This is a genomic window from Streptomyces sp. NPDC097640, from assembly GCF_040302705.1.
Classification (GTDB): Bacteria; Actinomycetota; Actinomycetes; order Streptomycetales; family Streptomycetaceae; genus Streptomyces.
In genome coordinates this window covers 1-113318 of sequence record NZ_JBEOSB010000034.1, presented here as the reverse complement: position 1 = coordinate 113318, position 113318 = coordinate 1, and the positions used below count along the sequence as shown (strand labels likewise).

Annotated in this window: 97 protein-coding genes, 1 rRNA gene and 2 pseudogenes (1 of these 100 running past the window's edge); 27 read left to right on the top strand and 73 right to left on the bottom strand. The window is 72.4% G+C overall.

The annotated features are described in order from the left end of the window. Positions 1 to 783 carry the 5' portion of a DUF2207 domain-containing protein gene (locus tag ABTY62_RS39425; RefSeq protein WP_352134185.1) on the bottom strand. Its footprint begins 789 nt before the window's first position, so 783 of the gene's 1572 nt are visible here — the first part of the coding sequence; the start codon lies at positions 781 to 783; its stop codon lies off the left edge, out of view. Between the two features lie 421 nt (positions 784 to 1204). Between ABTY62_RS39425 and ABTY62_RS39420 the strand changes: the two genes are divergently transcribed. Continuing rightward, on the top strand, positions 1205 to 2464 hold the full coding sequence (locus ABTY62_RS39420) for a glucuronyl esterase domain-containing protein (protein WP_352134184.1): 1260 nt from the start codon (positions 1205 to 1207) through the stop codon (positions 2462 to 2464). A gap of 59 nt (positions 2465 to 2523) precedes the next feature. Here the strand turns inward: ABTY62_RS39420 and ABTY62_RS39415 are convergent, their stop codons facing one another. Beyond that, entirely contained in the window at positions 2524 to 3294 is a 771-nt protein-coding gene (locus ABTY62_RS39415; RefSeq protein WP_352134183.1) for a hypothetical protein, read from the bottom strand. A gap of 50 nt (positions 3295 to 3344) precedes the next feature. On the opposite strand from ABTY62_RS39415, the gene ABTY62_RS39410 reads away from it, so the two are divergent. Then, positions 3345 to 3920, top strand: a complete 576-nt coding sequence (locus ABTY62_RS39410; RefSeq protein ID WP_352134182.1) for a type III secretion system chaperone family protein — start codon at positions 3345 to 3347, stop codon at positions 3918 to 3920. Positions 3921 to 3938: 18 nt separating this feature from the next. On the opposite strand, the gene ABTY62_RS39405 is transcribed toward ABTY62_RS39410, so the two are convergent. Then, on the bottom strand, positions 3939 to 4187 hold the full coding sequence (locus tag ABTY62_RS39405) for a hypothetical protein (protein ID WP_352134181.1): 249 nt from the start codon (positions 4185 to 4187) through the stop codon (positions 3939 to 3941). 174 nt (positions 4188 to 4361) lie between these two features. Between ABTY62_RS39405 and ABTY62_RS39400 the strand changes: the two genes are divergently transcribed. Both ABTY62_RS39400 and ABTY62_RS39395 read left to right on the top strand, forming a co-directional pair. Further along, a complete protein-coding gene (locus ABTY62_RS39400; protein WP_352134180.1) occupies positions 4362 to 5210 on the top strand; it encodes a helix-turn-helix domain-containing protein in 849 nt (282 codons plus the stop codon). Then, positions 5189 to 5395, top strand: coding sequence for a DUF397 domain-containing protein (locus ABTY62_RS39395; protein WP_352134179.1), 207 nt, complete (start codon positions 5189 to 5191; stop codon positions 5393 to 5395). The genes ABTY62_RS39400 and ABTY62_RS39395 overlap by 22 nt, the downstream gene beginning before the upstream one ends. 434 nt (positions 5396 to 5829) lie before the next feature. Here ABTY62_RS39395 and ABTY62_RS39390 read toward each other — a convergent pair whose 3' ends face one another. After that, entirely contained in the window at positions 5830 to 6384 is a 555-nt protein-coding gene (locus tag ABTY62_RS39390; protein WP_352134178.1) for a hypothetical protein, read from the bottom strand. Positions 6385 to 6520: 136 nt separating this feature from the next. After that, complete coding sequence (locus ABTY62_RS39385; protein WP_352134177.1) at positions 6521 to 7180, bottom strand: TetR/AcrR family transcriptional regulator; 660 nt, start codon at positions 7178 to 7180, stop codon at positions 6521 to 6523. Positions 7181 to 7278: 98 nt separating this feature from the next. Between ABTY62_RS39385 and ABTY62_RS39380 the strand changes: the two genes are divergently transcribed. After that, positions 7279 to 8187 carry an SDR family oxidoreductase gene (locus tag ABTY62_RS39380; RefSeq protein ID WP_352134176.1) on the top strand — a complete coding sequence of 303 codons (909 nt, stop codon included), beginning with the start codon at positions 7279 to 7281 and terminating at the stop codon, positions 8185 to 8187. 359 nt (positions 8188 to 8546) lie between these two features. On the opposite strand, the gene ABTY62_RS39375 is transcribed toward ABTY62_RS39380, so the two are convergent. From ABTY62_RS39375 to ABTY62_RS39365, 3 genes are all read right to left on the bottom strand, one after another. After that, a complete protein-coding gene (locus ABTY62_RS39375; RefSeq protein ID WP_352134175.1) occupies positions 8547 to 9956 on the bottom strand; it encodes an SMI1/KNR4 family protein in 1410 nt (469 codons plus the stop codon). Between the two features lie 128 nt (positions 9957 to 10084). Beyond that, positions 10085 to 10780, bottom strand: coding sequence for an alpha/beta fold hydrolase (locus tag ABTY62_RS39370; RefSeq protein ID WP_352134174.1), 696 nt, complete (start codon positions 10778 to 10780; stop codon positions 10085 to 10087). Positions 10781 to 10896: 116 nt separating this feature from the next. Continuing rightward, positions 10897 to 11784: a LysR family transcriptional regulator gene (locus ABTY62_RS39365; protein WP_352134173.1), complete on the bottom strand. Its 888-nt coding sequence runs from the start codon at positions 11782 to 11784 to the stop codon at positions 10897 to 10899. Between the two features lie 72 nt (positions 11785 to 11856). Between ABTY62_RS39365 and ABTY62_RS39360 the strand changes: the two genes are divergently transcribed. Beyond that, positions 11857 to 12285, top strand: a complete 429-nt coding sequence (locus ABTY62_RS39360; protein ID WP_352134172.1) for a RidA family protein — start codon at positions 11857 to 11859, stop codon at positions 12283 to 12285. 38 nt (positions 12286 to 12323) lie between these two features. Then, positions 12324 to 13457: a mandelate racemase/muconate lactonizing enzyme family protein gene (locus tag ABTY62_RS39355; protein WP_352134171.1), complete on the top strand. Its 1134-nt coding sequence runs from the start codon at positions 12324 to 12326 to the stop codon at positions 13455 to 13457. 84 nt (positions 13458 to 13541) lie between these two features. Here the strand turns inward: ABTY62_RS39355 and ABTY62_RS39350 are convergent, their stop codons facing one another. Continuing rightward, positions 13542 to 14984 carry an aminotransferase-like domain-containing protein gene (locus tag ABTY62_RS39350; protein WP_352134170.1) on the bottom strand — a complete coding sequence of 481 codons (1443 nt, stop codon included), beginning with the start codon at positions 14982 to 14984 and terminating at the stop codon, positions 13542 to 13544. 115 nt (positions 14985 to 15099) lie between these two features. Here ABTY62_RS39350 and ABTY62_RS39345 point away from each other — a divergent pair, with 115 nt between their 5' ends. Beyond that, a complete protein-coding gene (locus tag ABTY62_RS39345; RefSeq protein ID WP_352134169.1) occupies positions 15100 to 15453 on the top strand; it encodes a cupin domain-containing protein in 354 nt (117 codons plus the stop codon). A 60-nt stretch (positions 15454 to 15513) separates the two neighbouring features. Here the strand turns inward: ABTY62_RS39345 and ABTY62_RS39340 are convergent. The 6 genes and pseudogenes from ABTY62_RS39340 to ABTY62_RS39315 all read right to left on the bottom strand — a co-directional run. Further along, positions 15514 to 16386, bottom strand: a pseudogene (locus ABTY62_RS39340) (ThuA domain-containing protein); the annotation flags it as partial. A 13-nt stretch (positions 16387 to 16399) separates the two neighbouring features. Beyond that, positions 16400 to 18565 (bottom strand): pectate lyase-like domain-containing protein, encoded by a 2166-nt coding sequence (locus ABTY62_RS39335; protein ID WP_352134168.1) that lies wholly within the window; start codon positions 18563 to 18565, stop codon positions 16400 to 16402. 140 nt (positions 18566 to 18705) lie between these two features. Then, positions 18706 to 19215: an MFS transporter gene (locus ABTY62_RS39330; protein WP_352134167.1), complete on the bottom strand. Its 510-nt coding sequence runs from the start codon at positions 19213 to 19215 to the stop codon at positions 18706 to 18708. A 53-nt stretch (positions 19216 to 19268) separates the two neighbouring features. Continuing rightward, positions 19269 to 21044 (bottom strand): ABC transporter permease, encoded by a 1776-nt coding sequence (locus ABTY62_RS39325; protein ID WP_352134166.1) that lies wholly within the window; start codon positions 21042 to 21044, stop codon positions 19269 to 19271. 2 nt (positions 21045 to 21046) lie between these two features. Continuing rightward, on the bottom strand, positions 21047 to 21904 hold the full coding sequence (locus tag ABTY62_RS39320; protein WP_352134165.1) for an ABC transporter ATP-binding protein: 858 nt from the start codon (positions 21902 to 21904) through the stop codon (positions 21047 to 21049). Beyond that, the gene (locus ABTY62_RS39315; RefSeq protein ID WP_352134164.1) at positions 21901 to 22443 is read right to left on the bottom strand and encodes a PadR family transcriptional regulator; all 543 of its coding nucleotides are present in this window, start codon (positions 22441 to 22443) and stop codon (positions 21901 to 21903) included. The genes ABTY62_RS39320 and ABTY62_RS39315 overlap by 4 nt, the downstream gene beginning before the upstream one ends. A gap of 161 nt (positions 22444 to 22604) precedes the next feature. Here ABTY62_RS39315 and ABTY62_RS39310 point away from each other — a divergent pair, with 161 nt between their 5' ends. After that, complete coding sequence (locus tag ABTY62_RS39310) at positions 22605 to 23375, top strand: glycosyltransferase family 2 protein (RefSeq protein WP_352134163.1); 771 nt, start codon at positions 22605 to 22607, stop codon at positions 23373 to 23375. Positions 23376 to 23385: 10 nt separating this feature from the next. Here ABTY62_RS39310 and ABTY62_RS39305 read toward each other — a convergent pair whose 3' ends face one another. From ABTY62_RS39305 to ABTY62_RS39285, 5 genes are all read right to left on the bottom strand, one after another. Then, positions 23386 to 24618, bottom strand: a complete 1233-nt coding sequence (locus ABTY62_RS39305; protein WP_352134162.1) for a type III PLP-dependent enzyme — start codon at positions 24616 to 24618, stop codon at positions 23386 to 23388. Then, positions 24615 to 26354, bottom strand: coding sequence for an IucA/IucC family protein (locus tag ABTY62_RS39300; protein ID WP_352134161.1), 1740 nt, complete (start codon positions 26352 to 26354; stop codon positions 24615 to 24617). Before ABTY62_RS39300 ends, ABTY62_RS39305 begins: the two co-directional genes overlap by 4 nt. A gap of 37 nt (positions 26355 to 26391) precedes the next feature. After that, entirely contained in the window at positions 26392 to 28485 is a 2094-nt protein-coding gene (locus tag ABTY62_RS39295) for an IucA/IucC family protein (RefSeq protein ID WP_352134160.1), read from the bottom strand. Continuing rightward, complete coding sequence (locus tag ABTY62_RS39290; protein WP_352134159.1) at positions 28482 to 29771, bottom strand: ATP-grasp domain-containing protein; 1290 nt, start codon at positions 29769 to 29771, stop codon at positions 28482 to 28484. Before ABTY62_RS39290 ends, ABTY62_RS39295 begins: the two co-directional genes overlap by 4 nt. A gap of 114 nt (positions 29772 to 29885) precedes the next feature. After that, positions 29886 to 31664, bottom strand: a complete 1779-nt coding sequence (locus tag ABTY62_RS39285; protein WP_352134158.1) for a carboxyl transferase domain-containing protein — start codon at positions 31662 to 31664, stop codon at positions 29886 to 29888. A gap of 103 nt (positions 31665 to 31767) precedes the next feature. Between ABTY62_RS39285 and ABTY62_RS39280 the strand changes: the two genes are divergently transcribed. From ABTY62_RS39280 to ABTY62_RS39270, 3 genes are all read left to right on the top strand, one after another. Continuing rightward, positions 31768 to 32139: an ArsR/SmtB family transcription factor gene (locus ABTY62_RS39280; protein WP_352134157.1), complete on the top strand. Its 372-nt coding sequence runs from the start codon at positions 31768 to 31770 to the stop codon at positions 32137 to 32139. Then, positions 32139 to 32408, top strand: a complete 270-nt coding sequence (locus tag ABTY62_RS39275) for a hypothetical protein (RefSeq protein WP_352134156.1) — start codon at positions 32139 to 32141, stop codon at positions 32406 to 32408. Before ABTY62_RS39280 ends, ABTY62_RS39275 begins: the two co-directional genes overlap by 1 nt. A 128-nt stretch (positions 32409 to 32536) precedes the next feature. Continuing rightward, positions 32537 to 34867, top strand: a complete 2331-nt coding sequence (locus ABTY62_RS39270; protein ID WP_352134155.1) for an MMPL family transporter — start codon at positions 32537 to 32539, stop codon at positions 34865 to 34867. Here ABTY62_RS39270 and ABTY62_RS39265 read toward each other — a convergent pair. Continuing rightward, on the bottom strand, positions 34860 to 35390 hold the full coding sequence (locus ABTY62_RS39265) for a MarR family winged helix-turn-helix transcriptional regulator (RefSeq protein WP_352134154.1): 531 nt from the start codon (positions 35388 to 35390) through the stop codon (positions 34860 to 34862). The two genes, ABTY62_RS39270 and ABTY62_RS39265, sit on opposite strands and share 8 nt — an antisense overlap. A 106-nt stretch (positions 35391 to 35496) precedes the next feature. Here ABTY62_RS39265 and ABTY62_RS39260 point away from each other — a divergent pair, with 106 nt between their 5' ends. Beyond that, positions 35497 to 35913, top strand: coding sequence for an organic hydroperoxide resistance protein (locus ABTY62_RS39260; RefSeq protein WP_352134209.1), 417 nt, complete (start codon positions 35497 to 35499; stop codon positions 35911 to 35913). 36 nt (positions 35914 to 35949) lie between these two features. Here ABTY62_RS39260 and ABTY62_RS39255 read toward each other — a convergent pair whose 3' ends face one another. Then, positions 35950 to 36381, bottom strand: a complete 432-nt coding sequence (locus ABTY62_RS39255) for a MarR family winged helix-turn-helix transcriptional regulator (protein ID WP_352134153.1) — start codon at positions 36379 to 36381, stop codon at positions 35950 to 35952. Positions 36382 to 36447: 66 nt separating this feature from the next. Here ABTY62_RS39255 and ABTY62_RS39250 point away from each other — a divergent pair, with 66 nt between their 5' ends. Then, positions 36448 to 36927, top strand: coding sequence for a MarR family winged helix-turn-helix transcriptional regulator (locus ABTY62_RS39250; protein WP_352134152.1), 480 nt, complete (start codon positions 36448 to 36450; stop codon positions 36925 to 36927). Positions 36928 to 36959: 32 nt separating this feature from the next. On the opposite strand, the gene ABTY62_RS39245 is transcribed toward ABTY62_RS39250, so the two are convergent. Further along, complete coding sequence (locus ABTY62_RS39245) at positions 36960 to 37835, bottom strand: esterase/lipase family protein (RefSeq protein ID WP_352134151.1); 876 nt, start codon at positions 37833 to 37835, stop codon at positions 36960 to 36962. A gap of 269 nt (positions 37836 to 38104) precedes the next feature. Between ABTY62_RS39245 and ABTY62_RS39240 the strand changes: the two genes are divergently transcribed. Next, positions 38105 to 38734 (top strand): pyridoxamine 5'-phosphate oxidase family protein, encoded by a 630-nt coding sequence (locus tag ABTY62_RS39240; protein WP_352134150.1) that lies wholly within the window; start codon positions 38105 to 38107, stop codon positions 38732 to 38734. Between the two features lie 82 nt (positions 38735 to 38816). Here the strand turns inward: ABTY62_RS39240 and ABTY62_RS39235 are convergent, their stop codons facing one another. Next, the gene (locus ABTY62_RS39235) at positions 38817 to 39950 is read right to left on the bottom strand and encodes a DNA polymerase Y family protein (RefSeq protein ID WP_352134149.1); all 1134 of its coding nucleotides are present in this window, start codon (positions 39948 to 39950) and stop codon (positions 38817 to 38819) included. Next, entirely contained in the window at positions 39947 to 43618 is a 3672-nt protein-coding gene (locus ABTY62_RS39230; protein ID WP_352134148.1) for a DNA polymerase III subunit alpha, read from the bottom strand. The genes ABTY62_RS39235 and ABTY62_RS39230 overlap by 4 nt, the downstream gene beginning before the upstream one ends. Positions 43619 to 43869: 251 nt before the next feature. Between ABTY62_RS39230 and ABTY62_RS39225 the strand changes: the two genes are divergently transcribed. Beyond that, positions 43870 to 44355, top strand: coding sequence for a PPOX class F420-dependent oxidoreductase (locus tag ABTY62_RS39225; protein WP_352134147.1), 486 nt, complete (start codon positions 43870 to 43872; stop codon positions 44353 to 44355). A 269-nt stretch (positions 44356 to 44624) separates the two neighbouring features. Here the strand turns inward: ABTY62_RS39225 and ABTY62_RS39220 are convergent, their stop codons facing one another. Beyond that, entirely contained in the window at positions 44625 to 45530 is a 906-nt protein-coding gene (locus ABTY62_RS39220) for an NADP-dependent oxidoreductase (RefSeq protein ID WP_352134208.1), read from the bottom strand. A 630-nt stretch (positions 45531 to 46160) separates the two neighbouring features. On the opposite strand from ABTY62_RS39220, the gene ABTY62_RS39215 reads away from it, so the two are divergent. Continuing rightward, entirely contained in the window at positions 46161 to 46604 is a 444-nt protein-coding gene (locus ABTY62_RS39215) for a subtilase-type protease inhibitor (RefSeq protein ID WP_352134146.1), read from the top strand. A 76-nt stretch (positions 46605 to 46680) separates the two neighbouring features. On the opposite strand, the gene ABTY62_RS39210 is transcribed toward ABTY62_RS39215, so the two are convergent. The 7 genes from ABTY62_RS39210 to ABTY62_RS39180 form a co-directional block, all read right to left on the bottom strand. Further along, positions 46681 to 47760 carry a S1 family peptidase gene (locus ABTY62_RS39210; RefSeq protein WP_352134145.1) on the bottom strand — a complete coding sequence of 360 codons (1080 nt, stop codon included), beginning with the start codon at positions 47758 to 47760 and terminating at the stop codon, positions 46681 to 46683. Positions 47761 to 48019: 259 nt separating this feature from the next. Further along, the gene (locus ABTY62_RS39205; RefSeq protein WP_352134144.1) at positions 48020 to 49009 is read right to left on the bottom strand and encodes a slipin family protein; all 990 of its coding nucleotides are present in this window, start codon (positions 49007 to 49009) and stop codon (positions 48020 to 48022) included. Positions 49010 to 49203: 194 nt separating this feature from the next. Continuing rightward, the gene (locus tag ABTY62_RS39200; RefSeq protein ID WP_352134143.1) at positions 49204 to 50109 is read right to left on the bottom strand and encodes a S1 family peptidase; all 906 of its coding nucleotides are present in this window, start codon (positions 50107 to 50109) and stop codon (positions 49204 to 49206) included. A 251-nt stretch (positions 50110 to 50360) separates the two neighbouring features. Further along, a complete protein-coding gene (locus ABTY62_RS39195) occupies positions 50361 to 51683 on the bottom strand; it encodes an NtaA/DmoA family FMN-dependent monooxygenase (RefSeq protein ID WP_352134142.1) in 1323 nt (440 codons plus the stop codon). Continuing rightward, entirely contained in the window at positions 51680 to 52807 is a 1128-nt protein-coding gene (locus tag ABTY62_RS39190) for an LLM class flavin-dependent oxidoreductase (RefSeq protein ID WP_352134141.1), read from the bottom strand. Before ABTY62_RS39190 ends, ABTY62_RS39195 begins: the two co-directional genes overlap by 4 nt. A 46-nt stretch (positions 52808 to 52853) precedes the next feature. Further along, positions 52854 to 54761: an FAD/NAD(P)-binding protein gene (locus tag ABTY62_RS39185; RefSeq protein ID WP_352134140.1), complete on the bottom strand. Its 1908-nt coding sequence runs from the start codon at positions 54759 to 54761 to the stop codon at positions 52854 to 52856. A gap of 476 nt (positions 54762 to 55237) precedes the next feature. After that, positions 55238 to 56464: a DUF5685 family protein gene (locus ABTY62_RS39180; protein ID WP_352134139.1), complete on the bottom strand. Its 1227-nt coding sequence runs from the start codon at positions 56462 to 56464 to the stop codon at positions 55238 to 55240. 247 nt (positions 56465 to 56711) lie between these two features. Here ABTY62_RS39180 and ABTY62_RS39175 point away from each other — a divergent pair, with 247 nt between their 5' ends. Continuing rightward, entirely contained in the window at positions 56712 to 57143 is a 432-nt protein-coding gene (locus ABTY62_RS39175) for a cell division protein SepF (protein WP_352134138.1), read from the top strand. A 9-nt stretch (positions 57144 to 57152) separates the two neighbouring features. Here ABTY62_RS39175 and ABTY62_RS39170 read toward each other — a convergent pair whose 3' ends face one another. Both ABTY62_RS39170 and ABTY62_RS39165 read right to left on the bottom strand, forming a co-directional pair. Further along, complete coding sequence (locus ABTY62_RS39170; RefSeq protein WP_352134137.1) at positions 57153 to 58349, bottom strand: acyl-CoA dehydrogenase family protein; 1197 nt, start codon at positions 58347 to 58349, stop codon at positions 57153 to 57155. 164 nt (positions 58350 to 58513) lie between these two features. Continuing rightward, positions 58514 to 60325 (bottom strand): MFS transporter, encoded by a 1812-nt coding sequence (locus tag ABTY62_RS39165; protein ID WP_352134136.1) that lies wholly within the window; start codon positions 60323 to 60325, stop codon positions 58514 to 58516. 370 nt (positions 60326 to 60695) lie between these two features. On the opposite strand from ABTY62_RS39165, the gene ABTY62_RS39160 reads away from it, so the two are divergent. Together ABTY62_RS39160 and ABTY62_RS39155 are read left to right on the top strand one after the other, a co-directional pair. Next, positions 60696 to 61886 carry a mannosyltransferase family protein gene (locus tag ABTY62_RS39160; RefSeq protein ID WP_502997609.1) on the top strand — a complete coding sequence of 397 codons (1191 nt, stop codon included), beginning with the start codon at positions 60696 to 60698 and terminating at the stop codon, positions 61884 to 61886. A 290-nt stretch (positions 61887 to 62176) separates the two neighbouring features. Next, positions 62177 to 63208: a phosphatase PAP2 family protein gene (locus ABTY62_RS39155; RefSeq protein ID WP_352134135.1), complete on the top strand. Its 1032-nt coding sequence runs from the start codon at positions 62177 to 62179 to the stop codon at positions 63206 to 63208. Positions 63209 to 63361: 153 nt separating this feature from the next. On the opposite strand, the gene ABTY62_RS39150 is transcribed toward ABTY62_RS39155, so the two are convergent. After that, positions 63362 to 63577: a proteinase inhibitor I78 gene (locus tag ABTY62_RS39150; protein ID WP_352134134.1), complete on the bottom strand. Its 216-nt coding sequence runs from the start codon at positions 63575 to 63577 to the stop codon at positions 63362 to 63364. A gap of 532 nt (positions 63578 to 64109) precedes the next feature. Here ABTY62_RS39150 and ctaD point away from each other — a divergent pair. Continuing rightward, complete coding sequence (ctaD, locus tag ABTY62_RS39145; protein WP_352134133.1) at positions 64110 to 65819, top strand: aa3-type cytochrome oxidase subunit I; 1710 nt, start codon at positions 64110 to 64112, stop codon at positions 65817 to 65819. On the opposite strand, the gene ABTY62_RS39140 is transcribed toward ctaD, so the two are convergent. The 4 genes from ABTY62_RS39140 to ABTY62_RS39125 all read right to left on the bottom strand — a co-directional run bounded on the left by ABTY62_RS39140 (position 65788) and on the right by ABTY62_RS39125 (position 69312). Next, entirely contained in the window at positions 65788 to 66747 is a 960-nt protein-coding gene (locus tag ABTY62_RS39140) for a helix-turn-helix transcriptional regulator (protein WP_352134132.1), read from the bottom strand. The two genes, ctaD and ABTY62_RS39140, sit on opposite strands and share 32 nt — an antisense overlap. 80 nt (positions 66748 to 66827) lie before the next feature. Next, positions 66828 to 66998, bottom strand: a complete 171-nt coding sequence (locus tag ABTY62_RS39135) for a hydrophobic protein (protein WP_352134131.1) — start codon at positions 66996 to 66998, stop codon at positions 66828 to 66830. A 60-nt stretch (positions 66999 to 67058) separates the two neighbouring features. Next, complete coding sequence (locus tag ABTY62_RS39130) at positions 67059 to 67946, bottom strand: hypothetical protein (protein WP_352134130.1); 888 nt, start codon at positions 67944 to 67946, stop codon at positions 67059 to 67061. A gap of 115 nt (positions 67947 to 68061) precedes the next feature. Further along, positions 68062 to 69312: a glycosyltransferase family 4 protein gene (locus tag ABTY62_RS39125; protein ID WP_352134129.1), complete on the bottom strand. Its 1251-nt coding sequence runs from the start codon at positions 69310 to 69312 to the stop codon at positions 68062 to 68064. Positions 69313 to 69581: 269 nt separating this feature from the next. Between ABTY62_RS39125 and ABTY62_RS39120 the strand changes: the two genes are divergently transcribed. After that, positions 69582 to 70367: a DUF8842 C-terminal domain-containing protein gene (locus ABTY62_RS39120; protein ID WP_311725073.1), complete on the top strand. Its 786-nt coding sequence runs from the start codon at positions 69582 to 69584 to the stop codon at positions 70365 to 70367. Between the two features lie 212 nt (positions 70368 to 70579). After that, entirely contained in the window at positions 70580 to 70942 is a 363-nt protein-coding gene (locus ABTY62_RS39115; protein WP_311725072.1) for a hypothetical protein, read from the top strand. A 27-nt stretch (positions 70943 to 70969) separates the two neighbouring features. On the opposite strand, the gene der is transcribed toward ABTY62_RS39115, so the two are convergent. The 14 genes from der to pyrG form a co-directional block, all read right to left on the bottom strand. Continuing rightward, positions 70970 to 72433, bottom strand: a complete 1464-nt coding sequence (der, locus tag ABTY62_RS39110) for a ribosome biogenesis GTPase Der (protein WP_352134128.1) — start codon at positions 72431 to 72433, stop codon at positions 70970 to 70972. Between the two features lie 74 nt (positions 72434 to 72507). Further along, complete coding sequence (locus ABTY62_RS39105; RefSeq protein WP_502997608.1) at positions 72508 to 73236, bottom strand: lysophospholipid acyltransferase family protein; 729 nt, start codon at positions 73234 to 73236, stop codon at positions 72508 to 72510. Further along, positions 73197 to 73910 carry a (d)CMP kinase gene (gene cmk / locus ABTY62_RS39100; protein WP_311725070.1) on the bottom strand — a complete coding sequence of 238 codons (714 nt, stop codon included), beginning with the start codon at positions 73908 to 73910 and terminating at the stop codon, positions 73197 to 73199. The genes ABTY62_RS39105 and cmk overlap by 40 nt, the downstream gene beginning before the upstream one ends. A 193-nt stretch (positions 73911 to 74103) precedes the next feature. Continuing rightward, on the bottom strand, positions 74104 to 75201 hold the full coding sequence (locus ABTY62_RS39095; RefSeq protein WP_352134127.1) for a prephenate dehydrogenase: 1098 nt from the start codon (positions 75199 to 75201) through the stop codon (positions 74104 to 74106). Further along, the gene (aroH, locus tag ABTY62_RS39090; protein WP_352134126.1) at positions 75198 to 75560 is read right to left on the bottom strand and encodes a chorismate mutase; all 363 of its coding nucleotides are present in this window, start codon (positions 75558 to 75560) and stop codon (positions 75198 to 75200) included. The genes ABTY62_RS39095 and aroH overlap by 4 nt, the downstream gene beginning before the upstream one ends. A gap of 135 nt (positions 75561 to 75695) precedes the next feature. Next, positions 75696 to 76772, bottom strand: coding sequence for a pseudouridine synthase (locus tag ABTY62_RS39085; protein ID WP_352134125.1), 1077 nt, complete (start codon positions 76770 to 76772; stop codon positions 75696 to 75698). Continuing rightward, positions 76772 to 77461, bottom strand: a complete 690-nt coding sequence (gene scpB, locus ABTY62_RS39080; protein WP_352134124.1) for an SMC-Scp complex subunit ScpB — start codon at positions 77459 to 77461, stop codon at positions 76772 to 76774. The genes ABTY62_RS39085 and scpB overlap by 1 nt, the downstream gene beginning before the upstream one ends. Then, positions 77458 to 78597: a segregation and condensation protein A gene (locus ABTY62_RS39075; RefSeq protein ID WP_352134123.1), complete on the bottom strand. Its 1140-nt coding sequence runs from the start codon at positions 78595 to 78597 to the stop codon at positions 77458 to 77460. The genes scpB and ABTY62_RS39075 overlap by 4 nt, the downstream gene beginning before the upstream one ends. Positions 78598 to 78664: 67 nt before the next feature. After that, the gene (locus tag ABTY62_RS39070) at positions 78665 to 79261 is read right to left on the bottom strand and encodes a hypothetical protein (protein WP_352134122.1); all 597 of its coding nucleotides are present in this window, start codon (positions 79259 to 79261) and stop codon (positions 78665 to 78667) included. Then, positions 79246 to 80262 (bottom strand): ParA family protein, encoded by a 1017-nt coding sequence (locus tag ABTY62_RS39065; protein WP_502997607.1) that lies wholly within the window; start codon positions 80260 to 80262, stop codon positions 79246 to 79248. Before ABTY62_RS39065 ends, ABTY62_RS39070 begins: the two co-directional genes overlap by 16 nt. A gap of 512 nt (positions 80263 to 80774) precedes the next feature. After that, positions 80775 to 81890, bottom strand: coding sequence for an alanine dehydrogenase (ald, locus tag ABTY62_RS39060; protein WP_352134120.1), 1116 nt, complete (start codon positions 81888 to 81890; stop codon positions 80775 to 80777). A 180-nt stretch (positions 81891 to 82070) separates the two neighbouring features. After that, positions 82071 to 84119: a tetratricopeptide repeat protein gene (locus tag ABTY62_RS39055; RefSeq protein ID WP_352134119.1), complete on the bottom strand. Its 2049-nt coding sequence runs from the start codon at positions 84117 to 84119 to the stop codon at positions 82071 to 82073. Positions 84120 to 84785: 666 nt separating this feature from the next. After that, positions 84786 to 85412, bottom strand: a complete 627-nt coding sequence (locus ABTY62_RS39050) for an NUDIX domain-containing protein (RefSeq protein WP_352134118.1) — start codon at positions 85410 to 85412, stop codon at positions 84786 to 84788. Positions 85413 to 85517: 105 nt separating this feature from the next. Then, positions 85518 to 87197 carry a CTP synthase gene (pyrG, locus tag ABTY62_RS39045; protein ID WP_352134117.1) on the bottom strand — a complete coding sequence of 560 codons (1680 nt, stop codon included), beginning with the start codon at positions 87195 to 87197 and terminating at the stop codon, positions 85518 to 85520. A gap of 448 nt (positions 87198 to 87645) precedes the next feature. On the opposite strand from pyrG, the gene ABTY62_RS39040 reads away from it, so the two are divergent. Further along, positions 87646 to 89448 carry a glycoside hydrolase family 15 protein gene (locus ABTY62_RS39040; RefSeq protein ID WP_352134116.1) on the top strand — a complete coding sequence of 601 codons (1803 nt, stop codon included), beginning with the start codon at positions 87646 to 87648 and terminating at the stop codon, positions 89446 to 89448. Between the two features lie 20 nt (positions 89449 to 89468). Then, positions 89469 to 91214: a PucR family transcriptional regulator gene (locus ABTY62_RS39035; protein ID WP_352134115.1), complete on the top strand. Its 1746-nt coding sequence runs from the start codon at positions 89469 to 89471 to the stop codon at positions 91212 to 91214. Between the two features lie 88 nt (positions 91215 to 91302). Here ABTY62_RS39035 and ABTY62_RS39030 read toward each other — a convergent pair whose 3' ends face one another. From ABTY62_RS39030 to ABTY62_RS38975, 12 genes are all read right to left on the bottom strand, one after another. Next, on the bottom strand, positions 91303 to 93102 hold the full coding sequence (locus ABTY62_RS39030; protein ID WP_352134114.1) for an ABC transporter ATP-binding protein: 1800 nt from the start codon (positions 93100 to 93102) through the stop codon (positions 91303 to 91305). Then, positions 93099 to 94187, bottom strand: a complete 1089-nt coding sequence (locus ABTY62_RS39025) for an LLM class flavin-dependent oxidoreductase (protein WP_352134113.1) — start codon at positions 94185 to 94187, stop codon at positions 93099 to 93101. The genes ABTY62_RS39030 and ABTY62_RS39025 overlap by 4 nt, the downstream gene beginning before the upstream one ends. A gap of 40 nt (positions 94188 to 94227) precedes the next feature. Continuing rightward, positions 94228 to 94602, bottom strand: coding sequence for a lasso peptide biosynthesis B2 protein (locus ABTY62_RS39020; RefSeq protein ID WP_352134112.1), 375 nt, complete (start codon positions 94600 to 94602; stop codon positions 94228 to 94230). A gap of 38 nt (positions 94603 to 94640) precedes the next feature. Beyond that, a complete protein-coding gene (locus ABTY62_RS39015) occupies positions 94641 to 94901 on the bottom strand; it encodes a lasso peptide biosynthesis PqqD family chaperone (RefSeq protein WP_352134111.1) in 261 nt (86 codons plus the stop codon). Further along, positions 94898 to 96730 (bottom strand): asparagine synthase-related protein, encoded by a 1833-nt coding sequence (locus ABTY62_RS39010; protein WP_352134110.1) that lies wholly within the window; start codon positions 96728 to 96730, stop codon positions 94898 to 94900. The genes ABTY62_RS39015 and ABTY62_RS39010 overlap by 4 nt, the downstream gene beginning before the upstream one ends. 100 nt (positions 96731 to 96830) lie before the next feature. Continuing rightward, the gene (locus ABTY62_RS39005; RefSeq protein ID WP_352134109.1) at positions 96831 to 96962 is read right to left on the bottom strand and encodes a keywimysin-related RiPP; all 132 of its coding nucleotides are present in this window, start codon (positions 96960 to 96962) and stop codon (positions 96831 to 96833) included. Between the two features lie 378 nt (positions 96963 to 97340). Further along, the gene (locus tag ABTY62_RS39000; RefSeq protein ID WP_352134108.1) at positions 97341 to 98546 is read right to left on the bottom strand and encodes a glycoside hydrolase family 64 protein; all 1206 of its coding nucleotides are present in this window, start codon (positions 98544 to 98546) and stop codon (positions 97341 to 97343) included. Positions 98547 to 98705: 159 nt separating this feature from the next. Next, on the bottom strand, positions 98706 to 99857 hold the full coding sequence (locus tag ABTY62_RS38995) for a glycosyltransferase family 4 protein (protein ID WP_502997610.1): 1152 nt from the start codon (positions 99855 to 99857) through the stop codon (positions 98706 to 98708). A gap of 656 nt (positions 99858 to 100513) precedes the next feature. Continuing rightward, complete coding sequence (recN, locus tag ABTY62_RS38990) at positions 100514 to 102265, bottom strand: DNA repair protein RecN (protein ID WP_352134107.1); 1752 nt, start codon at positions 102263 to 102265, stop codon at positions 100514 to 100516. 305 nt (positions 102266 to 102570) lie between these two features. After that, complete coding sequence (locus ABTY62_RS38985) at positions 102571 to 103536, bottom strand: NAD kinase (RefSeq protein ID WP_352134106.1); 966 nt, start codon at positions 103534 to 103536, stop codon at positions 102571 to 102573. Continuing rightward, a complete protein-coding gene (locus ABTY62_RS38980; RefSeq protein ID WP_352134204.1) occupies positions 103533 to 104402 on the bottom strand; it encodes a TlyA family RNA methyltransferase in 870 nt (289 codons plus the stop codon). The genes ABTY62_RS38985 and ABTY62_RS38980 overlap by 4 nt, the downstream gene beginning before the upstream one ends. 42 nt (positions 104403 to 104444) lie before the next feature. Then, positions 104445 to 104768 carry a hypothetical protein gene (locus ABTY62_RS38975; RefSeq protein WP_352134105.1) on the bottom strand — a complete coding sequence of 108 codons (324 nt, stop codon included), beginning with the start codon at positions 104766 to 104768 and terminating at the stop codon, positions 104445 to 104447. A 65-nt stretch (positions 104769 to 104833) separates the two neighbouring features. Between ABTY62_RS38975 and ABTY62_RS38970 the strand changes: the two genes are divergently transcribed. Then, entirely contained in the window at positions 104834 to 105181 is a 348-nt protein-coding gene (locus ABTY62_RS38970) for a sterol-binding protein (protein ID WP_311730801.1), read from the top strand. Here ABTY62_RS38970 and ABTY62_RS38965 read toward each other — a convergent pair. The 4 genes from ABTY62_RS38965 to ABTY62_RS38950 all read right to left on the bottom strand — a co-directional run bounded on the left by ABTY62_RS38965 (position 105129) and on the right by ABTY62_RS38950 (position 109595). Further along, positions 105129 to 106109 carry an ABC transporter ATP-binding protein gene (locus ABTY62_RS38965; RefSeq protein ID WP_352134203.1) on the bottom strand — a complete coding sequence of 327 codons (981 nt, stop codon included), beginning with the start codon at positions 106107 to 106109 and terminating at the stop codon, positions 105129 to 105131. The two genes, ABTY62_RS38970 and ABTY62_RS38965, sit on opposite strands and share 53 nt — an antisense overlap. Positions 106110 to 106213: 104 nt before the next feature. Then, positions 106214 to 107305: a FecCD family ABC transporter permease gene (locus ABTY62_RS38960; RefSeq protein WP_502997606.1), complete on the bottom strand. Its 1092-nt coding sequence runs from the start codon at positions 107303 to 107305 to the stop codon at positions 106214 to 106216. After that, positions 107302 to 108351 carry a FecCD family ABC transporter permease gene (locus ABTY62_RS38955; protein WP_352134104.1) on the bottom strand — a complete coding sequence of 350 codons (1050 nt, stop codon included), beginning with the start codon at positions 108349 to 108351 and terminating at the stop codon, positions 107302 to 107304. The genes ABTY62_RS38960 and ABTY62_RS38955 overlap by 4 nt, the downstream gene beginning before the upstream one ends. Before the next feature lie 188 nt (positions 108352 to 108539). Then, on the bottom strand, positions 108540 to 109595 hold the full coding sequence (locus ABTY62_RS38950; RefSeq protein ID WP_352134103.1) for an HAD-IIA family hydrolase: 1056 nt from the start codon (positions 109593 to 109595) through the stop codon (positions 108540 to 108542). 79 nt (positions 109596 to 109674) lie between these two features. Between ABTY62_RS38950 and ABTY62_RS38945 the strand changes: the two genes are divergently transcribed. After that, positions 109675 to 110997 carry a DUF1015 domain-containing protein gene (locus ABTY62_RS38945; RefSeq protein ID WP_352134102.1) on the top strand — a complete coding sequence of 441 codons (1323 nt, stop codon included), beginning with the start codon at positions 109675 to 109677 and terminating at the stop codon, positions 110995 to 110997. Positions 110998 to 111059: 62 nt separating this feature from the next. On the opposite strand, the gene ABTY62_RS38940 is transcribed toward ABTY62_RS38945, so the two are convergent. From ABTY62_RS38940 to rrf, 3 genes and pseudogenes are all read right to left on the bottom strand, one after another. Continuing rightward, entirely contained in the window at positions 111060 to 111899 is an 840-nt protein-coding gene (locus ABTY62_RS38940; RefSeq protein WP_352134201.1) for a tetratricopeptide repeat protein, read from the bottom strand. 27 nt (positions 111900 to 111926) lie between these two features. After that, a pseudogene (locus ABTY62_RS47630) lies at positions 111927 to 112625 on the bottom strand (tetratricopeptide repeat protein); the annotation flags it as partial. 607 nt (positions 112626 to 113232) lie between these two features. Further along, positions 113233 to 113318 (bottom strand): 5S ribosomal RNA (gene rrf, locus ABTY62_RS38930); the annotation flags it as partial.

The following is a 113318-nucleotide window of genomic DNA, read 5'->3' as shown; positions in this document are numbered from 1 at the left end:
CGGGGTGAGCGGGGCCGGGAGCCGGTCGCGGCCGACGAAACGCAGCACCCACGCCACCAGCAGGGCGCTGCACAGGGCCACGCCTGCCGCCACCAGGGCCGTCGACGCCGGGTCGACGCCCGCGTCACCGTCGGCCGCTCCGGACGGCGGCCGGGGAGCGGACGCCTCACTGGCGGGTCCGCTTCGCGCACCGGAGGCGTACAGCGTGATGCCGCTTCCCGCCCCGAGCTTGTCGACGGTGACGACGAGATGGCCCGGCTCCGGCTTCTCGGGCGTACAGCTCCTCCTGGAGTCCGTGGTGTCCTGCGCACAGCGCGCGTCGGTGAGGTCGTACGGGGCGACGACATGGATCTCGATGTCGTCGCGGTCGACCTCCCACCCGGCGCCGATCGCGGGCCAGACGAGTCTGCCGTCCTGCACGAAGCCCGTGAGCGTGTACTGGACTCGGTAGCGATGGCGGCCCACGACCGTGCGGTCCAGGTCGCCCACGGCGATGCGTGTCCGCAACCCGTCGGTCCTGAGCTCGTGCGGGACCGGGGCGCCGTCCTCGGTGGCGCTGACCCTGCCCACTCCGCCGAAATACCGGATCGGGATGTCGAGGTGGATACCGTTCGGGGTGGCGTCCTGGTATCCGAAGTCGTAGTCGATCACCTCGGTGATCCGGGCACTGCCATCCTTGGCGATGTCGGCGCTGATCCACATCCTCGTCACGCGCTCGGTGCTCGGGTCTGCACCGCCGGCTGACATGACGATCAGGTCGAGCAGCAGCACCGCGAGGAACATCCGCATCAGGCTGCCGCGCCGACGCGGCCGGTCCCCGGTCCGGTACTTGGCTCTCGCCCTGCCTGTCTTTCTCCTCTTGTCCGCTCCCCCGCTCAAGACAAGTCCCCTCTTGCCTCGGGACGCCCCCCGGTCGCCCCATGAGGACCGGCAGCGTACCCGGCCCTGGGGCCCCGCGCAGCCCCGTCATGGCGGAAGCCGAGGTTCAGTCCGACCGGGCCGCCGGTACGGGCGGAGAAGAAATACAGCCAACCCGTGAGCCTCATGTTCCGGGTGTTGCCGCCCACTCGGCACACTCCTAGAGTGGGAGCGCTCCCATGGGCGCACTTCCCACCATCTGGCGTGCCCCGGCAGACGCCTGACTCCATGCCGGTCGGACAGGGGCCGTTGCCGTCGACGCGCGCCTTCCTATGGAGGTCCCCTCATGCGCTTTCATCGATATCGCCCCCGGGCGTGGGTCCCCGCGGTCCTCGTGGCCGTCGTGAGCCTGACGGCCACCGCCCTCGGCACACAGGCAGGCGCCGCGGCGTCCATCACCCCCGGCATCGCCGCCGGCGTCGAGGACGACGGCGCCGACTGCGCCGTGCCCGACCCGAGCGCCTTGACCGCCAACTCCAAGCTCCCCGACCCCTTCACACGGCTCAACGGGACGCGCATCTCCACCAAGTCCGACTGGCGGTGCAGGCGAGCCGAGATCAAGAAGCTCGCGGAGAAGTACGTCTACGGCGAGAAACACGCGAAACCCGCCAGCGTCACCGGGACCGTCTCGAACACCAACATCACGGTGAACGTGACGGACCAGGGCAAGAGCTCCAGCTTCTCCGCGAACGTCGAACTGCCCAGTGGTTCCGGCCCCTTCCCGGCCGTCGTGGTCGTGGGCGGATTCGGCGCGGACACCGCCACCATCAAGGCCTCCGGCGCCGCCGTCATCAGCTACGACCCCCTCGCGGTCGGCCGGGAGGGCACACCGCGGAACAACAAACAGGGCGCGTACTACAGCATCTACGGCTCGCAGAGCAGCACCGGAGTGCTCATGGCCTGGGCCTGGGGCGTGAGCCGGATCATCGACGTCATCGAGCAGTCCGGCGGCAACATCCTCAAGGCGGACGCGATGGGCGTCACGGGTTGCTCGCGCTACGGCAAGGGCGCCTTCGCCATCGGCGCCTTCGACCAGCGGATCGCGCTGACCATGCCGATCGAGTCGGGCACCGCGGGCGTCCCCATCTTCCGCGGGATTCCCGGGGAGAGCGGCTCCCAGCCCCTGAGCAGCGCGTACTCGGAGCAACCGTGGCTGGGCGACGCGTTCGGCTCCTTCACGGGCAACCCGGCCACGCTGCCACTGGACACGCACGAAATCGTGTCCATGGTGGCGCCACGCGGACTCTTCATCATGGAGAACCCGCACATCGACTGGCTGGGCGCCAAATCGGGGAGCGTGGCGGCCCTGGGTGCGGCGGAGGTCTACAAGGCGCTCGGCGCGGCAAGCAACATCACCTACTGGTCCGACATCCAGGACGGCAACCACTGCGCCGTCAGGTCCGAGTGGAAGACCCCTCTCCAGCAGAACATCCAGAGGTTCCTGCTGAAGACGGGCAACGCCCCCGGCACGATCAGGATCTCGGGCAAGAAGCCGGGCAACCTCTCCGAATGGCGAACCTGGCAGACCCCGACCCTCACTGATTAGCCCAGCGGCGAGTGATTCGAGCGCCCCGGCTCCGTCGGGGCGCTCCGGCATCCCGGGCGCTACTCGGCCACGCCCGCAAAGCCGTAGTACAGCCCGTGACCCGGGACCGGCAGCCCCACGGGGAGAGGTAGGCCGGTCAGCTCAGGCACGGCGACGTCATCCCATGACACGGTCGTGTCGACGAGGTGACGACGCAGGTCGACCGAGCTCACCTCCGCGCCGTCCACGTACGTGGTGAGAGTGGGGGCGCCGCTGAGCCCGGAATCCAGCGCGAACCACTCATCGCATGCCCAGCGGATCTCGTCGGCGTCGGACGCGACGATGGTCGAGCTGTACCGCACGCTTCCACTCCACGCCTCGTCCTCGAACACATGGAAGCTGTAAGCGGCCTCCGCCGCGGCCGGTTCGCGGCGCACGCCGAGCAGCACAGCCAGCTCGTCCAGTCCGGCCTCGGCGACGCCGCCGACGGGACCGGCCGCGCGGATCCGGGCGTACAGTTCCTCCGCCTCGATCTGCCGCCGTCTGACGGTGCCCTCGTCCTCCCCGCAGTCCTCCATGACGTCGGGATGCATGTCCAAGACGGCCTCCCAGTAGGAGATCTGCTGGGCCAGACGCCCGGTCAGCAGCGTCAGGGCCTTGGTGTCATCGGGCCGTGTCCCCACCGCGGCGCGCAGCCAGCGCTCCTCGGGCCAGGTCTGATGACCGTCGCCGGGTCCCCGCGGTTCCGAGGCCGTCAGGCACAACAGTCGCCCCAGCTCCAGCGCGGCGCGGCCATCGCCCTCCATCGCGGCGGTCCGCAGCCGTGTGATCGTTTCCGCAGTGATCGCCATGCGCTGACGCTACTTGAGGCGAAGCGATCTCCGGCTGCAAGGATGAAGCCATGGCGAAGTCCCAACCGATCAACTACATACGGGTTGCTGAAGTCCTCACCGAACTCGGCATGATCACCCATGAGACGGCTCAAGGCGTCATAGACGACTTCGGCGACCTCGCGTACGGCGAACTGGAAACAGACCATGAGATAGCCGACTCGCTCGAATCCTTCGGTGTGGCCGTCTGCATCCACGCCGATGACGTCGACTTCGCCGACCAGGCCTACGAAGGGCTCCTGGAAGAAGCCGCAGCCCTCACCGGAGGAAGGGTGACCGTCGACAACTACCGCTTCGAGAAGGAAGACCCGGACGACGAGGACGACGGTCGCGGGACGCTGTACTTCGAGCGCAACGGCAAAGAGCTCCTCTTCTCCATAGAGCAGGAGTCGAACGACTATTTCGACATGGGCGCGGCTCAGGCCGCCATCGAAGCACTCAGCCCCGACGACGACCCTCGGGCCTTCCGCTGCGTCGACGGCGGCCCCGACACCCTCGGGCACGACGATGTCATGGTCCTGGCCACCGCCGAGCAGCGCGAAGGGCTCCTCCAGCACCTCGGCATCACATTCCACGAACCGTGCTGAGACAACCCACGGAGCGGTTCAGCGATACCAGGGGACGTTACGGTCGCGGTGCAGCGGGCACGCGCAGGGCGGGAACTGGCTCGACTGTAGGGGCGCGAGCTTGTCCTTGATCATGACGATCACCTTGCCCAACTCCTCCGTGACCGCGCCGGTTTCCGAGGACACGCGGTACACGCGCATGGTCATCCGGGGGCCATCGGGTTCGGCCTGCGTACGGCGGGAAATCCCCTTGCGGCGGGGGGTGACGCGCTCGGTAGCTTCATCCATGTCGACCTGCTCCTACTTCGGGTTGACCGCGCCCCGGGGCCGCGCACACGGCCGCCGGGGTCCCTTCCTTCCACGGCCAATTACGGTGAGTGCGCTCATCGTTGCGCTCCGGCACGTATGCTCAAAAGAGGCAAGTGGTCCCGGTGAGATCAGCGGGACATGGAGGGATGACCGATGCCATTTCAGCCACGCGAGCTCTTCCCCGACCGCTCCGCGCGCGACCTGTTCGGCGCGGAGATCCGCCGCCACCGCGAGAAGGCGGACATGTCTCTGCGGCGGCTGTCGGAGGTACTGAACTACAGCAAGTCGCACCTCGCGAGGATCGAGGCGGCGGAGTGCCTCCCGTACGACGATCTCCCGGCGAAGCTCGACGCGTGCTTCGGTACGGATGGGTTGTTCGCGCGGCTGCACGCGCTCGCGAAGAACGAACCGTTTCCGGGGAAGTTCCGCCGCGTGATCGAGTTCGAGAAGCAGGCCGTTGCCATCGAGCAGTACTCATGCGCGACTATCCCTGGTCTGCTTCAGACGCCTGACCTGGCGAAGGAGTCGTTGCGTTGCGGGAACCGCCATGCCCCGGACGCTGAGATCGATGCAATGGTGAAGGCGCGTATCGACCGGCAAGCACGGCTTGCCGAAGCCAAGCCGCCTCGCTGCTGGTTCATCCTCGACGAGGCGGTGCTTCGCCGAGCGGCCGGCGGGACAGAGGTGATGCGCCGGCAGATGGCGTCCCTGCTCAAGCGGGGGACACAGTCACACGTAACTCTTCAGATCCTGCCGTTCAGCGCTGGCCAGCATGCGGAGGCGGGCGGTTCGCTGACGCTCTATACGGTGCCCGAGGCGCCGAAGGTGGCCTACGAAGAAGGCAGCCGCTCCGGGACCATCATCGAGGATCGGGACACAGTGGCGGAGCTCCAGGGGAACTACGATCTGCTCAGGGCCATGGCCCTCCCGCCTCGCGACTCCGAGGCGGTGATCCGAGCCGCTATGGAGGACTGGTCCTCATGCCAATCACCCCGGACCTGAGCGTCGCCACGTGGCGTAAGAGCAGCTACAGCAACAACGCGGGCGGCGAATGCGTCGAGGTCGCCGACAACCTCCCCGACATCGTCCCCGTCCGCGACTCCAAGAACCCCGACGGCCCCGCCCTCATATTCCCCTCCCACTCCTGGGCCACGTTCATATCCACCCTCAAGGCTCCCACCGCCTAACCTCGCGCTTTCATGAGGTGGGCCGTCCGGGGCTTGATCGTACATACGGACAGAACTCGTGACCTGCAACGACGGTGGGGCCTGCCGAGAGTCCTGTCGGCTGCGACGAGGGAAGCACTTCCCGGGTGAAGAAGCCAGCTGCGCCCTACCACGTGTCCGTGTCGAGGATGGCGGTCGTGGGTCGGCGCGGAGGCCCGAGCTCTGTCTTGATCGAGTCGGCGCGTGTTCTCCCGCCTGCCGTAACGTCATGCCCCATCGGGAACAGGACCGACGGGGGACTGCGAACATCGCCTGCCAGCGGGCAGGGGCTACGCTATGGCCCACGGCCACCGCACGGTCTTCAGGAGTCCACACAACCCCCGATGATCACTCGGTGGCTGTTCCTGCTCTCACACAGGGCCCACCGCATAGAGACCAGGAAGCCGGAAGGAACGCTAGAGGGACGTCAAGCAGTACAGCTGCTCATCGTTCGCGCGGGCTTCTCTGGCGAACCGTGTCAGCCGCCTGACCAGGGGCAGCAGCTCATCCGCCTGGGTCCCGTACGTGCGTACCGCATCGGAGCGTGCCCACCGCGCGGCTACCTCGGGCAGCCCCGCTTTTGGGACACCCGCCAGCGTGTCCCGGACACCGGCGTCGAACTCCCACACCCATGGGCCCGTCGCCCAAGGATCGTCCTCGACAGGTCCATCGGGCCCGGGAGGGGGCGTTATCGGCCACACCATGGTCTGCTTGACCAGCTCTCGGCTCATCGGCACCCGCCTGATGACCGCGATGAGCTCGGGCAACAGGCTGTCGTCATCCATGCCGGTGGCGTCGACTTTCCCGAGGGCGGAGAGCCCTTCGCCGAAAGCCGGTTCACCGAGTTCGTCGTCGGCCAGCTCAACGTCCAGCAGACCCATCTCAAACATGTTCCGCTTCGTCTCCTCCTCCATGGCCCGCACGACAACCTCAGCACCGGGAGCGCGAAGATAGTCGGTCAAAATACCCAAGACAGCCTCCAACTGATCGGTTCAGTCGGCTGACACCAGATCACGAGGCACCGACAACGGGACAACGCCGCCAGGGCACGATGACCCACGGCCGCCATCACTGCACGATCGGATGGCCGTCACTGCCGAGCAGTCCCTACTGGCGTGCGAGGAGGCCGGAGGCGGTCAGTGCCGTGGTGCGGCGGACCAGGTCGGTGAAGTCCAGGCGCATGGCGGCGAGCGATGGATCGGAGGCGTAGGCGGCCAGCATCTCTGGGGAGGGACGGCTGCACTGCCATGCGGTCATGGCCATCAGCAGAGTGGTCTCGGCCAGTGTGGCGGCATCGTCGGCGGTCAGTTCGGGAAGGTGCCGCCGGGCGAGCCCGACCAGGGCGTGTAGCGACTGCTGGGCTCTGCGCTTGTGCCGGATGCCGGCGTCGGCGGAGATGTTCTGTTCCAGCACCGCGCCCTGCGCGCTGAGCAGATCACACAGCACGGGGCGTTGCGCCATCGAGGTGGCCAGAAGATCGGCAAGGTGGTCCCCGCGCTCTCGCGGCCCACCCCGACCGGGGCGGGGCGCCTGCTCCAGTTCGGCGAGCCAGTCCGCGATCTCCGCGTCCAGCAGATCGAGCAGGACCGCCTCGCGCGATTCGAAGTAGCGCAGCACGTTCGCCTTGGCCAGGCCGACACGGCGGCTCAGCTCATTCAGGCTCAGCCTGGCAACCGGCATCTCCGTGAGCATCGCGGCCGCGGTGTCCAGAATCTGCCGCCGCCGCTGGGTGCGCTGTTCGTCGGTCCGGGCACGCTGGAAGGTCATCCCCACATATTACAGACCGGCGGTACTTTGCTAAGTGACCGCCGGTACTTTACTCTGGACCGGAGACAAGAGACCGACGGTACGTAAAGAGGTTCGTGATGTATCAGGTTCCCGACCAGCAGGGAAAGCTCGCCGTAGTGACCGGCGCCAACAGCGGCACGGGCAAGGAGGCGGCCAAGCGTCTTGCCAGCGGCGGAGCAGAGGTCATCCTCGCGGTGCGCACTCCGGCCAAGGGCGAACAGGCGAAGGCCGAGATCCTCGCCGCGCACCCCCGCGCCCGCGTGCAGGTCCGCCGCCTCGACCTGGCAGACCTGTCCTCGGTGCAGGACTTCGCGGACAGCACTCTCGCCGAGGGGAAGCCGCTGGACCTGCTGCTCAACAACGCCGGAGTGATGAACGTGCCCCAGCGCACCGAGACCGCCGACGGCTTCGAACTCCAGCTGGGCAGCAACTTCCTCGGGCCGTTCGCCCTCACCAACCGGCTTCTGCCCTTGCTGCTCGCCGCCCCTGCGCCACGGGTGGCCACGATGAGCAGCGGCACCGCCAACCGGGCGCGCGTCGATTTCGACGACCTGCAGTCCACCCGCGCCTACAGCCCGACCCGGGCCTACGCTCAGTCCAAGCTGGCCGACATGCTGATGATGGTGCACCTGGCCGAGCTCGCGACCCAGCGCGGCTGGTCCCTTCTGTCGGCAGGCGCGCATCCCGGATACACCCGCACCAACCTGATGACCTCCGGGCCCACCCTCAACGGCGGCAAGCCCGGCCTGATGGAGACGATCCTGTACAAGATCGTGCCCTCGCAGGGGCCCGAGCAAGGGGCGGAACCCCTGCTGTTCGCGGCAACCAGTCCCGCCGCCACCGCCGGCGGCTACTACGGGCCGCGTTGGGGCATGGTCGGTCCGGCGAAGCAGGTCGCACTGCCGCGACCAGGCCGAGACAAGAGCGCCGCGGCACGTCTGTGGGCCGAGGCGGAACGCCTCACCGGCGTCTCCGTCCCCGCTTGAGGACATCGACCAGCCGCCACGAGCCGGGACCCTGCTTCACCCTGCGGCTGATCCCGCCGCAGCCCTGCCCGCACCAGCGAGCCGCTCGCCGACCTGGTGAAGGCGCTTCGACGGGAGACCAATCGCGGACCTGCCCGGCTTGCCGCCGACCTCCATCGGCTGCACGGCGTCACGGCCGCGCCGGCGACGGTGCACCGCATCCTCGTCCGCCGGGGCATCAACAGGCTCCGCGACCTGGACCCGCCGACCGGCGAGCATCTGCGGGAAATCATCCGCTACGAGCACGATCGCGCCGGCCAGGATCCCGCAGCAGCTGTCGTTCGAAGACTTCGCGTAACCAACCCCATGAGACACGACACCTAGTCCGCCGGCCGGACCGCCCGACACATCGAAAGGATTTCCCGCCCCCGCTCGCCAGTGATCATCTCGGCGAGCACGGGGTCGGCGAACAGCGCCACGGGGGCGATGTGGTCAGCATGCAGCGGACGCCATAGCCGTATCGCCTCCCTCAGTTCGGGCCAGGCCGCGTCAATGAGCTGTCGCTGACGCTCCCGTGCCCGGTCGTATGCGCCGAAGGGGTCATGCGCTTCGAGGTTGGCCGGTACGCCGTCCTCCGATTCCTCGCTGACGAGGACCGTGATGACGGGCTGGCCGTCCACCCACGTCTGTTCGTAGGTGGCGTTCCGTCGCTGCTCCTCATACGGGTCCCGGACCTGGAACGCGGGGTCGGCGTCCAGTCGGTCCGTGATGTGGCGGACAGCGGCGTTGAATTCCGGGTTGCCGAAGGAGAGCTGGAAATCAGGGGCGGCGCGGCGGGCCTCATGGTCGGTGAGGAGCGACCGCAGCCATTCCGGTCCGTTCTCCTTGGAAAATCGCAGCGTCGACCATCCGTGTGGCAGATCGCGCGTGCGGTCTTCTTCGAAGACAAGGGGCAGCAGTTCGCCTTCGAACAGGGGATGTCGCAGGATATCGGGATGGTGTGCGTAGTTCACGACATGGCTGATCCCGGCCTCGTGCGCACCGGCACCGAGCATGGTCAGCATCTGGAACCGCAGAAGCAGCGCCCGCTCGTTGCCGAATTCTTCGGCCTCGGTCAGCACCTTCAACGGGCCGTCGACTTCACCTTTGAGGGCAGCGAGCCGGGCCTCTTCCACCCGGGTGTCCCAGCCGTCCTTGGTCTCCCCCTCCGGCTTCCGCAGGGCATGGAACGACTTGTACTGCTCATACATCAACTCGTAGAACGAGTCGAAAGGCTCCAGCCCGTTCCCCGACCACGAAGCGAGCCAGTAAGCGGTCCACTCCCCGCGCTCATTCACGTCCCCGGGGTCGAGGAAGATATCCGCCGCGTCACCATCGAGCGATACGAGCAGAGAACGCCTCAGCACCGCTCCCTCGTTGATCACGTCAGAGTCTTCATCCTCCTCTTCTTCACCCTCGTCCTCCGTCAGTTCGTCATAGATCTCGATCAGGTAATCCCGGTCGGAGTCGGCCAGCCACTGCAACTCAGCCGTTCCGGCCAGCCGGTAGATGAAGCAGCCCGCGTCCCGCCATCCGTTGGTAACCGCCAGGAATTCGCGCAGTGACACCGGCAGAGTGCAGCCCAGGCGGGCCTCGGCCGCCGCGATCTCCTCCTCGCTCGCCGGGGCGTGGCCGAGCCAGCGGTCACGGACCACGGCCTCGTCCAGCTCGCCGTCCTTCTCGGGGTCATGACTGTCGACCCACTCCTCGCTCCACTGCTGGAGGAACGGACGCCACTGCTCGCGGTTCACCGATGTGCTCCCTCATCCCGAGGCCACTGCGACAGGACAAGCACAGCACGGGGGTACGACAACCGCCCGCAACGGATGCGGCTACGACGGGCCGGGCCAGCTCTGCACCTCGCTGGCCGCGGCTGCCGTCACAGGCTGAGCAGCAGGTCACGGACCGCTGCGGGCCGGGACAGGAACGGGTGGTGGCCGGCGTCGAGCTCGACGACGCTGCCGGCCCGGCGGGCGAACTCGCGCTGGAGCCGCGGCGGGGTGCCCCGGTCCTGAGCGCAGACGAGGTACGTCGAGGGCAACCGCTGCCATGCGGCCGCCCCGACCGGCTGCCCGGTCACCTGCACGCTCTGCCGGGCAAGGTGGTCGGCCGCCTCCGCCTGAACCTCGGGGTCGCAGTCCTGGAGGAACGTGTCCGCGACCAGCTCGGGGCGGACCCCGAACGTGCCGGCGTCGGGGTCGACGTCGAGGAACGGGGCGGGGCTGCCGTCCCCGAACTCCGACAGGCTCTGCCCGACCTCGGGCAGGTAGCTGGAGATCAGCAGCAGGTGGCGCACCGACCCGATGCCCGCGGCGGCTTCCGCGGTGACGATACCGCCGTAGCTGTGGGCGACCACGACGGTCGGCTCGTCGCCGGCTCGCAGCACCTGCCGCACGGCGGCAACATCCTCGGGCAGCCCCGGACCGCCGACACCGCCCCGCAGGCCCGTCTCGCCGCAGCTCGGCAGCGCCGGGGCCACGCTCGGCACCCCCCGCTCCTGAAGCAGCTCGGCGGTGCGGTGCCACCACCACGATCCGTCCCGCACGCACGCCCCGTGCACGAACACGACTCTCATCGCCACCTCCACGTCGGGCTCGCCGGCCTGCCACCCATGCTCGCCGAACTCCCGGCGGCCCGCTCGGGCCGGCCGGGGCGGATGCGCTGTTCCTGCTGCCGCTCAGCGGCTCACGATCACCCCATGGCCGCCAGGAGGCGGGCGACCAGGGGGTTCGGGTCGTCCCGACGCCAGGCGACGGCGACCCGGGTGCGGGCGGCGCCGGGTCCGATCCCGCGGAAGGCGACCCCCTTGAGGCGCAGCCGGCGGATACCGGCCGGGGCCAGGGAGACGCCGAGACCGGTCTCGACCAGGGCGCAGACGGTCTGCCACTCCACCGCGTGCTGGGCGAGCCGGGGCGTGAAGCCCGCTTCGGCGCACAGGCCGGTGATCCGGTCGTACAGCCCCGGTCCGGCCTCGCGGGGCAGGAGCACGAAGGGCGAGTCCGCCAACTGCCCGACGCGGACCGCACGCTGCGCCGCGAGCGGGTGCCCGGACGGCAGGACGGCCACGAAGGGCTCGGTCAGGACGGTCCTGAAGGCCAGCCCAGGCTCGTCGGCGGGCGGCTCGCGCAGCAGGCCGACGTCGATGGCCCGGTCGTGCAGGGCGGCGAGCTGCGGCGCGGTGGTCATCTCGTGGATGTCCAGGCGCACGTCGGGGAACCGCTCCCGGAAGGTGCGCAGCAGACCGGGCAGGACGGTGAGGGCGAGGGAGGCGGCGAAGCCGATCCGCAGCCGCCCGGCGAGCCCGCCGCCGACCGCCCGGGCCGCGGCCAGGCCGTCCGCGAGGCCGGTGAGGGCCTGCCGGGCGGCGGGCAGCAGCTCCCGGCCCGCCGGGGTGAGCCCGACGCCCCTGGAGGCGCGGGTGAACAGCGTGTGGCCCACCGTGTCCTCCAGGCGGCGGATCTGCTGGCTGAGCGGGGGCTGCGTGATGCCCAGGCGGGCGGCCGCGTGGCCGAAGTGGAGTTCCTCGGCGAGGACGACGAAGGCGTGCAGTTGCTGGAGGGGGAGTTCGGGACGTTCCATACGCCGATGCATATCAGACCGGTCCTGGGCGAGTATTGGACGTATCGGTGCAGGTCACCTAGCGTTCGGCGCATGACAGAGCGACTGACGGAGCAACCGGCGGAGCGGCCGAGGGAGCGGCGCGCGATCCTCAGCGGTTCGACGTTCGAGGAGCGGATCGGCTACGCCCGGGCCGTGGTGGACGGCGACTGGGTGCACGTCTCCGGGACGACCGGTTTCGACTACACCGCCATGACGATCTCCGACGACGTGGTGGAGCAGGCCGAGCAGTGCCTGCGCAACATCGAGGCGGCGCTGGCCGAGGCGGGCTGCACCCTCGCCGACGTGGTCAGGGTGCGGTACATGCTCCCCGACCGCGAGGATTTCGAGCCGTGCTGGCCGACCCTGCGCAGCGCCTTCGGCGGGATCCGCCCGGCCGCGACCATGCTGGTGTGCGGCCTCTCCGACCCCCGTATGAAGATCGAGATCGAGGCGTACGCCCGGCGGCGGGCTACCGCGTGACGGTCCGCGCGACCCCTGAGTTCAACGAGGCCTGATCGATGACCATCGCCGCTGTCCATGTCCACCGTCTGGTGGCTCCCCTCCACACCCCGTTCGTCACCGCCCTGGCGCACCTGACCCACGTCTCGACCGTCGTCGTCGAGATCGTGGACCGCGACGGGCGCTCCGGCTTCGGTGAGGCGCCGGAGGTGTGGACTGTCACCGGATCCTCACTCGCCTCCAGCGAGGCCTGCGTCACCGAGGTCTTCACCCCGCTTCTCATCGGTCGCGACGCCGATGATCTGGTGGAGAACTGTCGCAGGGTCAGCCGCGCCGTGGTCGGCAACGAGCCGGCCAAGGCCGCGGTGGACATCGCGCTCCACGATCTCGCCGCGGTCCGCCTCGGGATCCCGCTGGTCCGACTGCTCGGCGGCTCCGGGCTGGTGGTGCCCACCGACGTGAGCCTTGCGGTCGGCACGGTGGGCAGCATGGCCACGGCGGCGAAGAGCCGGGTCGCGGAGGGATTCGACGTGCTGAAAGTCAAGGTCGGCACGGACGCGGCCACGGACATCAACCGCGTGACGGCGGTCCGCCAGGCGGTCGGCCCCGAGGTGAGGATCCGTCTCGACGCCAACCAGGGGTGGACGCCCCGCGAGGCGGTACGGGTCATCCGCTCACTGGAGGACGCCGGCATGGAGGTGGAGTTCGTCGAACAGCCGGTGGCCTACCGGGATGTGGAGGGCCTGGCCTGGGTGAGCGACCGCGTCGAGACCCCGATCATGGCGGACGAGTCCGTCTTCGACGTGCGCGACCTGGTGGAGGTGATCCGGCGGCGCGCGGCGGACCTGGTCAACGTCAAGCTGGCGAAGAGCGGCGGACTCAGCGCCGCCCGTACCCTCCTCGAACTGGCGCGGGCCCAGGGCATGGGCACCATCCTCGGCTGCATGCTGGAGAGCGAGATCGGCACCGGCGCCGCGGCCAGCCTGGTAGCCGCCTACGGGACCACGATGGTGAGCGACCTCGACGCGGTGTGGTGGCTCCAGCGCCCCGCCGTCGTCGGCGGCATGCGGTACCAAGGCGCTGCGGTCGTGCTGCCCGACGCCCCGGGCCTGGGGATCTCCGGCCTGGTCGCGCAGAAGCCCGGGGAGCCCGGGAAGCCACAGAGGCACGAAGGCACGGAGGCACGGGCCTGACGCTCGCTCCGCCAACTGAGACACGCTCCATTTCGCTACCGCCGGATCGCCGCCCTCCCTTCCTCCTGACACGGTGTGCCGACGTCACACCGCCATCGACCGCGGCGCCGGTGCCGGGTCGCCTCGGCCGTGGCCGCCGCCGTACGCCTGCCAGGCCGTCGCCAGGCGACGTACCGCCTCGGTCAGGGTGTCGGGGGCGGCGAAGGAGTGGATGCGGATGAACTCCTTGCTGCCCCCGGAGGCGTCCAGTCCGCTGCCGGGAATGACGGCGACACCGTGGCGGAGGGCCGTCTGGGCGAAGGAGTCGCCGTCGCCGTGAGGGAGGCGCACCCATAGGGTCTGCCCGCCGGTGACCGCTGGGGCCTGCCACTGCGGCAGTTGTCGCGCCAGTTCCGCGCGCAGGTGGTCATGGCGGGCCTGGCGGGCTGCCGCCATGTCCTGGCACAGGGTTTCCAGGCGGGGCAGCAGTTCGGCCGCGGCGAGCTGCGCGGGGAGGTTTCCGCCGAGGTCATGAACCGCCCGGAGCCGGGCGAGGCGGTCGATGACGGGCCTGGTGGCTCGTATCCAGCCGACGCGCAGCCCGCCCCAGACGCTCTTGCTGAGGGAGCCCACCGTGATGACCCGGTCGCTGTACGCGGCGAGCGGAGGAGGTGTCCGCTGCCCGGGGAAGCCCAGGTGGGCGAGGACTTCGTCGTCGATGAGCGGTACGTCGGCGGTGGCCGCCGCCACCGCGAGTCTCCGGCGCGCCAGCGGTGGCAGTACGGATCCGGTGGGGTTGTGGTGGGTGGCCACGAGGTAGGCGAGTTCCGGGCGGCGGGAAGGGGTCCGGACGGCCGCTTCGAAGCCGTCGAGGCCGGTGGGGAGCGTCCGCAGTGCCGCGGCCCGTTCGTGGAACGCCTCCAGCGCGCCGGGGTAGGTGGGCGCCTCGACCAGCACCGTACCGCCGGGCTCGACGAAGGCGCGGGCGAGCAGGGAGAGGGCCTGCTGGCCACCGTTGGTGACCAGGACCTGTTCGGGGTCGGTCGGTACGCCGCGGCGGGTGTAGTGGTCGGCGACGGCGCGGCGCAGGTGCGGGTGGCCCGACGGGTGGTACCCGATGTCGCCCGTGACCGTGGCCAGCTGGGACAGGGCCCGCTCGTACGCCGTCAGCAGGATCGGCGGAGGCTCTCCGGGGGCGGCGCACGCCAGCAGGATCACGTCGTCGGCCTGGGGCTCCAGCAGGTGGAGGAAGACCGGCGCCCCGGTGGTCTCCTGAGGTCCGGGGCGGGAGGGGCCGGCCACGCGGGTGCCGCTTCCCTGGCGCCGGACGATCCGGCCCTCCGTACGCAGCTGCTCGTACGCGGCGACCACGGTCCCGCGACCTACCGCGAGCGCGGAGGCGAGGGCCCGGTCGGGTGGCAGCCCGGTGCCGGGGCGCAGCTCGCCCTCGTCGACAAGGCGCCGCAGCCGCGCGGCGAGCAGGAGGTACAGCGGGCCGCGGCCGGCCGACCACCGGCCCAGGCGGTCGGCCAGGTCGGCCGGGTCCATGGGCATGAGCGTGTTTCTTTCGCCTCGGAACACCCGAGGACATTGGTCCTCTGAGTGAACCAATTGTGGCGCATTGGCTCTGTGAGCCGGGCATGGCGGCGGCGAGGATCATGGCATGACCACACGACGTGAGAACCTGCGTGACCTTGCCGCGGTATCGGTGGCCGAGGCCATCACCACGCTCCCCGGGCCGTTCCAGCAGCGCAATCTGGCCATGGTGAACGACACCACCGTCGTTCGCGTGGCCCGGGTGGAGGGCGAGTTTCCCTGGCACCACCACGACGAGGACGAGCTGTTCCTGTGCTGGGACGGCAGCGTTCAGATTCAGCTGGAGGGGCGGGAGCCGGTGGTGTTGCAGGCCGGTGAGTTGTTCGTGGTGCCCAGGGGGGTGCGGCACCGCCCCGTTGCCGAGGAGACCGCCCACATCCTGCTCATCGAGCACCCGGACACCAAGCAGTACGGAAGCTGAAGCACGCTTCCGTGGTCAGCTCGGTGTCCGGGCACGGCGGTGTCAGGATCACGCGGCCGACGGCTGGGTGGTGGCCGCGCCGCCCAGCCACTTCAGGCCGTCGAGCAGGAACCGGTTCTGGGTCTCGCTCGCGAAGGTGGACGACAGGGGCGTGTTGTTCGCGTAGTCCATCGCGTTGTGGCCGAAGTTCGCGTACAGCATCTTGTACGTGGTGTTCGTCCACAGGATCGGGTAGTAGCCGCTGTACCAGCTCTGGTCGGGGTCGGTGCCGAGCGGGAAGCTGCTCGGGTCGACCGAGGCCAGGATCTTGATGTTGGGGCTCTGCCGGAGGTCCTTCGACCAGCTGTACCACTCGCTGACCGACGAGGTGAACAGGGCGGGCAGGTTCTTGGTGGCGGGGTGGGTGCGGTCCTCGACCTTCAGTTTGGCCGTGGTCGGGCCCCAGGTGTTGGACTTGAAGTTGCCGCTGCCGAGGAACTGGTTGTGGTACCAGGACCAGTTCTGGGCCTCGGTGGTGAAGGCCGACACATGGAACCCCATCCAGCCGCCACCGGCCCGCATGTACCGCTCGAAGCCGGTGCGCTGGGCCGCGGTCTGCGGCAGATCGTCGAGGAAGAGGACGACCTGGTAGCCGTTGACGCCGCCGTCCGCGAGCAGGTTCCAGTTGTTGCTGGCGGTGTAGGTGAAACCGTTCTGGGCCGCCTGCTTGGGGAACCAGTCGTTCGCCTCGTGGACGAAGTTGATGTGCGCGGCGTCCCAGGTGCCGCTGTAGAGGGCCAGCACCTTGAACGGCGCCCTCGGGGTGTTCGGGGAGTGCGTCGTCGCGTGGGCGGCGGGGGCTGCCGTCAGGCCGAGAAGTACGGCCAGCAGGGCCAGCAGCCGCAGGGCCGCGGACACCGTCCGGGACGGTGTGGTGCGTCGGATGTCGGGCATGCGGGCTCCTTCGTCACGGGTAGGCGACCAGGTTGGCCACGTTGGTGGCCGAGTTGGACGGGCCGCCGCGGTCGTTGACGACGTGGCGGATGGTGCCGGTGCCGCCCAGCGAGACGGTGACCATGTTCCTGAAGCGGACGTTGGCGTTGTTCGGCGCCTCGATGGCGTGCTCGGCGGTGACGCCCGGGTTGACGTTGAAGTAGCAGTAGCTGCCGAAGCCGTAGCCCTGGTGGCTGGTGACGGAGTCGGCGACCTTGTAGGCGGCGTAGCCCTGGGTGGAGCCGTTCATCCAGGCCGCCTGGTTGGGCGGGTCGTAGGGCATCTCGTTCTGGTAGAAGTACGTGCGGCCGCCGTTGCCGTTCCAGATCGTCTGGTGTTTCTGGTAGTGCTCGACGAACAGGCCGTACATGGTGACGTCGTCACCGTTCACGACGAGCCCGGTGTCCGCGGTGTTGCTGGTCCAGCCGACGCCGCTGCCGTGGTCGGCGCGCCAGATCCACATGTGGTCGCCGATGACGTTGTCGCTGTTGACCACGAGGCTGGTGGTGGCCTTGCCGACGCCGCTGCCGCCGATGCGGAAGTACACGTCGTGCAGGGAGGTCGGGTTGGCCGCGTGGGACGCGGAGGCTCCGGTGGGCCCGACTTCCATCAGGGTGCGCGAGTTGGTCGTTCCGGCGTCGAAGAGAACGCCCGCGACCTTGACCCCGTCGACGTCCGCAACGGTCATGGCGGTGATGCCGTTGTCCGGGATGAAGGTGGCGAGGCCGAGACCCAGCACCACGGTGTCCGCGCGGGTCACCTTCAGCGTCTCGTTGAGGTGGTAGACGCCGGGGGTGACCAGCAGGTTCTTCCCCGCGGCCAGCGCCGTGTTGATCTGCGCCGCGGTCGCCCCGGGCTTCACGACGTAGAAGTCGTCCAGCGGGAGGGAGGTGCCGGGGGCGTTGCCCGCGGCCCAGCTGGTGGCCGTGGAGTCGGTGCGCGTGGAGGGCACGAACACCTTGTAGGCCCCGGAGCCGTCCACGTACAGGAACGGCTTCTCGCGGGACACCGGGGTCCGGTCCACCGTGGTGTACGGGGGGTTGGGGAAGCTGTTGCCCGGTACGCCCTGGCTGCCGACGAAGACCATGTTCCAGTTGGACCCGGTCCAGCTGCCGAGCTGTGCGTTGCGGGTCAGCCACTGCTGCTGGCTGCCGGACCGCACCTGCCCGTCGATCTTGCTGTCGGCCAGGTAGCCGCCGCTGGACCAGCCGCCGTCGTCCAGGGCGAGGTTGCCGCGCAGATGCATCCGCCGGTACGGGGCGGCCTGGGAGACGGCCCACCGGTCCGTGCCGCCGTTGGGGGTGACCGACAGGTTCTCGGCGCCGCGCCAGAAGTTCTGGGTGGCGTTGCCCTGGAACCAGTCGGCCTCGGCGTGGACCGCGCCGTTGATCGTCACGGCGTCGGGTGACTGGCCGAGCCCCAGGACCTGGGTGTAGAAGCCGACGTTGACGTCGTTGCTGTAGGTGCCCGGCTTGAACATCACCGCGTAGCGCTGGGAGCCGAACTGGTTGGTCTCCTGCTGCTGGAAGATGGAGTTCAGTCGGCTCTGGATGGTGGCCGACGGCATGGACGGGTCGAAGACGACCACGTTCGGGCCGAGGTCCACATCGCCGCCGGGCGGGGTGGACACGGGCGCCACCTGGAAGCGCTGGGCCGCGGTGCCGTTGCAGGTGTACTGCACCAGCTGCACGCTGTCGGCGTTCGACGCGGAGGGCACGTCCAGGCACTTGCCGCTGTGCCGGTTGACGAAGTGGTAGGCGCCGCCGCCCTCGTCCACGGCCTGCCACTGCTGGTTCTCGCCGCCTCCGTACGCCCACAGCTGGAGGGGGGCGTTGTCGGCGGTGGACACGTCGGTCACGTCGACGACCTGGTTGGCGTCGTTGCGGTTGTTGATCCGCACGTAGCCGTCGCTCGTGGCGGTGAAACTCCACTGCTGGGCTGTGGAGGTGTTGCAGCCGTACTGCTGCACGGCGGTGCCGTTCGCGGTCGCGGCGGACCGGGCGTCCAGGCACTTGCCACTGCCGCTGTTCACGACGGTGGCCCACTCGGTGGGCAGGGCGGCGGCCGCGGTCGCAGCTGCCTGGGAAGGGGTGGCGGTCAGCAGCGACGCGGCCGAGAACGCGACCAGGGTGGCCGCCATCGAGGCACGTGTGGCGCGGACATATCTGAGGCGGCGGCTGCGACTGCCGCTGCCCTCTCTGACCTGACGCAAGATTCGGAGCACAGGTCCTCCTGTCGCCGTGGGGGCAGTCGGCGGATGGCCGGCGGCGATGGGTGAACCTAAAGGTCTGCACCAAAGACGTCAAGAGGTGAAGCAAGCAAAGGGTTTCCTTCGCGGTTCACCCCAAAAGACTTGAACGCGCCGCGAGTTACTGACGAGATGCCTGCCGGGGAGAGAGCGCGGTGACGACGGTGACCGCCGTCGCCCCCGCGCCGACCCACGCCGCTGTCGTGTATCCGGTATCGGTGGGAAACGTCGCAAACCGTCGCCGGAGCGTGCCGCTTGCGCAGCGGCGACACCAGCTTTCCGCCGGCGAACCCCAGGGCGGAGAAGGGCACCAGCACCAGGCCCGCGACGAACACGTCGACGCCGAGCCCGTAGCCCGCCGACCGCGGCGTCTGCACATAGCGGGTGACGAGTGTCAGCAGCAGATACATGCCGACGCCGCCGAGCAGCATGACCACGTTGGCCCCCGCCACCGCGGGATTCCGCAGCAGGGCCAGGTCCACCAGCGGGGCGGACGATCGGCGTTCGCGGTACACCCAGGCCCCGAGCAGCGCGGCCGCCACGGCCAAGAGGGCCGCGGCGAACGCCGGGTGGCGCCGGCACCCGTGGAGAGCTGTCAGGCGGGTTCGGTGTTGAGGACGCGCCCGGCGGGGCTGCGGGTGTGCACCCACGCGGGCAGCGCGGTCAACACCGCGATGGCCAGCAGTACGGCGAGCGCGGCGGTGAGCAGCCACGATCCCGGGGGCGTGACCTGTGTGCCGAAGAGCCAGTACAGGCCGAGCCCGGTCGGAATACCCACCGCCACTCCGGGCACGGCGGGCAGGAGTTGCGCGACGCAGAGCGCCGTGACGACCTGGCCGGGTGTGGCGCCGAGGGTACGGGCGATGGACAGGGCGCGCCGGGCCTGCACGGCGGTGCTCCAGCCGAGGAGCACGGTGTTCAGCGTGGACAGCGCCACCAGCGCGAGCGTGATGGCGAGCAGCACCTGGCCGGTCTGGTCGGCCCGCACTTCGATGGGGCCGAACCGCTTGAAGTCGGGCCTCGCACCGAGTTCGGTGTGCCAGGTGAGCAGGGCGGTGACCATGAGGGTGGTGGCGGCCGTCCCGGCGGAGGCCAGGACGGCGCGGCCGGGCCGGCGGGCGAGCAGCCGGATGCCGAGCAGGAGCGAGGTGGGCAGATGCGCCGTCATGGCGTTCAGGCGCGGGTGGCGCGTGAGCAGGTGCGCCGGGTCGGCCAGGGCGTGGACGGTGCTGGTGCGGGCGGCGCGCAGGGCGGGGCCGAGCGCACCGATCAGAGCGACCATGACGGCGAGGAAGATCGCGGCGGTGACGGTGTCGGAGTCCGGAGGGCTGACGGTGTTGAGCAGTCCGGCGCTGGGGTCGACCAGGCGGGGCGCGGCCAGTGTCCCGGCGGTCAGTCCGAGCGCGGAGGCCAGGAGGGTCAGCAGCAGGTACTGCGCCAGCAGGGCGGCGGTGACGGTGGCGGGCCCGGCGCCGACGGCCTTGAGCAGTGCGGCACGCCGGTGGTCGCGGGCGGCGCGTGTGGTGGCGAGCGCGGCGAGAGTGACGATCGCGGCGATGGCGAGCAGCCAGCCGCCGACGACCAGGGCGGGCTGGGTGTCCTTGATCATGGCCAGGTCCGTCTGGAGAACGTCCTGCCAGTAGTGGACGCTGACCGTGGAGTCGACTTCGCGGTCGTGGCCGAACACGGTGTCCTGCCATCGTTTCGTCGCGGTGGGATCGGTCAGCTTCAGGTGGATCAGGTGGACGCTGAGCTCGTCGCCCGCTGCCGCGCGGGTGTCGGCGGAGGTGAGCCAGATCCTGCCACCGAAGTCGGACGGCCCGCCCCCCTGCGCGGTGTCGCTCCACGGATACACCGCGGTGGCCGCGCTGATCGCGGTCCCGACGACCGGATAGCCGCGTCCGCTGATGGTGACGCGGTCGCCGACGCGTACGCCGAGTGCTTGCGCGAAGCCGCGTTCGAGCACCGCGCCGCCGGGACGCACCCAGGTGCCGGAGGTCACCAGCGGCCGGTCCACGGCGGACGGTGAGGTGTCGCGCCCCTCGACCGAGGAGTGCGCGCTCTTGCCGTGTGCCTTGATGTAGGTGTCGAACGCGAAGACCGGGTCGGCGTGCGCGGCCACACCGGGCGCGTCCGCGAGGCGTTCGGCCACGCCGGACGGGTCCGTGGCCGTCGTGGTGGCGATGATGTCGGGTCCCGCGGTGGCCGCGCGGGTCTTCGCGTACCCGTTGACCACCGCGTCGTTGGTCGCAAGGCCGAGGGTCAGGCTGGCGCCGGCGACGGTGACGGCGAGCAGGAACATGACGGCCTCGCCGGGCCGGCGGCGCATGTCGCGCAGGACCAGGCGCCACATCAGCAGCAGATGTCCCACGGTCAGTCCTCCCAGCTCAAGAGCGTGCCGAGCCGTGTGGTGCCGCTGTCGGTGCCGCTGTCGGTGCCGCTGTCGGTGTTCAGGAGGGTGTCGTCGGCCAGCGTGCCGTCGCGCAGGGAGACGATGCGGTCGGCGGTGGCGGCGACGCGTTCGTCGTGGGTGACCATGACCAGGGTCTGGCCGGCAGCGCGCAACTCGTCGAAGAGCCGGAGGATGTCCTGGGTCGCGGCGCTGTCGAGGTTTCCGGTGGGCTCGTCGGCGAGGACCACCAGTGGCTTGTTGACCAGGGCGCGGGCGATGGCGACCCGCTGCCGCTGCCCGCCGGACAGCTCCGAGGGCAGATGCCGGGCCCGGTCGGCGAGCCCGACCTGATCGAGGAGTTCGGCGGCACGGCGGCGGGCGGTGCGCGGTGAGGCGCCCGCGAGCAGCGCGGGCAGCTCGACGTTCTCCGCCGCGGTCAACTCGTCCATCAGGTGGTAGGCCTGGAAGACGAACCCGACGGCGCGGCGCCGCAGCCGGGCCAGCGCCCGCTCGCCGAGGTCGTCGACGCGCCGCCCACCGAGCCACACCTCGCCCTCGGTGGGCAGGTCAAGACCGCCGAGAAGCTGGAGCAGCGTGGACTTGCCACAGCCGCTGGGCCCGGTCACGGCGAGCGTCTGCCCGGCGGGAACATCGAGGTCGACCCCGTCGACGGCCCACACCGCGCTCTCGTCCTCCCCGTACACCCGCGCCAGGCCGACCGCGCGCAGCACCGGCCCGGCCGCCGCACCGGGTCGGCCGCCGGCCCATCCCGCTCCCGGGCCGTCGTCCGCGCCCCTCCGCTGCGATCGGCCCCTGGCCCGCTGACGGTTTCTCGTCATCCGTTTCCTCCGCCTTTCCCACGCGGTGTGCGGGCGGACCAGGTCCGCTCGCACGCCTCCAACCAGCGCAGATCGGCCTGCAATCGGAGCGCGATGCCCTCCAGAAGCAGCCCGGCCTCCGAGCACGTGTCGTGAGCGAGAGCGGCGTGCTGGGCTTCGGCGAGGCTGCGCATCAGCTCCCGCCGCCGCGCGCCCACGAGCGCGAGCGGATCACCCAGGCCCGACTCGGCGGCGGCCACCAACTTCAGGTGGAACTCCGCCACGTCGGCTCTGGGCCCGGGGTCCTCGGCCATCCACGCGGCCACCCGCTCCTGCCCGGCCGCGGTCAGCGCGTACACCTTGCGCCGCGGGCCGCGCTGCGACTCGTCCTCACGCTCCTGGACGGCCAGCCCCGCCTTTTCGAGCCGGGTGAGCGTCACATAGATCTGCCCCGCGTTCAGCGTCTCGCCCAGCGGTCCGAGCGCCGCCGCCAGCCGCCTGCGCAGGTCGTACCCATGCGATGGCTCCTTGGCCAGCAGCGCCAGCACCACGTCCTGCACGGACCACCCTCCTCTGCGATGCCTCAATAGATAGCGGTTAGCTAAACGGGCGTCAAACCGGCCCGGGTGGTAGCGGGGAGAACGGTTCGGGGCCTGGCTCGCTCCGCGAATCGGCCGCGCCTAACCTTGGCGTTTCACGTGGCCAGCCTTGAGGAGTTGCAGTGAGCCGCCGCCTCGTTTCCCTCGTCACTCCGGTACACGGACCCGCCGTGTACCTTTTGCCGGAAGCCTACGCATCGCTCGTTCAGCAGAAGCTTCCCGAAGGCTGGGACTGGGAGTGGTTGATACAGGAAGACGGCGAAGGTGTCGGCGCCGCCGCACACCTTCCTGGCGACGACCCCCGCATATCCATCGACTTTTCGCGTCGCGGCGGCCCACAGGTCGCACGCACCATGGCGCTCGCCCGTAGCGGCGTGTCCGGGGAAAGCGAGTTCGTCAAGGTTCTGGACGCGGATGACCGCCTCGCACCGGGCGCGCTCGCTCGCGACATTGACGTCCTGACCAGCAATCCGAAGGTGGGCTGGACCACGTCGCGCGCGCTGGACCTCCTCCCGGACGGAACGACCGTGGGTTTCGAGGGAGACCCCGAAAACGGCGTGCTGCCGGCGGGAAGTGTCTGGCAGTACTGGCAGGCCAACAAGCGGGCGCAGGTCCACCCCGCGACACTCTGCGCCCGCCGCGATCTCATCCTGGCCCTCGGCGGATGGATGGCGTTGCCCGCGTCGGGCGACACGGGCCTGCTGCTCGGGCTCGACACCTTGGCCGACGGATGGTTCCACGACGAGGTCGGCCTTCTCTACCGCAAGCACCCCGACCAGATCACGCAACATCCGTTCCACTCCAAGGGATCGGAGTGGGAGGCGCGCATGCGCATCATCGAGCAGCACACGCGGGCGCTGCGGGACATGATGCGCTCGCGGCGGGAGGCCTGAGCGAAGAGTGCTACGACCCGCTGGAGCCGCCGTCCGCAGCGCCGCCGCCCACGTAATGAAAGCCGGGTCGCGGGTGCATCAGGAAGTCGTGGTGCGAGATGTTCCACGCGTACGCGCCCGCCAGCGCGAACGCCACCCGGTCGCCGACCCGTAGCTCCCCGGTCGGCGCCCGGCGCGCCAGGACGTCCTTCGGTGTGCACAGTTGCCCGACCAGGGTCACCGGCTCGTCCCGTACTCCGGGGCGTGGCCAGGGGCGGGTCCAGGTGTCGGCGGGCAGTACGGCGAAGGGGTGGTCGTGGCCCTTGGCGGCGGGGGTGCGCATGTGGTGGGTGCCGCCGCGCAGGACGGCGAAGGGTTCGCCGCCGCTGTGCTTGAGGTCGAGGACCTCGGTGACATACCAGCCGCAGTAGACGGTCAGCGCCCGGCCCGGCTCGATCCGCAGGGTGAGTTCCGGGTTCCGCTCGGCGATTCCGGCCAGTCCGCTGCCGTACGCGGCCCAGTCGAAGCGGCTGTCGGGGCGGGCGTAGTCGACGTTCATGCCACCGCCCACGTTCACCTCGGTGAGCCGCAGGCCGTGGCGGGCGGAGAGGGCGCGGGTCCAGTCGGTGACGCGGGTGGCGACCGCGAGGAGGGCGGGGGCGTCGAGGCCGCTGGCGAGGTGGGCGTGGATGCCGCGCAGGCGGAGGGGGCCGCCCGGCGTCAGCAGGGGGAGGCAGCGTTCGACGATGTGGTCGGGGTCGAGGCCGAAGGGGCTGGGGCGGCCGCCCATGGCGAGGGCGGCGGCGCCCAGCGCGCCGTCGGCGACGGGGAGGTTGACGCGCAGCAGGATGTCGACCGTGCGGCCCTCCTCGCCTGCGAGGGCGGCCAGTTGGCGCAGCTCGTGCTCGCTCTCGACATGGAAGCGCTCCACGCCCAGCTTCAGCGCACGGCGCAGCTCGGTCTCGGTCTTGCCCGGCCCGCCGAAGGCCAGCGGGTGGGCGGGGACGGCCTCGCGTACGTGGGCCGACTCGCCGCCGGAGGAGACCTCGTAGCCGCTGACGTGGGGGGCGAGGGTGCGCAGGATCTCGGGGGCCGGGTTGGCCTTCGCCGCGTAGTACAGCTCGACGGCGGGCGGCAGCGCGGCCCGTACGGCCTGGGCGTGTTCGGCGAGGGCGGTGAGGTCGTAGACGTACGCGGGGAGGTCGTCGTCGGTCAGGGTGTCGGCGAGGGCGGCGACGGGTGTGGTCGGGGCCGTGGTGGTCAACGGGGGCTCCCGGGGGCTACGACGCAGGCCGCCTCCGACAGCAGGTCCGAGGCGAGCGGGCTGGCGATGCGGACATAGCCCGCGTGACGGTCGGCCTTGCGGGCCCAGCGGGTCAGGAGGTTGGCCTTGGCGGGCAGCGGGACGCCCGCGATCAGGGCGCGGAGGCCGGGCGGGCCGCCGTGTGCCGCGCCGCGCTCCTCCAGGACCCGGCGGACCGCCGACCACAGCTCGGGCTCCAGGTGCGGATGGCGGTCGGCGAGGGCGGCCAGCATCTCGGCGAGGTGGTTGACCAGCAGGCAGTACACGACGCGGTCCCAGCCGCGCTCGCGGTCGTACGTCATGGGGCCGGCCAGGGCGGGCGGCAGCGCGGCGAGGGCCGCCGCGTGGTGTTCCGGCAGCAGCTTGGTGCCTTCGAGGTCGCGGAAGAGGACCTGGCGCGGCAGGCCGGAGGGGTCGACGCCGACCACGACGTTCTGGAGGTGGGGTTCGAGGACGACGCCGTGGTCGAAGTAGGCGGCCAGGACGGGCGGCACGAGCAGCGCCAGATACGCCTCCCACCAGGCGAGCGCGTGTCCGGGCCCGGTGTCGCCGAGGAGCTGGGCGACCCGCGCCCCGCCGGGGGCGGGGTACTCGTCGGCGACGGCCCCCGCGAGCAGCCCGGTGAGCCCGGGGCGCAGCCGGGCGGCGAGCCCTTCGCGCACGATCACCCCGAAGCCCTCGATCAACTCCCGCTCGCCGCCGAGGTCCAGCGTCCGGTACGCGGGCTCGCGCAGCAGCGCGGCGCCCGGGAAGCGGGCGGCCAGGTCGGCGGCGACCGGCTCCAGCAGCCGGGTCAGGGCGACCGCCCCGGACAGCTCGTACTCGGCGTTCTTGCGGAGGCAGTTGGTGATCCGGACGTTCAGGCTGAACTTCAGGAAGTCCCGTCCGTCGTAGAGGGTGCGGACGGACGCGGTGGGCGCGAAGTCCGGCCCGCCGGGGCCGAGGTCCAGTACATCGCCGCGGGAGACCGCCGCCCGCAGCGCGGGGTGGTCGCGGAGCATCGCGTACTGCCAGGGGTGCACGGGCAGCAGGCGGTAGCCGTCGGGCACGGGGCGCTGCCGGTCGAGGGGCGCGAGGGCCCCGGCGGACGCCGCCTCCTCGCGTACGTGGGCCTGCCGTACGGCGAGGTGGTGCAGGGGGAAGCGGGCGCCGGTCTCGGGCGCGAAGCGGGCCCAGGAGTCGGCGTTGCCGGAGCGCGCCTTGGGGGTGGGGTGGAAGCGGTGGCCGAACAGCAGCGACTGTTCGGAGGCCAGGTACGTCAGGTGCGGGTCGCCGTCGTCGGTGTTCGGCGGGCCCGTGCGCGCGCGGCTCTCCAGGGCCGCCGTGACGCCCGCGTGGCTGGACGCCACCTGCTCCAGGAACTCGTCGTTGCGCACACCGGTGCGCAGCCGCAGCTCCCGGTGGATGTACTCGGCGAGGGTGCGCCAGGGCACCTCGGCCCACGCGCCGTCCCGCTCCTCGGTGACCGGGCCGGTGAACCGGTGTGCGCCGATGAGGGAGGTGCGGCGCAGCGCGACGCGCAGCAGCACCCCGCAGCGGGGCAGCCGCAGCCGCAGCCGGCCGTCGGCCACGACGGTCTGGTGTTCCGGGCCGGACACCTCGCGGAGGAGGCAGTTGAGGAGGGTGTGGGCGACGACGTGGTCGGCGCGGGCACCTGTACCGGTGTCCGTGTCGGATGGGGAGATGGATGTGGTCATGAGGCGACTCCGGCGGGGGTGGAGGAGGGCGCGGCGCTCATCGGCCGCGGGCAAGGATGCCTGGGAGGCCCGGGAGGAGGTAGTTGGGCCCGGTGACGTAGTGCTTGTTGATGTCGGCGGCGCCGGAGCGCTGCTTGGTGAACAGGCTGCCCGCGGTCACCATGGCCTTGACCGGCAGCCGCTCCGCGTCCAGGACGAGGGCGCGCAGCACGGCGCCGGGCGCGCCGGGGCCCCGCTCCCCCAGCCGGTCGGCGGCCTCGGCGAGCCGGTCGCGGATCAGCCGCAGCAGCGCGTCGAGCGGGGCCCGGCCGAGCCGGGCGAGCTCGAAGGCGAGGGCGCCCGCGCACAGATGCACGGTGATGGTGGCGAAGACATCGGCGACCGGGCCGTCGCCGTCGGTCAGGATCCGGTCGTCGTCGAAGCCGCTCAGGAGGCGGGCGGCCTCGTCGCCGTCGCGGAGGGCGTCGGCCAGCCGGGCGGGGTGGACGCGCGGTCCGTCGTGGTCCTTGAGCAGCAGCCGCAGCCGGGGGCGGCCGTGGATCTCGTCGAGGACGAGGGAGGTGTTCTGCTGGTGGGACTCCAGCGCGACGCCGTACGCGAAGAGGGTGGTGTGCACGTCGAACAGCAGGGTGAGGTAGGCGTCGAGGAGGGCGAGCAGGTCACCGCCGTAGTAGCGGGCCGCGAGGGCGTCGACGACGAGCCCGGTGCCGGTCCCGGGCGCGGGGGCGGGGGCGAGCAGCGCCGCCAGTGGCACGACCTGGCAGCCGTCGAGACCGGGCGGGTAGCGCCGGACGAGCGTGGCCAGGAACTCGTGTCCGGCGTGCAGATAGGTGCCCTCGTCGGCCAGCAGCACGCCGCCCGACACCCGAGGCTCGCGCGCGAGCACCGCCTCCGTGAGCCGCTGCCCCGCCTCGCCGTCGGCGAGCGTGCCGGGCTTGATGGTGCGGCGGTTGCGCGCGCCCAGGGTGGCGGTGGCGAGTGGCAGTTTGAGGTGGGTGAGCGGCTCGTCGGTGACGGCGACGGTCCGCATGGAGAGGGTCGGCCGTACGTCGAGCCAGGGGGCGTCGGCGAGGTGGGCGCGGTCCGTGAGGCCGGTGGCGCGCAGGGCGATGGCCAGGATGCGGGATGCGCTCAGCGGATGGACGGGGAAGGCGAGGTGGCTGTCGTCCAGGCCGTCCGGCAGGCCCAGCGCCCTGGGGGTTGGCCACCACGCGGGCAGCCGGGACGGGTCCCCGGTGACGGCCTCGCGCGGGAGGGCGGCCCAGCGCAGCCGGAAGGAGGGGTGGAACTCGGGGGCGTGGGCGCGCTGTTCGGCGTCGCTCAGGGCGAGGCGGGTGCGGCCGGTGGGATAGACGGGGTGGTCACGGAAGGCGGACAGGGTGTCGTACGCGAGCGAGCCGCGCACCCCCGCCCACTGCTCGGCGGGCCTGTCGCCGTATGCGGCGGCGAGCCGCGCGACGACGCCGGGGCGGAGGCGGGCGTGCAGCCGCATGGCGTCCAGCGTGCGGCGGCACTCGACGACGAAGGCGTTGTAGCGGCCCCGGTCGTCGGGGTCGGCGGCGTGGCGGAGGCGGTCGAGGACCGCGTCGAGGGTGGTGAGGGCGGTGAGGGCGGCGCCGCGCGGCGGGGAGTATGACGCGGCCTCGGCCGCCAGTGGCGGCGCGACGGCGGGTTGGGCGCCGGGCGAGGCGCCGTTCCCGGCGCCGGGCCGGGCGGCAGACGGAGTGTCAGGCCGGGGGGCGGGCCCGGCGGCGGACCCCGCGGCGGCGCGGGGCGCCGCGCCGCCCGCGTCGTCGGTCGACAACGGCCCGCCGCCGTGGAGGGCGGGCGCGGCCCCTCCGCCGGGCGCCCCCTCCACCAACAGGTGTGCCGGCCGCCGGACCCGGATCTCGCACTGGAAGCCGTCCGGCTCGACCGGCAGCAGCACTCCCCCGCCGTCCGTGAGGACGACCCGCAGCCAGTCGCCGTCGGCGCGCCGTACGGCCTGGGCGCGGCTGCGCAGGCCGTACGCGTCTTCCCTCAGCAGCGTGTCGAGCACGCGCGCCAGCAGCTCCGCCTCGAAGGCATCCGTGGTGTCCGTGGCATCCATGGTGTCCGTGGTGTCCGCCGCTGCCTCATCGGCGCGGATCATGGCGCGATCACCCACTGGTTGGCCGCCAGGAACCCGGCCACCGCCTGGTCGATCCGCCGCTGGTCGGTCCCGGTGGCGCGGAGCACACCGAGGATGTCGCGGTTGGTGCCGTAGAGCGGGTGTTCCTCGCCGATCGCACGCAGCGGGCGGTAGTCCAGCCGTACGCCGTCGCGCTCGCCGACGCTCGCGGCGGGGGCGCCGGTCAGGCGGCCGGCGCGGTCCGCCATGACGTATTCCATGCGCACCCTGCCGTCGGTGCGGGCGCCGAGGTCGGCGGGGAGGGGCTCGCCGAGGTGGGTGCGGAGGATGTGCTCGAAGAGCGGGATGGCGAGGAGTTCGGCGAGTACGAGGTCGCACTGGTCGCCTATGGCGCGGTAGTTGACCTCGATGAGGCGGGCCCGGTCGCCCTGGACCACGTACTCGGTGTGGCAGGCGCCGAAGCCCACGCCCAGCGCGCGCAGTTGGTCCAGCACCTGGCCGGTGTGCGGCTCGGGCGGGGCGGGGAGCAGTTCGAGGCGTTCCTCGATGAAGTACGGGGGCGGGGAGATGTCGGTGCGGAAGGCGGCGAGGGTGTGCAGCGTGTGGCCGTCCCCGATGGTCTCCAGGGTCTGGAGTGTGCCCTCCAGGAACTCCTCGACCACCAGATACGCCTCGGGCCGCCGGGCCCGTATCTCGCGGCAGCGCTCGGCCAGTTCGTCCGCGTCGGCGACGAGCACGACGTCCTCGCTGGCCACGCCCTCGCGCGGCTTGAGGACGCAGGGGTAGGGCACGCCGGGCGCGGCGAGGCGGGGGTGGTCGGCGGGGTCCTGGCCGGGGGCGAGTTCGGCGCACCAGAGGGTGTCGACGCCTGCGGCGGCGAGGCTGCGGCGCAGCTCGGCCTTGTTCTTGGTGCGCAGCGCGGCGCGCCAGTCCTTGCCGGGCAGGCCGAAGTAGTCGGCGGCGAGGGCGGCTTGGACCTGGAGGTGGTCGCTGTTGGTGAAGATCGCGGCGGGGCGGCCCGCCGGGGCCTGAGCGGAGATACAGCCGATGACCTCGCGGAAGTCCCGTACATCGCAGTACGCGATGTCGAGTTCGGGCAGCGCGCCGCCGGGCGGGGCGTGGCGCTCGTAGGCGCTCCGGTGTGCGTCCGGCTGGTCGGTGAGGAGGGTGACGGCGAGGCCGAGCCGGGCCGCGGCGGGGAGGAAGCCCTCGGTGACGGAGTCGGTGGGGTTGAGGGCGAGGAGATGGAGGCGCGTGGCGGTCTCTGCGGGCAGGCCGAATGCCCCGTCTAGATCATTCTCGTTCACGAACCGAGATTAGGTTAGGCATGCCTAAGACCGCCAATTCGTCTCACCCGTCTGCTCCGTTTTGAGCCCGATGCGCCATCAACTCCGCGATCAGCCGGGGGCGGGCGGCCCGGGTCAGCCCGGCAGCCCGATGCGCCGGTGCCGGGCCCGGCGCGCGGCCAGCCGCTCGCCCTGGTCCTGGGCGCGCAGCGCGGCGAGCTCGGCGCCGAGGGTGTCGCCGAGACGGGCGAGGAAACCCTCGTACCCGGACGGTTCCACCCCCTCCGCCCCTTCCGCCGCCTCTTCCGCCGCCTCTTCGACGATTCGGTCGACGATGCCGTGAGCGAGCAGGTCGGCGGAGCGCACACCCTGCCGGTCCGCTATCTCGTACGCCCGCTCGGTGGTCCGGTAGAGGATCGCGGAGGCGCCCTCGGGCGGCAGCGGGGACAGCCAGGCGTGGCGCGCCGCGAGGACCCGGTCGGCGGGGAGCAGCGCGAGCGCGGCGCCGCCCGCGCCCTGGCCGAGCAGCAGACAGAGGGTGGGCGCGGGAAGGGTCACCATGTCGGCCAGGCAGCGGGCGATCTCCCCGGCCAGCCCGCCCTCCTCGGCCTCCCGGTTCAGCGCGGCGCCCGCGGTGTCGACGACCGTGAGCAGCGGAAGCCCGAGTTCGGCGGCGATGCGCATGCCGCGCCGGGCGGTGCGCAGCCCGGCGGGGCCGAGCGGCTGCCCGTCGCCGGGCCCGTCGGCCGCGGCGTCCCCGTGGCGCGCGGCCCGGTCGTGCCCGAGGACGACGCATGGCGTCCCGCCGACGCGCGCGAGCGCGAGCAGCAGCCCGGGGTCGTGCTCCCCCGCGCCCGTACCGCTGAGGGGGCTCGCGTCCTCGGCGGCGGCGCGCAGCAAGTCCCGCACGCCGGGCCGCTCGGCCCGCCGGGACCGCCGGATCGACTCCTCGGCGCTGGGCCCACCAGGCCCGGGGCCCGTCGGCGACTCCCCGCGTCCCGTTGACGCGGTCGCCTGGGCCGTTGGGGCGTCACCCTCGTCCGCGGGGCGACCAGCGGCAGCCTCCTGCTCGCGGCCGACGGCAGGTCCCGCGACGGCAGGTCCCGCGACGGCGGGCCCCGCGGGCGACTCCTCGGCGGCGCCCGCAGCCGCCGGGGACACGCCCGGGACCGCCTCCGCCGCCGGAACGACCCCGTCCCCGTTCGCCACAGCGGCAGCGTCCCCGCACAGCACCCTCAGCACCCGCGCCGCCACCTCCGACAGCCGCTCGGGCGGCAGGACCGCGTCCACCAGGCCGTGGGCCATCAGGTTCTCCGCGACCTGAACGCCCGCCGGGAACTCCTCCCCGTACAGCGCCTCGTGCACCCGCGGGCCCATGAAGCCGATGAGCGCGCCGGGCTCGGCGGCGGTGGCGTGGCCCAGCGAGCCCCAGGAGGCGAGCACTCCGCCCGTCGTCGGGTGGCGCAGATGGACGAGGTAGGGCAGGCCGGCCGCCTTGTGGTCGGTGATCGCCGCGGCCACCTTCACCATCTGGAGAAACGCGACCGTGCCCTCCTGCATCCGTGTCCCGCCGGACGCGGGCGCCGCGAGGAGCGGCAGGCGCTCCGCCGTCGCCCGCTCGATGGCGCGCGCCAGCCGCTCCCCCGACGCGACGCCGATCGACCCGGCGAGGAAGCGGAACTCGCAGGCCACGACGGCCACCCTGCGCCCCTCGATGCGGCCCTCGCCCGTGATGACGGACTCGTCGAGGCCGGTGCGCTCGCGTGCCCGCTCCAGGTCGGCCCGGTAGGCGGGGTCGTCCGTGGTGATGTCGACCGGCTCGTCCCAGCGGTGCCAGCTGCCGGGGTCGACGACGGTCTCGATCAGCTGGAGGGCAGACGTCGGGCCTGACGTGCGGGGGCTCGTTCCGGTCATGTTCACACCCTGCCACGGGCGGCAGCGCTCTCAATCATTCTCGGCATGTGCTAACTTTTTTTGGCATGTGCAGCATGTGCGGCAACATCCGCGGGGTTTCGCCATGAGCGCCCCGGCGCCCGGCAGCGAGCCCCGCGACCTCAGCGGCGACGAGTTGGTGCGCGTGCTGGCCACGCTGGCCAACCCGCACCGCCTGCGGGTCGTCGCCACGCTCGCGCGGGAGCGCAGGTATGTGAGTGAGCTGGCCCGCGCGCTGGGCATCAGCCGGGCGCTGCTCCAGGTCCATCTGCGCAAGCTGGAGGCGGCCGGGCTGGTGACGGCCCGGGTCGAGGTGTCGGAGGACGGCAAGGCCATGAAGTTCTACGAGGTCAGCCCGTTCGCGATCGAGCTGACGCCGGAGACCGTCGAGGCCGCGGAGCGGACGCTGACCCCGCCGGGCGACGGCCGGGGCGAGGAGACGAAGGGATCGAAGTGATGGACGGACACGACTGGACCGAGGTCGTGGGGGCCTTCGGCCTCTTCGCCCTGGTGACCACGGTGCTCACCACGGTCATCTGGCAGTTCGCGGCGACCCGGCGCGCGAAGGCCCAGGTGGTGCGGGAGCTGGAGTACCGCAAGCTCGCCGAGAGCGCGACCGCCGTGCAGCAGGGCACGGAGGAGCGGCTGAAGGAGATCAGCGAGCGCCTGGCCGAGATGCAGAACCGGATGGATTCGCTGGAGCGGATCCTCCAGACCGTCGAATAGCCGGCCGGGTACCAACAGGCCCTGGGCCGTCGAGCGGCAACTCGACGGCCCAGGTGAAGGAAGAAGCATCACCTCGCCCGAGGGCGAGTTCTCACAGATACGTCCCTTCGTGGAAAGGACAGCAGCTCATGCTGCGCAAAAGCAAGTCGCGGCAGAGGGTGGCCGGACCGGACCGGGGCGCGCTGGTGGAGCGCGTCGCCGGCTGGTCCGTCCGCCATCGCGCCCTGGCGATCGCGGGCTGGTTCGCGCTGGTGGTCGTGGCGCTCCTGGCGAGCGCGGTCATGCCCGGCGATACGGCGGACAGCACCGACCCCGGAGATACGGGCCGCGCGGGCCGGGTGCTGGACGCCCAGCAGGTGTATCCGCGGCCCCAGGAGAACGTCCTCGTCCAGGCCCGTACGCCGGACGCGGCGCGGCCCTTCGCCGCGGACCCGGAGCTGCGGCGGGCCACCCAGGACCTGGTCGCGGCGCTGCGCCGCACGCCGGGCGCGGTGGCCGCGGTGCGCTCCCCGCTGGAGCGGGACGGCGGCCGGCTGGTGTCGAAGGACGGCCGCTCCGGCCTGGTCACCTTCGAGGTGGCGGGGCCCGTCGAGCAGACGGCCGAGCACTACGACGCCGCGACCGAGGCCGTGCAGACGGTGCAGGCCCGCCATCCGCGGGTGCGGCTGGCGCAGGCGGGCGACCGGAGCCTGTCGCGCGTGGTGGACGAGGGCATCAAGGACGACTTCAAGCGGGCCGAGTTCTTCTCGCTGCCGCTCACCGTGGTGATCCTGCTCGTGGTGTTCGGCTCGCTGATCGCCGCCGCGATCCCGCTGCTGCTGGCGGCCACCACCGTCGTCGCGACCTTCGGCTTCCTCCAAGTGCTCGCCCACTGGGTGCCGGTGAACAGCGCCACGTCCTCCATGGTGCTGCTGATCGGCGTGGCGGTGGGTGTCGACTACTCGCTGTTCTATCTGCGCCGGGCGCGCGAGGAGCGCGCGGCCGGGCACGGCGTCGAGGACGCGCTGCGGATCACGGCGCGCACCTCGGGGCGGGTGGTGGTGGTCTCGGGCCTGACGGTGATGCTGTGTCTGGGCGGGCTGCTGTTCACGGGTCTCGACAACTTCAAGGGGCTGACGACCGGCGCGGTGCTGGTGGTCGGGGTGGCGATGGTCGGCTCGGTGACCGTGCTGCCCGCGCTGCTGGCCGCGCTGGGACACCGGGTGGACAAGGCGCGCATCCCGTGGGTGGGCCGCCGCCGGACCACGGCGGACCGGTCCCGGGCCTGGGCGGCGGTGGCCCGCGCGGTGGTGCGGCGCCCGCTGGTGTGGGGCGGCGCGGCGGCGCTGGCGCTGCTGGTGCTCGCGCTGCCCGCGCTGGAGATGCGGCTCCAGGACGCCGCGGTGACCGACAGCCTGTCGCGGAAGGTGCCGACGGTGGACGCGGCGGCCCGTATGCAGGAGGCGTTCCCGGGCGCCCCGGCCCCGGCGCAGGTGGTGATCTGGGGGAAGAAGAACCCCGACGCCGTGGACGACCCGGCGGTTCGGAGGGCGGTGGAGAGCCTGCACGAGCGGGCCGCGGCGAGCGACGGGGCGCTGAACGAGCCCATTTCAGCCACCAAGGTCGGCCGGGCGCTGGTGGTGCGGGTGCCGCTGGCGAGCTTCGGCACGGACGATGCGGCGAACCGGGCGCTGGAGACGCTGCGGAAGCGGACGCTGCCCGACGCGCTGGGCGAGGTGGCCAAGGCCGACGGCGGGACCGGGGGGATCGGCGGGACCAGCGGGACCGGCGGGATCGACTACGCGGTCGCCGGCAAGACGGCCTTCGCGTACGACTTCACCCAGCGCATCACCGACCGCACGCCGTACGTCTTCGCCTTCGTGCTTCTGCTGGCCTTCGTCCTGCTGGTCGTCGCGTTCCGCTCACCGGCCGTCGCGCTGGTGTCGATCGTGCTGAACCTGCTGTCGATCGGGGCCGCTTACGGGGCGCTGACCTGGGTGTTCCAGGACGGCCACCTCAGTTCGGCGCTCGGCTTCGCCCCGTACGGCGGAGTGATCGGCTGGCTGCCGCTGTTCATGTTCGTCATCCTCTTCGGGCTGAGCATGGACTACCACATCTTCGTCCTCAGCCGGATCCGCGAGCGCCGACTGGCCGGGGCGGACGTGCGGGAGGCGGTGGTGGGGGGCATCGCGTCCGGTGCGGGCGTGGTCACCAGCGCGGCCGTCATCATGACCGCCGCCTTCAGCGTCTTCGTCGTGCTGTCCGCGATCGAGTACAAGATGATGGGCGTCGGGCTGGCGGTGGCCATCCTCATCGACGCGACGCTGGTGCGCGGGGTGCTGCTGCCCGCCGCGATCGCCCTGCTCGGGCAGCGGGCGTTCCAGGGGCGACGCCAGGGGCCCGATCACGCCGCGCGCGATCAAGCTGCGCGCGATCAAGCCGCGGACGTCGTCGCGGCACGCCCCCGACAGCTCAGCTGATCCGGTTCTCCGCGTCCGCCTGCGCGGCGTCGAGCGCCGCCGTCAGCCGCTCCAGGCGGGCGCGGAGATCGACCGCTTCCTTCGGGTCCAGGCCGCTGGCCTGGATGATCTGAAGCGGCACGGTCCGGGCGGCCTCCCGCAGGGCCTCGCCCTCGGCCGTCAGCCGGACCGTCACCGAGCGCTCGTCGTGGAGGCTGCGCTCGCGCTGGACGAGGCCGGCCGACTGGAGCCGCTTGAGGAGCGGCGAGAGGGTACCCGAGTCCAGGCGCAGAAACTCCCCGAGCTTCTTGACCGCCATCTCGCCGTGCTCCCACAGCACCAGCATCACCAGGTACTGCGGATAGGTCAGCTCGGTGTCGCGCAGCACGCGCCGGTAGACGGTGCCGAAGGCGCGCGAGGCGGCGTGCAGGGCGAAGCAGAGCTGGAGGTCGAGGCGGAGCAGGTCGTCGGCGGCTTCACTCGGGGCCGGTTCAGGGGCCGGTTCGGGGGCCGGGGCTGGGGCCGGGCCGGTCTGTTGTGACATGTATCTAGGGTACCCCTTAGTTGTGCACAACTTAATTGTGTGCTCTACTTCTGGCATGACGGAGCGCACGACCGCGCACCGCAGGACCTCGAAAGGGATGGTCTCCATGGACGCGCTCTACACCGCTGTGGCCACCGCCAACGGACGCGACGGCCGGGCGGTGAGCTCCGACGGGCAGCTGGACCTGGCGCTGGCCATGCCGCCGGAGCTGGGCGGCAGCGGCAAGGGCACCAACCCCGAGCAGCTGTTCGCCGCGGGCTACGCGGCCTGCTTCGCCAGCGCGCTCGGGCTCGTCGGCCGCCAGGCCAAGGTCGACACCAAGGACATCTCGGTCACCGCCGAGGTCGGCATCGGCAAGGACGAGTCGGACGGCGGCTTCGGGCTGAAGGTCACGCTCCGCGTCGAGCTGCCCGAGGAGCTGGAGAACGAGACGGGCCGCGGCCTGGTCGAGCAGGCGCACCAGGTGTGCCCGTACTCGAAGGCGACCCGGGGCAACATCGCCGTCGAGCTGATCGCCGAGTAGTCACCCGGCGGCCGGCCGCGGCCACGGCAACAGCGCCTACGCGGCCGGCACCACGCCCTCGGCACCCTCAAGGTTCTCCGCCATGCGGCGGAGCACGCCCACGGTGGCGAGGTACTCCTCGCCCGTCACCCCGTCGGTGATCCGCCGCCGGGCGGCTCCGATCCGTTCCGCCACCACGGCATGGCCTTCGACGCCGGGCGAGGTGAGCGCGTACGGGCCCCCGGCGCCCTCCTGGACAACCCAGCCCCGGCGCTCGAGATCGCCCAGGACCTCGTCGAGCGTGACCGCGCCCTCACCCCAGAAGGGGCGCAGCGCCGCGGTGAGTTCCGCCGTGGACCTGGCGCCTTCCGCCAGCGTGTTCAGCACCTGCCAGTGGCGCCGGACGAGGCCGCTGTCGCTCAGGGTGCGCTCGAAGTCGGCCTCGATCAGGCCGTCCAGGCGCTTGAGCCAGTATCCGATCGGCTTCATGGCCTTCCCCTCCACAGATGCATGTAAAATAGCAACTAGATGTTCTTAATTATGCATGGGGGTGTGGTGGCCGACAACCGAGAACCCGTTGACGACATCGAGCGGGCCATGGTCGCCATCCGGCGCAGCCAGAGCAGGCGTTCGCTGGCGCGGCTCGCCGAGGGGAGAGACCGGGACTCCCTCAAGGGCGCGATGACCAAGGGCGCCGCCTTCGACGTACTGGACGCGATCGAGGCGGCGGAGCAGAGCGGCGCGCCGGCCACGGTCTCCGATGTCGCCGCCGCCCTGGCCGTCGACCAGCCCCGCGCCAGCAAGCTGGTCGCGGGGGCGGTCGAGGCCGGGCTGGTGCGGCGGGAGGCCGACCAGGCCGACGGGCGGCGCGCCCTGCTGGTCACGACCGAGGCGGGGCGCGCCATGACGGACGAGGTCCGGCGGTTCCGGCGGTCCGTGTTCGCGGAGGCGATGGCCGAATGGCCGGAGGCGGACCGGACCGAGTTCGCGCGGCTGCTCACGGACTTCGTCAGCGCGCTCGACAGGCGGCGCTGAGCGGAGAGCGGAGAACGGAGGAAAGCCGGGCGTCAGCAGGTCGTGGGCGTGGCGTGTTCCGGGTCGAGGGCGTTGGCCGCCTCGTGGAAGGCGACCCGGTCGGTCATGGCGATGGTGACGTGCTCGGACAGATCACTCGGACACAGGTCCTGGACCACGACGTTCTTGACGTCGGACCCGGTCAGGAACTGGGCGCGGTAGGGCGTGGCCACCTCGTCGTACTTGGTGGAGATGACGGCGTAGCGCACTCCGGGGACGGTGTCGCCGCCCTCGTTGAGACGCGTGAGGAAGTCCGACCCGACCACCTGGTCCGTCAGCCCGGGCGTGTGCCTGGCGAGGACGTCCGCCGCGCCCGGGAAGTAGTCGAGCAGCCTGGCGAGCCCGGACAGGGTGGTCCCGTGGTTGGTGGGCGCGATCCCGACCAGCGCGTTCACCTTGGCCGCGCCGCCGAGGAACTTGAGGTAGTAGCGGGGCATCATCCCGCCCTGGGAGTGGCCGACGATATCGACCTTGGCCGTGCCGGTGGCGGTGCGCACCCGGTCGACGTAGGCGGACAGCTGCTGCGCCGACTCGTCGATCGGGCCGAGGCCGTAGAAGACGGGCACGCCGGGCAGCTTGCCGTAGTCGAGGGAGAAGACGCAGTAGCCGCGGTCGACCAGGTACGGGGCGAAGCCGAGCCAGTTGTCGACCGAGTTGCCGAGGGTGCCGTGCACGAGGACGACCGGGCGGGGGTGCTGGGCGGACGGCTTGCACGAGTAGTCGTTCCAGCCACTGCTCGTCGCGCTCTGCGCGGCGGTGGTGTCGCCGGGCGCGGCGCTCGCGGCGGCGGGTGCCATCGTCGCCGCGACCGCCAGGGCCAGGGCGGGCAGTGACCTACGGAGCGAGCGGATACGCCTCCAGTGCAACATCACATGAACTCCTCGCAGGTGGGGGAGAGTTGCGCTGACCGTGCGCTCTGCGATCCGGATCACAGGGGTGTCGCGTCCGCCTAAATTACGCGCGAGTAGCAAACACATCCAGCCGTCCGCCGGTAAAGAAACCCTCACCCTTTCCCTACGGAACGCCCAGGAACCCGGCGGTGTCAGCGGCCGCGTCGGAGGCCCGTGTCGGAGGCTGCGTCGGAGGGCTGGCGTACAGTCGAAGGCACGTGATCAAGCGGCGCGACAGGGGGACACTGATGAGTCCGGAGGACCTGGTGGAGGTCTCGTCCGAGGCCGAGCTGCGGGAGCTGGTCGGCGAGCCCAACGAGCAGGCGGCCAACAAGTCCCGCCCCGCGCTGCACGAGCTGGACCGGCGGTGGCTGGCCCGGTCGCCGTTCTGTCTGATCGCCACCTCGGACGCCGAGGGGCGGTGCGACGTCTCCCCCAAGGGCGACCCCGCGGGCTTCACGCTCGTGCTCGACGACACGACCATCGCGATCCCGGACCGCCCGGGCAACAAGCGGATGGACGGCTTTCGGAATGTGCTCGCCAATCCGCATGTCGGGCTGATCTATGTGCTGCCCGGGCGCGGAGACACGCTCCGGATCAACGGCCGGGCGCGGCTGCTCCGCGACGCCCCGTTCTTCGACGACATGGTGGTCAAGGGCAACCGCCCGCGGCTCGCCCTTCTCGTCGAGATCGAGGAGGTCTTCCACCACTGCACCAAGGCGTTTCTGCGCTCGGAGCTCTGGAAGCCGGAGACCTGGCGCCCGGACGAGATGCCGTCGAGGCCCCAGATCTGCAAGGCGCTCGAAAGGCCGGACGCCCCCTTGGAGTCGCTGGAGGAGTACTACGGCCCGCGATACGCGGAGCGGCTCTACAGCTAGGGTCCGGGCCCCCGGACCGGGACCGGCCTAGTCTGCCGGGCCTCGCCCGTCAGCCCTTCGAGCGCGAGGGTGGCCCTCGTTCTCACCAGGGGTCGAATCCCCCGGCCGGACGTATCGCGCGCTCGCCGAAGCGGGCCCGCGCCCGGTCGACGGCGGCCTCGATACGGCGGGCCTTGTCGTCGGTGGGGTCGAATGTCAGCTGGTGGGAGGCCAGTTCGGCGGCGGTCAGCCCCTCGGCGCGCAGCGCCAGGGAACGCACCCGGGCCCGCTGTAGCCCGAGCGCGGCGTGCAGGGCGTACGCGGTGGCGGTCAGCGCCGGGGTGTGGGCGGTCGGCTCGGCCAGGGTCCGGCTGCGGGTGGTCGTGGAGCGGTCGGCGTAGCGGACGGTGAGCGTGAGGGTGCGGGCGACCTGTCCGCTGGTGCGCAGCCGGGTGCCGAGCCGGTCCGCGAGGGTGAGCAGCGCGCGGCGTCTGCGCTCCGGGTTCAGCTCGTCGTGGCCGAAGCGGTGTTCGGCGGCCATGGAGCGGGCCGGGGCGTTCGGGGTGACGGGGACGGGGTCGATCCCGCGCGCCCAGTCGTGCACCCGGCGCGCGGTGGCCGCGCCGAGGATCCGGCGCAGGGTGGGCAGCGGCACGGCGGCGATCCGGGCGGCGCTGTCGAGGCCGTACGAGCACAGGGTGCGGGCGGTCGCCTGGCCGACGCCGGGCAGGGCGGTGGGGGGCTTGTCGGCGAGGAAGGCGGCGACCGCGTCCGGGTCGTCGGGGACGGTACGGACCGCGCCCGAGGAGCTCCCGGGCCCGGCGCCGTGCGCACCGGAGGGGCCGGGCGCACCGCCGGACGACCGGCCGGATCGGCCGGATCGGCCGGACCAGGCAGACCCGGCGGGCCCGCCGGGCCGGACGTCCTGCGCGGCCATGCGGGCGAGCAGCGGGTTGGCGGCGACGCCGACGGTGCAGTCGACGCCGTACCGCGCCAGCGCCCGGACCCGTACGATCTCCGCCAGCCCGGCCGCGTCCCGGTCGAAGTAGCGCAGCGCGCCGGCGACATCGGCGAGCGCCGCGTCGGGCGGCACCGCCTCGACGACGGGGGTCACCTCGGCGAGCAGGGCGAGCAGGCCCTCGTAGGTGTCCGCGCCGAAGGCCTCCGCCGCTCGCTCGGCGGGGTGGAAGCGCACATACAGCACATGCGGTTGCTCATTGCTCGGTCGCGGAGTCATCCCGCGCTCCCTGGGCTGGAGTGCCACAGCTTGCGGCCGGTGGCGGCCTGTTCGCCCGCGGGCCGGAGGTCGGCCCACGGGTGCATGGCGTAGCCGGTGGGCAGGTGGATGCGGCGCCCGGAGTCACCGCCGGGCTCGCTCCCGGCTTCGGCGTCCGCGCCGGCGGGGGCACCGGCGGGGGCACCGGGTTCCGGCTCCGCCCGGCCCGCGCCCGCGAGTTCGGCGGCGACCGCCTCCAGGCCGCCCTCGCGCCGGAGTTCGGCCAGCTCGGCGAGGTTCCAGACCGCCGAGCCCACGACGCTGAGGCTGCGCGGCCCGCGCCGCTGGACCACGCCGCGCACCAGCAGCAGCCAGGAGTGGAAGACGGTGTGCGCGCACGCGGCGTGGCTGTCGTCGAAGAAGGCGCAGTCGACCAGCCCCGTGCCGTCGTCGAGCGTGGTGAAGATGACGCGCCGCCCCGAGCGGATCGGCGGGGTCTGGGTGGCGGCCTTGGCCCCGGCGACCAGCACGGTCTCGCCGTGCCGCGCCTCGCGCAGCCGTTTGGCCGGGACCGCGCCCAGCTCCTCCAGGAAGGCCCCGTGGTCGCCCATCAGATGGCGCGAGACGTCCATGCCGAGGATGCCGAGCTCGGCGCCGAGGCGTTCGTCCGCGTCGAGGTCGGGCAGTCCGGCGGGGGCGGGCGGCGCGGTCTCGGCCAGCGGGAGCTGGCCCTCACCGGTGCCGTCGCGCCGGGCGCCCCGCTGCTGCCGGTGCAGTTCGGCGATCTGGAGCAGCAGGTCGCGGCGGCCGGTGCCGAACGCGTCCAACGCGCCGACCTGGGCGAGCCGTTCGGCGACCGGCCGCCCGGGGTGGGCGCGCCGCCACAGGTCCTGGAGCGAGGAGTACGGCTGTCCGGCCGCGATCCGCGCGGTCTCGGCCTCGCTGATGCCGTGAACATCGCTCAGCGCGAGCCGGATCCCGAAGTCCGCGCCCGTCGCCCCGGCCGACCGCCCGGCCGGATCTCCGCCCGACCCCCTGGCCGGATCCCCGCCTGACCCTCCATTACCAGACATCAGTTCGATTCGATAATCCGCGCCCGACCGGTTCACATCCAGCGGCAGAATCGGCACCCCGCGCCGCCGCGCGTCCGCCAGCAGCAGCCGCTTCGGGTACATCCCGGGGTCGTGGGTGAGCACCCCCGCGTAGAAGGCCGCCGGGTGGTGCGCCTTGAGCCAGGCGGACTGGTAGGTCGGCACCGCGAAGGCCACGGCGTGCGCCTTGCAGAAGCCGTACGACCCGAACGCCTCCACGATCTCCCAGGTGCGCTCCAGCACCTCCGGCCGGTAGCCGCGGTTCGCCGCCTCCGCGTGGAACCAGGCCCGCACCCGCCCCTGCCGCTCGGGGTTGGACAGCGCGCGCCGCGCCTCGTCGGCGAGGTCCCGCTCGCAGCCGGTCATGATCGACAGGATCTTGATGATCTGCTCGTGGAAGACGACCACGCCATAGGTCTCGCGCAGCGCGTCCTCCAGGTCCGGATGCGGATAGCGGGGCGGCTTGCGGCCGTGCCGCGCCTCGATGAAGGGGCGCACCATGTCGGCCGCGACCGGGCCGGGGCGGAACAGCGAGATGTCGACCACGAGGTCGTGGAAGGAGGTGGGCTGAAGCCGGCCGAGGAGATCGCGCTGGCCGGGCGACTCGATCTGGAAGCAGCCGAGCGTCTCGGTGGAGCGGATCAGGTCGTAGGTCGCCGGGTCGTTCGGCCGCACCACCTCGGGGTCGTCCAGGTCCAGCGGCCGGCCCGTGGCCCGCGCCACCTCCGCGGCCGCGTGCGCCATCGAGGACTGCATCCGCACCCCGAGGACATCGAGCTTGAGCAGCCCGAGATCCTCGACGTCGTCCTTGTCGAACTGCGACATGGGGAAGCCCTCGCCGCTGGTGGGCACGACGGGCGTACGGGCCCGCAGCCCGGCGTCGGAGAGCAGCACCCCGCAGGGGTGCATGGCGATGCCGCGGGGCAGCCCGTCCAGCGCCTCGACCAGCTCCCAGAGCCTGCCGTAACGTTCCTGCTCGGCGGCCACCGCGCGCAGCTCGGGCAGTTCGGCGAGTGCCGCGCGCGCGTCGCGGGCGCGGATGTGCGGGAAGGACTTGGCGAGCCGGTCCACCTCGGCCGGGTCCATGCCGAGGGCCGCGCCCACGTCCCGTACGGCGTGGCGCACCCGGTAGGTCTCGGGCATCGAGACGGTCGCGACCCGCTCCGCCCCGAAGCGGTCGAAGATCGCGCGGTAGACCTCCAGGCGGCGCGCGGACTCGACGTCGATGTCGATGTCGGGCAGCGCGGCCCGCCGCACCGACAGGAAGCGCTCCATCAGCAGCCCGTTCGCGACGGGGTCGGCGTGCGCGATGCCGAGCAGGTGGTTGACGAACGAGCCCGCGCCCGAGCCGCGGGCGGCCACCCGGATGCCGAGCGTGCGGGTGTCGTCGACGACCTGGGCGACGGTGAGGAAGTACGAGGCGAAGCCGAGCCGCTCGATGGTGCGCAGCTCGTTCTCCAGCCGCCCCCACCGCTCGTGGTCGCGGTCGTAGCCGCGCAGCACCATGGCGGCGTCGCAGCGCGAGCGCAGCACCCGCTCGGCGCTCCGGTGCCCTGCCCCGACCAGATGCGGCTCGGGGAAGTGGATGCTGCCGAGGCCGATGTGGTCCTCGGGGTCGACGCGGCACTCGGCGGCGGTGCGCTCGGTCTCCTCCAGCAGCCGGTACGCGGCGTCCCGCCGCCATCCCGCGGCCTCCGCGATCTTCTCGGCGATCCGCGCCATGTCCCGCGGGCCCTTGAGCCAGCGCTCGCCGCTGTCGAGCGCCGCGGGGTCGCGCGGGTCGATCGGGACCAGCCTGCGGGCGGCGTCCAGCACATCGGCGACCGGGCCCTGCTCCGGGTCGGCGTACCGTACGGCGTTGCTCAGCACGGCCCGTACGCCCTGGTCGGCGGCGAAGCCGACGGTACGGGCGGCGAGCCGCAGCGAGCCGGGGCCGGTGCCGGTACGGCCGTGCCACGCGGCCTCCAGGCGCAGCGCGTCGCCGAACAGCTCGCGCCAGGGGGCGATCAGCTGCTCGGCCCGGTCGGGCCGCCCGGCGGCCAGGGCCCGGCCGACGTCGGAGTCCGGGCCGAGGAGCACGGTGAGCGGGGCGAGGGCGGTGGCGCCGCCGCCGCTTTCGAGGTCCGGCCAGTGCAGCAGGGGGTGCGCGGCGCCGCCCGGGCGGGCTCCCGCGTGGGCTTCGGTATGGGTTCCGGCGCGGGTTTCCGCGTGAGCCCCCGCGCGGGTTTCCGCGTGGGCGGCGGAGACCAGCCCGCACAGCGCGGCCCAGCCTGCCGCGCCGTCCCGCGCGAGGAACACCGCGCGGGGCGCGGACTCGTCGATGAACGCCCCGCCGCGCACCGGCGTGCGCCGCCGGACCGTACGCCCCGGCTCCGGGGACCGCGCCAGTACGGCGAGGTCCACCCCGAAGAGCGGCCGCACCCCCGCGGCCGCGCTCGCCTTGGCGAACCGGACCGCCCCGGCGAGGCCGTCGCGGTCGGTCAGCGCGATCGCGTCCATGTCGCGCTCGGCGGCACGCTGAGCCAGCCGCTCCGGGTGGGCGGCCCCGTACCGCATGGAGAACCCGGAGGCGGTGTGCAGATGCGTGAACCCTGGCATCCACACCTCCCACTGCTGTGTCGCACCCCCCGCCGTCCCTGCTCACCACGCGGCGGAGCCGCACGAGTGCGGCCCCCGACCCCACCTTAAACCAATTCTCGAACACTCGTGCGAAATGGAGCGCCTCCCGCGTGACCTGCGGAAATGACACCTCTCCCTCTTCACCATAAAGGACTAAAACCCCAATAACCCCATAACGCGCAATGGCTTGCCCATACCGGCCCGGTGGCCGACCGCGTAAGGTCACCGCCATGACCGACCGACCCGGCAACCCCACGGAATCCGGTGACGGCAGCCTGCTCGGCCTGCTGCGGGAGCAGCGCACCGGCGCGCTCGTCACCCTCAAGCGCGACGGCCGCCCCCAGCTGTCGAATGTCGCCTTCGCCTACGACCCCGCGGCGCACCTCATCCGCATCTCGGTCACGGACGGCCGCGCCAAGACCCGCAATCTGCGCCGTGATCCGCGCGCGAGCTTCTACGTCACCAGCGGTGACCGCTACTCCTACCTGGTCGCCGAGGGAGACGCCGAGCTGACCCCGGTCGCGGCCGACCCCCACGACGCCACCGCCGACGAGCTGGTCGAGGTCTACCGCGCCGTCGCGGGCGAGCACCCGGACTGGGAGGAGTTCCGCGCGGCGATGGTCGCCGAGGGGCGGCTGGTGGTGCGGCTGCGGGCCCAGCGGGCGTACGGGTGGGGCCGGGAGAGCGGCCCGCTGAGCGGCCCGCTCGACGACTAGCCCACGGCCGGGGGGCCTTGACGCCTGCGGCGGACTCCCCTCCCCGCCCCTTCCCACAACTGGGGCTCCGCCCCGGACCCCAGGGTCCGGGGTCCGGGGTCCGGGGTCCGGGCCCCGGGCCCCAGGGGCCGGAAGCCCCTGCCCCGCGGCGGAGCCGCGCATCGGCACCCCCGGGCAGATTCGCCGGACACGGCCTGGCCAGGCCGTGTCCACGGCGGCCGCGGGGGGCTTCGCCCCTGGGCCCCCAGGGGGGGCCGGGCTCCGCCGCCCTACGGGCGCAGGATGAGCTTGCCCCGGGTGTGACCGGTCTCGCTCTGCTCGTGGGCCTTCGCGGCGTCGGCGAGCGGGAAGCTCTGGGCGATGAGCAACCGCAGCCGGCCGGCGGCGGCGAGTCGGGCGTGGTCGGCGAGGGCCTCGGCGGAGCGGTCGCCGCCTCCGGAGAAGGTGACACCGAGATCCGCGGCCTGGGCGTCGGCGATGGTGACGATGCGGTCGGTCGTCCCGCCGCGCAGCTCGATCGACACGGGCAGGGCCCCTTGACCCGCCGCGTCGTAGACGGCGTCGATGCCGCCCGGGGCGGCGGCGCGGACCCGGTCGGCGAGGCCCTCGCCGTAGGCGACGGGGATGGCGCCGAGCGAGCGCAGATAGTCGTGGTTGGCGGGCGAGGCGGTGCCGATGACCGTGGCGCCCCGGGCCACGGCGAGCTGGACGCCGACTGCCCCGACCGCGCCGGCGGCCCCGTGCAGCAGCAGGGTCTCGCCGGCCGTCAGCTGAAGGAGGTCGAGGACGCGCGCCGAGGTCTCGGCGGCCACGGGCAGCGCGGCGGCCGACTCCCAGTCGAGATCGGCCGGTTTGGGGGCGACGACGGTGGCCAGGGCGTATGTGGCGTAGGCCCCGCTGTCGGTCCAGCCCAGCACCTCGTCGCCCACGGACAGTCCGGTGACCCCGGCACCGATCTCGTCGACGACCCCGGACGCCTCCTGGCCGGGGATCACCGGGAACTCGGCGGGGCCCATCTGGGGCATCCAGCCACGGCGGATCTTGTAGTCGAGGGGGTTCACGGCCGCGGCCATGACCTTAAGCCGGACCTGCCCGGGGCCGGGGTGCGGCTCCGCCATCTCCTTGAGCCGCAGCACCTCGGGGCCGCCGTACTCCTCGTAGACGATCGCCTTCATATCTCTCACTCCAGGAATTCGCGGATTCGGATCAGGATTCGGATCAACAGCTCCATGCTCGGACCTGGCCGAAAGACCAGGCAGGACGCGGAGCGGGCCGATGACGCCGGCGGCCATGGACCTCACCGCCGCGGTGGAGGTGCGCAGGGCGCCCCCCGACCAGATTCCGCCGCGCCTGCCCGCCGCGCTCGCCGAGGTGATTCCGCACCGCGCGGTGGCCGAGCCGTCCAGCGATCCGGCCACCGCGCACCGGGAGCGGATGGCCTCGGAGGCCGCGCCGGGGCCGCTGGTCCAGTCGCGGGCGACGGCCGCGGCGCAGGCCGTGCCCTGCTCGGCGTGTTGCGCAGGCGCGAGCTGGACGACCCGACCGCCCGGGCCCGGGCGGTCGACCCGGCCGACGCCGCCCCGGTGGATTCCGGTCGAGCCGATCCGGCCGGGGCCGGACCCCGCCACGCGGTCCCGGCCAGGCCACCTTCGCGCGCTCCCGGGCAACGCGCTTTCCCCGCGCAACAATGAGCCACCGAATGATTACGTGTTGCGACCGGAACTGATCGATCGGTGTGCGTCCCTGACATGCATCGCGCAGGACTCCGTCCGGTATCCGCAACCACGAGCAAGGGAGTGTTCGAAATGCGGAGAACCGCAGGGGCGATCGCTCTGGGCGCCGCCCTGACCTTCAGCAGCGTGGCGGGAACGGGAGCCGGCGGCGTCGCGAGCGCCGCGCCCGCACAGCCGAGGAGTCAGTACCCGCCCTCGGCGCTGGTGCTCAGCTACGCGGAGGGGGAGGACTCGGGCTCGGCCCCGGTGCGCCGCGCGGTGACGCTGAGCTGCGCCCCCGCCCCGACCGGCACCCATCCGACGGCCCGCCGGGCCTGCGCCGAACTGCGCGCGGTCGAGGGTTCGTTCCGGGCGCTGACGGCCAGGACGGAGTCCGGCCGGGTCTGCACGCGGGAGTGGCGCCCGGTCACCGTCACCGCGGAGGGGGTCTGGGAGGGCAGCCGGGTCTGGTACGAGCACACCTTCCCGAACCCCTGCTTCAAGAACTCCGTCCGGAGCCAGGTGTTCGAGTTCTGAGCGCGTTCAGTGCTTCGGCGGGGCCCCGGACACCATCGCGGTGTCCGGGGCCCCGCCCCGTCAGCCCGTCGGCCCGTCAGCCGATCTCGGCTCCGTACGCCTGGAGCGCCTCCGGAACCGGCTGGAAGAAGGTCTCCCCGCCCGAGGAGCAGTCGCCGCTGCCGCCCGAGGTCAGCCCCAACGCGGTGTCGTCCGCGAACAGCGAGCCGCCGCTGTCGCCGGGCTCCGCGCACACGGTGGTCTGGATCAGCCCCTCGACCGTGCCCTCCTGGTAGTTGACCGTCGCGTCGAGGGCGGTGACCTCACCGTCGTGCACCTGGGTCGTGCTGCCGCTGCGCCGCACCTGCTGGCCGACCGTCGCCTCACCGGCCTTGGTGATGGCCTGCGCGCCGCCGTCGTAGAGGTCCACCTCGCTCGGGTGCGCGGTCTCACCGGTGTACTTGACCAGGCCGTAGTCGTTGCCGGGGAAGCTGCTGCCCGCGTTGGCGCCGATCTCCGCGCCGCCCTGCGTTTCCGACCAGCTGCTGATCGCCTCGGTGCAGTGACCGGCGGTCAGGAAGTACGGCTCGCCGTCCTTGACGACGTTGAAGCCCAGCGAGCAGCGCCCGCCCTGGCCCCAGATGGCGTCGCCGCCCGCGATGAACGTCCGGTACGTCCCGGCCGAACGCCTCACCTCGACCTTGCCGCCGAGCCCGTCGGCCACCTCGTTCAGCCGGTCGAGACGGGCTCCGCGGACCGTGCTGTCCGCCGTGACGACGACCTTGTCGGTCCGTGGGTCGACCGACCACGCGGTGCCGGGAATGGCCGCCTTGTTCTTCAGAACCGCGCGCGCCTCGCCGAGCTGCGCCAGCGAGTACTTGACCAGCCTGGCCTCGGCCCCGGCCGCGCGGACCCGGCCCGCGGCCGCCTGGTCCAGGACGTTGACCACCAGCTTCTTCGCCTCGGCGTCGTAGTACGCCCCGGCCGCGCCGCCCTCGAGGGCGGAGGTCAGGGCGGCCGCCGTCTTCCCGGCCTCGGCGGCGGAGAGCGAGGAGGGGGGCGGCGGCGGGGTGGGGGCGGCGTTGGCGGTCTGTAGGGAGAGGGCCCCGGTGGTGAGGGCGACGGCGGCGGTGACGGTGACGGCCACGCGGCGCCGAGATATGCGTCGGTGCTTCAACTCAGGCCTCCTGTGGGGGGTTGGGCCCGGCGGTGAGGTACGACGGGCCCGGAGGACTCATGGCACAGGCGCGCCTGCCCGCATGGGGGCGCGTCCATGCCAAATCGCGCCGATGAGTATTCCGGGGTGCGCGGGGCGCGTACAAGGTCGCGTACGCGTCGCGCGGAAGATCATGGAAATGCGCCCCTGGCGCGGGGAACGGCTGTGCGTGCGCACAGCCGTTCGCGGTCTCTCCCCCACCGGGCCGGGGGCTCAGGGGTCAGCCTCGGCCGGTCATGGCCCCGGGGCTCGCCTCCGCCCGCGGCTCACGGCGCGGGCGCTTCTCGGACGCCTCCACCGGCTCGGACGGCTCCACCGGCTCAGGCGGCTCGACCGGCTCGGAACGCTCGGGTGTCTCGACCAGCCCGGGCGCACCCGTGGACGCCTCGCCGACGGGCAGGCTCGCGGCCTGGTGTTCCGGGGGTGGCGGGGGGCCGTCGGGGTGGGCCGGCTCCGGGCTCCGTTCGAGGAATCGCAGCAGCTCAACCGGGATGGGCAGGACCAGCGTGGAGTTCTTCTCGGCGGCCACCGCCATCACGGTCTGGAGCAGCCGCAGCTGTAGCGCGGACGGCGATTCGGACATCTGCGCCGCCGCCTCCGCCAGCTTCTTCGACGCCTGAAGCTCCGCGTCCGCGTTGATGACGCGGGCCCGCCGCTCCCGGTCGGCCTCGGCCTGGCGGGCCATGGAGCGCTTCATGGTCTCCGGCAGCGAGACGTCCTTGATCTCCACCCGGTCGATATGCACACCCCACCCCACGGCCGGGCTGTCGATCATGAGCTCCAGGCCCTGGTTGAGCTTCTCGCGGTTGGACAGCAGATCGTCCAGGTCGCTCTTGCCGATGATCGAGCGCAGCGAGGTCTGGGCCATCTGGGAGACCGCGAAGCGGTAGTCCTCGACCTGGATGATCGCGTCCGCCGGGTCCACGACCTTGAAGTAGACGACCGCGTCGACCCGCACGGTCACATTGTCCCGGGTGATGCCCTCCTGGGCCGGCACGGGCATGGTCACGATCTGCATGTTCACCTTGCGGAGCCGGTCGAAGCCCGGAGCGATCATCGTGAACCCGGGGGGCCGGATCGCCGACCGCAGCCGGCCGAGCCGGAAGACCACGCCCCGCTCGTACTGCTTGATCACACGCGCCGCCGCCATCGCGTAGACAGCCCCACACGAGACCACGACCGCGCCTGCTGCCACAAGCTCCTCGACCATCACGGCCACCTGCCTGCCGTATCGCGAGCAATGCCCCGTCTGGGGCGCTGTTGTCCACGATAGTCCCCGCATCGACGCACCGGGGAGGGTCACGAGGGAACCCCCGCCCGGCGGGCCGGGCGGGGGTCACGGGGCTCAGCCGGAGGACCGGCCGCGGGTCGGTACCGAGCGTGGGGTTCGGTACCGGCCGTGGATCAGTAGACGCTCACTCCGTAGGCGTTCAGCGCCTCGACGACCGGCTGGAAGAAGGTCGTGCCGCCGGAGGTGCAGTTGCCGCTGCCGCCGGAGGTGAGGCCGAGGGCGGTGGAGCCGGCGTACAGCGGGCCGCCGCTGTCGCCGGGCTCGGCGCACACGGTGGTCTGGATCATGCCGTAGACGATGTCGCCGTTGCCGTAGTTCACGGTGGCGTTCAGCGCGGTGACCCGCCCGCTGTGGGTGCCGGTGGTGGAGCCGCGCCGGGTGACCGTCTGGCCCACGGTGGGGTTGGCGGCGCTGGTGATGTCCTGGCCGCCGACGGTGCCCTCGGGGGTCACCGAGCCGCTGTACCGGACCAGACCGTAGTCGTTGGTCGGGAAGCTGGAGCCGGCCGTCGGGCCGATGGTCGTGGTGTGACCGGAGTTCGACCACCAGGTGCCCGCGCCGTCGGTGCAGTGACCGGCGGTGACGAAGTAGTTGGCTCCGCTGCTGTTGCGCACGTTGAAGCCGAGGGAGCAGCGCCAGCTACTCGCGTAGATCGCGTCTCCGCCGGAGATCAGCTTGTTGATCTTGCCCGGGGTGCGCTTGACCTCGATGGCGTCGGCGTTCGCGCCGGCGGTGCTCTTGATCTTGGATATCTCGGCCTGCGAGACGGTGCTGTCGGCGGTGACGACAAGAGTGTTGGTCGCCTTGTCGACATACCAGGCGGTGCCCGCGACATCGGCCTCGAGGACGGCGCTGCCGGCCGCCTTCGCCTCGGCCGCGGTGAACTTGGGGGACGCGTCGTTACCGGCGTAGGCGGCGGGCGCGGCGAGCGCCGTGCCGGCCACCAGGGCCGAGGTGGCGGCGAGCAGCCCGAGGCGTCTCGCGTGCTTGTTGTGGGGGGCGTTGCGCTTGATCCTCAACTCTTCCTCCGCAGGAATCGGGGGTCCGCTTGGGTGGGCAGGCCCGTGAGGCGCAGTCATCGAGCACGTCGACCCGGGTTTCCGACGTGCCCCTGACAAGCGCTTCCGGAAGTATTCGTGGAGTCAACCGCAGCGCGCAAGAGGACAATTGAAAAAGTCACCAGCACAAATCGCATGGCCCCGGCGGCTTCCGGCCACCGGGGCTGTGCACCCATCCCCTCGGGTACCTGGTACGACGAGTGATCGGGGGATCAGGTTCCACTCCGGGCCCACGACTTCGCCCCGGGGCGCGCGAGCCCCAGATGTTCGCGCAGCGTGGTGCCCTCGTACCGGGTCCGGAACGCACCGCGCTCCTGGAGCAGCGGGACGACGCGGTCGACGAACTCGTCGAGCCCGCCGGGGGTCAGATGCGGCACGAGGATGAAGCCGTCGGCGGCCCCGGCCCGTACGAAAGCGGCCATCTCCTCGGCGACCGCCCCCGGGGTGCCGATGAAGGACTGCCGTCCGGTGACCTCGATGACGGTCTGCCGGATGGACAGCCCCTTCTCCTCCGAGAGCGCCCGCCACTTGGCGGCCAGGGCGAGCGGATCGCCGTGGCGCACCCGGCCCTGGACGATCCCGGAGTCGGGGTCCGGGTCGATGTCCGGGAGCGGCCCGTCCGGGTCGTATCCGGACAGATCGACGCCCCAGATCTGCTCCAGGGCGAGGATCGCGGTCTGCGGGGAGACCTGCTGCCGGCGGATCCCGGCGGCCTTCTCCCGGGCCTCGGCCGCGGTGTCGCCGAGCACGAAGGTCACCCCGGGCATGATCTTCAGGTCCTGGTGAGCGCGGCCGTAGCGGGCCAGCCGCCGCTTGACGTCGGCGTAGAAGGCGCGGCCGGCCGCCAACGTGCCGTGCCGGGTGAAGATGATGTCGGCGGCGGACGCGGCGAACTCGCGGCCCTCGCCGGAGTCCCCGGCCTGGATGATCACGGGGTGGCCCTGGGGGCCGCGCTCCACCCCGAACCGCCCCGAGATCCGGAACTGCGGCCCGGTGTGGACGACGGTGCCGGGGGTGCCGCCGTCCGGCCAGGAGTCCCACAGCTCGCGCGCCGTGGCGACGAACTCGGCGGCCCGGGTGTAACGGTCGGCCCGGTCCAGATAGCCGCCGCGCCGGAAGTTCTCGCCGGTGAAGGCGTCGGAGGAAGTCACCACGTTCCAGGCGGCGCGGCCGCCGCTGAGGTGGTCGAGCGAGGCCAGCCGGCGGGCGAGTTCGTACGGCTCGTTGAAGGTCGCGTTGACGGTGGCGGCCAGGCCCAGCCGCTCGGTCACGGCGGCCAGCGCGTTCAGCACCGTGATCGACTCCGGTCGGCCGACCACGTCGAGGTCGTGGATGCGGCCGTTGTGCTCGCGCAGCCGCAGCCCCTCGGCCAGGAAGAAGAAGTCGAACAGACCGCGCTCGGCGGTGCGCGCCAGGTGCTCGAAGGAGGAGAACTCGATCTGGCTCCTGGACCGGGGGTCCGCCCAGACGGTGGTGTTGTTGACGCCGGGGAAGTGCGCGGCCAGGTGCATCGTGTGCGCCGTCCCGTCGCTCATCGGACCGCCTCCCTCGGCTGTGCGTACCGGTTGGCCGGGCGGGTCAGGCCCAGGTGGTCGCGGAGTGTGGTGCCCGGGTAGAAGGTGCGGAAGAGTCCGCGGTGCTGAAGCAGGGCCACCGTGCCGTTGACGAACCGCTCCAGGTCGCGGCGCGGTACGGCGGGGGTGATGTGGAAGCCGTCCGCGGCCCCCGCGCCGTGCCAGCGCGCGATCAGCTCCGCGAGGTCGACCGGGCCCCCGCGGTACAGCGGAAGCCCGGCCGTCCGCGCCGCGAGCGGGCCGCTGGGCGGCGGCAGTTCGGCGGCCGGCTCGCCGTCGGACAGGTCGACCGCGACGGCGGCGAGCACGGTGAGCGCGTCCTCGTCGCGGCCGTATCCCGCGGCGCGCCGCCGCAGCTCCTCGCGGATCGCGCGGGCCGCCTCCGGGCCGGTGGCCCTGACGTACGCCACATCGGCGTGGCGGGCCGCGGTCGGCCGGGCCACGGGGTCGGTGGCGTCGACCGCGACGACCGGGTGGCCCTGCGGCGGCCTGGGCACGATGGACGGGCCGCGCACGCTGAACCGGGCGGACTCGAAGTCGATGTAGTGCAGCTTGTCGCGGTCGATGAAGCGGCCCGTGGCCACGTCGCGGATCTCGGCGTCGTCCTCCCAGCTGTCCCACAGCCGGGCGGCGACGTCCGCGACCTCCCCCGCCTCCTCCCACAGCTCCTCGGCGGGGGCCGCGGCGCGGCGGCCGATCAGCCGGGCCTCCGCCTCGGTCGTCGACACCTCGGCCCGCCAGCCCGCCCGGCCGCGGCTGACCCAGTCCAGGGTGGCCACGGCGCAGGAGAGGTGGAACGGCTCGGTGTGGGTGGTGGTGACGGTCGGCACCAGGCCGATCCGCCCGGTGTCGGGCGCCACGCGGGAGAGCACCGCGAGCGCGTCGAGCCTGCCCCGCCCCTCCCCCGGCGGGCCCAGCGAGTCGTCCAGGGTGACGAAGTCGAGCCTGCCGCGCTCGGCCAGGCGCGCGAGCTCGACGAAGTACGGCGCCCGGTACTGCCCGGTGCCGTCGATGGCGGCGGCCAGGTGGAGCAGCCGGGGCCGGGGCGCGGGGCGCGGTTCGGGGGGTGGCTGGGATACGGCCATGGTCAGGGGCCTTCCTGGGGGCGTCGAGGATGCGGTGGGCGCGCGCTCAGGCGGTGAGCTGGGCGGCGTGGTGTGGCGAGAGGGGGCGGAGCAGTGACAGCAGGGCGCGCGCCGTCGCGTCGTTCTGGCGGAAGGCGGGCGCGTTCGTACGGGGCCGGGCGAAGCCCCCGGAGGCGCGGGCGTCGGTGTGCGGGCCGAGCGCGAAGCGGCGCGGGTGGGGGCGGCCGGCCCGGTCCAGGATCCGGGCGTCGTCGGGGCTGACGGCGAGCAGCCCGGCCGGCGTTGCGGCCGCGCCGTCCCGGTGCAGCGAGCGCAGCAGCGGGTCGCGGCTGCGGTTCACGGTCGGATCGGGCAGCCGGGCCTCGACCAGCACGCGGGCCTCCACCCCCGGGCCCGGCACCCCGGCGCCGCTCGCCCGGAAGACCTTGCGCAGCGGGTCGGGGGCCACCCGCGTCTCCGGGCCGAGGAAGCGCACCACGCCGGCGCGAGAGAGCGCGAGCAGTTGGCGCAGCCGGGGGCCCGGCGGGCCGGAGGCGAGATAGCTGAAGAAGCCGTGCCACTGGCCGCCGATGTCACCGAGCCGGATCAGCTGGCCGTATACGGACAGCAGGGCGTGGAAGACCGCGAGGTCGGGGCTGTGCGCGGGGTCGTGGCGGCGGGCGAGGTCGGCCTCGATGTGCGCGCGCAGATCCCGCTGGAGGGCCTCATGGCCGTCGAACCGCCGCCCGGCCAGGGGCCGGTCGAGGGCGTCGAGGTCGAGCCGGTCCGCCGGGTCGGGGACGGCGGCGGCGGCCAGGGCGAGCAGTTCGGGGCCGCCGGGCGGGCAGGCGGCGTACGTCTCCTCGAAGTCGGGCCAGGGCATGGCCGTGCGCTCCGGGTGGGCGGTGAACAGCCGGTGGTAGTGGGCGAAGCCGAGCTCCTTGGCGATCAGCGGCAAGATGTCGCGGCGGTAGTCGGGGCGGCCGGGTTGCCGCAGCAGCTCCTCGACCTGGGCCGGCCCGAAGAAACGGGGCAGCGGCGGGCGTTCGCCCCACCACCGGTAGCCGATCTTGGAGCGGTACGGGACGCCGCGCCGCGAGCCGACGTGGAGCACGGGCTCGCGGCCGGAGGGCCGGTACGTCAGCTCCCCGGTGCCGTCGCCCCGCTCGTCGTAGCGCCCGCCGCGCCCCTCGGTGAGCAGCACCATCAGGTCGATGAAGGCGAGCCCGAAGCCGCGCACGATGACCGGCTCGCCGGGGCGCAGCCGGCTCAGATCGCTGTCGGCGGTGAACTCCGGGGGCAGGTGCACGAGCCCGTGTCCGGCGGCGAAGGCGGTGAGCGCGCGCTGTTCCGGTTCGGGTTCGGCGTCGAGGTGGCCGAGGGCGAGCACCACGGCGTCGGCGGCGAGCGGGGTGGCCCGCCCCTCCAGCCACACCTGCTGCACACCGTCGCGCGGTCCGGTGATCCGTACGGCGCGGCACTGGTGCCGGTGGACCGTGACGGCGGGCGGCAGGGCGGCCACCGACCGCTCGTGTGCCCAGGCCAGATAGGCGCCCTGGAGCCTTCTGCTGGCGAAGCCGCCGCCGGTCAGCGCGGCGGCCTCGGCGGCGAGTTCGGGGGACAGCTCGGGGGCGGGGCCGTCGGGGAGCGCCCCGGAGCGGACGTGCTCCGCCCATTCGGCGAGGGAGGGGCCGGGGCGGAGCGGCCCCTCGCACTCGACGGTGTCGTCCGTGAACAGGGTGACGTCCTCGGCGATGGAGTTCATCCACAGCAGCGGGGACTGGTCCGGGCGCCAGATCCGGCCGCCGCCGGGCGGGTGCGGATCGACCAGGTGCAGATCGAGCGGGGCCGTGGCGCCGTACAGCTCGGGGGCGTTGGCGGCGAGGCGCTCCACGAGGCCGGTGCCGCGGGGGCCCATGCCGACGATCACTAGGGCGGGGGGTCGGGAGGAAGGCGAGTCCGGACGCACGGACATGCGGAAGGCTCCGTCGGTTCGTGAGCGAACACGCCACTGGCCTTCACACCCGGCCGCGCCCCTCAGCACGGCCTGTCGCCGAGGCTAAGCCGTCCCCACGACCCGTTGTCAAGGCCGTCCGCACTGTGAACGGCGCGTCTCACGGCCAGTTGACGCGGAACCGGATGGCTGTTCCACTTGGGCCATGCAGCCACGTCAGCGACTGATCACGCGCGGACACATCGACTTCGGTCGGGTGTGGTCCGCGTCCTGTTCGGGTTCCTGTACGGGCTGACCGCCGCCTCCGCCTCTCCCGGCGTTCCGAGGCCCTGACCTGCCGCCTTCCGACCGTCCCGGTCCGCCGCGGCCTCCCCGAAAACCCCTGGGTTCACGCCGTACGCGCCTTCACCCACACCTCAGCGCTCTCCCCCTCCCCTCGCGCTTCCAGCTTCCCGTCCGGCAACCCTGCCCGGCAGTCCCCGCCCAGCAGTCCCCGTCTAGCAATCGCAGCCGCAGTCGCAGCCGTCACAGCAGTCGCAGCTACAGCAGTTTCCACAGCAATCGCAGCAGTCACAGCAGTCGCTACAGTCATCGCACTTGTGGCACCAGCCCTCGCGCGGCTCACCGCTCCACGGGTCGTGGTACGGGTCCTTGCAGCACACCTGGCAGGTGCAGAAGAGCCCGGCCCACACCGCGCATCCGGCTATCAACCCGCGCCGCCTGCGGTTCGGCGGCTCGGGCGGGGTACCGGGGCCGCCCGGGCCCGGCCCGTAAGGGTTGTTGATCCACGGCGACTGCGGCGGCGGTGCGCCCTGCGCGGCGTGCGGGGCGTGCGAGTCGTGCGCGGTGGACGGCCCGTGCGAGCAGCTGGTCGTGCCGAACGCCCGGTCCACCGCGCGCCCCAGCTCATGCGCCAGCAGGACGTGCGCGAGCTTGCCGTTCTCGAACTCCACGTCGCGCAGCGCCAGCCGCACCCCGTGCACCGCGTCGTCGCACAGCCTGCGCACCTCGGCCAGGTCCGCCCCGGTGGCCGTGATCGGGTTCCAGGCCCCGGACTCGGCGTCCTCGGCCAGGTCCTCCACCGCGTCCAGCAGATGCGCGAGCCGCCCGAAGAGCCGCCCCGCCTCCTCCAGCGGCACCCGGTTGCCGGGGCGTCCGGCCAGCACGGCGGTGTGTCCGAAGGCCGCGGCGGTCGCGGTCTCGGTCGGCTCGGTGACGGCCAGCAGCGAGGTGCCCGGGCCCGCGGCCCGCTCTATCCCCTCCTGCCGGTCGACCGCGTCGAGCAGCACGGCCGTGTCGAAGCCGAGTTCCGCGCCGCTGAGCGCACCCGCCCGGTCCCACCCGGCGGCGACCCTGCGGGCGGCCGCGGCGACCGGTCGGCGCGCCAACGCCCCGTCCCCGTCGGCCACATGGTCGCGTATCTTCGCCGAGGCCAGCACCAGGGAGATGGTGGCCGCCAGCCGCGCGCCCTCGCCCTGGGCGACCGACGCGGTCCGCATGCCGCGCAGCGGGCAGGGCCCGGCGGTCCGCCGCCAACCCTCCGTACCCCGCGACTGGGCCTCCACGAGCACCGAGATGACGAGTCCGTCGTAGTTGGTGGCGACCCTCGCGAACTGACCCCGGGCTCCCCGCAACGCGAGGCACAACCCGCACAGATGCGCCATCCACTCAGAGCGCAGTTTCTCCGACAGCCGGTGGCGGCAAGGGCGGATAATGCCAAACAACTTTCTCCCCGTTCACCCATACGTCCCCGGCGTCACCCGTCCGGCCCGGCGGAGTCTACCCATCACCTCGTCAGGGCCTGTCAGCAGGAGGAACTCTGATTCGCCGCCAAGCGTTGTGCACCAGTACCGTCACGAATCCCCTGTGCGGCCGCAATCCACGTGGCACACCTTCCGCATCATGGACGACGATAGAGGACGATAGAGGGGGCAGGTGCAGTACAGAGAGCGGCAGTGAAAGGAGGCGTCCATGGGATCGGTACGCAAGGCGAGTGCCTGGCTTGGCCTCGTCGACGACAGCGATGACGAGCGCTACTACGACGATGACTACGCCGAGGGACCCGAGCCCGGCGACGCCTGGGTGACCGACCCGCGGGTGCGGGTGGCCGACCAGGGCGCGCGGGACGAGGGCACCCGTATCGCCACGGTCACCCCCGAGAGCTTCCGGGACGCGCGCGGCATCGGTGAGATGTTCCGGGAGGGCGTGCCGGTCATCGTCAACCTGACCACCATGGAGCCCGGCGACGCCAAGCGCGTGGTCGACTTCGCGGCCGGGCTGATCTTCGGGCTGCGCGGCTCGATCGACCGCGTGGCCAATCGCGTCTTCCTCCTGACGCCGCCCGACTACGAGGTGCTCAGCGCCAACCGTAACCACGCCACGGGCTTCTTCAACCAGAGCTAGGCAGGCCGCTCACCGGAACGCGTCGAGTCCGGTGAGCGCCTTGCCGAGCACCAGTTGGTGCATTTCCACGGTGCCCTCGTAGGTGAGCACCGATTCCAGATTGGTCGCGTGCCGCATCACCGGGTACTCCAGGGAGATCCCGTTGGCGCCCAGGATCGTCCGGGCCGTGCGGCAGATCTCGATCGCCTCGCGCACATTGTTGAGCTTGCCGAAGCTGACCTGCTCGGGGCGGAGCGTTCCGGAGTCCATGCGCCGCCCCAGATGATGGGCGAGCAATACGCCCTTGTGCAGTTCCACCGCCATATCGGCGAGCTTGGCCTGGGTGAGCTGGAAGCCGCCGATGGGCCGGCCGAACTGCTCGCGGGACCGGGAGTAATCCAGCGCCGCCTCGAAACAGGCCCGGGCCGCGCCCATCGCGCCCCAGACGATGCCGTAACGGGCGTGGCTCAGACAGCTCAGCGGGCCGCGCAATCCGGTGACCTCCGGCAGTACGGCGTCCGCGGGCAGCCGCACCTCGTCCATCACCAGCTCGCTGGTCACCGAGGCGCGCAGCGACCACTTGTGCCGGATCTCGGGGGCCGAGAAGCCGGGGCTGTCCGTCGGCACGGCGAATCCCCGGATGCCCTCGTCCGTCCTGGCCCACACCACGGCGACCCCGGCCACCGAGCCGTTGGTGATCCACATCTTGCGGCCGGTGAGCACCCAGTCCGAGCCGTCCCGCTTGGCGTGGGTGCGCATCGCGGCCGGGTCCGAGCCGTGGTCGGGCTCGGTCAGCCCGAAGCAGCCGATGACCTCGCCCGTGGCCATCCGGGGCAGCCACCGCTCCTTCTGCTCGTCGGAGCCGAAGCGGTGGATGGCGTACATGGCCAGGGAGCCCTGCACGGACACCAGGGAGCGGATCCCGGAGTCGGCGGCCTCCAGTTCCAGACAGGCCAGCCCGTACTGGACGGCGCTCGCGCCCGCGCAGCCGTATCCCGTCAGCGACATGCCGAGCGCCCCGAGGGAGCCGAGCTCGCGGGCCAGCTCCCGGATGCCGGGCAGCTCGCCGCGCTCGTACCAGTCGGCGATGTGCGGCAGGACGCGGTCGGCGGCCCATTGGCGCACGGTGGCGCGGACGGCGAGGTCCTCCGGGGCGAGCAGGTCGTCGATCCCGAGCGGGTCGGTGGGGTCGAACGGCGGCAGGCTGCGGGTGGGGCCCTCGGACATGGTTCGCCTCCGGTTCCGGTGCGGTGCGGTTCGGCTGCGGCTCGCTGCTGCGGGCTGTTCTCTCCCGCAGTGTGATCGTTCCGGTCCGGTCCGACGCTACGGCCGGGTAATCCCCGCCGTCCAGACCGCGCGGGTCCGCCCGCCGGCGGGCCGGGGACCGGGGGTCAGCCGGAGGACTCCGCGCCGACCGCCGCGTGGTCGGGGCGGGGCGCGCGCGGGGCGCCCACGCTCCGCGCCGTGCCGTGGGCTGCTTCGGGGGAAGCATCGGGGGCGGTGTCGGGGGCGGCGGCCGGCTCCGCCTCATGCGCGGTGTCCGCCTCATGCGCGGTGTCCGCCTCATGCCCGGCGTCCGCGTCACGCGCGTCGTCCGACCCGCGCCCGGCGGCCGTGCCGTCGACGTCCTCGTCGGGCGCGCACTCCATCGACTTCGGCAGCCGCAGCGCCGCCAGCGCCCCGACCAGCAGCAGGCCCGCGCTGACCACCAGCGTGACATGCAGACCGTGGACGAAGGACTGCCGCGCCGCCGCGCGCAGCGCCCCGCCCTCCGAGCCGCCGATCCGGTCCGAAACCTTGTAGGCGGCGCCGAGCGACTGGCTCGCGGCCTGCCTGGCGTGCTCCGGAACGCCCTTGGCGGAGGTGACCCCGGGCGCGTAGGCGGCGTTCATGACGCTGCCGAGGAAGGCGATGCCGATGCCGGCGCCGAGCTGGTAGGAGGTCTCGCCGATCGCGGCCGCTCCGCCCGCGGTCTTGACCGACGCCTCGTTGAGCATCGATTCGTAGGCGCCGAAGAGCGTGGTCTCCAGGCCGAAGCCGAGGAAGAGGAAGGCGCCGACCAGGACCCCGGGCCGGTCGGACTGGCCCATGACCACCAGCGACAGCACGGCGGCCGCGGTGAGCGCGAAGCCGAAGGCCACCATGATCCGGGGGCCGAGCCGCTGGAGCATCCGGGACCCGGCGAGCCCGGCGGCCATCGCGGCGAGGGTGAGCGGCAGCAGCCGCATGCCCGTCTCGAGCGGAGTGAGGCCGAGGACGAGCTGAAGGTACTGGGCGGCTATGAGCTCCAGGCCGACGAGCGCGAGCAGCGCGAGCACGATGCAGCCGACGGAGATGCTGAAGGCGCTCCTGGAGAACAGCCGCAGGTCGACGAGCGGGTGCTTGCGGCGGCGCTGGCGGCGTACGAAGAGCGCCAGCAGGACCACGCCGAAGAGGGCCGGGGCGGCGGTGAGGGGCGCCAGCAGGCCGGCGCCGCTGCCCACCCGCTTGACGCCGAAGATCACGCAGAACAGCCCGCAGGCCGCCATGACCGCGCCCAGCACGTCCCAGGGCCCGTCGCGGTCGCCGGTGGACTCCGGCAGCAGCCAGCGGCCGACGGGCAGGGCGACCACCATCAGCGGGATGTTGATGAAGAAGACCGAGCCCCACCAGAAGTGCTCCAGCAGGAAGCCGCCGAGCAGCGGCCCCGCGGCCGCGCCCACCGCGGCCACCGCGCTCCAGACGCCGATGGCCAGGGCCCGCTCGCGGCGGTCCGGGAAGACCTGGCGCAGGATCGACAGCGTCGCGGGCATGATCATCGCGCCGCCGACGCCGAGCAGGGCGCGGGCCACGATGAGGATCTGCGGGGTGGCGGCCATGGCGGCGAGCGCCGAGGCCGCGCCGAAGAGGGCGTAGCCGAGCAGCAGGACCCGGCGGCGGCCGACCCGGTCGCCGAGCGTCCCGAAGAGGATCAGCAGGGAGGCGCAGACCAGCGGGTAGGCGTCGACGATCCACAGCAGCTCGATCGCGCCCGGCCGCAGGTCCTCGGAGACGGCGGGAACCGCGACGTGCAGGACGGTCGCGTCGACCGCGACGAGCAGCAGGCTGACGCAGAGCACGAGGAGCACGACCCAGCGGTTGGACCCGCCCGACGCGTCGGTGCCGCGCCATTGCCGGGGAACGCCGGCCGTCCGTCGATCGCCGGCAGTGGTCGTCCCGGACATAAACCGCACCTCCCTGTCGTGCGCTCGCGGCCCCTCGGGCGCGGGATGTCGCATGCTGAAGACGTCCGGCGACCCGGCGGCGAGGGCGAGTGGATGGTCAGCGTACGCGAGTCGTCACGCGGGCCGTGTGGCCCATCCCATGTTGAGACCCACGTCGCAGGGGTGAACGCAGGCGTACGTTCCGGTGTCCCCCATTTGTCCCTCCCGTCATCCCGCGCCGCCCCCGACGCATCCGCGCCATCTGTCCTGAACCCGTCCCTGAACCCGTCCGCCCCCTCGTCCGGAGCCGGTCCGGCGCCCGTCCAAGGCCCGTCCGGCGCCCGTCCGGAGCCGGTCGGTTCACCCCGATCACGCCTGGATAATCGGGTCCGTGACCGAACTGCTCCGAGCCGGTACACCGGCCGGAAAACACGACGAACGGGCAAGCCGCCCGGTTCCCGCCGCCCTGCGCCGGGCCGCTCCGGCGCTCCTCGCGTATGTGGGGACGCGGCTGCTGGGTGTCCTGGTTCTCTCGGTCTGGGCCGCGGTGGCGGGCAAGAGCTGGCACACGCTGCTCTCCGCGCGCTGGGACTCCATCTGGTACTCGCGCATCGCCGAGGAAGGCTACGGCTACACGCTCCGGCTGCCCGACGGTTCGGTCCACTCCGATCTGGCCTTCTTCCCGCTGCTGCCCTGGCTGGAGCGGCTGATCTCGGCCGTGACCCCGCTGGACGCCCCGGACGCGGGCCTGGCGGTGAGCTGGGTCGCGTCGCTGTTCGCCGCGTGGGGGATCTTCGCGATCGGCGACCGGCTGCACGGGCGGCGCGCGGGCACGGCGCTGGTCGTGCTGTGGGCGGTGCTGCCCGTCGGCGTCGTGCAGTCGATGGCGTACTCCGAGTCGCTCTTCACGGCGCTGGCCGCCTGGGGGGTGTACGCGCTGCTGACCGGGCGGTGGGTGTGGGCCGGGTCGCTCGCGGCGCTGGCCGGGCTGACCCGGCCGGTGGGGGCCGCGGTGATCGCGGCGGTGTGGATCACGGCGGCCGTGGCCCTGTCCCCCGACGGGCGGTGGCGCCGCGCCTGGCGCCCCGAGCACCGGCGGATGCTGCTGGGCGTGGCCCTCGCGCCGCTCGGCTGGCTGGGCTATGTGGCCTGGGTGGGGGTGCGGACCGGCAGCGTCACCGGCTATCTCGACGTCCAGGCCGGCTGGCGGAACGGATTCGACGGCGGCGTGGCGTTCGTGCGCTTCGTGTGGGGCCTGCTGGTCGGGCCGGCCTTCCCGGCCGGGCTGGGGCTGCTGGGCGGCGTCGCCCTGCTGATCTGGCTGTTTCTTCGGTGCGTACGGCGGGGCGAGCCGCTGCCGGTGCTGGTGTACGCCGGGGTGGTGCTGGCCCTCGCGCTGACCGCGAAGGGCTACTTCGGCTCCAAGCCGCGGCTGCTGCTCCCCGCCTTCCCGATCCTGCTGCCCGCCGCGACCGCCCTGGCCCGCCTCCGTACGTCCAGGGCCGCGCTGATCCTCGCGTGGGTGGGGCTGGCCTCGGCGGTGTACGGGGCCTTCTGGCTGAACGGGACGGGCCCGCCGTAACCGGAGCCCCCGAGGGCCGGCCCCGACCGGCCGGAGCCACTGGGCGACGGGCGGGGAAACTCCGCGGAACGCCTCGGCTAATCGCCGATAAACGACACTGTAAGAATTCCATAAAGAAGTCGGGGAGCCGCTTCGGGAAGGCGGCTCTCGGAAAAGCCGCGGCCACCCGCGGATTTCCGTCGGAATGGCGCGCCCTAAAACCCGGTACGAGACCGACTCCACATCACATCGTCATCACAAAGCGACCTGATCGACCGAAGTGGCCTGTCACGCAATGTAACGTCGATTGAGTGCGTACCGATGACAAGCTCCCTCAGGTGGTGGGGCGCCCGACCGATCTGGTGCGACCGCGCATGACCCGGACACGCCGCTGGCTGCTCGGGTCGACCCTCGCGGTATACGCGGCGACCGTGATCGGGGTGCTCACCACCTCGTGGCTGGTGCAGTTCGACTGGCAGGTCATGCTGTTCCGGCCTTACAAGCAGTGGCCGCAGTTCCACACGTTCCTGGACTACTTCGTGGTCATGGGCCAGCGCGGCCCCACCGCGGTGGCGGTGACCGCCTGGCTGGGCTGGTGCTGCCACAGGCAGCGCACCATGCGCCCGCTGCTGGTGCTGGGGACGTCCCTGCTGCTGCTGAACATCACCGTCGGCGCCGTCAAGCTCGGCTTCGGCAGGCTCGGTCCGCACTACGCGACCACCGTCGGCTCCAGTGAGATGTGGGGCAACGGCGATATATTTCCTTCGGGTCACACCGCGAACGCGGTGGTCACCTGGGGTGTGCTGGCCTATCTGGCGACCACTCCCCGGGCCCGCAGGGTCGCCTCGGTCATCGCCGCGGTCTTCGCCTTCGGCGTCGGCATGACCACCGTCTACCTCGGCACCCACTGGGTCAGCGATGTGGTGCTCGGCTGGGCGGCCGGGGTGCTGGTGCTGCTGGCCCTGCCGTGGCTGGAGCCCTCGATGGCCCGCGCCGAGGTGCTGCTCCGGGCCCTGCTCCGCAAGGTGCGCGAGCGCCAGATGCCCAAGCTGCCGCCGGTCTCCCTGCCGGTGGCCGGTTCGGCCCTGACCGCGCCGCGCGTGGCGCGCGACGACGATCTGCCGACCCGCGAGACGGTGGGCGTCGCCGCGGCGCATGTGGCCGAGGCCCGGCCGCACCACCCGCTGCGGCCCCATCCGCTCCGCGCGGAGCGGGCCGTCACCCCGGGCGGCAGCCGCCGCCCGCCGCACGCGGACCGGCTGCCGCACACCGAGCGGCTGCTGCCGCACACCGACCGGCTGAGGCCGCCCGCGGGCCGCGGGCGCACGGCCACCGGCGGCTGAGCCGCCGGCAGGCCCGCGGGGGCGGTACGCACACCTCTCCCCCCGGCCCCGCCACGCACCGACGGCCCCGGACGCTCTCGCCGAGCGTCCGGGGCCGTCGCCGTGTCGGCCACCTCGGCCGGTGTCCCGGTGGGGCGTGGGGCGGGCCGGCCGTCAGCCCTTCCAGCAGCGCTTGACGGTGTGGTCGGCCACTTCGAAGTTGATCCGCCCCCGCAGGTACTCCATGGTGATGATGGCCCCCGTCGGGAGTGTGCGCACGGTGGTCCAGCCCCGTTCACGGGCCCGCTCCTGGGCGGCTCGGGCGTCGAGGCCCACATAGCTGTCGAAGTCGTCGTCGGGTTCGGCGGAGGGTGTCGGTACAGGTGCCATGACGCCACCGTATGCGGCGGGACACGGCGGTGGAACCCGGCTCTCCACGGCCCGCCGACACACTCTCACCCGTATCGCGTACCCCACTCGTCACACTTGTGTCACAGAAAACACGCCCGGGTTTCCTTCCTTCTCTGTCACTCGTACGTGGCCCCTGTTGACGGCGCGAAGGTGACGCCGAGTTTTCTTTGTTATCCCGCGTATTGCCGCCACTCGAATATTGGTGGAGACCATCTCGCGGCAACTCCCGGGGAATTCCCGACCCCCGACGGAAATCCGCCACCCACGCTCGCGGAGCACACAATTCCGCCACAAACCGACCGGGCTCCGAACCTCGCGTTTACCTTCGGCCGCCGCGGTACCCGGAACAGCAGCCGACGCAGCTGGACGCGCGTTGAGCCACTCGGCACGGCCTTGCCGCCGAGAGAGTGACGCTCGGGGCGCACCCCCGCGCCCGCCCGCGCCCGTGCGCCCGCCGTGCGCATCATGGCCACAGCCCAAAGCCCGCCGAAGCCATGCAGAAGGAGCGCAGATGGGGTCGGAGACCGCGCAGGCGGCTGCCGGGCCGACACAAGAGCCGCGCGTGGGCCGGGTTCTGGTGGACTGGCTGACCACCACCGACCACAAGAAGATCGGGCATCTCTATCTGATCACCGCATTCGGCTTCTTCCTGGTGGCGGGGGCGCTGGCGATGGTGATGCGCGCCGAGCTGGCCAGGCCCGGAATGCAGTTGATGTCGAACGAGGCGTACAACCAGGCGTTCACCATGCACGGCACGATCATGCTGTTGCTGTTCGCGACTCCGGCCTTCGCGGGTTTCGCCAACGAGATCATGCCGCTCCAGATCGGCGCGCCGGACGTGGCCTTTCCGCGCCTGAACATGCTCTCCTACTGGCTCTTTCTGTTCGGCGGGGTGATCGTGATCTGCGGCCTGGCCGTGCCCGGCGGCGGCCCGGACTACGGCTGGACCGCGTACGCCCCGCTCAACAGCGCGGTCCGCTCCCCCGGCGTGGGCGCCGACATGTGGATCATGGGGCTCGCGATGGCGGGGTTCGGCACGATCCTCGGCGCGGTGAACTTCCTGACGACCATCATCACCATGCGCGCCCCGGGCATGACGATGTTCCGGATGCCGATCTTCACCTGGAACACCCTCTTCACCTCGGTCATGATCCTGATGGCCTTCCCGGTGCTGGCGGCGGCGCTGCTGGTGCTGGAGGCGGACCGGCGGTTCGGGGCGCTGGTCTTCGACGCCCGGTTCGGCGGCGCGCTGCTGTGGCAGCATCTCTTCTGGTTCTTCGGCCACCCCGAGGTGTACATCATCGCGCTGCCGTTCTTCGGCATCATCACCGAGATCATCCCGGTCTTCTCCCGCAAGCCGGTCTTCGGCTATGTGACCCTGATCGGCGCGACGATCGCCATCATGGCGCTGTCGATGATGGTGTGGGCCCACCATATGTTCGCGACCGGCGCGGTGCTGCTGCCCTTCTTCTCGCTGCTGTCGTTTCTGATCGCGGTGCCGACCGGGGTGAAGTTCTTCAACTGGATCGGCACCATGATCGGCGGCTCGCTGTCCTTCGAGTCGCCCATGCTGTGGGCGGTGGGCTTCCTGGTCAGCTTTCTCTTCGGCGGCCTGACCGGGGTGATCCTGGCGTCGCCGCCCATGGACTTCCAAGTCACCGACACCTACTTCGTGGTGGGCCACTTCCACTACGTGGTCTTCGGCACGGTCGTCTTCGCGACGTTCGCGGGGTTCTACTTCTGGTGGCCGAAGTTCACCGGCAAGCTGCTGGACGAACGGCTCGCCCGGATCCACTTCTGGACCCTGTTCACCGGCTTCCACCTCACCTTCCTGGTGCAGCACTGGCTGGGCGTCGAAGGCATGCCGCGCCGCTACGCCGACTATCTGGCGGCCGACGGCTTCACCGCCCTCAACACCGTCTCCTCCATCGGCTCCTTCCTGCTGGGCATGTCGACCCTGCCGTTCCTCTACAACGTCTGGAAGACCACCAGACACGGCGCCGTGGTGACCGTGGACGATCCCTGGGGGTTCGGCCGCTCCCTGGAGTGGGCCACCTCCTGCCCGCCGCCCCGGCACAACTTCCACGCCCTGCCGCGCATCCGCTCCGAGTCCCCCGCCTTCGATCTGCACCACCCGAGGTTCGCCGCGGCCGCGGCGGCCGAGCGGGGACCGGGCCCGCGGGGCCCGATCAGTCCAGGGCCCGGCTCAGCCGGTCCCTGAGCTCCCGGACGTGGTCGGTCAGCTCGACCGGCTCGCGCACCTCGAAGTCCAGGCCCATCAGGGCGATATGGATCACCATGACGTCCAGGCTCCCGGCGCCGCAGTGCAGCAGACAGCTGTGCTCGTCCACCGGCTCCAGCACCCCGGCCGCCGGCGGGACGTGCTCGGCCGCCCGCTCGGCCGACACCCGCAGCAGCACAGTGGCCCGCGCCGCGTACGCGGTGGTGGACACGCCCTCGCGGACATACGCGGCCAGGTCCTCGGCGGGCGGGCGGCGCGGATCGAAGCGCGGGCCGTGCGGCGGCGTCGGGGTGATGCGGTCGGCCCGGTACGTACGCCAGTCGGCGCGGTCCACGTCCCAGGCGACCAGGTACCAGCGGCGCTGCGCGGCCACCAGCCGGTGCGGCTCGGCCGTACGGCGGCTGACCGCGCCCTTGTGGTCGCGGTACTCGAAGCGCAGCTGCCGGGAGTCCCGGCAGGCGTTCGCCAGCTCGGTCAGCACCGCGGGGTCGACCGTGGGCCCGCGGAATCCCCCCATCAACGGCACGGTGAAGGAACTCAGCGCGCTCACCCGGCGGCGCAGCCGGTCCGGCAGCACCTGTTCCAGCTTGGCGAGCGCGCGCACCGAGGTCTCCTCGATGCCCTCCACCCCGCCGCCCGCCGCCTGGCGCAGCCCCACCGCGACCGCCACCGCCTCCTCGTCGTCGAGCAGCAGCGGCGGCAGCTGGGCGCCCGGCCCGAGCTGATAGCCACCCGCCGTCCCGGGGCTGGAGTGCACGGGGTAGCCGAGTTCGCGCAGCCGGTCGATGTCGCGGCGCACGGTGCGGGCGGTCACCTTGAGGCGGTCGGCCAGCTCCGCGCCGGACCACTCGCGGTGAGCCTGGAGCAGGGAGAGCAGACGGAGCAGACGTGCCGAGGTCTCCAACATGGCGCCGAGTGTGCCAGCCGTCGAGGACAGAGGCTGTCCTCGACGGCCGGGAAGCCGGCGTCAGCCGCTGATGCCGTCGCTCACCAGCGATACCAGTGCGTCCGGCGCCCGGTCGCCCCGGTGCTGTGGAACAGGAAGCCGAGCAGCCAGACCACCAGAACCGCGAGGGCGATCCACCACAGCGCCTTGACGACGAATCCGATTCCGAACAGGACCACCGCGAGGAGCAGGACCAGAAGGACAGGCATCATCGTTCACACCTCCACGGGTGCGAGTTGCGCTTATGTCCAGATTAGTCCCGCTCCGCCTCCCTAGGCGCTGTCGATGCGTACCGCCAGATCGTTGTTGGTGGTGTAGTACGGACCGGCCTTCGCGGCGCCGTGCGGGGCGTCGACCGGCTGGGCCGGGTAGGTGAAGATCTCCTTCTTGTCCGGGACGTCGTCCAGGATCCGCGCCAGCCGCACCGGGGCCGCGTCCGGGTCCGCCGGGCGCAGCCACAGGTCCCAGGCCTCCTCGCCGCCCGTCCAGCCCTCCGCCAACTCCGCGAGCGGCAGCGCGAAGGAGAACTCCGCGCTCTCCGCGCCGCCCACTATCAGCGGCCCGGTCCACCCCCGGGACGGCTCGCGCCGGCAGCGGGCCTCGGCCACCGCGCCCGCCAGCCACTCGGACGGCCGCTCCACCCGGTACAGCACGCCGCGCACCGCCAGCCGGCCGCCCTCGACCCGCAGCTCCCCCGCCTCGGCGTGCGGGGCGCGCCTCCAGCTGCGCAGCGAGAGGTTGCCGTGCTTGGTCGGGTACGGGATGCGGACGGACAGCGGCGAGGTGCTGGGGCCGGGCCTGCGGTCGACCAGCGAGCGCAGGTCGTTCAGGCCCGGGGCGAGCCGCTGCGGCTCGGCCTCGCCGTGGGCCACATGGATGTCCCAGCGCCCCTCGGGCAGGGACACCGTGCTCGGCAGCGCGGCCTGGAGCCTGCCGTCCTCGGCGGGCGCGAGCGGCAGCCGCACCTCGCTCCCGGAGCCGGGGTCCGCGCCCCGGCGCACCAGGACCAGCGCATCGGCCGCCCCGGCCCCGTCGGGGCCGCCCCCGGGCCCGGAACGAACCCAGTCGGAGACATGGAAGGTGAGCCCGCCGGCGGAGTCCGCCATGCAGTCGGCGCGCGGCGGAGCGAACCCGTCGGCCGTGTCGAGATCCTCGTTCATGCTGCGCCCTTTTCATTCGCCCCGCTGCGCCAGCAGCTGATGTCACTGTCGCCTGCGCGGCGCAGAGGTGCGGCTATAGACGTCGTCTGCGGCCCGGCTGCCGCGCATGCGTCGCTCATGCGGTACGCGCCTTTCCCAGCATCGAGCGGCCCGCGTCCTTCGTCGCGAAGACCCCGCTGAGGAGGGCGCCGCGGGCGCGGTGCAGGGTGCCGCGCAGGCTGCCGCGCGCCACGAGGTCGGTGAAGAGCGACTCGTACCGCCCGGCCACGCGGGACGGGTCGAAGCGGGCGGAGCCCTCCAGCGCGGCCCGGCCCATGCGCTGCCGCAGTTCGTCGTCGTTGATGAGCTCCAGCAGGGCCGCGGCGATGGAGTCGACGTCCCCGGTGGGGACCAGGCGGCCGTCCACGCCGTTGTCGATGATCTCGGCGGGCCCGTGCGGGCAGTCGGTGGAGACCACGGGGAGACCGCAGCGCATCGCCTCGACGATGGTCATCCCGAACGACTCCATGCTGGAGGTCACGGCCGCGATCGAGCCCTTGGCCCACTCCGGGTCCAGGGGGTTGGCGGGGCCCATCAGATAGATGTGGTTGTAGAGACCCAGGCGGTCTATCAGGGCGCGCAGCTTGGCGTGCTGGGCGCCGCCGCCGTAGATCCGCAGCCGCCAGTCCGGACGCTCCGCACTGACCTTGGCGAACGCATGTATCAGCAGGTCGTACCGTTTCACCGGGGCGAGCCGGCCGGCCGCGACGACCCACTTGCCGCTGCCGTCGGCGGGCCTCAGGCCCGGCTCGGGCACGCTGTTGGGCACCGCCTCGAGCCGTACGCCCGGCAGCCGCATCTGGTCGCGGTAGGTCTCGGCGTCGGCCCGGGTGACGGTGGTGACCGCGTCGAGCCGGGGGTAGGCGCCGCGCAGCGCCCGCTTCAGCGCGTTGGAGTGGGTGCTCAGGGTCAGGTGCTCCTGACCGACGCGCGCAGGGCCGCGGCGGGCCTCGCGCGCGATGTGCACATTCAGACCGGGGCGGGTGCCGACCACGACATCCGCGTCCAGGTTCCTGAGGTGCTCGGCTATCCGCCGGTCCGTGAGCCGGCTGTACTGCTTGTACCGGCCCTCGCTCTTCGGGAAGACCTGAGCGGGGCGGGCGTGGTCAGGGTCCGCCCCCTCGTAGGTCGGGCTCTTCTTGCGGAGGTCCACAAGATGGCTGATCCGCACGTTCGAGCCGGGGTCGAAGACCGGCATGTCACGGTGGCGGAACACCGAGACGATCTCCACGTCGTGCTGTTCGCCCAGCGTGCGGGCGAGGTTGTACGTGGTGCGGATCGTCCCGCCGATCCCGTAAGCGTTGTGAATCAGGAATGAGATATGCATCCGTCCCGCTATCCAACCGTTTCCCGCCGTTTCCCGCGGACAACCGCACTCGTCCGCCTATCACTGGGTCAGACCGGCGAAACGGTTGCTGGGTTGGGCTCCATCACCGTCTTGTTCTTGAACGTATGTCAAATCGGTAGCGAACGTGCGGAACTTTTACCGTCTTTAGCTCATCAGAGCCTCAAGTGCAGTGACCACGCCGTGGATGGCCCGTTGACTACATGGAGCCGGGAACCGCCCGGCCCACGGACCGATACGAGGAGCCACCCGTGCCGCGCATGCTCGACGTCAGCGATGACGTACGCGCCGAGATCGGAGACGAAGAAGCCGATCGGCTGCTGGCCGGCGAGAACGCCCCGGGCAGCTACGACTGCACCTCCTGCCGCACGCCCGGGAACACCGAGCAGGAGCGCACCAGCACCGTGCTCTTCGTCGGCCAGGAGACGGCGGTGCTCGCGTTCGCGCACGCCACCTGCGTCCCCTCCCAGGTCGTCCCGGTCTCCGAGGAGCAACTGCGCGGCGCCGTGCGGTCCATCACCGCCGAGGACACCGCGCCGCCCGCCCCCGAGCCGCCGGTCGCCGACACCCAGGCGGTGCTCGGCGTCACCAGCGGGGTCGTCCTGGTGGGCGGCGAGGCCCGGCCCGCGCTCGTCGTCGAGCCGACCGAGCCGATCGCCCGCCCCGGCACCGGCGGCCCGGGCGACGACTTCCTCCCCCTCCTGACCGAGCAGGGCTTTCTGCCGGTGTACGACCTCGGCCGGCCCCCGGCGCCGATCCCCGGCTGGTCCGTGCTGCTGGCCGCGGGGCAATTGCACGCCGTGCTGATGCCGGCCGCGGGCGGCCCGCCCGTGGCGTGGTGGCAGGCGCACCAGCCGATGCCGGTGAGCGAGGGCTGGCAGGCCGCCCTCGGCAGGTCCCAGCAGGTGCTGGTGTACGCCGCGCCGGCCGGCACCATCGGCACCCAGCCGCGCGAGGACCAGCTGCGCGTCGCCCTGGACCGGGCCGCCGCGCGCGGCGCCCTGGTCGGCGCCGCCATGCCGCTCGCGGGCACCTGATCCCCATGGCCGCGCCCGCACCCCGCCCCGCCGACCTCGTACACGCGGCCCATTCGCCGCCGATCCCGCATCCGACGGGCGGCCGGGTCGTTGGCACATACGTGCACGCATACGACCCACCCTCCCGATCCCCGTACGACCCGCCCGCCCGGTCAGCCCTTCCCCCGGCCTCCCGCTACCCGTATCCGGTCCAGCACGCCCACATTCCGGCGATGCGCCCGGCGCAGGACACCCTGAGCGACCACCGGCGCCCCTCCGCCACGCCGATCTACGACGCGCTGTACGCGGAGTACCGGATGATGTTCCGGGCCCTGCCCGGCGACCGCTCGGACGAGGAGGATCTGGGGTTCACGGCGTTCAGCGCCATCGGGCAGCCCGCCCAGCCCCGCGGGCTGACCAGCGGAGGCCACGGTCATGCGGGCCACACCGGCCACACGGGCGGCTACTCGGGCCACGGCGGCCACGGCCACACGGGCGGCCACACCGGGGGCTGGGAGCCCATCGGGCGCCACCACCGCACGTATCTGCCCGCGCTCCCGCCCGGACAGCGCGACGGGCGGGGCCACGGATACTGAACCCGTGACCCCGCCCGCGGACGGAAGCTACTTCTTGCGGCCGCGCTTCTCGCGCACCCGCACCGAGATCTGGAGCGGAGTCCCCTCGAAGCCGAACTCCTCGCGCAGCCGGCGCTCGATGAACCGGCGGTAGCCCGCCTCCAGGAAGCCCGAGGCGAACAGCACGAAGCGCGGCGGCTTGGTCCCGGCCTGCGTCCCGAAGAGGATGCGGGGCTGCTTGCCGCCGCGGACCGGGTGCGGGTGGGAGGCGACGATCTCACCGAGGAAGGCGTTGAGCCGCCCGGTCGGCACCCGGGTCTCCCACCCGGCCAGCGCGGCCTCGATCGCCGGGACCAGCTTCTCCATGTGGCGGCCGGTGCGCGCCGAGACATTGACCCGCGGCGCCCACTGGATCTGCGCCAGTTCGGTCTCGATCTCGCGCTCGAGGTAGTAGCGGCGCTCCTCGTCGAGCGTGTCCCACTTGTTGTACGCGACGACGATCGCGCGCCCGGCCTCGACCGCCATCGAGATGATCCGCTGGTCCTGGACGCTGATCGAGTCGCTGGAGTCGATCAGGATGACCGCCAACTCGGCCTTCTCCACGGCGGCGGCGGTGCGCAGCGAGGCGTAGTAGTCCGCGCCCTCCTGGAGGTGTACCCGGCGGCGGATACCGGCGGTGTCCACGAACTTCCAGGTCACCCCGCCGAGTTCGATCAGCTCGTCGACCGGGTCGCGGGTGGTGCCCGCCATCTCGTTGACGACCACGCGCTCCTCGCCCGCCACCTTGTTCAGCAGGGACGACTTGCCGACATTCGGGCGGCCGATGAGGGCGATGCGGCGCGGACCGCCGACGGCGGCGCCGAAGGTCTGGGCCGGAGCCTCGGGCAGCGCCTCCAGCACGGCGTCCAGCATGTCGCCGGTGCCGCGGCCGTGCAGCGCGGAGACCGGGTACGGCTCGCCGAGGCCCAGCGACCACAGCATCGCGGCGTCCGCCTCGGCGCTGGGGCCGTCGACCTTGTTGGCGCACAGCACCACGGGCTTCCCGGCCCGGCGCAGCAGCTTGACGACGGCCTCGTCGGTGTCGGTGGGGCCGACCGTGGCGTCCACCACGAAGACCACCGCGTCGGCGGCCTCGATGGCGAACTCGGCCTGCGCGGCCACGGACGCGTCGATGCCGAGCACGTCCTGCTCCCAGCCGCCGGTGTCGACCACCTTGAAGCGGCGGCCGGACCACTCCGCCTCATAGGTCACCCGGTCGCGGGTGACGCCCGGGCGGTCCTCCACGACCGCCTCCCGGCGGCCGATGACGCGGTTCACCAGAGTCGACTTGCCGACATTCGGGCGGCCGACGACGGCGAGGACCGGCAGCGGGCCATGCCCCGCCGCGGCCAGGTCGCCCTCGACCTGCTCCAGGTCGAACCCTTCTTGCGCGGCGAGCTCCATGAACTCCGCGTACTCGGCGTCGCCAAGCTCACCGTGCTCGTCGCCGCCGGTGTGGATCTGGTCGTTCATGAAGTCATTCCTCGTCGTCCTTCGCTGCTGCTCGCAGCTGCCGCGGGCCCGTACGGCCCGCGGCTGTCACGTCGTTATGGGTGGCCGACGCGGCCGGTGAACCGCCTGGCGTCGGCCAGATGCTCCCCCAGCCGCTTCTGGATGCGCACGGTCGCCTCGTCCAGGGCCGCGCGGGTCCGCCGGCCGCTGCCGTCGCCCGCCTCGAAGGGGTCGCCGAAGACCACGTCGATCCGGCTGCGCAGCGGCGGCAGCCCCGGCACCACCCGGCCGCGCCGCAGCGTGGTGCCCAGCACCGCCACCGGGACGATCGGGGCGCCCGACCGTACGGCGAAGTAGGCGAGCCCGGCGCGCAGCGAGGCGAAGTCCCCCTCGCCTCGCGTGCCCTCCGGGAAGATCCCCAGCACTCCGCCCCGCTCCAGCACGCCCAGCGCGTCCGTGATCGCCGCCCGGTCGGCGCTCGCGCGGTCCACCTTCAGCTGCCCGATCCCGCGCAGGAACGGGTCCAGCGGACCGACGAACGCCTCCTTCTTGACCAGGAAGTGCACCGGCCTCGGCGAGGTGCCGATCAGCATCGGGCCGTCGAGGTTGTGGGAGTGGTTGCCCGCGAGGATCACCGGCCCGTCGGCCGGGATCCGCCAGGCACCCAGCACCCGCGGCTTCCACAGCCCGTACATCAGACCGATGCCGATCCGGCGGCCGACCGCGGCGCCGCTCTCGCTGGGCAGCGTGGCGGAAGCCTTGGCGGCCTTGTCGGGGCTCCGGGTCACGCGGACCGCTTCTCCTCGACCAGGGTGACCACGCACTCGATGACCTGCTCGAGGGTGAGGTCGGTGGTGTCCACCTCGATCGCGTCGTCCGCCTTGGCGAGCGGCGAGGTCTTGCGGCCCGAGTCGGCGGCGTCCCGCTTGGCCAGCGCGGCCTGGGTGGCGGCCAGGCCGGCGGCGTCCTTGCCCTTCAGCTCCCCGCTGCGGCGGGCGGCCCGCGCCTCGGCGGAGGCGGTCAGGAAGACCTTGACGTCGGCGTCGGGCAGCACGGTGGTGCCGATGTCCCGGCCCTCCACCACGATGCCGCGCGGCGCCTCGGCGGCGATGCTCCGCTGAAGCTCGGTGATCCGCGCCCGCACCTCGGGGACCGCGCTGACCGCGCTGACCTTGGAGGTGACCTCCTGGGTGCGGATCGGGCCGGAGACATCCACCCCGTCCACGGTGATGGTGGGGCCGGACGGGTCGGTGCCGGAAACGATGACGGGCTTGGCGCTGGCGTCGGCCACGGCGGTGGCGTCGTCGGCGTCGATCCCGTTGTTCACCATCCACCAGGTGATCGCCCGGTACTGGGCGCCGGTGTCGAGGTAGCCGAGGCCGAGCTTGGCCGCGACGGCCTTGGAGGTGCTGGACTTGCCCGTGCCTGCTGGGCCGTCGATCGCGACAATCACTGCTGCCGGGGCGGTCCGGTCGGCGGTTTCCACGGTGGCAGACACCTTTCTCGTGCACGGGCGGTTGCGCGGGCGCTCCAAGGAGCCCCGCACAAGGTTACTGCCGGATCGACCAGCCCCGGACCTCCCGCACACCGCCACCCTCGCACCGCTCGGCGCCAGAGCGCCTCCCAGGCTTCGGGACGGCCGCGCCGGACTCCGTCCGCCGACCGGTCGGTCGCCGGTCACCGGTCACCGGTCACTGCCGGATCGACCAGCCGCGTTCCCTCAGGGCCGCCGTGAGGCCGGGCGCGGCATGGGGTTCGACGAAGAGCTGGATCAGGCCGGACTGCTGGCCGGTCGCGTGCTCGATCCGGACGTCTTCGATGTTGACCCCGGCCCGGCCCGCGTCGGCGAAGATACGGGCCAGCTCGCCGGGCTGGTCGCCGATGAACACCGCGACGGTCTCGTACGCGGCGGGGGCCGCGCCGTGCTTGCCCGGCACCCGCTCGCGACCCACGTTGCCGCGCCGCAGCACGTCCTCGATGCCCGCCGCGCCGTCGCCCCGCTTGGCCTCGTCGGCCGACTGGAGCGCGCGCAGCGCCCGTACCGTCTCGTCGAGGTCGGCGGCGACCGCAGCGAGGATGTCGGCCACCGGGCCCGGGTTCGCGGAGAGGATGTCGATCCACATCCCGGGGTCGGAGGCGGCGATCCGGGTCACATCGCGGATGCCCTGCCCGCACAGCCGCACCGCCGTCTCGTCCGCGTCCTCCAGCCGCGCCGCGACCATGCTGGAGAGCAGCTGCGGGGTGTGCGAGACCAGGGCCACGGCCCGGTCGTGGGCGTCCGCGTCCATCACCACGGGCACCGCCCGGCACAGCGCGACCAGCTCGAGCGCGAGGTTGAGCACCTCGGTGTCGGTGACGGCGCCGGGGGCACTGGTCGGCGTGAGCACCCAGGGCCGCCCCTCGAAGAGGTCGGCCGTCCCGGCCAGCGGCCCGGAGCGCTCGGCGCCCGCCATGGGGTGCGTGCCGAGGTACCGGGTCAGATCGCAGCCGAGCGCCTCCAGCTCGCGGCGCGGGCCGCCCTTGACGCTGGCGACGTCCAGGAAGCCGCGCGCGACGCCCCGGCGCATCGCCTCGGCGACGGTCCGGGCCACATGCGCGGGCGGTACGGCGACGACCGCCAGGTCGACGGGCCCCTCAGGCTCCTCCGCCGTACCGGCGCCCAGGGCCGCCGCGGTACGGGCCCGGTCCGGATCCTGGTCGCTGAGGTGCACCCGGACGCCGCGGCCCGCCAGGGCGAGCGCCACGGAGGTGCCGATCAGGCCGGTGCCGATGACGAGGGCGGTTCTCACTGGGCGATGTCCTTACGGAGGGCGGCGGCTGCGCCGAGGTAGACATGGGCGATGTCGGCCTTGGCCAGGCCGCTCTCGACATGCGCGAGGACGCGGACCACCCGCGGCATGGCCCCGGCGATGTCCAGCTCCTGGGCACAGATCAGCGGCACGTCGGTGATCCCGAGCTTGCGGGCGGCGACGGCGGGGAAGTCGCTGTGCAGGTCGGGAGTGGCCGTGAACCACACGCTGATCAGGTCGTCCGGCGTCAGGGCGTTGCGCTCCAGGACGGCGGTGAGCAGCGCGGAGACCTGCTCGTGCATGTGCTGTGGCTCGTCCCGCTCCAGCTGGACTGCCCCGCGGACCGCTCGTACCGCCACGTCTGTGCTCCCTTTCCGTACCGCCCCCGGCGTCCCCCGGTCAGCCTAGCGAGGCCGACCGGGCGCGCCGCGGCCGCGACCACCTTGCGGACATCCGCGGTCACCGGGGGACAGGGAGCCAGGGAGCAGGGCCGGCTAGAGGTCGACCTCGCGCATCAGCATGCCGACCTCGGTGTTGGTCAGCCGCCGCAGCCAGCCGGACTTCTGGTCGCCCAGCGCGATCGGGCCGAAGCCCGTGCGCACCAGCTTGTCGACCGGGAAGCCGGCCTCGGCGAGCATGCGCCGCACGATGTGCTTGCGGCCCTCGTGCAGGCTCACCTCGACCAGGTAGTTCTTGCCGGTGTTCTGCACGACCTTGAAGTGGTCGGCGCGGGCGTAGCCGTCCTCCAGCTGGATGCCGTCCTTGAGCCGCCTGCCGAGGTCGCGCGGGAGGGGGCCCTGGATCGCGGCGAGATAGGTCTTGATGACGCCGTAGCGGGGGTGGGTGAGGCGGTGGGCCAGCTCGCCGTGGTTGGTGAGCAGGATGATGCCCTCGGTCTCGGTGTCGAGGCGGCCGACGTGGAAGAGCCGGGTCTCGCGGTTGGTGACGTAGTCGCCCAGGCACTGGCGGCCGTCCGGGTCCTCCATGGTGGAGACCACGCCCGCGGGCTTGTTCAGCGCGAAGAAGAGATACGACTGGGTGGCGACGGTCAGCCCGTCGACCTTGATCTCGTCCTTCTCCGGGTCGACGCGGAGCCCCTGCTCCGTGACGATCTTGCCGTTGACCTCGACCCGGGCCTGGTCGATGAGCTCCTCGCAGGCGCGCCGCGAGCCCATGCCGGCGCGGGCGAGGACCTTCTGGAGCCGCTCGCCCTCCTGCTCGGCCCCGGGGAACGTCTTGGGCAGATTGACCCGCGGCTTGTCGTGCCGGGCGCGGTTGCGCTCCTCGATCTGGGCCTCGTACTCGCGCGGGCGGGCCGGGGCCGCGGGCTTACGGCCGCGGCCGCCGCTCTTCGGGCCGCCCGCCTTGGCGCCGCCGGCCCCGGCGCCGGACGGGCCACCGCTCCCCCGGCCACCGCTCTTCGAGCCGCCGGGCGGGCCGCCGCCCACGTCGTAGCGGCGCTCCTCGGGACGGGGCCGACCCGCGCGCTTCTGCTTGTCGTCGCGCCCGTTGCCCGCGCCCCGGTAGTTCTGCCCGCCGGTGCCCCTGCTGTTCCTGCCGCTGCTTCGCATCAAGATTCCGTCTGAGAGTGGCCGTTGTCGCGGCCGTTGTCGTGGTCGTCGTCCGGGTCCGGGGCGTCCGGATCGAAGGACGGCAGCCCTTCCTGCGACTCGCCCTCGACCGCGTCCGCCTCCGGGAGGAACGGGGCGAGCTCGGGAAGCTCGTCCAGGCCGCGCAGGCCCATCCGCTCCAGGAAGTAGTTCGTCGTCCTGTACAGGATCGCACCTGTTTCCGGTTCCGTTCCCGTCTCCTCCACGAGACCGCGCTGAAGGAGGGTCCGCATCACGCCGTCGCAGTTCACTCCGCGCACGGCCGAGACGCGGGAACGGCTGACCGGCTGACGGTACGCGACCACGGCGAGGGTTTCCAAAGCGGCCTGGGTGAGCCGGGCCTGCTGGCCGTCCAGGACGAAGCGCTCGACGGCCGCGGAGTAGGCGGGGCTGGTGTAGAAGCGCCAGCCGCCCGCGACCAGCCGCAGCTCGAAGCCGCGGCCCTGGACCGTGTACTCGTCGGCCAGCTCGCGCAGCGCGCCCCGGACCGCCCGGCGCGGCCGGTCCAGGATCTTGGCCAGGTGCTCCTCGGTGGCGGGCTCGTCGACGACCATGAGGACGGCCTCCAGGGCCGGCTTGAGGTCGAGCTCGGAGAGGTCCGGGGACCCGGACGGGGCCTCGGCGGTGCGGGATGGCTGCTGCTCGCTCACGTCTCCGCCTCCTTCTCGGGCTGTTTCTCCCCCTGCTGCTCTTCCTGGTCGAACTCGTCGGTGACCAGCGGCTCCCGCCCCTCCGCGCCCGTCCAGCGCACCATGAGCATGCCGAGCGCCTCCTCCTGGTCCAGGTGCACCGCGCGCTCCCGGTAAAGCTCCAGCAGCGCCAGGAACCGCGCGACGACGGTCAGCACGTCGGGCGCGTCCTCGGTCAGCGTCCGGAAGCTCACCTCCCCCAGCTCCCGCAGCCGCGCCACCACGATCTCCGCCTGCTCCCGCACGCTGACCAGCGGGGCGTGGATGTGGTCGACGTACACCTGCGGCTTGGGCTTGGGCTGCATCGCCTTCACGGCCAGCTTCGCGAACCCCTCCGCGCCGATGCTGATGACGACCTCGGGGAGGAGGTCGGCGTGGTGCGGCTCCAGGCCGACGGTGCGGGGGTAGCGGCGGCCCTCGGCGATCAGCCGGTCGTTCAGGATGTCCGCGATCTGTTTGAACGCGCGGTACTGGAGAAGGCGCGCGAAAAGCAGATCGCGGGCCTCAAGCAGGGCCAGATCGGCCTCGTCCTCGACCTCGGCGGCGGGCAGCAGCCGGGCGGCCTTGAGATCGAGGAGGGTCGCGGCGACGACCAGGAACTCGGTGGTCTGGTCGAGGTCCCAGTCCGGTCCCATGGCCCGGATGTGCGCCATGAACTCGTCGGTGACCTTGGAGAGGGCGACCTCGGTGACATCGAGCTTGTGCTTGGAGATCAGCTGGAGCAGCAGATCGAAGGGCCCCTCGAAGTTGGCCAGCCGCACGGTGAACTTGCCCTGCGCGTCGGCGGGGGCCTCGGCGCCACTCCCGGCTTCGGGGGGCTCAGAGGGCTCAGAGGGCCGCACATCGACTGTGTCAGCCGTGTCGGCCGTGTCGACCGGGGCCTCAGGCTCAGGGCCCGGGACGGACTCGGACCCGGCCTCGGGCTCGGGTTCGGGCTCTGGCTCAGCGGGGGCCACCGCCTCGTCGGGCGGGCCCGCGGGGTCGGGGACCTGCTCCCCCGGCTCGGTGCCTGCCGCGCGCGGGCCCGTGCCGGGGCCCCGGCCGAGGGTGCGGCGGGGTGGGCGAGGGGGCGGGGCGGGGGCGGGGTTCTTCGGCATCGCGGTCCAGGGAGCGGGGGGTCGGGCGGCGCGGCCCTACGAGCGGGCAGGCTATCGCCCGACCCCCTCAGCGACCGCGCAGGCGGCGCACCAGGATGCTCGCGTCGCCCCGCGACTCGAGGTCGGCGAGGACGACCGCGACCGCCTCGCGGACGATCCGGCCGCGGTCGACGGCGAGGCCGTGCTCGCCGCGCAGCACCAGCCGGGCGTGCTCGAGGTCCATCAACTCCTCGGCGGAGACATAGACCGTGATCTTCTCGTCGTGGCGCTCGCGGCCGCTGGGGCGGCGGTTGGCCGCGCGGCCGCGGCGGCGGGCGGGGCCCGCCTGGGCCGAAGCGGGCGGTCCTTCCTGCGGCTGACGGCTCTTGGGCCGCTCACCGCCGCCCGCCGGGCGGCGGTCGCCGATGGCGTCCGCACGGGCACCGGCCTCCCGGCCGCTGTGCTCGGCCGCGCCGGACTGCTCCGCGTCCTCCGTCGCCCGCCGCTCTCCCGGGCCGCCCTCGGCCCCGTCAGCGGCCGTGTCGGGGTCGCCGGCCGGGGCGGGCACCCGCGCCTCGCCGCCGTTCTGACGGCGGGAGGACGCGGGGGAGGACGACTGGAGCGCCGTTCCTCCGGTGGTGCGGAACAGTTCGTCGGCTCCCGGCAGACTCACTCGGCGTGACACCGGGCGAGCACCTCCCTGGCGAGCTGACGATATGCGGCGGCACCCACGGAGTTGGACGCGTACGTGGTGATCGGCTCACCCGCGACCGTGGTCTCGGGGAAGCGGACCGTACGGCCGATGACCGTGTGGTAGACGTGGTCGTCGAATGCCTCGACCACGCGGGCCAGGACCTCACGGCTGTGCACGGTGCGCGAGTCGTACATCGTGGCGAGGATGCCGTCCAGTTCGAGCTCGGGGTTGAGCCGCTCCTGGACCTTCTCGATCGTCTCCGTGAGCAACGCCACACCGCGCAGCGCGAAGAACTCGCACTCGAGCGGCACGATCACCTTGTGCGCCGCGGTGAGCGCGTTCACGGTGAGCAGGCCGAGCGAGGGCTGGCAGTCGATGACGATGTAGTCGTAGTCCGCCATCAGCGGCTTGAGGGCGCGCTGGAGGGTGGACTCCCGGGCAACCTCGCTGACCAGCTGCACCTCGGCAGCCGACAAGTCGATATTGCTGGGCAGCAGGTCCATGTTGGGCACGGCCGTCTTGAGCAGCACCTCGTCGGCCGACATGCCCCGCTCCATGAGCAGGTTGTAGACCGTGAGGTCGAGCTCCATCGGGTTGACGCCGAGGCCGACCGACAGGGCGCCCTGCGGGTCGAAGTCGACGAGCAGGACCCGGCGGCCGTATTCGGCGAGCGCCGCGCCGAGGTTGATGGTGGAGGTGGTCTTGCCGACGCCGCCCTTTTGGTTGCACATCGCGATGATCTTCGCGGGGCCGTGGTCGGTCAGCGGTCCGGGGATCGGGAAGTACGGCAGCGGCCGCCCGGTGGGGCCGATGCGCTCGCGTCGCTGGCGGGCCGCGTCGGGCGCGAGCGTGGCCGCGTACTCGGGATCCGGCTCGTACTCGGCGTCCGGGTCGTAGAAGTGCCCGTCGGGGAGGTCGTCGTAGTCGGCGAAGCGGGCGGGACCATTGCCCCCCTGGTCGCCGGCCATGGCGTTCACGTGATGGCCGTCCATACTCTGACTCTGGTGGGCTGTCGTCATGTTCTGGTGCGTGGCGAAGGTGCGGACAGCGACAGAGCCGACAGCCTCGAGCCCCGAGGGGCCCTGGCCCCGCGCAGCCGATCCTGGTTGACCACCCCCGGGAGAAAATGTCGACTCATTCACAAGTCGTCCTACCTCCTTGGTGACCAGGAAATTTCTAGATAGGTCAGCGTGACACCATGCCGACGGTTGGCGACTCTATGGCGTGTCGGCGGTTCGCAGCAACACAATCCACCGGACACGGCACGATGTGTCGGCAATCGAACACCCCGCTGTCAAGGGCGTATGGGGTATGAAGCGAGGATTCCTCGACGGGCAAAGCGTCTGAATAGTTACTTTTAGGGCGAGTTGACCGAGCAGCCCGTCATCCGCGTTACGGGTCGTATCGGACACATCAACGGCCGGACCCCGCCTTACGGCAAGACCCGGCCGGATGCCCGTTATTGACCTGTTGTTGACGGTCGGAGTTGACCGCCGGGCCGGTTTCAGGCGATCAGCGAGCTCAGTTCGACGGCCGACAGGCCGTGCGCCTCGGCGACCGGGCCGTAAACGACCTCGCCCTCATGGACATTGAGCCCCTTGGCCAGCGCCGCGTCCCGGCGCAGCGCGTCCCGCCAGCCCCGATTGGCCAGCTCCACGATGTACGGGAGCGTGGCGTTGGTGAGCGCGTGGGTGGAGGTGTTGGGCACCGCGCCCGGCATGTTGGCCACGCAGTAGAAGACCGAGTCGTGCACCGTGAAGGTCGGCTCCGCGTGCGTGGTCGGCCGGGAGTCCTCGAAGCAGCCGCCCTGATCGATCGCGATGTCGACAAGTACACTTCCGGGCTTCATCCGGGACACCATCTCGTTGGTGACCAGCTTGGGCGCCTTGGCGCCGGGGATGAGCACCGCGCCGACGACCAGGTCGGCGGCGAGCACGGTCTTCTCCAGCTCGTAGGCGTTGGAGGAGATGGTCTGCACCCGGTTGCCGAAGATCTTGTCGGCCTCGCGCAGCTTGTTGATGTCCCTGTCGAGCAGGGTGACGTGGAAGCCCATGCCGAGGGCGATCTGCACCGCGTTCCACCCGGAGACCCCACCGCCGATGACCACGGCGCGCGCCGCGGCCACGCCCGGCACCCCGCCGGGCAGCACCCCGCGCCCGCCGGCCGACCGCATCAGGTGGTACGCGCCGACCTGCGGCGCGATCCGGCCCGCGACCTCGGACATCGGCGCGAGCAGCGGCAACGCGCGGCTCGCGGTCTCGACCGTCTCATAGGCGATGGCGGTGGTGCCGGACTCCAGCAGCGCGTCCGTGCACTCCTTGGAGGCGGCCAGGTGGAGGTAGGTGAAGAGGGTCTGGTCCTTGCGCAGCCGGTGATACTCCTCCGCGACGGGCTCCTTGACCTTGAGCAGCAGGTCGGCGGTGGCCCACACATCGTCCGCCGAGCCGAGGATGCCGGCGCCGGCGGCCGTGTACTCCTCGTCCGCGATGGAGGAGCCGAGGCCGGCCCCCCGCTCCACGAAGACCTCATGGCCGCCGCGGACCAGCTCATGCACACCGGCAGGGGTGATGGCCACACGGAACTCGTTGTTCTTGACCTCGCGGGGAATACCGACCTTCACGTCGATCACGGTCCTTGAATCGTGGGGATATCCGGGCTCTAAGCAGACAAACCGGAATGCGTCCGCATGCCGGAGACGACCGCACCAATCGCGGTACACCCAGTCTAATGAAGGATCCCGCGCTGTCTAGCCTTGCATTGCACCAACCTTTTGCCGATCCGCTGCCGGTTTCTTAGGCCCCTATGCCTCTTCTGCCTCCGTCATCACCCCACTGCCTCCCCGTTGTCGCGCCGCCAGCCGCCGCGCGGCGCGGCGATGTGCCTCCGCCGCGCCCGGATCGCCCAGCCGGTCCAGGGCCTCCGCGGCCCGCAGCGCGCCCTGCGGATTGCCCGCCCGACGGAAGGCGGCCCCGGCCGCCCGCCAGACGCGCAGCGCCTCGCCCCACTGGCCGGTGCGGGAGTGGACCGTGCCCAGCCGCTCGTACAGCCGCGCCTCCCCGATGCGATCGCCCTGGGACAGCCGCAGCTGGAGCGCCCGCCCGTACCAGTCGGCCGCCCGGTGCCAGTCCCCCAGATCCTCGTAGGTGCCGCCGATGGACTCCAGCGAGCGCCCAATGGTGTACGGGTCGCCCGCGTCCCTGGCCGCGTCCAGCGCGTGCTTGTAGCGCACCAGCGACTCCTCCACCCGGCCCGCCCGCGCGTCCAGGTCGCCCAGGTTGAGCAGCGCCGCGGCCCCCTCCGCCGGCAGATCGCGGCGGCGGGCCACATCGAGCAACAGCCGGTGCAGCCCGTACAGCTCCGGGGCGGCCTTCTCGGCGCTCCGATGGGCACCCAGCGCAAGCGTCAGCCCGGCCACCAGCCGGCGCGCCAGCGTGTCGAGCCCACCGTCCTCGACGGCCAGCCGGGCGGCCTCGAGCAGCGCCGGCAGCCGCGACTCCAGCCAGCTCGCCGCGGCCCCCGACGACGTGAACCGCAGCGACCTCGGCATCCCCGCCAGCTTCTTCCGGGCAGGCGAACCCGCCGGCTGGGCCGCCAGCCGGCACGCGTGCAGCTGCCGCACGGTCCGCTCCAGCATCCGGGCCCCGGCCAGCTCCACCTCGGCCCGGCGCTCCTGGGCCCGCAGCGCCGCCCGCAGCATCGGGTCCAGGCAGCCGGGCACCAGATACCGGCGGTCCGGCAGCGGGCGCAGCAGCCCGTGCGCGACAAAGCCCTCCAGCGCGGCCTCGGCGTCCGACACCGAACAGCCGGCCAGCGCGGACGCTATCTGGGCGTCGGCCCACCCGCCCGGCGCGAGCGCCAGCAGCCGCAGCAGCCGGGCGGCGGCCGGCGGCAGCGCCTCGTACGCCAGCCGGAAGGCACGGGCCAGCGGGCGCGCGCCCCGGTCCTGGTCACCGGCGCCCGTCGGCAGCTCCCGCAGCCGGTTCACCACGTCGGCCACGGACGCCTGCGGACGAGCCGCGAGCCAGCCCCCGGCCAGCACCAGCGCGGCGGGCTGGCCGCCGCACTCCTCGACCAGGGACTGCGCGGCCACCGGGTCGCACGTGATGCGGGTGGTCCCGGCGTACTGCGCGAGCAGCCCGATCGCCGCGCTCACATCGAGCCCGCCGAGCGTGCACGGGCGCACATCCGGCACCCCCGTCAGCGGGCCCCGCGACACGGCGACGACCAGGCCGTCCGGCGCGTCCGGCAACAGCGCGTCCACCTGCTCGGCGCCCACGGCGTCATCGAGCAGCAGCAACACGCGCTTCCCCGCCAGCGCGTCGCGCAGCGCCTCGCTGAGCTCGTCCTCGTCCGCCCCGGCCGGGACGGACACCCCGACCACGGCCAGCAGATCGCGGGCGGTCCGCTCGACGGGCACCGGATCGCCACCGGACATGGCCAGCCGCGCGCGCAGCACCCCGTCCGGATAGTCGTCGGCCAGCCGCCGCACCAGCTCCTCGGCCAGCGCGGTACGGCCCGAACCTGGGCGGCCCGCGATCAGCAGCACCCGGCTGCGGGGGGGCTTGCGGCCGGCGAGGGTGTCCAGGCCGGCCCGGTCGATGTCGGCCCGCAGCGACAGCAGTTCGCGCCGCCGCCCCGCGAAGCCGCTCCCCACGGACGCCGCCGCCGCGAACAGCACCGCGCGCGTCGCGCCGCTCCACAACCCGCCCGCCTCGTCCCCCCGCCCGGCGGAAGGCGCCGCGGGCCCGGCCTCGGCCTGCGGCGGCGGACCAGGTCGGCCGTCGACAGGCGGCGGCAGCCGCTTCCCGGGGACCGGCCCCCCATCGGTGTCGACCACCTGCTCCGCCACGGGCCCCACTCCCGTCCACCTGCGCGTACGAGCCCGCCGCGGGTGCGGTCGGGATCCCTCCGAGCGTAGTTGACCCGGCGTCATGGCTTCGGCACTCCCGGCCGATGGGGTGGGTCGAAAATCACCTGATCGGATGCGCGGATGTTCGGATTGCGGTGGTCTTCCCCTCCCCGCCCCTTCCCGCTTCCACGGGGCTCCGCCCCCTGCCCCCGCCACCCCCGGGTGGCCCCGGCCGAGGAGGCTTTCCCCTACCCGCCCCTTCCCGTTTCCATGGGGCTCCGCCCCCTGACCCCCGGCTTGCGGCGCCGCTGACGGGCTGGTGATGAGGGCCGCGGGCGGATCGGAGCCGACACCGGCGGCGGGGCATCGGGCGGAGGGCCGCCGACGAGACGTGAGGGGGTGGGGGTGCAGGGGTGGTGCCCTGGACGCTTACGCATATTTGTGGCGCCAAGTTCCGGGCAAGGCCGCGCTTCCGGGCACCGGCGCCGTAAATATGCGGTCCAGGGTGACAGCCCCGGAGGCCCCGCCCCCGGCACCACCCCCGCACCCCACGCGCACCACCGGACCGGCGCGGTCCAAGGGTGACAGCCCCGGAGCCCCCGCCCCCGGCACCACCCACGAACAGCAGGCGCACCACCCACGAACAGCAGCAGGCGCAGCAGGCCCTCAGGCCTCGAAAGGCCGCGCCGGCCAGGGGGCGTCCGCCGGGCGCAGGGACTCGAAGCCCGCGCCGGACCGCGCGGCGTGGGCCGCCAGAACGCCGGCCGCCAGGCACGTGTTGTGCAGCTCCCCCGCCAGGATGCCCGCGATCAGCTCGTCGAGAGGGACTCGGGCCCGCTCCATGTCCGCCTCCTCGTGGTCCCCCTCGTACCGCTCGCCCTCCGCCTCCGAGATCCCCCGGGCCAGAAAGATCCGCACGGCCTCGTCGGAGCCGCCCGGCGACGTGTAGACGTCGGTGAGCACCCGCCAGTCCTCGGCCTTGACGTGCGCCTCCTCGTACAGCTCGCGCTGCGCGGCGTGCAGCGGATTCTCCCCGGGGATGTCCAGGAGACCGGCCGGGATCTCCCACAGCCGCTGCCGCACCGGATGGCGGTACTGCCGCACCACGATGACGCGGCCCTCCTCGTCGAGTGCGACGATGGCCACCGAACCGGGGTGGACCTGGTAGTCGCGGGACGTCCTGGAGCCGTCGGGCATGACGACCTCGTCGGTGCGCACGCTGGTCTTGTTGCCCGTGAACGGCGTCACGGTGGCGGTGACCCGCCACTCCTCGGGGGTGTCCTGGATGCGCATGCTCGACTCAGCGTCCTCTCGTCGACGAACGGCCCGGGAACGAGGGGCCCGGGCGGGGCGGCACAAGCCGCTCCCGCCCAGGTCAACCGTATCCCTCGGTATCCCTCAGCCCTCCGCGCCCTGCGCGGCAACCGCATCCGCCTGCCGCGCCACAGCCGCCTTCACCAGCCCCGCGAAGAGCGGGTGCGGCCGGGTGGGCCGGGAGCGCAGCTCCGGGTGGGCCTGGGTGCCGACCAGGTACGGGTGCACCTCGCGCGCGTACTCGACGTACTCGACCAGCTTGTTGTCGGGCGAGGTGCCGGAGAAGACCAGTCCGGCCTTCTTCTCCAGCTCTCCGCGGTAGGAGTTGTTCACCTCGTACCGGTGGCGGTGGCGCTCCTCGACGTACGGCTGGTCGCCGTACACCTCGCGGACGATCGAGCCCTCGGCGAGCTTGGCCGGGTACATGCCCAGCCGCATGGTGCCGCCCATGTCGCCCTCGCCCGCGACGATGTCGAGCTGCTCGGCCATGGTGGAGATCACCGGGTCGCTGGTGGCGGGCTCGAACTCGGTGGAGTTGGCGCCCTCGATGCCCGCCAGGTTCCGCGCGGACTCGATGACGATGCACTGGAGACCGAGACACAGGCCCAGCAGCGGGATCTTGTTCTCGCGGGCGAAGGTGATCGCGCCGACCTTGCCGTTCACCCCGCGGTCGCCGAAGCCGCCGGGGACGCAGATCGCGTCGACGTCGCCGAGCTGCTGCCGGGCGCCGGCGGCCGTGCGGCAGTCGTCGGAGGTCACCCACTTGATCTTGACGCGGGCCTTGTTGGCGAAGCCGCCCGCGCGCAGCGCCTCGGTCACCGACAGATAGGCGTCGGGCAGGTCGATGTACTTGCCGACCAGGGCGATGGTGACCTCGTGGTCGGGCTGGTGGACCCGCTTGAGCAGGTCGTCCCACTGGGTCCACTCGACGTCGCGGAAGGGCAGGTCGAGGCGGCGCACGACATAGGCGTCCAGGCCCTCGGAGTGAAGCACCTTGGGGATGTCGTAGATCGACTTGGCGTCGATCGCGGCGACCACGGCCGCCTCGTCGACGTCGCACATCAGCGAGATCTTGCGCTTGATGGAGGTCGGGACCTCACGGTCGGCGCGCAGCACGATCGCGTCGGGCTGGATACCGATGTTGCGGAGCGCGGCGACCGAGTGCTGGGTGGGCTTGGTCTTGAGCTCGCCGGAGGGGCCGATGTACGGCAGCAGGGAGATGTGCACCACGAAGACGTTGTCCCGGCCGACCTCGTGGCGGACCTGGCGGACCGCCTCCAGGAACGGCAGCGACTCGATGTCGCCGACGGTGCCGCCGACCTCGGTGATCACGACGTCCACGTCGTCGGTCGCCATCCGCCGGATGCGGTGCTTGATCTCGTTGGTGATGTGCGGGATGACCTGCACGGTGTCGCCGAGGTACTCGCCGCGCCGCTCCTTGGCGATCACGGTGGAGTAGACCTGGCCGGTGGTGACGTTGGCCGAGCCGTCGAGGTCGACGTCGAGGAACCGCTCGTAGTGGCCGATGTCCAGGTCGGTCTCTGCGCCGTCGTTGGTGACGAACACCTCACCGTGCTGGAACGGGTTCATGGTGCCGGGGTCGACGTTGAGGTACGGGTCCAGCTTCTGCATGGTCACGCGGAGGCCGCGCGCCTTGAGCAGGGCACCGAGGCTGGAGGCGGTCAGGCCCTTGCCGAGTGAGGAAGCGACACCCCCGGTGACGAAGATGTGCTTGGTCGTCGTGGGCTTAGCGGCAATGGCCAAGAGGGGGCTCCCGTGGTCGCGAGGTGAGGGGCGAGGTCCGGCAGCTGCCCCGGTTATCCGGGGGCGCCGTCGATGAGGTTCGGGGGTTTTGCGCCCACCGGTCCACGGGCTACCAGGGTAACAGTGCCCCGCCCCGACTACCGTTGGGCAGGGGACGGCTCCGTACCGTGGCCCCGGAAGCCCCCGCGGCCGCCGCGGTCACATCTGCGCAGCCGTCCGGATACCATGCGTGACCTGGCCACCCGATCGGCCGCCGGGATCCGAGCCACGATGTGGGACGACTCAAGCGGATCACTGTTCTCCGTCGTATCCTGCTCGGACGCAATGCTGCGAGCCGGCCGGCAAGGGACCACCAGCACGCCCCCGGAACAAGCGCTCGTCGAGAACTTCCGAGACCGTGGAAAAATGCCTTTCGAGGGCACCACGGCCGTTCGAATGGGGATAGTACGTGGCCGGGCGTATTGAGGACTACGCACTGATTGGTGATATGCAGACCGCCGCCCTGGTCTGCAGAGACGGCACGGTCGACTGGCTCTGTCTGCCGCGCTTCGATTCGCATGCCGTCTTCGCCGGGCTGCTGGGCACAGAGGAGCATGGCTACTGGCGCCTGGGCCCCGCGCAGACCGCGGGCAGCACTCCGCCGGCCGCCGACCGCCGCCGCTACCGGGGGGATTCGCTCGTCCTGGAGTCGGAGTGGGACACCCCGCGCGGCACGGTCCGGGTGATCGACTTCATGCCGCCCCGTGACGGGGCCCCGCAGCTCGTGCGGATCGTCGAGGGCGTCAGCGGCCGGGTGCCGATGCGCTCGGCTCTGCGGATGCGGTTCTCCTACGGCTGGGTCGTGCCGTGGGTGCACAAGATCGATGGGCGGACGGTCGCCGTCGCCGGACCCGACTCGGTGTGGCTGGACACCGAGGTCGACACGTACGGCAAGGACCTGACCACCTACTCGGACTTCACGGTCGCCCCCGGCGACCGGATCGCCTTCACCATCAGCTGGCAGCCCTCCCACAAGGAGCCGCCCGCGCTGCCGGACCCGGAGGGCGCCCTGGAGGCGACCGAGGTCTTCTGGCGCGAGTGGGTCGAGCACTGCACGTACCACGGCCCCTACCGGGACGCGGTGGTCCGCTCGCTGATCACCCTGAAGGCGCTCACCTACGCCCCCACCGGCGGCATCGTCGCCGCGCCCACCACCTCGCTGCCCGAGGAGATCGGCGGCGTCCGGAACTGGGACTACCGCTACACCTGGCTGCGGGACGCGGCGATCACCCTGTCCTCGCTGCTGCGCACCGGCTACCGCGAGGAGGCGCGCGCCTGGCGCGAGTGGCTGCTGCGCGCGGTCGCGGGCGACCCGGAGAACCTCCAGATCATGTACGGCATCGCGGGCGAGCGCGAGCTGGGCGAGGCCGAGCTGCCCTGGCTCCCCGGCTACGAGGGCTCGCAGCCGGTCCGGGTCGGCAACGGCGCGGCGGGCCAGCTCCAGCTGGATGTGTACGGAGAGGTCACCGAGGCGCTGCACCTGGCGCATATGACCGGTCTGGCCCGGAACGACTACGCGAGCGTGCTCCAGCTCAAGCTGATCGCCTACCTCGAGGAGCACTGGGACGAGCCGGACGAGGGCATCTGGGAGGTGCGCGGGCCGCGCCGGCACTTCGTGCACTCCAAGGTGATGGCCTGGGTCGCGGTGGACCGCACCGTCAAGCTCATCGAATCGGGCGACGTGGACGGGCCCCTGGAGCGCTGGCGCGAGCTGCGCGACGAGATCCACCGGGATGTGTGCGAGAAGGGCTACGACCCCGAGCGCAACACGTTCACCCAGTCCTACGGCTCCCGGGAGCTGGACGCCTCCCTGCTGCTGATCCCGCAGATGGGCTTTCTGCCGCCCGACGACAAGCGGGTCATCGGGACCATCGAGGCCATCCAGCGGGAGCTGTCGACCTCGGACGGCTTTGTGCTGCGCTACCCGACGGCGGGCGAGGACGCGGGCGTGGACGGCCTCGAAGGCGACGAAGGAGCCTTCCTGGCCTGCTCGTTCTGGCTCGCCGACGACCTGGCGATGATCGGCCGGGTCGACGAGGCGCGCAAGCTCTTCGAGAAGCTGCTGGCGCTCCGCAACGACCTGGGGCTGCTGGCGGAGGAGTGGGACCCGCGGCTCCAGCGGCAGGTGGGCAACTTCCCGCAGGCCTTCAGCCATGTGCCGCTGATCGACACGGCGCTGCGGCTGACCGCGTCCGGGGCGTACGGAGGGTAGGCCCGGCCACGTCCCCGAGCATGCCCCCGGACGGGCCAGGGCCTCAGGGCCCCGGCCCACAGGACCCCGGCCCTCACCCTCAGGGGACGATCACCGTGGCGCGGGCCCTGGAACTCCCAGCCCTGCGCCGCGGGCTCCCCGAGGTGGTGGCCGCCGGGGACGGTCTCGACCGGCCGGTGCGCTGGGTCCACGCGTGCGAGGCGCCCAACATCGCCTCGCTGCTCAAGGGCGGCGAGCTGCTGCTGACCCAGGGCCTCGCCGTGGGCCCACGCCCGGCCGAGCAGCGCGCCTTCGTCCGCCGCCTCGCCGAGCGCGGGGTCGCGGCGCTGGTGGTGGAGCTGGGGTCCCGGTTCACCGCGCTGCCGGCCGCGGTGGTCGACGCGGCGCGCTCGCATGGGCTGCCGCTGGTGCAGCTGCACCGCGAGGTGCCGTTCGTGGCGGTCACGGAGGAGATCCACACCGAGATCGTCAATGAGCACTACGCGGTGCTGCGCCGGGCGGAGGTGGTGCACCGCGAGTGCACCGAGCTGCTGCTGCGCGGCGGCGGGGTGCCCGAGATCCTGCGGCTGCTGGCCCGGTTCGCGGGCAATCCGGCGTTCCTGGAGTCCCCCGACGGCCGGCTGCTGTACGCGGCCGGGCCGGGCCCGGCGGGGCAGCCGGCCGGCGCCGAGCCGCTTCAGGTGTGGGAGGGGCTGCGGTCGCGGCGCGCGGCGCGGCGGCCCGAGCCGCCCGCGGGCAGCGTGGTGGCGGACGTTCCCGGCGGCGGGCCCGGCCCCGGCGCCGTACGGGCGCGGCTGACCGTACTGCCGGTGGCGGGGCCGCTCGCGCCCGTGCACCGGCTCGCCGCGGAGCGGACCGCGGATCTGCTGGCGGTCGTGTTGCTGAGGGCCCGCCAGGAGGAGGAGCTGACCGCGCGCGGGCGCGGGGACTTCCTCACCGAGCTCGCCGAGGGCCGGATCGCCGCGGCGGACGCCCCGGCCCAGGTCAGGGTGCTGGGCTTCAGGCCGGGCGAGGGTCCGCTGCTGCCGGTGGTGATGCGGCTGGCAGAACTGTCTGCCTCATCGGGCCTCGGCTCGCTGGAGCCGGGGCAGGGCCTGGGCACGGGGCCCGCCGAAAGCTGGGCGGCCCTGGCCCATGCGCTCCAGGAGGAGCTGGCGGGGGTGGGGGCGCCGGTGCTGCTGGGCGTACGGCTCCCGGAGCGGCGGGTTCCGCTACTGGTGGGGCTGCGGGAGGCGGCGGAGCGCGGCCCGGTGGCCGAGCGGGTCGCGGCAGCGCTGCGCGCCGGGGTGGAGCGGGCCTGGCCGGACCGGGCCGGGGCGCACCCGCCCGTGGTGGTCGTGGGGCTGCCGGGCGGCTGGGATTCGGTCGGCGGCGAACTGCGCCATGCCGCGCAGGCGGCGAGCGCGGCGCGGGGGCCGGCGGAGCGCGCGTGGCATGACGTACGGAGTCTGGATGTCGACCTGTTGCTGTGGCGACTGCGGGAACACGGGGATCTGGCGGCCTTTGTCGACAGGGTGATCGGCCCGCTGCTCGCCCACGACCGCACGGCCCGGCCGCCGCTGGTCCCGACGCTGGAGGCGTATCTGCGCCACGCGGGCCGCAAGGCGGAGACGGCGCGGGCGCTGCACCTCAACCGCCAGACCCTGTACGACCGGCTGGCGCGGATCGGGCGGCTGCTGGGCAGCGACCTGGAGGACCCTCGGACGGTGCTCGCGCTGAGTCTGGCCCTCCAGGCCCGCCGCCATGTGCGGTCTCAGGACATCTGAGGTCAGAAGGGGGTCAGGGTGAGCGTGACGCCCGTCGGAGCGGTGTCCTGGACGTTGCGGACTGGGGGCCGTGTTGGCCACCCTGCCGTCACGGATCCGCGTGCTCGGTGGAGCCGGCGGTGCCCTCAGCCAGGAACTGGGTGGAGGCCAGTTCGGCATACAGTCGGTCGCCGGTGACGAGTTCGCGGTGGGTGCCGATAGCTCTGACACGGCCAGCGTCCATGACGATGATACGGCGCGCGGCGATCACGGTGGACAGACGGTGGGCTATGACCAGCACCATGCTGTCCCGGGCCGCGGCCTGGACCACATCGCGTAGTACCCGTTCGTTCATCGCGTCGAGTTGAGATGTCGCCTCGTCGAGGAGGAGCAGACGCGGGCGCCGCAGCAGGGCACGGGCGATGGCAACGCGTTGGCGTTCGCCGCCAGAGAGAGCGCTGCCCCGGTGGCCTACTGGGGTGTCAAGGCCGTCTGGGAGCCGATCCACGAGGGCATCCAGGCGAGTGCGGATCAGTACCTCGCGGATGTCCTCGTCGCTGGCGTTGGTCGCTGCGAGGGTGAGGTTTTCGCGCAGGGTGCCGGAGACGACCGGGGCATCCTGCTCCACATAGCCGATCGAGGCGCGGAGCGGGCCCAAGGGCCAGTCGAGGACGTTCGTGCCGTCGATCAGGACCCGGCCTCTGTCGGCTTCATAGAAGCGTTCGATCAGGCCGAAGAGGGTGGTCTTGCCGGCTCCCGAGGGTCCGACGATCGCTGTCAGTCCGGGGCCCTGAACACGGAGCGTGACGCTCTGGAGCACGTCGGGCAGTTCGGGGCGATACCGGAATGTCACGTTCCGGAATTCGATCACTGACGGGCGGGATGAGGGCGGGGCGCTTCCGCCGCCTTCGGCGTCCTGCTCGGTGATCAGGTTCTGAGCCTCCGAGATTCGGGCCATCGCGGCGGAGCCCGCCTGATACTGGGAGACCGCCTCCACCAGGCGGGAGAGAGGGCTGGTCAGTTGGAAGAGGAGAAGCAGGAAAGCGATCAGGCTCGACACCGGGATGGCACCCGACGCCACCCGGGCGCCTCCGACGCCCAGCACGGTCAGGAACGCAAGCTGTACGGCAAGCCCGGTTATCGAGTACGCGACAGAACCCAGTTTGGCGACACGTACTCCCTGTCGCCACGCATGGTGGGCCGCCGCGTCGATCGCCGCGGTTTCGCGCTGCTCCGCGCCTGCGGCCTTGATAGTACGGAAGGCTCCGAAGGCTCGCTCAAGGACCGAGGACATGCTGCCCACGGACTCCTGGACCTCTCGAGTGGCCACCGCGACACGCGGCATGGCCACGCAGACCGATCCGCCGATCAGCGTGACGACAGCCAGCGAGATGCCGAACAGGATCGGGTCCAGCACACCCATGAGCACCATCGTGGCGAGCAGGGTGAGACCGCCGACAACGGCGGAGACCAGCGTCTCGGTGGTGACCTGCCGCAGCATTGTGGTGTCCGCGATGACTCGAGACATCAGGTCGCCCGGTTCTTTCCGGTTCAGTTCGGGCAGCCGCAGCCGTAGCAGGCGGAACACCAGTTTTCGCCGGGCGGACAGGACGATGGATTCCGCGGCGCGTTCCAGGACGAACTGTCCTACTGCCTGGACCACTGTGCCAAGGACGATCAGAGCGGTGAGCACGATCAGCACACCGGTGATCGATTCGCCTCCCGCAAGCGCGTCAACCATGGCCTTGGCCGCCAGCGGTTGGGCCAGAGCCATGGCCGACCCAACCAGGGCAAGCAGGCCACCAAGGGCGATCAAGGCCCGGTGTTGCCGGATGTGGGAACTCAGTTCCTGCCAGGTCTCCCGCACGGTCGGTGGCGGACCGATCGGTTCGTCCCATGCCTGCGTCATCGGGCACGGTCCATGCGGGTCCCATCGGTGCGGGCCTCGGCCTCGAGGTTCGCGCGGACCGCGGGCAGGACCTCAGCGGCAAGCCGGCGCAGGTTGGGCAGCGCGTCCTCGGGTTCGGCGACCGGTTCGACCTGGAACATGACTCGCGAGCAACCCGATGTGCGGATGTGACGGAGTATGCGGCGTACGCAGGTCTCAACGTCACCGACAGCTTGCGTCGCCAGCAGTCGCTCGGTGACCGATTCGATCAACGCCTCGCCCTGGGGTGCGTCAGGGTCTTCGTTCTCGCCTGACGCCGACTGTGGCGCAGCATCCCGGGCCAGGTACCGGGCGCGGTCGGCCATGAGGTCGTGTGCCCGGGCCGGGGAATCAGTGACATGGGCGAAGAGCAGAAATGCGTGATCGTAGCCATCACTCGAGTGCCCCGCAGCGGCGGCCAATTTCGCATGCAAAGCCACCATTTCGGCCTTGGCCTCCGATGTCTTGTCGAAGAACAGCAGCATCGGCAGTCCTCGGGAGGCGGCGGATCGAATCGTTCCGGCGGATCCGGCGGCAACGTACATGGGCGGCCCACACCGACGCAGCGGGGCGGGCGTGGGCGTGATCGGCGCAAAGGCGTACAGGTCGGACGAGGCACTCACTTCTCCGGCCCAAGCCGCACGGATGAGGTCGAGGGCTTCGGCGGGTCCGTGACGCCAGTGGTCGACGCCGCGACCGATGACCTCGTACTCGGTGGTGCTTTGACCGCGTCCGACCCCGAGCACGAAACGCCCGCCGGAGACCTGGTCGAGGAGTGCCGCCTGCTCGGCGACGTGAATCGGATGATGGAGCGGGAGGAGGGTGACCGCGGTTCCCACGGTGATGCGGTCGGTGCGTCCCATCAGAAAGGCGGCGAGCGCCAGTGCGGAGGATCCGATGACCGCGTCGCCGAAGTGGTGTTCCGTAACCCACAGGTCATCGAGGCCGAGCGCCTCGGCGCAAGTGGCCAGCGCGACGGTGTCGCGGAACACCTCGGCGTCCGTCCGCCCCGGGCTTCGATGGGTACTGAGCAGAATGCCGAAGCGAACGTCGTCTGCGAGAGTCACGGGTGGGACGCTCCTTGCCGCTCGTAGAGGTCGATGTGGGTCACGGTCGGCTCGGTACGGTCATGGTGACGAGGTAGCGGCGGATATCGTCGACCTCTCCCACGGGTTCTCCGTCGACTTCCACCCAGGCGTGTGCCCGGAACGGTTCGATACGGATGCCGGTGCACCAGTCCGGCCAGGCACCCGCCAGCCGACACAGCAAGACAGTGGCGACCGACCGTTGCAGGCATCCCTGGCCCGCGCAGGTCACACTGACTGAGACGACCGCATCGCGAGCGGCACCCGCCTGCGCCTTGGTCGCCGGATGGGCACCGCGGCGTATCACGGCCAGCACCCGGGCGAGAGGCTCCGGCTTGAGCCGGATGAGCAGAGCAGCGCCGACCACGGCGAGGCGGGCCGCCAGGCGTCGGTGCATCGGCGGTCGGGAGGCGGTCTCAAGACCGGTAGGCATGCTCATGGCGCAATCAGCCGCCGTTCGTGTAGGACCTGGACGAGCGCGGCGACGTCGTCGGGGATGCACTCGGGCGCCCGGGGGATCGATCGGAGCAAGAAATCAACCGCCGCCGTCTGGCTCGGTTCGTGCAGCAGGGCGCGCAGGATGACTCCGCCAGTGGGGTTGAGCTGCCAATAGCGGCCGCTACGCCGGTCGAGCAGGACCATGCCCCCGTCCTCGGTCTCGGTGGCGGACACGTGCGCGGCGAGGGTGACGTTCATCGCGGACCTCCGGGCGACACGAACGCGGATTCGCGGTCGGGCAGGGAACGCAGCCAGGCCTCGCAGGTCAATGTGTGATCCAAGGGGACCAGGCTGTGTGGGGTCGGGTGAATCCCGAGGAGTGCCGCCCGGAGCTTCCCGGGATTCACCAGGCCCAGGCGAGCAAGCCGCAGGTCGTCGCAGAGTTCCGCGAGTTCGCGCTTGTGCCGTCTCAGACCGGCGTAAGCCTCAGCGCTGAATTCAGCCTTGGTCCGGCGGCCCAGGATGTGGTCCGGGACGATGCCCCGCATGGCCGCGGTGAGCGACGGTTTGTAGGGGAAGGTCGCCGCCCGGTCGGAGAGGTTGATCGACAACGCGGCCTCCACCACCCGGTCGTCAACGTACGGGGCGTGCCAGGACACGCCGTGTCGACGGGACAGCCGGTCAACTCGTCGTATCGTGCCGCCGCAGATACGGGCCAGTTCCAGCGCCCGATGCTGGCCGCGTTGCGCGGCGAACGGCTGGGCCGCCGCAGCCGCGCGATACATGCGGCGGGCGGCTTCGACGGCCTCACGCTCGGCCCAGGGCGGCATTCGAACCTCGTTGCCCCATGGCAGTCTCGGCTGCGAGGTCGGGGCCGGGGCAGCGGTGAGCGAACTGGCTGAATCAGTGAGCCACCGTCCGTAGGACCGGCTGTCCAGGAGAGCCCGCGCGGCCGACCGATGCTTCCACCGCATCATCGCGGCGGTTGCCCTGACATGGCGCAGCGCGTTCAGCGGATCGCCAGTGCGAACGAGCGCGTGCAGGTACGTGGGGAATGTGGCGAACAGTTCGTCTCCGCCATGACCGGTCACATGGCGTGTCGCGCCGTGGCCGGCGACCAGGCGGACTTGGGCGATGTGTTGAGCATGGGTCCGAAGCCATGGCACCGGCGCTTCCAAGTCGTCGACGGGGACCGTCATATCGGCGTACCACGAGGGCATCTCTCCCGGTGACGTCACCAGGTATTCGGCTCCGGGCAGCGCGAGGGCCGCCTGGTCCGCCCAGACCCCGTCGTCGTTGGCCGGGTCAGTCGCCTCCCAACGATTGGCGAGCAGGTGGGCGGGACCGCCGTCACCAATGAGAAAGCACAGACTGGTGGAGTCCAGGCCACCCGAGAAGTCAGCGCTGATCGTGCCACCACCCTGTGTCCGCACCGCCGCGGCCTCAATCAGCGCGGAACGCAGCAATGCGGCCCCCTCGTCCAGGGTCAATTCAGGCTCCGGGGGAGCCCACCAGCGCACCGTGCGGTGCCCACCGCCGGACGGCAATTCCAGATAGCAATCGCCGGGCAGCCGTTCCACGCCGCGCCACAGGGGCTCCTCGGCCAGCGGGTAAGGGATTGCCGGGCCCAGCAGTTCCCGGGCGAGCAGATCCTCTCTGACGCCGGCATCGGCCCCCATGAGCGTGGCGAGAGTGTCAGCACGGTCCGCCGCGACCGTAGTCGCGCCCATCCGGGCGTAGTGGATCTGCCGGACAGTGGTGACGTTGCCCTGGGCGCGTATCTCTCCGTTGAGAGAAGCGAGGATGTGCACCGAGCCGGGCAGTGTGCGGGCGAGTGTGTCGAGGTCGCGGAGGGTACGGACACGGTCCAGAATCGTGCGGAGCCGGGTGACTTCGATGCGGGTGCTGCCCAACAGGGCCAGCCGACAAGGCCCTTCAGTAACCTGGATCAGATCCTCCGGTGCCCATTGCCCCACAATCCACGGGCGGCCGGACGCGTGTTCCAGGACCTGTTCTTCCTCGCGAACGGGCTTGCGGTAAGCGGCCGCAGCGCCGGCCGGGTTATCCGGAAAGATCAAGAATCCCACGTCGCTCCTCCTGAGGACTGCCGGTTCCGCTTATGAACGGGGCGCACCGTGCCCGCGCGCCCGGAATCGACGCGCGGGCACGATGCGGTCCAGCAGCGGCTCAGCAGAGGAAGAACCAGCACTCCCAGCGCCAGTCGATGCCACCGGTGGGGCCGTTACCCATGGTCAGCTTGGCGAAGTCCCCCACCTCCACCAACTGCGGCTTCTCATAATCCACTTCGTCGATACGCAAGGAAGCCAACTCCTCGACTCGATAGCGTCTTCGGCCCGGATGGGCGCAATCACAAGACTGTCTTCCGGGCCCCGAGAGGTCATTGACTATCCGCGCATGCCAGTTGACGATCCTGGCACGGCTTCGCGCGGGCGATGGCCCGCCCAGGTGTGCGCCGCGCACTGCGACGCCACCGCATCATGGTCATCCCGCGGATTCCTCGCCCGCGCCGTCCGCACCGCCAACTGCGGGATCACCCGGCGCTGGGGATCGTGGCCGGTCGGATCGGACGCGGATCGGGCGGCTGCTGGGCAGCGACCTGGAGGACCCTCGGACGGTGCTCGCGCTGAGTCTGGCCCTCCAGGCCCGCCGCCATGTGCGGTCTCAGGACATCTGAGGTCAGAAGGGGGTCAGGGTGAGCGTGACGCCCGTCGGAGCGGTGTCCTGGATGTACGACGCGAAGTCGGCGACGTCGTCGAAGGCGAAGCCGTACGCCTTGCCGTCGGCGGTGGCCGCGTGCATGGCCTTGGCGTAGTGGTTGGTGACCTGGGGGGTGTAGAAGGCGGCCGGGTCGGTGGTCGGCTGGGCGGCGGTGCTGTGCAGGGTGGTGCGGTTGAAGCCCGCGCCGAGGACGGCCGCGACCGGGCCCGTCGTGCCGTCGTTGGGCGCGGCGAGCGCGCCGTCACAGAAGAGCACGTCCCTGGTGGAGGGCTTGCCGAAGGACACGGAGCCGGGGCCGGTGAAGGACAGCCTGCCGCCGCTCACCCGGCCGGTGAAGGTGCCCGCGTTGGTGGTGACCTTGAGGTCCTTCCCGGCGTAGGCGGCCCAGACCTCGTCGATGTAGCCCGCGAGGTAGTCCTTGGCGAACAGCCCCGCGTCCAGGCCGTGTCCGGGAGCGATGACCCGCAGGCGGTCGCCGAGGACCAGGGGCGCGAAGGCGTCGACCGCGGCGAGGTCGGCGAAGACCTTGGCGCGGGCGCCGCTCTTGAGCGTGCCGGTGGTCTGGTCCTTGGCCCCGGTGAGGCGGATCGACATCGGGACGCTGAACATGTCGACCATGGTGGTGTTGCAGAACATCCCGGCGGAGTTGAAGGTGAACTCCGCGCAGTCGTGCAGGGTGTTGTAGTTGGGGTCGCTGGACACCCAGCCGGCCGGGTACTGGAGGGCCGCGTTGCCCGCGCCGTCGGTGACCGCCTTGAACCTGAGTTTGGAGCCGAGCGCGACATAGATCCGGCCGGACATATTGGGCAGGGTCAGCCTGGTGTCGCCGCTCGCGGCGAGCGGGATGGCGTAGTCGGTCCAGCCGTCGGGGCCGTTGTCGGAGAGCGCGATGGGCGCGATCCCGCCGTCCGGGGTGACCCGGACCTGCCGGCCGCCCTCGTTGCCGACGATGTAGAGCCATATCGACGAGTTGCCGAACTGACCCGTGTGGTTGACGACTGTGAGCGGCATCGTGGCGGCGCGCTCCGCGCCGTCGGCCCGGCCGCCGGCGAGGGTGAGGCCCGAACCGGCGGCAGCCGCGGCGGCGAAACCGCCGAGCAGCCTCCTGCGGCTGAGCGTTCCGCTCTTTGTCCCGCTCTTTGTCCCGCTTTTTATCCTGCTCATGACATGTACTCCTCGGCGTAGTGGGGGGTTTGCCGGGATATGGGGGGTGGTGGGGGGTGCGGGAGCCATCGACGTGAGAGCGCTCTCTCCCGCCCTTCGCCCAGCACACTGCCCATCAGCCGCCCCGCGCGTCAAGGACTTCGTCGCCCCGGAGCCGAATTAGGTCTGAACCAATTCGTCGTAGACGCTGAGGACATGGGCCACCGTGTCGTCCTCCGTCGGCCAGCCCGCGGTCCGCGCCCGCCCCGCCGCGGCCAGCTCCACCCGGCGCACCGGATCCCCGAGCAGCCGGATCACCGCGCCCGCGAGGGCCTCCGGCGCCCCGTACGGCACGAGTTCGGCCGCCTCCCCCACCAGCTCCGGCACCCCGCCGACCGCCGTGGCCACCAGCGGCACCCCCGCGTGCAGCGCCTCCTGCGCCAGCAGCGACCGCGCCTCCCACCGGCTGGACAGCACCGCGACATCGGCGGCCGCCAGCAGCGAGGGCACATCGTCCCGGCGGCCGAGCAGCCGCACCGGCAGCCCCTCCGCGTCGATCCTGCCCTGCAACACCGCCCGGTCCGGCCCCTCCCCCGCGACCGCCAGCAGCGGCTGGGGGTCCAGCGCGCGCCACACCCGGGCCGCGTCCAGCAGCGGCCCGAAGCCCCGGTCCGTCATCAGCCGGCCCACTGCCAGCAGCAACGGCCGCTCCACGGCGCCGAGTTCGGCCCGCGCCTTCTGCCGCCAGCCGTCCTCCCTGGGGGGTGTGCGGCGCGGCGCGGGCACCGCGACCGGCGCGAGCCGCGCATCGCGAGCCCCGCGCGCGCGAGCCCGGTCCACCAAGTCCGACGACGCGCCCAGCACGACCGTGGCGTTGCGCGCCACCCTGCGCTCCAGCAGGCGCACGGCATGAGCCCGCGCGCCCTCGGCGTGCGGCTTGCCGTGCCAGGTGACGATCAGCGGTACGCCCCGGCCGCGCAGCGCCAGCACGGCCAGCAGCCCGGACCGCAGCCCGTGCGCATGCACCAGCCCCGCCCCCGCACCGGCCGCGCGCAGCGCCGCCACGGTCCCCGCCTCCGTCCTGGCATCCAGCCCGACGAACCACGCGCCCGCGTCCGTGAACCCGTACCCCCGCTCCGCCCCCCACGGCCCGCACACGGTCACCCGCAGCCCGCGCGCCACCAACCCGGCCGTCAGCGACCGCACATGCACCCCGCTGCCGGAGCTCCCGCCGCCGAGCACTTGGAGGGTGTGCAGAGGCGGCTGCCCGTGCGGGTTCCCTTGCGGGTTCCCGTGCGGGCCCCCTTGCGGCGGGACCGGGGTGCTGCTCACGGTGCTGCTCACGCGGGAGGGGCTCCTGAGGGGACGGCGTTCGGGCGTGGGAAGTGGGCGCGCGGCGGTACGGGTGCGCTCCGCCCAGGATGCCAGCCCCCGGACCGCCCCCGCCGCCATGCCCCCACCCCGGCCCCGCCGTCGACTCGCCCGTACGTCCGCGGGTTCACCCATACGGAGTAACGGAGTACACGCCGGGTGCCGGGTAAACCGCGCGCGGACCGACACCGGTTCGGGGACGGGCCCGCGCGTGCAGACCCGCGCCTGACCTCGCCGCGCGCGGCCGGTACGGGCCCAGCGGGCCGGGGGGCACCCCGGCCCGGCCGAGCCCCGGCAGACCCTGCCGGCCGAGGCGGCCGAGGCGGCCGCGCGACAGGGCCGGAGGCCCAGCTCATCCAGGGGCCCGCACGAGCGGGCGCGGGCACGTTACCGACCCCGGCCCCGGCCGCTGAGCCGGGGCGGGCGCCCCGGCAGGCCTCAGCCCCGGCCTCGGGCCGAAGGCCGGAACGGCCCCAGGGGGTCCCCGCCCCGCCGGACGGGGCCGGGGGCCGGGGTCCGAGGTCGAGGTCGGGGTCCGGAGGCGTGGCCCCGGTTCGGGAAGGGGCGGGGTGGGGGCTCTGCCGATACGCGGCTCCGCCGCGTGGCGCCGGAGGCGGTCAGCGGGTGGCCCGGGCGGCCTCCAGGAGCTCCTCCGCGTGGGCACGGGCGAGTTCCGAGTCCTCCTGGCCCGCCAGCATGCGCGACAGCTCCCGCACCCGGTCCTCGCCCTCCATCGCCTTCACACCGCTGCGCGTGACCGCCCCGTCGTTGGTCTTCTCCACCACCAAGTGCCGGTCGGCGAAGGCCGCGACCTGGGGCAGGTGGGTGACGACCACGACCTGCGCGGTCCGGGCGAGCTTGGCCAGGCGCCGGCCGACCTCGACCGCCGCCTTGCCGCCGACGCCCTGGTCCACCTCGTCGAAGAGATAGGTCGGCACGGGGTCGGAGCCCGCGAAGACCACCTCCACCGCCAGCATCACCCGGGACAGCTCACCGCCGGACGCCCCCTTGGCGATCGGACGGGGCGGGGCGCCCGGGTGGGGGGCGAGCAACAGCTCGACCTCGTCGGCCCCGTGCGGCCCGAACAGCACCGCACGGCCGCCCACCTCGATGCCCGCCGTCTCCTCCGCGGCCTCGGTCTGGCCGATCGCGAAGGTCACCCGGGCGTGCGGCATCGCGAGCGAGGCCAGCTCCGCGGTGACCGCGCCGGCGAAGCGCGCCGCCGCCTCCGTACGGGCGTCGGTGAGCGCCTGCGCGAGCTCGCCCAGTTCGGCGCGGAGCGCGTCGCGCTCGGCGGTCAGCTCGCCGATGCGGTCGTCGTCGCCGTCCAGCTCGGCCAGCCGGGTCGCGCCCTGCTCCGCCCAGGCCAGCACGTCCGCGATGTCCTGGCCGTACTTACGGGTCAGATGGGCCAGCGCGGCCCGGCGCTCCTCGACGGTCGCCAGCCGCCGCGGATCGGCGTCCAGGTCGTCCGCGTAACCGGCGAGCTCCCCGGCCACGTCGGACAGCAGGATGCCGACCTCGGCGATCCGGTCGGCCAGCGCGGCGAGCGCCGGGTCATGGGAGCGGACGCCCTCCAGGGCCCGGTGCGCACCCGCGACCAGAGTGGCCGCGTCCACGCCCTCGGGGTCCTCCGGGTGCCCGGCCAGGGCGGTGTGCGCGGCGGTGGCGGCCGAGGCGAGGGCCTCGGCGTGCCCGAGGCGCTCCGCCTCGGCGGCGAGCTCGGTGTCCTCCCCCGGCAGCGGCTCGGCCGCGGCGATCTCCTCGAGGCCGAAGCGCAGCAGGTCGGCCTCCTGCGCCCGCTCCCGCGCGCGTGTGGTCAACTCGTCCAGCTCGGCCGCGACCGCGCGCAGCCGCCGGTAGGCCGCCGCGTACTTCTCCAGCGGCCCGGCGACCGCGGCCCCCGCGTATCTGTCCAGGGCCTGGCGCTGCCGCGCCGGGCGCAGCAGCCCCTGCTGATCGGTCTGGCCATGGACGGCCACCAGGTCGTCCGCCAGCTCGCCCAGCAGCCCCACCGGCACCGAGCGACCGCCCACATGGGCGCGCGAACGGCCTTCGGCGGAGACGGTGCGGCTGATCAGCAGCGCTCCGTCGTCGAGTTCGGCCCCCGCTTCCTCGGCCCGGACGGCCACCGCCGACCGGGCATCGACGGTGATCCGGCCCTCGACGACCGCCGCCTTGGCACCGATCCGCACCAGCGCGGCATCAGCCCGCCCGCCCAGCAGCAGGCCGAGACTGGTGACGACCATGGTCTTGCCCGCGCCGGTCTCACCGGTCACCGCGGTAAAGCCCGGCGACAGTTCGACGGCGGCGTCGTCGATGACGCCCAGCGCACGTATCCGCATCTCCTCCAGCACGACCACGACCATACGAGGTTTCGCGGGCGAGATGCGATGGGGGCTCCCCCTCTGGGGTACGTCACCCACCCGCCCGTCCCCATATCCGGGCGCCACCCCCGGACCCCGGTCAGGGGGTGGAAAGGCTCTGCTCCTGGACCTCGGGGGTCCAGGAGCAGAGCCCCCGCCGGACAGCCCTTGGTGCGGACCTGCCCGGCGGATCGCGGGGGCTCTGCCCCAGACCCGGGGTCCAGAGGCAAAGCCCCTGCCACGCGGCGGAGCCGCGAATAGACACTGTGGGAAGGGGCGGGTAGGGGAAAAGATCCGCCGGACAGCCCTTAGTGCGGCGCGCCGCGCCAGCCCGCGACCGGGAGGGCGAACTTCGCCACCAGCCGGTCGGTGAACGAGGCGTGGTGCAGCCGTGCCAGACGGACCGGGACCGCGCCCCGCCGGACCTCCACCCGCGCACCCGCGGGCAGTTCGACGGTGCGCCGCCCGTCGCACCACAGCACCCCGTGCGGGGTCTGCGGCTGCACCTCCACGGCGAGCACCGAGCGCGGCGAGGTGACCAGCGGCTTGGCGAAGAGGGCGTGCGCGCTGATGGGGACCATCAGCAGCGCCTCGACCTCGGGCCACACCACCGGCCCGCCGGCCGAGAAGGCGTAGGCCGTCGAGCCGGTCGGGGTCGCGCAGACGACGCCGTCGCCGCCGAAGCGGGAGACGGGGCGGCCGTCGACCTCGGTGACGACCTCGAGGAGGCGTTCCCGCGCGGCCTTCTCGACCGAGGCCTCGTTCAGCGCCCAGTCGGTGTGCACGATCTGCCCGTCCGTGCGGACCAGCACATCGATGGTCATCCGCTCCTCGACCTCGTAGCTGCGGGTCACCACCCGGTCCACGACCTTGTCCAGGTCGTCCCGCTCGGCCTCGGCGAGGAAGCCGACCCGGCCCAGGTTGACGCCGAGCATCGGCACCCCGGAGATGCGCGAGAACTCGGCCCCGCGCAGGAGCGTGCCGTCACCGCCGAGGACGATCAGCAGCTCGCAGCCGTCCAGGACGTCCGGGCCCGCGTCGACCAGCTCGACCGCGGCCGGCAGCGGCAGGTCGGCGGCTTCGGCGGCGAGCACCCGCACCCCGATGCCGCAGCGCAGCAGGCCTTGCACGACGAGTTCGGCGCTGCGGATGGCCGCGGGGCGGCCGGTGTGCGCCAGCAGGAATACGGTGCGCTCCGCCGCGGCCGAAGCCGCTGCCGTAGCTGCTGCCGTAGCTGCTGCCGAAACTGCCGCTGAAGCTTCTGAAGTGGTCAACTGGGCCCCTCCGCCACTGCACGGTCGACATCGGCCGGGTCGAGTGCCGGCGCCCCGGCGCGCATCCACAGAAAGTACTCGACGTTGCCCGACGGGCCGGGCAACGGGCTCGCGGTGACCCCCAGGACTCCCAGCCCCAGCTCCGCCGCCCGCTCGGCGACCGTACGGACGGCCTCGGCGCGCAGCAGCGCGCTGCGGACCACCCCGCCGCTGCCCAGCCGCTCCTTGCCGACCTCGAACTGGGGCTTGACCATCAGCACCAGGTCGGCTTCGGGCGCGGCGCAGCGCACCAGGGCGGGCAGCACCAGCCCCAGCGGGATGAAGGACAGGTCACCGACGACCAGGTCCACGGGGTCACCGCCGATCTGCTCGAGCGTCAATTCACGTACGTTCGTACGGTCCATGACGGTGACGCGTTCATCGCTCTGCAAAGACCACGCGAGTTGTCCGTATCCGACGTCCACGGCGACGACATGGGCGGCCCCGGCGCGCAGCAGGACATCGGTGAAGCCCCCGGTGGAGGCGCCCGCGTCCAGAGCGCGCCGCCCGGCGACCCGCAGACCGCCGCCACCGGCGGGGGCGGGGGGCGCGTCCGCGCCGCCCATCCGCCCGCGGTACTCCTCGCTGAAGGCGAGCAGCGCGCCCGCGAGCTTGTGCCCGCCGCGCGAGACATAGTCCGGGTCGCTGTCGTCCTTGCCGACCACGAGCGCCGCGCTGGTCTCCACCTGGGTGGCGGGCTTGGTCGCGACCTGTCCGCCGACGGTCACCCGGCCCGCGGCGATCAGCTGGCTCGCGTGCTCGCGCGAGCGGGCCAGCTTGCGGCGCACCAGCTCGGCGTCGAGTCGTACGCGTCGTGGGCGGGTCACAGCCACGGGTGGTTCAGCTCCTGTCGTCCTACGAGGTGCGGGCTACGAGGCGGGGGCCGGCGGGGCCGGTGGGCCCGGCCGCCGGTCCAGGGCGGTCAGCGCGTCGCGCAGGCCCCGGTGCACATCCTCGTACACCTCCAGGTGGCCGCTCGCGGCGAGGTGGTCGGCGTCGGCCAGCCGCTCCAGCTGGGCGTCGACCTCGGCGACGCCGGTGGGCGTACGGGTGACGCCGAGCGGCACCGGATCCGCCGGGCGCGCCGGTTCCGACGGCGGCTCCGGCACGGTCCCCGGCGCCTCCGCCACGGCGGCCGGTACCCCAGGGCCCGGCTCAGGCTCGGGCCGCGCGCCCTCCATCGGCTCACTCATGGTCCCGACGCTACCGCGAACCGCGCATTCTCCGACGTACGGGACCTGGGGTACCGTCTGTCGCGATGGCGACCATGGAGGAGTGCCGCAGCGCACTCGACAAACTGGCGGAGAACCTGGCGGGCGCGAACGGGGACCTCCGCAGCGCCGCCGCGCTCGACCGCTCGGTGAGCTGCCGTATCACCGACCTCGACATCACCTTCCTCGGACGTCTCACCGACGGCCGCATAGAGGACGTGACGGTCGTGCCGGGCCTGCCCGACGAGCGGGCCGAGATCCGGCTGACCATGTCAGGCGACGACCTGGTGGCCCTGGTCGACGGTGAGCTGCACTTCGCGCGCGCCTGGGGCAGCGGCCGGGTCAAGCTGGAGGCAGGCTTCCGCGATCTGCTGCGGCTGCGGAAGCTGCTGTAGCCGAGCCCACCGCCGTCGCGGCCGCCATCTCCGCCGCACCCACCCCCGTCGCCTCCTCGTCCTCAGTCGTGACGGGCGCCGCGGGCGTACGGGGCCGGCGCGCGGCGGGCACCACCAGCGGGGTGCCGGTCTCGGGATCGTCGATGACCTGGCAGCGCAGCCCGAAGACCCGCTCCACCAGCTCGGCCGTCACCACCTCCCCGGGCGCGCCCTCGGCGACGACCTCCCCGCCGCGCATCGCGATCAGATGGGTGGCGTAGCGGGCGGCGTGGTTGAGGTCGTGGAGCACGGCGACGAGGGTGCGGCCCTGCTCCTCGTGGAGCTGGGCGCACAGGTCGAGCACGTCGATCTGATGCTGGATGTCCAGGTATGTCGTCGGCTCGTCGAGGAGCAGCAGCGGCGTCTGCTGGGCGATGGCCATGGCGATCCACACCCGCTGCCGCTGGCCGCCGGACAGTTCATCGACATAGCGATCCGCGAGCTCGGCCACGCCGGTCGCCGCCATCGACTCGCCGACGATCCGCTCGTCCGTCTCCGACCACTGCCGCAGCAGCCCCTGGTGCGGATAGCGGCCGCGCGCGACCAGGTCGGCGACGGTGATCCCGTCGGGCGCGATCGAGGACTGCGGCAGCAGCCCGAGGGTGCGGGCGACCTTCTTGGCGGGCAGCGAGCCGATCGCCTGCCCGTCGAGCAGTACGGACCCGACGGTGGGCTTGAGCATCCGGGACAGCGCGCGCAGCAGGGTGGACTTGCCGCAGGCGTTGGGCCCGACGATCACGGTGAAGGAGTTGTCGGGGATGGCCACGGACAGGCCCTCGGCGACCGTGCGCCGGTCGTAGGCGAGGGTGAGCCCTTCGGCGGTGAGCCGCTGTGTCCGAGTCCCCTTGTCCGTACCGCGCATCCCGCCCGTGCCTCCCATGATCGCCATACCGTCCATGCCGCCCGCTGTGTCTCGCGTCTCGTCCGTGCTCATCCGGCCCGCACCGCCGTCCCTCGTCGCGCCCCTCGTCGCGCCCCTCGCCGCCCCCGCCGTCATATCCGCCCCGCCCGGCGCTCGGTGATCAGCAGCCCCAGCAGATAGCAGCCGCCCAGCACCCCGGTGACGACTCCCACCGGCAGCTGGTCAGCCCCGAAGAGCCGCTGCGCGGACCAGTCGGCGGTGACCAGCAGGGCCGCGCCCATCAGGGCGGCGGGCACCAGGTTGGGGCCGGCCGCGCGGGTGAGCTTGCGGGCCAGCTGCGGCGCGACGAGCGCGACGAAGGCCACGGGCCCGGCGGCGGAGGTGGCGACCGCGGTCAGCATGACGGCCGACAGGACCATCACCAGCCGCGTCCGCTCGACCCGCACCCCGAGGGCGTACGCGCTGTCGTCGCCCATCTCCAGCATCCGCAGGCCCCGGGCGTTCCCGAGCACCACCGGCAGCAGCACCGCGCACGCACCCGCCAGGGGCCAGACCTGCTCCCAGTCCCGGCCGTTGAGCGAGCCGGTCAGCCACACCGTGGCGCGCGACGCGTCCACCAGGTCGGCCTTGGTCAGCAGATAGCCGTTGACGGCGCTGAGCATCGCGGACGCGCCGATGCCCACCAGCACCAGCCGGTAGCCGTGTACGCCCTGCCGCCAGGCCAGCGCGTAGACGCCGAGCCCGGTCACCAGGCCGCCGGCCACGGCCCCGATCGCGACCTGGTACGGCTCGCCCTGGAACAGCACGATGACGGTGAGCGCCCCGGCCGCCGACCCCTGCCCGAAGCCGACCACGTCCGGGCTGCCCAGCGGGTTTCGGGAGACGCTCTGGAAGAGCGCGCCGGCCAGGCCGAGGGCCGCGCCGACGAGCAGCCCGACCAGCACGCGCGGCAGCCGCAGGTCGTTGACGATGAAGTCCTGGGCCGGGGTGCCGCCGCCGAACAGGGTGCGTACGACGTCGCCGGGCGCGATCGAGAAGTCGCCGGTGCCGATCAGCACCACGCCCATGGCCAGCGCCACGGCGGCCAGCAGCAGCCCCGCCAGCGCCGCGCGGACGTCCAGCCGGAGCGAGAGCCCGCCGCGGGTCCGCAGCACGGCTCCGCGCGCACCGGGCGCGTTGCCGCCGCCGTTTCTGGTCTTGCTCGCGCTCGCGTTCGCGTTCACAGCTGGGCCATCCTTCGGCGCCGGACGAGGTAGATGAAGACGGGCCCGCCGATGAGCGTGGTGACGACGCCGGCCTGAAGCTCCGAGGGCCGCGTCACCACCCGGCCGAGCACATCCGCGCCCAGCAGCAGGACCGGCGAGAGCACCGCGGCGTACGGCAGGATCCAGCGCAGATCGGGCCCGGTGAGCGCGCGTACGAGGTGCGGCACCATCAGGCCGACGAAGGCGATCGGCCCGCAGGCGGCGGTCGCGGCCCCGCACAGCAGGGTGACGGCGACCATGGCGAGGAGGCGCGTGCGGTTGAGGTTGGCGCCGAGGGCGCGCGCCGTGTCGTCGCCGAGCGCCACGGCGTTCAGCGCCCGGCCGAGCGCCAGCGCGAGGACCGCGCCGACGACGAGGAACGGCGCGACCTGCTTGACGACCGTCATGTTCGCGGAGGCGAGCGAACCGACCGTCCAGAAGCGCATCTTGTCCAGAGCCGCCGTGTCCAGCAGCTCAACGGCGTTGACATAGCCGTAGAGCGCCGCGTACACCGCCGTCCCGGCGAGCGCCAGCCGCACCGGCGTGGCGCCCCGGCTGCCGCCGAGCGCGTACACGAGCACGGACGCGACGGCGGTGCCGAGGAAGGCGAACCACACATAGCCGGTCAGGGAGGTGACGCCGAAGAAGCTGATGGCCGAGACGACGGCGGCGGACGCGCCCGCGTTCAGACCCAGCAGCCCCGGGTCGGCGAGCGGATTGCGGGTGAGCGCCTGGATCACCGCGCCCGCGAGCCCGAGGGCCGCGCCCACCAGCAGCCCGAGCACGGTGCGCGGCACCCGCACGTCCCGGACCACCACGTCGGTGTCGGTGCCGCTGTAGTGGAACAGGCCGTGCCACACGTCGCCCAGCGGGATCGGCTTGGCGCCGATCGCGACGCTGGCCGCCACGATCATCAGCAGGACCACCAGGGAGGCGGCGAGCCCGGCGGCGCGGCGCGCGGAGCGCCCCCCGGGTGGCGCGGTCGCTGGTTCGGTCCCGGCTCTCGCCGGACTGAGCAGGGTCACGCGGAACTCCACCTCGCAGCAAGGCCGATCACAACTGAGGTTAGGTTAACCTAACCTACCTTGCCGCGTCTCGGGAGGGTGCAGTCAGCCCGGCAGGGCCGTCACAACCCGACGACAGCCCGACGACAGCCCGAGGGTCCGCACGAGGGTCCGCAGGGGGGCCGCACGGGGGGCCGCACGGAGGGCCGTCAAAGCCCCAGCATCGCGAGCGCCTTCCCCGCGTCCGCGTCACACGCCCCGTCCCCCGCCTCGGTCCACGCCGCCGCGCACAGCGCCCGCAGCCCGTCCAGCGGGTCGTCGCCGTCCCCCTCCAGCACCAGTGCGCCCTGCCGCACCCGGGCCAGCCAGCCCCCGCACCGGAAGCCGTCCTCGTCACCCGGCCCCGCGGGCTCCACCGCGGGCTGGGGCGCCAGCAGGCCCCTCAGGTCGCGGTCCACATACGTCGGCCGGTACTTGGGCTCGGCGGCCAGCAGCTGCGCGGGGGTGGTCACCCCGGTCAGGACCAGCAGCGAGTCGACGCCGCCCGCGTACGCGCCCTCGATGTCGGTGTCCAGCCGGTCCCCGACCACCAGCGGCCGCCGCGCGCCGGTCCGCAGGATCGTCTCCCGGTGCATCGGCGGCAGCGGCTTCCCGGCGACCTGCGGGTACTGACCCGTGGCGATGCGTACGACCTCCACCGCCGCGCCGTTGCCCGGCGCGATGCCCCGACCGCTCGGAATCGTCAGATCCGTGTTGGAGGCGAACCACGGCACGCCGCGCGCCACCGCGTACCCCGCCTCCGCCAGCCGCCCCCAGGGCAGCTCGGGCCCGCCGTACCCCTGGACCACCGCCGCCGGGTCGTCGTCCACCGACTCCACCGGCACCAGGCCGCGCTCGCGCAGCGCCACCCGCAGCCCCTCGCCGCCGATCACCAGCACCCGGGCCCCGGCCGGGACCTGCTCGGCGATCAGCCGGGCCACCGCCTGCGCCGAAGTGATCACGTCATCCGCCGTTGCCGGCACCCCGAGCCGCGTCAGATGCTCCGCCACCGCCTCCGGCGTCCGCAGCGCGTTGTTCGTCACATACGCCAGCCGCATCCCGCCGTCCCGCGCGGTGACCAGCGACTCCACGGCGTGCTCGACGGCCTCGCCCCCCGCGTACACCACCCCGTCGAGGTCCAGCAGGGCGGTGTCGTACGCCTCGCTCAGCGGCCGCTCTCCGGCCGCCGGACGGGTGCGGACGTTCTTGGTCACGGGGGGATTCATAAGGGGGCACGCTCCTCGCATAAATGTGCGTCTGTCCATCGATCATCTCTGATCGCGCCGGACGGCATAGCATTCACTGATGAGCATTCCAGGGCCTGTCGGGCAAGGTCTTCAGCTCGCCCCGTTCCGGGGATTGCGCTACGTCGCGGAGCGCGTCGGCAGCCTGGCTGCCGTGACCTCCCCGCCGTACGACGTCGTGGTGCGCCCCGACGGACTGCGCGCGCTCGAGACCGCGGACCCGTACAACATCGTCCGCCTCATCCTCCCGCAGGCCGGCACCCCCGCCGACCGCCATCGACAGGCCGCCGAGACGCTGCGCCGCTGGCAGGCCGACGGCATACTCGCCCCCGACCCCGAGCCCGCGCTCTACGTCTACGAGCAGCGTGACGGCCATCTGCTCCAGCGGGGCATCATCGGCGCCCTGCGGCTGAGCCCGCGCGAGGAGGGCGTGGTCCTCCCGCACGAGGAGGTCATGCCGCATGTGGTCGAGGACCGCGCCGCCCTGATGCGCGCCACCGCCGCCAACCTGGAGCCGCTGCTCCTCGCCTACCGCAGCGACGGCTCGGTCACCGGCGCGGCCAACGTCGTCGAACGCACCGTCCAAGGCCACCCGCTGCTGTCCACGACCACCGAGGACGGCTTCAGCCACCACCTGTGGCGGGTGACCGACCCCGCCGACCTGGCGGAGATCGCCGCCGACCTCCGCCACCGGCAGGCCCTCATCGCCGACGGGCACCACCGCTGGGCCACCTATCTGCGGCTGCGCGAGGAGCGGGCGGAGCCCGGCCCCTGGGACTTCGGCCTCGTCCTGCTCGTCGACACCGCCCGCTATCCGCTGCGCGTCAGGGCCATCCACCGGCTGCTGCACCAGCTGTCGCCGAGGGAGGCGCTGGCCGCCCTGGCCGGCCCGGGGAGCGCCGGCGGGACCGGCGCGGAGGGCGCCGCCTTCCGCGTATGGCCGGTCGACGGGCCACTCCCCCAGGCGCTGGCCACGCTCGCGAAGGCCGCCGACGAGCCGAGGGCCGGAAACGCCTTCCTGCTGGCCGGGCACGGCGGCTTCCACCTCCTGGACCGCCCCGATCCGGCGCTCCTCGCCCGTACGGTCCCCACCGGCCGGCCCGAGGCATGGCGCACCCTCGACGCGACGGTCCTGCACTCCCTGCTGCTCGAGCACCTCTGGAACGTCCCGGACACCCCCGCCCACATCGGCTACATCCATGACGCGGCGGCCGCCGTGGAGCAGGCGGAACGGCACGGCGGTACGGCGGTGCTGATGCACCCGGTGCGGGAGGGAGTCGTCCACGACCTGGCCCGTCAGGGGATCGCCATGCCGCACAAGTCGACCTCCTTCGGGCCGAAGCCCGCGTCGGGCCTGGTCCTGCGCAGCCTCGCGCTGGGCTGACACAGACGACAGAGGGCGGAACCCCGGCCCGGGGTTCCGCCCTCACTCACTGTCCGGCCGCGTCAGCTGCCGTGCCCCTCGCCCTTCGGCTCGTCCTTCGGCTCATCCTCGTCCGCGGACTCGTCGTCGATCTCGTCGCCGACCTGCTCGGACTCCTCTGCCTCCTCTGCCTCCTCTGCCTCCTCTGCCTCCTCGAGCTCCTCGGACTCCTCAAGCTCCTCGGGGGCGAGCGCGTCCACGAACTCCACGCCGTCCAGCTCCGCGAGCCGGTCGGAGGCGTCCGTGGTCCCGCCCTGGTCCGCCTCCAGGGCCTTGGCGAACCACTCCCGCGCCTCGCCCTCACGGCCGACGGCCAGCAGCGCGTCGGCGTACGCGTAGCGCAGGCGCGCGGTCCACGGCTGTACGGACTGCGAGGCCAGCTCGGGGCTCTGCAACGTCACCACGGCGGCTTCGGCCTGCCCCATGTCGCGCCGGGCGCCCGCCGCGACCAGCCGCATCTCGACCTGCCCGGCCCGGTCCAGCTTCTGCACCTCGGGCTCACCGGCCATCGCCAGCGCCCGCTCCGGACGGCCCATGCCGCGCTCGCAGTCGGCCATCACCGGCCACAGATCGACGGTGCCGGTCATCCGCCGCGCCGCACGGAACTCCGCCAGCGCCTCCGAGTACTTCGCGACGGCGTACGAGGCGAAGCCCGCGGCCTCGCGCACCGCCGCGACACGGGAGGCGAGACGCAGCGCCACGCGCGAGTACTCGTACGCCCGCTCGGGCTCGTCGTCCAGCAGCTTGGCGACCATGACGAGGTTCTTCGCCACGTCCTCGGCGAGCGTCTTCGGCAGGCTCATGAGCTCCTGCCGCACGCTCTTGTCGATCTCGTCCCCGGTCACGTCCTCGGGGATCGGCAGCCGCTTGACCGGCTCGCGGTCACGGTCGCGGGCGCGCTCGTCCCGGCGCCCGTAGCCGCCGGACCGGTCGTCCCGACGCCCGTAGCCGCCACCGGGGCGCTCGTCGCGCCCACGGCCCTGCCCCGCGTACGAGCGGCGCGGCCCACGGTCGTCGCGGCCGTCGCGGCCGCGGAAACCGCCCTCGCGGTCGTCCCTGCGCGGGGCGCGCGGGCGATCGTCGCGGCGGTCGTCCCTACGGTCGTCACGACGCTCGTCGCGACGGTACGAGGGCCGGTCGTCACGACGCTCATCACGCCGGTCGTACCCGCCGGTACGGGCGCCACGGTCCCGGTCGTCACGACGGGGCCCACGCGGCCGGTCGTCCCGGCGGTCATCGCGACGGTCATCGCGGCGAAAGCCACCGCGGTCGTCGTCACGGCGGTACGAAGGCCGGTCGTCCCGCCGTTCGTCCCGCCGCCGGTCATCACGGCGGTCGTCACGACGCTCGTCGCGCCGGTCGTCACGGCGGAAGCCGCCACGGTCGTCGTCGCGACGGAAGCCGCCACGGTCGCCATCACGGCGGAAACCGCCGCGATCATCGTCCCGCCGGAAGCCCGGCCGGTCGTCACGCCGGTCGTCTCGCCGGAAGCCGCCGCGGTTGTCATCACGGCGGAAGCCGCCACGGTCGTCGTCCCGCCGGAAGCCCGGCCGCTCATCGCGGCGGTCGTCACGACGCTCATCGCGCCGGAAGCCGCCCTGGCGGAACCCACTGTCCCGGTCGTCACGCCGTGGCCCGCGGGGACGGTCGTCCCTGCGATCGTCACGGCGCTCATCCCGGCGGTCATACCCACCGCCGGGCCGCCCGCCGCGGTCGTCACGCCGCGCGTACCCTCCAGGACGTCCACCGCGGTCGTCGTCCCGGCGCGGCCCACGCGGCCGCTCATCACGGCGATCGCCGCGCGGGGCCTCCCGCCGGTCGTCGCGCGGGGCCTCCCGCCGGTCGTCGCGCCGGTCGTCACGGCGGAACCCGCCGCGGTTGTCATCGCGACGGAAACCGCCACGGTCGTCGTCCCGCCGGGGACGGTACGGACGGTCGTCCCGCCCGCGCTGGAACCCGCCACGATCGCCGTCACGCCGCGGTCCGGACTCACGGAAGTCGCGCCGATCACCGCCGTCCCGGCGCCGCGGCTCGCGGTCCGACCGATCGTCGGGGGAGTTGGTGGACATCGACGTGACTCCTGTCTTGAGGTACTACAGCCATTCTCGCGCATCGAACTTGCCGACGCGTTTCAGGGAAAACAAAAGGACCCTTGGTCCCAGCATGAACGCTGGGACCAAGGGTCCTTCAAAGATTGTTCGGCGGCGTCCTACTCTCCCACAGGGTCCCCCCTGCAGTACCATCGGCGCTGAAAGGCTTAGCTTCCGGGTTCGGAATGTAAC

What these genes read in the sequence shown, in the direction of transcription:
- ABTY62_RS39420 (WP_352134184.1), top strand. Translation starts at nt 1,205, where the DNA reads ATGCGCTTTCATCGATATCGCCCCCGGGCGTGGGTCCCCGCGGTCCTC.
- ABTY62_RS39415 (WP_352134183.1), bottom strand. Translation starts at nt 3,294, where the DNA reads ATGGCGATCACTGCGGAAACGATCACACGGCTGCGGACCGCCGCGATG.
- ABTY62_RS39410 (WP_352134182.1), top strand. Translation starts at nt 3,345, where the DNA reads ATGGCGAAGTCCCAACCGATCAACTACATACGGGTTGCTGAAGTCCTC.
- ABTY62_RS39405 (WP_352134181.1), bottom strand. Translation starts at nt 4,187, where the DNA reads ATGGATGAAGCTACCGAGCGCGTCACCCCCCGCCGCAAGGGGATTTCC.
- ABTY62_RS39400 (WP_352134180.1), top strand. Translation starts at nt 4,362, where the DNA reads ATGCCATTTCAGCCACGCGAGCTCTTCCCCGACCGCTCCGCGCGCGAC.
- ABTY62_RS39395 (WP_352134179.1), top strand. Translation starts at nt 5,189, where the DNA reads ATGCCAATCACCCCGGACCTGAGCGTCGCCACGTGGCGTAAGAGCAGC.
- ABTY62_RS39385 (WP_352134177.1), bottom strand. Translation starts at nt 7,180, where the DNA reads ATGACCTTCCAGCGTGCCCGGACCGACGAACAGCGCACCCAGCGGCGG.
- ABTY62_RS39380 (WP_352134176.1), top strand. Translation starts at nt 7,279, where the DNA reads ATGTATCAGGTTCCCGACCAGCAGGGAAAGCTCGCCGTAGTGACCGGC.
- ABTY62_RS39370 (WP_352134174.1), bottom strand. Translation starts at nt 10,780, where the DNA reads ATGAGAGTCGTGTTCGTGCACGGGGCGTGCGTGCGGGACGGATCGTGG.
- ABTY62_RS39365 (WP_352134173.1), bottom strand. Translation starts at nt 11,784, where the DNA reads ATGGAACGTCCCGAACTCCCCCTCCAGCAACTGCACGCCTTCGTCGTC.
- ABTY62_RS39360 (WP_352134172.1), top strand. Translation starts at nt 11,857, where the DNA reads ATGACAGAGCGACTGACGGAGCAACCGGCGGAGCGGCCGAGGGAGCGG.
- ABTY62_RS39355 (WP_352134171.1), top strand. Translation starts at nt 12,324, where the DNA reads ATGACCATCGCCGCTGTCCATGTCCACCGTCTGGTGGCTCCCCTCCAC.
- ABTY62_RS39350 (WP_352134170.1), bottom strand. Translation starts at nt 14,984, where the DNA reads ATGGACCCGGCCGACCTGGCCGACCGCCTGGGCCGGTGGTCGGCCGGC.
- ABTY62_RS39345 (WP_352134169.1), top strand. Translation starts at nt 15,100, where the DNA reads ATGACCACACGACGTGAGAACCTGCGTGACCTTGCCGCGGTATCGGTG.
- ABTY62_RS39335 (WP_352134168.1), bottom strand. Translation starts at nt 18,565, where the DNA reads ATGGCGGCCACCCTGGTCGCGTTCTCGGCCGCGTCGCTGCTGACCGCC.
- ABTY62_RS39320 (WP_352134165.1), bottom strand. Translation starts at nt 21,904, where the DNA reads ATGACGAGAAACCGTCAGCGGGCCAGGGGCCGATCGCAGCGGAGGGGC.
- ABTY62_RS39300 (WP_352134161.1), bottom strand. Translation starts at nt 26,354, where the DNA reads ATGACCACATCCATCTCCCCATCCGACACGGACACCGGTACAGGTGCC.
- ABTY62_RS39295 (WP_352134160.1), bottom strand. Translation starts at nt 28,485, where the DNA reads ATGATCCGCGCCGATGAGGCAGCGGCGGACACCACGGACACCATGGAT.
- ABTY62_RS39285 (WP_352134158.1), bottom strand. Translation starts at nt 31,664, where the DNA reads ATGACCGGAACGAGCCCCCGCACGTCAGGCCCGACGTCTGCCCTCCAG.
- ABTY62_RS39280 (WP_352134157.1), top strand. Translation starts at nt 31,768, where the DNA reads ATGAGCGCCCCGGCGCCCGGCAGCGAGCCCCGCGACCTCAGCGGCGAC.
- ABTY62_RS39275 (WP_352134156.1), top strand. Translation starts at nt 32,139, where the DNA reads ATGGACGGACACGACTGGACCGAGGTCGTGGGGGCCTTCGGCCTCTTC.
- ABTY62_RS39270 (WP_352134155.1), top strand. Translation starts at nt 32,537, where the DNA reads ATGCTGCGCAAAAGCAAGTCGCGGCAGAGGGTGGCCGGACCGGACCGG.
- ABTY62_RS39265 (WP_352134154.1), bottom strand. Translation starts at nt 35,390, where the DNA reads ATGTCACAACAGACCGGCCCGGCCCCAGCCCCGGCCCCCGAACCGGCC.
- ABTY62_RS39260 (WP_352134209.1), top strand. Translation starts at nt 35,497, where the DNA reads ATGGACGCGCTCTACACCGCTGTGGCCACCGCCAACGGACGCGACGGC.
- ABTY62_RS39255 (WP_352134153.1), bottom strand. Translation starts at nt 36,381, where the DNA reads ATGAAGCCGATCGGATACTGGCTCAAGCGCCTGGACGGCCTGATCGAG.
- ABTY62_RS39245 (WP_352134151.1), bottom strand. Translation starts at nt 37,835, where the DNA reads ATGTTGCACTGGAGGCGTATCCGCTCGCTCCGTAGGTCACTGCCCGCC.
- ABTY62_RS39240 (WP_352134150.1), top strand. Translation starts at nt 38,105, where the DNA reads ATGAGTCCGGAGGACCTGGTGGAGGTCTCGTCCGAGGCCGAGCTGCGG.
- ABTY62_RS39235 (WP_352134149.1), bottom strand. Translation starts at nt 39,950, where the DNA reads ATGACTCCGCGACCGAGCAATGAGCAACCGCATGTGCTGTATGTGCGC.
- ABTY62_RS39230 (WP_352134148.1), bottom strand. Translation starts at nt 43,618, where the DNA reads ATGCCAGGGTTCACGCATCTGCACACCGCCTCCGGGTTCTCCATGCGG.
- ABTY62_RS39225 (WP_352134147.1), top strand. Translation starts at nt 43,870, where the DNA reads ATGACCGACCGACCCGGCAACCCCACGGAATCCGGTGACGGCAGCCTG.
- ABTY62_RS39220 (WP_352134208.1), bottom strand. Translation starts at nt 45,530, where the DNA reads ATGAAGGCGATCGTCTACGAGGAGTACGGCGGCCCCGAGGTGCTGCGG.
- ABTY62_RS39215 (WP_352134146.1), top strand. Translation starts at nt 46,161, where the DNA reads ATGCGGAGAACCGCAGGGGCGATCGCTCTGGGCGCCGCCCTGACCTTC.
- ABTY62_RS39205 (WP_352134144.1), bottom strand. Translation starts at nt 49,009, where the DNA reads ATGGTCGAGGAGCTTGTGGCAGCAGGCGCGGTCGTGGTCTCGTGTGGG.
- ABTY62_RS39195 (WP_352134142.1), bottom strand. Translation starts at nt 51,683, where the DNA reads ATGAGCGACGGGACGGCGCACACGATGCACCTGGCCGCGCACTTCCCC.
- ABTY62_RS39190 (WP_352134141.1), bottom strand. Translation starts at nt 52,807, where the DNA reads ATGGCCGTATCCCAGCCACCCCCCGAACCGCGCCCCGCGCCCCGGCCC.
- ABTY62_RS39185 (WP_352134140.1), bottom strand. Translation starts at nt 54,761, where the DNA reads ATGTCCGTGCGTCCGGACTCGCCTTCCTCCCGACCCCCCGCCCTAGTG.
- ABTY62_RS39175 (WP_352134138.1), top strand. Translation starts at nt 56,712, where the DNA reads ATGGGATCGGTACGCAAGGCGAGTGCCTGGCTTGGCCTCGTCGACGAC.
- ABTY62_RS39170 (WP_352134137.1), bottom strand. Translation starts at nt 58,349, where the DNA reads ATGTCCGAGGGCCCCACCCGCAGCCTGCCGCCGTTCGACCCCACCGAC.
- ABTY62_RS39165 (WP_352134136.1), bottom strand. Translation starts at nt 60,325, where the DNA reads ATGTCCGGGACGACCACTGCCGGCGATCGACGGACGGCCGGCGTTCCC.
- ABTY62_RS39150 (WP_352134134.1), bottom strand. Translation starts at nt 63,577, where the DNA reads ATGGCACCTGTACCGACACCCTCCGCCGAACCCGACGACGACTTCGAC.
- ctaD (WP_352134133.1), top strand. Translation starts at nt 64,110, where the DNA reads ATGGGGTCGGAGACCGCGCAGGCGGCTGCCGGGCCGACACAAGAGCCG.
- ABTY62_RS39140 (WP_352134132.1), bottom strand. Translation starts at nt 66,747, where the DNA reads ATGTTGGAGACCTCGGCACGTCTGCTCCGTCTGCTCTCCCTGCTCCAG.
- ABTY62_RS39135 (WP_352134131.1), bottom strand. Translation starts at nt 66,998, where the DNA reads ATGATGCCTGTCCTTCTGGTCCTGCTCCTCGCGGTGGTCCTGTTCGGA.
- ABTY62_RS39130 (WP_352134130.1), bottom strand. Translation starts at nt 67,946, where the DNA reads ATGAACGAGGATCTCGACACGGCCGACGGGTTCGCTCCGCCGCGCGCC.
- ABTY62_RS39125 (WP_352134129.1), bottom strand. Translation starts at nt 69,312, where the DNA reads ATGCATATCTCATTCCTGATTCACAACGCTTACGGGATCGGCGGGACG.
- ABTY62_RS39115 (WP_311725072.1), top strand. Translation starts at nt 70,580, where the DNA reads ATGCGCCCGGCGCAGGACACCCTGAGCGACCACCGGCGCCCCTCCGCC.
- der (WP_352134128.1), bottom strand. Translation starts at nt 72,433, where the DNA reads ATGAACGACCAGATCCACACCGGCGGCGACGAGCACGGTGAGCTTGGC.
- ABTY62_RS39085 (WP_352134125.1), bottom strand. Translation starts at nt 76,772, where the DNA reads ATGCGAAGCAGCGGCAGGAACAGCAGGGGCACCGGCGGGCAGAACTAC.
- ABTY62_RS39075 (WP_352134123.1), bottom strand. Translation starts at nt 78,597, where the DNA reads ATGCCGAAGAACCCCGCCCCCGCCCCGCCCCCTCGCCCACCCCGCCGC.
- ABTY62_RS39065 (WP_502997607.1), bottom strand. Translation starts at nt 80,262, where the DNA reads ATGGACGGCCATCACGTGAACGCCATGGCCGGCGACCAGGGGGGCAAT.
- ABTY62_RS39050 (WP_352134118.1), bottom strand. Translation starts at nt 85,412, where the DNA reads ATGCGCATCCAGGACACCCCCGAGGAGTGGCGGGTCACCGCCACCGTG.
- ABTY62_RS39035 (WP_352134115.1), top strand. Translation starts at nt 89,469, where the DNA reads ATGCCCCCGGACGGGCCAGGGCCTCAGGGCCCCGGCCCACAGGACCCC.
- ABTY62_RS39030 (WP_352134114.1), bottom strand. Translation starts at nt 93,102, where the DNA reads ATGACGCAGGCATGGGACGAACCGATCGGTCCGCCACCGACCGTGCGG.
- ABTY62_RS39020 (WP_352134112.1), bottom strand. Translation starts at nt 94,602, where the DNA reads ATGCACCGACGCCTGGCGGCCCGCCTCGCCGTGGTCGGCGCTGCTCTG.
- ABTY62_RS39015 (WP_352134111.1), bottom strand. Translation starts at nt 94,901, where the DNA reads ATGAACGTCACCCTCGCCGCGCACGTGTCCGCCACCGAGACCGAGGAC.
- ABTY62_RS39000 (WP_352134108.1), bottom strand. Translation starts at nt 98,546, where the DNA reads ATGAGCAGGATAAAAAGCGGGACAAAGAGCGGGACAAAGAGCGGAACG.
- recN (WP_352134107.1), bottom strand. Translation starts at nt 102,265, where the DNA reads ATGGTCGTGGTCGTGCTGGAGGAGATGCGGATACGTGCGCTGGGCGTC.
- ABTY62_RS38975 (WP_352134105.1), bottom strand. Translation starts at nt 104,768, where the DNA reads ATGAGTGAGCCGATGGAGGGCGCGCGGCCCGAGCCTGAGCCGGGCCCT.
- ABTY62_RS38970 (WP_311730801.1), top strand. Translation starts at nt 104,834, where the DNA reads ATGGCGACCATGGAGGAGTGCCGCAGCGCACTCGACAAACTGGCGGAG.
- ABTY62_RS38965 (WP_352134203.1), bottom strand. Translation starts at nt 106,109, where the DNA reads ATGGCGATCATGGGAGGCACGGGCGGGATGCGCGGTACGGACAAGGGG.
- ABTY62_RS38950 (WP_352134103.1), bottom strand. Translation starts at nt 109,595, where the DNA reads ATGAATCCCCCCGTGACCAAGAACGTCCGCACCCGTCCGGCGGCCGGA.
- ABTY62_RS38945 (WP_352134102.1), top strand. Translation starts at nt 109,675, where the DNA reads ATGAGCATTCCAGGGCCTGTCGGGCAAGGTCTTCAGCTCGCCCCGTTC.